The organism is Shewanella sp. SM73 (genome assembly GCF_025653795.1).
GTDB lineage: Bacteria > Pseudomonadota > Gammaproteobacteria > Enterobacterales > Shewanellaceae > Shewanella > Shewanella oncorhynchi.
Genome location: NZ_JAKKRY010000020.1, coordinates 1 through 90,546, shown reverse-complemented (window position 1 = coordinate 90,546; position 90,546 = coordinate 1). Strand labels below are relative to the sequence as shown.

Here is a 90,546-nt window from a genome sequence, read left to right as displayed (position 1 = left end):
AAGCACAGCCAGCTGAACTTTGTGTCACCAGGGCAACGTCATGCGGGGCAAGATGGTGATATCTTAGCCAAGCGAAAAGAAGTGCTCGAAGCGGCAAAGGCAAGAATGCCCGAGCGTTGGTCCAAGGAAGTCAGAAATTGTGATGCTGTGGGTCCAGTCACGTTAAACCCAGATAAGGCACCCGCAAACAATGTAATAAATGCAGCTTAATATTTAAGCAAAGAGTGACAACTACCTTGAAAAACACCGTTCTTGATAAATGTACTTAACTCAATCTCAGACATTGATTTAAGTTTCTCTGCATCACAATTGGAATCATACATTCGCGACAGTTGTGATAATTCATCATACGTTTCAAACATACAATGTGTTTTTTCAACACCATTAAACTTATCAGCTAATCGACGAACCAAATATACATTCGAAGCCAGTATAACAATATCATTAGGATGTAGGTTATGCTCTCTGACGTAGGCTTGAATCAATTCAAATGATCCATTCTCCCAATTCTGGTTTACCTGATGATATTTAAGAAGCTCAAAAGTCATTCCTAGTTGAGTCTGCGTAGTTTCAAGCAGTTCTGTATCAGAATATTTTTCAACAAGATAATTTTGCTGGAAATCCTTGAACACCTGATTCAGAGATGAATCCAAACTCGTTCTATATGAACGTTTCAATTTATTCCAACGTCCAAACCCCTGAGCGACAACCGCTGCTCTTTCGTTATCACGAGCATAGATGTTTTGAGACTCATCACCAAATAGAACCATTTCGCCATCATTCGCCAAGAAGTTATCCCGAATGATTTTTACCCATTCACTTTCAAAGTCTTGAACTTCATCTAGTAATATCGTTTGATATTTCTCTACAGAGTGCTCTTTGAACAAATCAGTAGAGTAAAGTTTCTCCAACCCATACTCTCCAATCAATCTTTCGATATCTTGCCCTGTGGCATTAAGTTGAGAGTTAAAAAACTGATGGTAATTTGTTACCGCATAATTTTCATTATCTCGATAACCTAATACATCACTAATTCTATCCTTGATAAGATTCTTTAGAGTGATGTTATACGTAATTATCAACACTTTTGAATCGTGCCTAGTATGAGCATTTACGGCTCGATTCGCGATGATTGTTGTTTTACCACAACCAGCAACACCTTTAATTTTTTCTTTGCATTCCGAACTTACGATCAACTTTTCCTGTTTTGCATCTAAGGGAATTTTCTTACCTTGTTTTAGTACGTGATCGCAAGGCTCTAATCGTCGTTTAAAGTCATCATACACACGCTCATCAAAAAGAACGTGGGTGCCATAGCTCTTAATCTTATGCACTAGATTTGACAACATATCAGAGCCATAAGACATCGCCTTGTCTCTGGTCAGTTTCCTCCTGCTTGAATCAATACCATCGGCTTTTCGATTGTATTGTTCAATCGCGATTTCATTGGCTTTTTTTTGTTCAAATAAAAGTCTGGCACTTTCTCTATTTTCATTTTCAGCTTTTTTATAAAACCCATCGATTTCAGATTTATTCGCTTTATGGAAATACACCAATGGCTGAACTAGATTGAAAAAATTCCGATTAGACAAATAACCCAAACCTAAGACGGGCAAATGTAGTTGATATAAGTTATTTTTATAGGTAAATGCTTGTGACTGTGGCGATGATATCGGGTTGCTACCTTGATGGCTTACTACCGACCATTTGTTAAAACTATCAACATTGTAGTTCTTCAACTCATAGTCTTTTACTTCAATCACAAAAATGGCAACATTTTTTTTTAAAATTATAATGTCAGGTCTATCACCGTCCAAAAAAGGGTTGAAAAAAACTTCATAGCTTTCATCTAAGTTTTCGTTTAAATAATTAACTATCCAAAGCTCTCCTTCGGTTGGTTTTACTTTTAAACGCGATATATTTTCTAATGACGGATAGATAGTCGACATCACTCATCCTTATAAAAAAGGTAATCCAAATAAGGCACCGATAATACCAATAGGGCTAATTGGCAAGGCTACATCGGCTACAAGTTCAGCGAGGCCCTCGCTTGCAACGTCACTTGCTACAGATTCACTGACATGGCTTACTATTTCCCCAGTTAAAACCTCTGATACAGCTTCATCCAGTGTAACGTTATCAATCCCTGAATCAATCACCATAGTGCTATCAAAGCTATTAGCGACTTCACTAGTGACAATAATTGGGATGTCTGGGTTTTCAGCCAATGTCTCGTTGATATAAGCAACGCTGTCGGTCGCTTTTAATTGCACTTCAGCCGCAATGTCACCATCACTCATTAATGTAATATCAGAAACGGGATGGTTAGTGGCTTCAAAGAGCATGGCATCGATGCCTTGCTCATTAAGTACAGTAACAATCTCTTGCTCAAAGACAATGCCTTTGATGTTGCTAATATGCCCCGACATTGCGTCGGGGTTAACATCTGCAAAGTAATCAAAGATCTCGTCGTTACTTGCAAGCTCAAGCTCGTTATAGCCCCGGCGGACTGCGTCAAATACTAAGCTTTGAGCAATCATTGCTGACGCGCTCCTGATAAATAGTCAACAATTTTCTTGAAGCTAGTATTAAGCATTGGATAAATATACCGTCCATTTACTTTACTCAAATCACCATGTGTCGGAGCATTTGATTTTGCGATATCTTGGGCTGTATTTCCCTCTTTGTTTTCAAACTCAGTGTTTGACCCAAGTTCAACCAGTTGAATTACAGATTCAAGGTAACCACTACTTGCTGCAACCATCAATGGCGACCAACCATCTTCATTTCTCAAATCAATATTGGCACCTTTGCTATGGAGAAATTCCAATGTTGATGCTTGATTAAAAGTCGCCGCCCAACTCGCTGCCGTTCTACCAGACTTACTCTGAAGATTGACATCCGCACCTTTGTCTATAAGCAGCGAAATGAGTTCATGTTTTCCATTTTGAGCCAATAAAGATAACGCTGGGTCAGAATCTTTATTTCTTGCATTTGGGTTCGCACCAGCAGTAACGAGCGCTTTGATCATGCCATCATCACCTTTAGTAATAGCGATAATCAGCATCGTTTCTTTATCTTCGTTTTCAACATCAGGATTCACACCATCAGCTAGCAGCTTCTTCGCGATGTTGATGTGCCCACTTTGATACGCTGACAGCATGGCCGCTTCTGAATACTTCGCACTGAACACCGCTCCTTTAGCGAGTAGCTTATCTACTATCTCTATGCGTTGTTTGAAGTAAGCGCCCGTTACCGCATTCCAACCATCGTTGTTACAAACATCAACGGCGGCACCGTGCTTAAGCAGAAACTCAACCGCTTTGATTCGACCTTTCATTGATGCCCAAATCAATGGTGTCCAGCCCTTATCGTTACGGATGTTAACTTCAGCGCCGTTTTCCACCATCAACTCTGCAAGTTCAAAATACTCATTGTCTAAACAAAGCAACAATGCGCTGCTCATATGTTGTGGTCGATAGTTAGGGTTCGCGCCTTTGTGTAACAGTGCTTTAGCAATATCCAAGAAACCCAGTTCAATCGCTAACCGAAGTGGATTATGGCCTGCATGATTGATATCAAAACCGTCACTGTTCATGATGTTCTCGGCGAGTGCCGAAAACCCATTTTTCAACGCAAGCTCAAATGGCGTTGCTTCTCGTTCTTCAAAGACGGTGTTAACTAACTCTGGCTGTTGTTCAAGTACGTAATTCAATAACGCCAAATCACCAGACTCAATGGCTATCAATAGTTGTTCAGTCATTCGTATTGACCTCAGCGACGTCTAACTCGATTTCGCCAGAAAGCAATGTAGAAGTAAGATGTTGTGTAGCTTCGCTATCTCAATTTTAGTTTTGTGACTTTATTCAATCATCGACTCTCCCCATCATGAGGGTTTTCTTTGACTAGAATAAGTGTAACAGTCTGTATGTCAACTAAGATTGGCCACGGTTTTAGAGCTTTCCCAATACAAGCGTTCAGATTCATTGGGCGTTAACACGCCTCTCACGATTCAGTTCCCGTCCAGCTTGATGCCAGAGCTTCGTTACATTGTCGGATTCGCTGCTTTATTCAGAATCCTAGGGTCATCTGGTGATACAGATGGTTCACTCTTGTCGTGGTGAACAACGCTTCATACGACCTCAGGTCGCACGGGCATAACCTAGTTAGCACTTGATACGCGGTACACTTCGCCACTTAGTCGTATATTGAGGCGTCAATAAGTCCCTCCGCATTGCCCATTTATGCTCTATGCCTTGAGCAGCGATAAACAGGGTATCATTACCATAGCGTTGGTTAATGTGATCGAGTGTAAGCATTAGCGCTGGCTTTGCTGTCGGTGGATTGAACAAGTCTAATTGGCTATGCCGTTCGCTCGCTAAGTCAATCAAACCTACGCCTATCTTGTAATAGCGTACACCTTCACGAAATAGCTTGGGGGCTGCTTCACATATAGCCTTAGTTAACTCTATTGTACAGTTAGTCGGACAAGGAAAATGCACCACAGTCTTATAGCTAACAGGACGCTCATCGTGGGGGGAGTTAGTAGCAAATAACAGCATAGTCTTGCAGACTGAGCCTTGCTTACGTGCTTTTGCTGCGGCGATACCAACATGCTTACTTAATGCTTGCAGTAATGACTCAAAATCAGTGATTCGCTCACCCATGCTTCTTGTCGAGAATATCTGCTTCTTATCAGCCCTTGCTTCATCCCACACCTTGCATACTTGGCCGTTAAGCTCGCGTACTGTACGCTCGACTTCAATGCTGAACTGTTTACGGGCTAATCCTGCTGGCATGTTAGCGAGGTCAAACGCAGTACGGATATTCAGCAGTTCGAGCTTAGCGCTAAGCCTACGTCCTATCCCCCAAACATCACCCACTGCAAGCTGCTTTAAAATAGCGATTCGGTCTTGGTCATTGTCGATAACACAGACACCTTTATAGCCCTCTATCTTCTTAGCAGCATGGTTAGCTAGTTTCGCCAGCGTCAGGGTTTCCGCAATCCCCACACAAACAGGTAAACGGGCTTCTTTCCATACAGCTCGCCTTATCAATTGTCCTTGGGTATGCAGGCACTTTATGGCAGGGTAGCAGTTCTTAAACGATAGGAAGGTTTCATCGATACTGTAGACATGCTGCTCAGGCGCAAAGCGGCCAATGATATCCATCATCTTGCTCGACAAGTCAGCATACAGTTCATAGTTAGACGAACAGACAATAACACCACGCTTAGCGCAGAGTGCTTTGACTTGAAAGTAAGGCACAAACTTCTGAATACCCGCTTCTTTAGCCTGTCTATTAGCAGCAACAATCATCCCATCGTTATTACTGAGTACAACAACAGGCTTACCACGCCAATCAGGCCGGAACACCTGTTCCGCGCTACAGTAGAAGCTGTTGGCATCGACTAGCGCAAACATCTACTTTTCACTCAATAAGGGACTTTTACGGTGGCAACGGATAGAACGAGTAATAACCCCTTCAATACTAAATTCATCGTATTCGTGAATGATGACAGGCTGGTGTTGTGGATTGGAGGAAAGCAGTAAACGGCGGGGTATATCAATGATTTTGCAAATAAACTCCCTATTTAAACTGGCAACAATCACATCGCCATTACGCGCTGTTTCATGGCGGTCAATAATGAGTATATCGCCATCAAAGATGCCGATATCTTGCATCGAATCCCCTTCTGCAAAGGCGAGAAAAGTCGAGCTTGGATGGTCAATCAATAACTCATCCAAGCTCAGACCTAGCTGCGTGTATTCAGCAGCAGGTGACTCAAAACCAGTAATACCTGCACGGGCAGGAATAGGGATAACACGCATAGCAATAAACCACTGTGATTACATACAGTAATTATAGTCGTAGAATAGCAGCTAGCAAGAATTATTCAGCGACCTCAATGTAACACCATTGGTTCTTCTCTTTATCGAAGGTCACGTTAATGTTCATTGGGTCGGTATAGCCTTGTTCAGCTCGGAGGGATGCAATCTCGCTTATCTCTGCTAAGTCATCAATACATTGCGGCTGCATTAATGTGTATAAAAACATGGCTATAAAACCGAACAAGGTTAACAGGATTGAAGTGACTAGAACCCGTATAGGTCGGAAAATCATGAATTAGCCATCCTTAGCCAGAGAATTGAAATATCTTTATTAATATGACGATAGCAAAGATTTCTATCAGTACAAGTTGGGCTGGTGCATCATAATACTTATAGCTAACAGACCCAAATCAATATCCACTTCACTCAGGATGCACGCTCTGGCTCTCCGATACTTTTCAGAAGAGCATTGTACTGCTCTGGGTCAGCAGTGTAAATTTTGTCCAAAACATAGTTGGCAACCTTAGATATCTCAGGGATTTCTATCGGTTTGAATCCTCTATCTGGGACTGCTTCAAGGTGAGAGAACTCGTTGTTTAGACGATTCACTAACGCAATTGCTGTATCTTCCTCTTCTCCAAAAAACTTCTTGATTCTTTCAAAAGCATCGTTTCTGTCATCATGATAGGGATATTTGAAGAAAAGAAATGCCTCAAGAAACTTCCGCAAGTTGTTACCAAATCCAAAGAACGGCTCATGATTGACATTTGCCGCATCTTGATGTTTGCACTTATAAATTTGATGGAAGAGGTAATGAAACTCAGTAATGTAGTCTTTGAGATAGGATGGCATAAGTACGATATCGCTTGATGAACCATTTCGCTCAATCATAAAGTGTTCGCTGTCATCAACGCTTTTGGTCTTCCCCCCCTCTCCAGCTAGAATTTTCTTCTTGGGGATAGATAGACGCTTCAAGTACTTGAGGAAATCTAGATTATGCGTAGAAATGAAAAGTTGTTTGTAGCGATAGGCGTTTGAACCATCGAGATTTTTAATTGGTTTGGCTATCAAGCTTTCAATCAAGCTAAACATGAAGAAGATGTGATTACCATCCAAACTGGAAATAGGATCGTCTATATAAATAATTAGTTCTTTATCCTTGCTATCTGGATCGTCAAGTTTGGCGATAAAATAGCAGAATGCAATGAGGCTGCACTCACCTTCGCTAAGGTTGTAAGCGGATTTACCATTTCTAGTGATTTCAAACTTGACAGCTTCTTGGTCTAATCCGTCTTTAGCCTCAAGCTTTATTCCACCATGACCGAAAAAGTGATTTAGCAGAGAATTAACTCGTTCGGCCCCCTTTCGTTCATCCTTCTGTTGAGCTCGTAGGGTAGAGGCGCTTGATTCTGACTGACTAATTTCTTTTTCAATTCTACCGTACTTGGTGTCCGCAGAATCAAATTCCATCTTTAGATTAGCAATTTTGACAAGCTCATCATCATAGTTGATCGTTTGGGAAAACGTATGAACATCAGTCAATCGAAGCGAAGTTCTGGCTAAAACCTTATCTTTTTCAAGCGTTTTTGTTTTGCTATTGCTTGTGGCAATCAATGTATTAATTGCATCCACATGCTTTTGAATTTCTTCTGCATCATGAACAGGTTCTTTCAAGGAGATGACCTGAAAAAGGTTGCCTTTGCGGTTCTCTAAAGCTTTTTTAAGTGCTTCCAAATCATGCTTGTAGACTGCCAATGCATTAGAAAGATTCTTACTACTATTGTCAAAAGCAGGACGTTCTCCTGTATAGAACTGCTCACTTTTAAATCTGTTTAAGCCTGCAATTACATTTATCTCATTATCGACGAGTAAGAGCGCATCATCTAGAGCGGTTTCCAGATCACCAGACTCTTTACTGAAGTGAGAGTCCAACACTTGCCAAATATTTTGCGGCAAACTCTGGTGGCAAAATGCGCAGGTTTCGCGTTTGTCGCGATGGTGGCCGATACCCTGCTTGACCCAGAGTTGCAGAATACTGTCGTTAAGCAATTCTTGAATCGGCTTTGTTGGCGTAATTTCCTTTAACAGAAGTGGCTCTGCCATACTGCGTAATGAATTCAGCTTTAGTTGGACCCTCAGCGTGTCAATTATGTCAGGTAGGGCTTCTTGCTTTAATAGATCAAGCTTTCCAACTTGCTCTTCAACAGTCAATGGAGCGAAGTCAGGCTTCTTAGTGGCTGCTATGTCACTTTTAATGCTGCCAATGTTGTAGACGGCGGTTCCATATTCCCGATTCTTCTTGATCTTGTTATTTGCGTGGGAGCGCAATTTATCTTCCAAAGAGTTAGCTGTAACGTTGTAAGTGCGCTCGGCGCGATCACGTTCTTTCTTCTTCGCTTCTAGTTCAAACCGAAGCCCTGATTTATCTTCAACACTGCCAAGCTTTGTTTCTATGACTGCGATAGCATCATCAATCTCTTTGTTTTGTTCACCGACGATGGCGAAGGTTTTTATTTCCCCACCAACCTGATTAACTAAGAAGCTCAGATTGTCAGTTACAAAGTCACGATTGTAGACCCGAATGTCATAGTGATGGTTAGATAAGGTTGAATTTGTGACATCTCCCTTATCCCCGTAGATTGTGAAGGAAGGGTTAAGATAGCTGTAAGGAATCTCACGGGACTCCAGAGCTCGAAACACGCGAGAGAGGGTCGTCTTCCCAGAATAATTGCGTCCATAAAGGATGTTCAGGCGTTTGAATGTCTGAACGTTAAGACCCCTATCACGAACGGTCTTATTCCACTCCAAACCACTGAAGCTACCAAAGTTTGCTATATCTATCTTACTTATCACTAACCAATCCTCCAATGATGCGTTTGTAATTGCCGAAACAGAAATCTCAAACAGTTGACTACGTAAACTTCAGTTTGCTTATTTGTTTGTTTAATCCCCTGCACTTGCTCCAACTCTTCAATCCCAATGCCGTCCTAAAAATCGCGCAAAAAGCCCTGCAAAGCTCCTCTCATTACGTTGGGCTGTTGGCAATACAAAATAATTGCGAACAGTGAAAAGCAACCCTGCCACGCCACATGCAATACCCACATAATGAAATACGCGTATCCAACGGTGATTAATGACTTCTAGGCCTTGGTTAATACTAGTTCCCACCTGAGTGGCATGCACAGAGCTTAACCAATAGGGAACGGCATAGTAGAAGAGTAGGAGATGAAACCAAACAACAGTGCACCATACCAAGGTAATCGACTGCCGATAACGATCGCGTCTGATATTATTTGGTTGGCGTGGCTTCTGCGTCTGTAGCGTCTTCCCATGACATAAATTCCTTTAGTTAAGCTTCTCTAGCACCTTCACGATAATGAGCACATTGCCACTCTAGCTCTGGGATACAATGGTAAAATTGGCTCATCAAACTTATCGTACAATGATTCAGACATAGTATGCACATAGGGTCTTGGGCCACCTATTTCTGAACCTTCGTTATATATATCCAACAAATATAAAATCACATCGTTAACACTTTTGAGTTTATGTACTTCCTTCAATGTCTGAAGCGCCACCTGAGTCTCATGTTTAAGGCGGATTTTCTTCCTACGTTTTTCGTACATTGTCCTTTTAAAGCTTTTGAGGGTTTCAGGGCTTAAATAATCAAACCAATCATTTATAGACATGAATGAACTGTCTTCTAGTTCAAGCTTGCCCGTCTTTTTAACAAAATCCTTCAAGTCATCCAACATCCGTGGATGTTCATTTTTCTCAACCAAAACAAATAGTTTATCAAGAGAATCATTGATGACGGCAAACTTCCATTCTAGCAATTTACTCATTTACTTTCCCTCTGCTACAAGCCCACAATTCCATTGATAGTAATTAAAGTACGATTCTTTAAACTTGGTATAAAGCACGTTTTCCACACAAACGTCAATATGTTAGAAAAAGATACCAGACAGCAGCACTCCATAAAAAGCAACAAAGACCGCGGCTGATATTATCAAGCATGCGGGCTTCAGCGCGTTAGTACTCGAGTGCGATACACCACATATAGGATAAATATATGGTAGTACGAGTCCTCTTTAGTGCTCAACTAAAGCAGGCCGTTTTCTGACTAACAAGTCAAACTAATACGACATATAAATGCTAGATAAGTAGTAATCCCTCTAGCACTTAAGGACACTTAAAAGAGTTTTAATCATTCGAGTCATACGGTAAATCGTCCTTAAGCTGCTTTTGCAGTCTGTATGACTCAAGTTCTTCAAGATTAATGGATGTGTATTCGTTCAATCTTTTGTATAGAAAATTAATATCTCTAGCTTGGGCAACTTCCATACGCGGGTGCTTTTTACACCTTTCTATAAATTTAAACCGACGCAACTCATTTTTTTCATTTTTTCGTTGGCTTTTTAATTCATCATTCTCTTTTTTTAATTTATTGTTATTTATAGATATTTCATTTTTTTCTTCTTGTTCTTTTTGAGCTTGCGTCTTGATTTTTTTCTGTGATTTAGCTCTTAATTTCTTTGCTTGCTCCTTCAATAAAATCTCGCTAGCATCTATTTCTGCCCAAAATATTCCTCTTAAGTACATAGTAAGTGGTGTAATAGTGCGAGGGTTTCCCCAAAAATATCGCCATATCGTACCGGCCTCACCTGATGGCGGTTTATCGGCTACATAGATCTCATCCAAACTATCTTGTATTTTTTCTAAATACTCGGTGGCCTCAGAAGAAGTCATTTCGGTATTTAATAGATCAAACTTGCTCATAAAAACCTATAAAACAATAAATTAAAGTGAGTATCGCAGAATTGCACAATCTGAAATGATAGTAAAATTAAACTATCAATCACAGCTATTTGCGATAAGCCATGCCTAGCATAAAAAAGTGAGACTTGTTCAACTACAGCTTCTAAGATGAGTCCTTAAAATAACTCTAAGAGTATTCAGCTTTTAAATCATACATTTAATAAGAATCTTTATTGTATCCAACCGTGCAGCTTTCGATTATTTGTCACGCCTTAGCTCATTTTGCAAGCAACTCGTGCACCTAAAACGTTCTCGCCCTAGATAAATATCGAGTCACTACACCAATATTTAAAGTTCAAATTTGTAGACATGATTGTCGTGATTAACTAAATTCTCTTTCGAATATTTTTACTTTCTCTTCGGTTTAGGTAGAGCACTTTTAGTCCGATTTGCTTTTTTATAAGTATCAATTAATGTAACAATCAAAGTGTCATATGAATCAGCATCAAGTTTTTTTCTTAACTCGTCTAACTGCTCTTGTGTCGATTTATTGATTGAAATTCTGCCCCGACCTTTCTCATATTTTTTATCACGACACCTTCTAAGATAATTTTCCCATGCAGGCTTTTTTACTTTATCGATACATACCTGAAACTCTGCAAATTGTTCCTTTGGTAGTTTATTTTTACTATTAAGTAACTGTCTACAACGTCTCTCAATAACTTGTTCATTATGAACTTTAAGGGCCTTGAACCATTCCTCCATATGCTGGTTAATAAAGTTAAAATTTAATTTTCGGTTAGCTAACATACCATTTCCTTGACTACGAGATTACTACAGTAACTACGCCCCATACGCACTAACAAAACTAAAGCCGATCACATAAACAGTCAATCAATTCATCGTCCCGTCGGTAAAGCATTATGATAAAGCTCAACCGAAAACAAATTCGTCGTCCCGTCTTAATTTCAGATTTTTGCAGCTCAAATTCATCATATCGATGAAGTAAATCGCCAACGAGAAAAATCAATCGTCGTCCCGTCGAATTTAGCGTTCACCTATTTAATTTAGCATAATTCAAAGCATCGTCCCGTCTATGCATCTAAATCATAATTCCTACATAATTCATTGTCTAATAAGGTGTTTCTAGAACATATCTATCCAGCATGATTGTAGTCATCATCACTAATAGCTATCTCTAAAACTGAAAGCTTGCAGTTATGAACGAGTAGACACAGCACTAGATAGCAGTATCTGAATAGCTACAAATTGTAATCTGTAAACGGATCTGTGATTGCAGAGAAAGGTGATTCAGTGATGAAAAATCGAATCTGTAAATCAGGAGATCGGTTCACACCGATCACACAAACAGATTCAATTAGGAGATTTACAATGGCTATTAAACGTAAACAAATTAGCGATGCAAAAGTACCAGCAACTAAGCACGCTAAAAAGAAACCGAAGAAAACTAAGAAAGTGAAATCAACGTCGTTAGCTGTCAAAAACAAACACGCTATCAAAGATGACGGCTCGAATAAATCATTTCCAAAGTCGAAGTTGGTATCAGAATTATTCAACGACGAACGCGATTTTAAATCCGCCTTTGACGGTACATTTAAACTCTCTCGTGATCACGTTAAACACTTAGGTAGTATCGTTAAAACATCGCAAATTGAACTCAAGCAAGCACTATTCATCATACATGAGAATAAAGGTTATAAAAAACTTGGTTATGCGGACTTTAAAGCCTATGTCGAAAATAATCTCAAAATCTCGTATGACGTCGCACTCAAACAAGTTTGGGCTGCAAGAGTAGCGCATGTGGTTAACGGACCACATGCTATTGGTTTCTTTAGTGACAACTCAATGCTACCAATGAAGGACTTAACAGATGAAGAAATTCAAGATGTGGTTGAGCATATTGAAGAAGAACACGGTGAGGACATTACTATCAACGGTAAATACACCCGCAAGATAGTCGAAGCCGCGATGCGTTCACTTGACCTACTCGATAAAGATAATTCTGATGATGGTCTAGATGTTGAAGTAAATGATGAAGTCAAAGAGGATGCGGATCTAGATTTTGATGATAGCGACGATGAAACTCTAGACTCTGATGCGAAGGCTAAGATATCGGCTAAACAATCCAACACAGAGAAAGTCAAACAAAGTGAAAGCCATCGCCAATTCCTTAAACAGTTCAAGATTAAGGCTGACAAATTCAAAAGTAGCAAAGCCATAATCGCTGCGTTTATCGATACTGACGCAGGCAAGAAACTTAAGACCGTCAAAAAAGCTATCAAGTTACTGACCAAACACTTAAAGACTTTGGAGGCATCATATGAATAAGTTTATAGCTAATATTCTGAATGCCGTTCTATGCGATAACTTAGTAATCGTCATGCGTTGCTTAGATGAACTTTGCAAGCATAATATCGCCAACAACATCATTGAGATTGCTAAATCAATAGCTAAACACCATCAACTAGCACAGTCGCAAGTTCTTAAGTCTTCAGGCGGCTATCGCTACTGTATTAAGCTACCTTTGCTAGAAATTATAGATTGGGCACGACCACAAAATGGTGTACCTCACTTGTTCATTCAAGTTGCCCCCTATGCAGAGAATAGGCCTTTCATCAGGCTAAGTTTTAATGGGTTTCCGCTAAAACGAAAACACTTTTTTATAGCAAGACAATGGCTTGAACATATAGTTTCAGATCATGGACTTCTAGCTAGTGATAATATGAAAGTCACTGCTGTTGATATCGCCCATGATTTAGCGATTCAAATAAATGAGCTAAGTTTTAACCTAGCAAAATCACAAACATCTATGATTGCTTTTGCAAAAAATGGTGATATTGGAAGTTACTATTTCGGAAATAGGAAGGCTAAATTTAGGTTGGTTGCTTATGACCGCACTGCGAATTGTAAGGCGAAAAATCTTATGACAACCGGTGAGCCGGAGACACGCCTTGAAGCCCAATTAAAACCTAACTGTATGTTACATGAGTTATCTGCTTTCTTAGGTCCATGTGATTATCTTAAGCGTATCGAGGTATATGATTTAAATGCTTTGAAGCCATTAACCAATCTACATCCACATACCATTATTGCTATCATAGCTTGCGGGCTAAAACCTGCTTTGCAGCGCTTGCCAAAAGATGAACGCCGCAAGATGAAACGTTATATCGAAAAATGCAGGCTAATGCCTCTGAAGTCAGAGGAAATCAAAGAAGCGGTTCACAAAGAATTGTTGAATGTTAAGGGGTTAATGATGGAACATTCAAATAAAGCCTCAAAGCATAGCCAGCCATATAAGTTAAGGGCTAAGTTTAACGAACTGTACAGTATGCTTATTAAAAATGTGAGTAAATAAGCCAATCAAAGGTTCAAGGGGAGCAACTTAGCTCCCCTTTTTATTGTTCCTAACCGTGTCAAAAACAGTGGCTGAAATTTAGGCTCAAAAGTGATACTATGAACGTGTTTCTAGTATCACTTTCCCCTTCTCGCTAAACCCTCTAAACACAATTCAACTTAATACACTTACTGGAGTTCTCTATGACTACAGCGACCCCTTATGCGCTGTATTTGAGCCGCCTGTCTATTAATAGTCAGCGCTCTATCAGCTCTCAAATGCGCAGTATTGCGCGACTCATGCAGTGGCAAGAAGACGGTCTCGATGACAAGCTATGTCAGATAGACTATCAACAAGCGCTGCAAATACGCGCAGTGATGACTCATGCGCAGTGGTCAGCGCGTTCCATCAACCGCGCCATGATAGCAATTAAGAACATCGTCAAAGTGGCGGCCTTGATGAACAAAGCCGATTTATCGCAAGTCGCAAACTTACAGACCATTAATCAAGTGAAGCACGGTGAGCATCAAGGTACGCCGTTAAGCACAGAGCAAGTGACCGCGGTATTGGATTACTGCAAAACGCAAAAAGGCACCTTTGCTACCCGTAATCTGGTGATATTTAGCCTGTTCTTGGGCACTGGGTTGCGCCGCAGTGAGTTATCGGCGTTGATGCTGAGTGACTACGATGCCAACTTGCATACCCTGACAGTGGCAGCGGGGAAGGGCAACAAGAGCCGTACCTTGTTCTTGCCTGAGTGGGTAGAGCAAAATCTGCTGGCATGGCTTAAGTTACGTCAGCGCCAGCAGGGTTATTTAGTGTGTAAGTCAACGCTGACTGGCAAGCTTAAGTTATCTGAGCCAACCACCCCAACGGCTTTATATCGGTTAGTTAAAGATACCTTGTATGAGCTAGGGGTGGATAACGTATCACCCCATGATTTACGCCGTACCTTTATTACTCGCTTGCTTGAGCAAAATGTGGATATCAATACCGTGCGCCAAATGGCAGGACACGCTGATATCAGTACCACCACCATTTACGATAAACGTGACCATGCGTTTATGAAGCAAGCCGCTGCGATGCTGGATTACATTCCGCCGGATAAACCCATTAAACGGGGGCGCGGCAGTCGATGATAAACGTCAAACCCATCGCTAAACACGCTAAGCATTGTTATTACCTTGCAACCCAAATCGCCGAAGACTTATTGCTGTCAGCCGTCAATTATGGCTTTGAGTATATGCCGTCCTATGCGATTAACTCGCTCGTGGGTATCAAGCTACAACATGGCATTAACCATGATATCGAGAGCACCCTCGCGCTGTTTCCGCTAAAGGATAATTACCCTGTAATGGCAGAAACGGTGCAGCACAATGCGCGGTTTCTGTGTGAACTGTTTAAGCTAGATGCCGCGATGAAACCCATGATGGTGCTCATCATCGTGCTCAATGCCAATGCAGGGCTGAAAGAGTTGCTTAACCTGTTAGCTGACCATGATACGGATATTCTCATACATTGGTTAGAGCATGAGACGGGGCTTAGCAGTGATGATATCCATGAGCAACTAGAACCTTTAGCCCGTAATCGCTTTATTGAGGGAGCAGCATTACTCCTACCACATTTGTTGAGAATACCTGAGCCGTTTAGGATATTGCTGGTGACTGAAAAGCTTACTCGCCGTGAAGCCTTGCTCGCGCCGATTATCAAACACAGCCCCACAGCACAGTTCAAGCTTAAACAATTTGAGCATGTGAATGCCGATTTAGTGTATCGCTATCTAAGGGCGGCCATGGCTCAGCGGCTGAAAGGGGTTAACATTTTACTCTATGGGGCAGCGGGTACAGGCAAGACCGAGCTATCTCGCACCTTAGCAAAGGCACTGCGGCGCAGCTTAGTGGAAGTGCAAAGTGTGCAGTTTGAGGATGGTAAAGTGACTGATGAGTTCTTAAGTAAAGAGCCGACTAGCCAACGCTTAACCTACCTTAATCTACTGCAAAGCTTGCTCGATGGCTCAGATGAAAGCCTGTTATTGGTTGATGAATGCGAAAGCGTGTTTAAGCATGCCGATGAGCATTACTCTAAAGAAGGCTTAATGCGCTTACTGGAAACCAATCCTGTACCTGCTATTTGGATTACCAACCATGTATCGCAACTGGAGCCAAGCTACATACGCCGCTTTAAGTTAGTGATGGAAATCCCTGTGCCCGATGAAGCCTTTAGCTTTGCCATGAGTAAAACCATGCTCAAATCACTTAAGGTATCGGATGCGTTTCGCTTGGTGTTAGCCAGTAAATCTAATGCCGCTCCGGCATATATTGCGAACGCCGCCCATGTGGCGAGTACCTTAGCCTTAACGGGGGATGAGGCTGAAATCGTGGTATTGGACGTTATTGATGCCACCCTTGAAGCCTGCGGGGAAGAGCCGCCAGCGGCTAAATATCAAGGCCAGCTAAGCTTTGACCCGAGTTGCTTAAACCTTAACGCCATCGACGGGCAAGATACACAGTCCATTATCAGTGATATCGACACCGCGATAGCCAATAGCCTCCCAGTTAGGGTGCTACTCAATGGCCCCCCAGGTACAGGCAAAACAGGTTGGGTACATCACTTAGCTGAAACCCACGGCATGGATATCATGCACATCAAGTGCTCTGATGTACTAAGCAAGTATGTAGGTGAGAGCGAGCAGAACATTGCAGCGTTGTTTAGAGAAGCGCACAGAACAAAGAAGCTAATGCTCTTTGATGAAGTCGATAGCTTGCTCAGTCAGCGTGAGAGCGCTCAAGCGCAGTATGAAGTGCAGCTCATCAATGAACTGCTGTCACAGCTTGAATGCAATACCATGCCCGTGTTTGCAGCGACTAACGCACTCAGCGCTATCGACAGCGCAGTGATGCGCCGCTTTGACTTTAAACTGACCTGTGACTATCTGACTGAAAGCCAGCGCCAGACCTTGTATAAGCAAGTATTGGGTATCACTAAGTTAACCCAAACCGAAGCTGACCAACTTCACGCACTACAACAATTAACGCCCGGTGACTTCGCTATCGTAGCAAGGCGCATGTTATTTCAACCTAACCACAACCACAGAGCCACCGCTATTACCCTGTTAACCCAAGAAAACAACCGTAAACAAGCCGCGCGCCGCATTGGCTTTATCAACTAACTCCAGTAATACAACCCACGAAAAGGAACACCCCATGACAACATTATTGAGTTCGCTCAAGGTTATCGCTCGCCCTGAAATCGCCGTTAAGCCACCTATCATCGGCAAAAGAACCCGCTTGGTTGACAAGCTGAAGCAGCAATTGGATATGGCCGAATGCTTTATCCAAGGCAGCGAGTTTGAAGCCTACCGCGAGAAAAGTGTCAAAGACCCAGAGACAGGAGAGCGTAAGAAGGTGCGCCGCCGTATCACTGTGCGCCCATGGTACTACGACAGTGAAGGTCACTATTACTTCGAAGTCCGTATCGGGATTAAGCCTATCGAATTGGTAAAGGATAAACCCGCCATTGATGTCGGAGATAAAGCCAAGCTACCTGACACTATCAAGCTGATTATCGATGCTGTGGAGAAAGGAGAGCTAGATGAGTTCATCCTCAAGGCATCTAAGTTCCCGACCAAGAAAGCTAAGGCTAGTGCTGAGGCCAGCACAGAACCAAAGAGTGAGGCTAAGGTTGATACCTCAGCCAAAACCACCAAGTAATGCACACACTATCAGGAGCAGAAAGAAGCCCTTTCGCTCCTGAGTCTTTAGTATCAATAGGGATAGACCATGGCGATTATCCGAGAAATCAATGTCAAATATCAGTTCAAAGAAACCCAGTGCGCCTTAGCCGAGCAAGCCATCACACGGCCTGAAGATACCGCGCAGGTATTTGACTACCTAAAGCATGAAACCAAAGAAATGTTTATCGTGGCAAACCTGACCAACCAGCACACTATTAATTGCGTTGAGGTGGTGGCGACAGGTTCAGTGAACGGTATCAGTATGCGACCCGTCGAAGTGTTACGCACGGCAGTTATTCTCAATATGCCCAGCGTTATCCTTGTTCATAACCATCCTTCAGGCGATCCAACACCAAGCACTAGCGATATTCAATTCACCCGTAAAGTCATTGAGTGCGCCAAAGTGCTGGATATCAATGTCCTCGACCATGTGATTATTGGCCTTAACCGCTTTACCAGCCTTCGCGAAACCCACTCCGATTTGTTCTAACACCACTAAGGACACACAATGAATACCATCAACAAAGAGTTGGCATTGCCTGTCTCTGACAGACTGCTATTGGCATTAACCCCGTTTATCAGTAACCAAGCACACAATGCCGTGACGATTAACTTTCGTGATCCGGATTACAGCCCACAACGGGGTGGCTTTCATCCTGTGGAGATAAGGCTAGAGAAACACGCCGAGCAATGGCAGTTATGCTACATCACCGACTTTTGCTATGTCGGCCAAATGGGGCAATGGGAGTTGGTTAAAGAACTGGACTTTGACTTTAGTTGCGGCGTATTTCAAAGCATTAGCGGAGTATTAGTCATTGAAGCAGCAGTAGCGTTTTATCCGATATGGGAGCAAAACTTCCTGTGCTATTGGCAGGAGTTAGCCGTTTTTAATGTCAACGTGTCGGCAGATTAACCCTCAAAACACTCAAAACCGCCGTAAAAGTCACATCTCAAATAAAATGAAATCGACTACACTGATGCTCAAGCAGGAAATGTCTTCCTTGCTTGCGCTAAAGAATAAGGAGTAAACCCATGTCAGGATGGTATGAATTAAGTAAAAGCAGTAATGAGCAATTTAAGTTTGTATTAAAGGCGGGAAATGGAGAGGTCATTCTCACCAGCGAGCTTTACACAGGTAAGAGTGGTGCGTTGAACGGTATTGAATCCGTGCAAACCAACTCCCCAATCGAAGCCCGATATGCCAAAGAAGTGGCTAAAAACGAGAAGCCGTATTTCAACCTCAAAGCAGCCAACCATCAAATCATTGGCACTAGCCAAATGTATTCGAGCACGGCTGCGAGAGATAACGGGATTAAGTCGGTGATGGAGAATGGAAAAACAACCACCATCAAAGATTTGACCTAGGCAAACATGCCCAGTGTGGTGCTTTGCTGGAAGGAAAGTGATGAACTCTAGCAAAGCAGCGAGTTGGTAAGTATCTAACATCACTGAATTTTAGATACAAAAAAACCGACGCTAAGGTCGGCTTTGAAGTGGTACCAGTGGCCAGACTCGAACTGGCACGCTTTTAAGGGCGGTGGATTTTGAATCCACTGTGTCTACCGATTTCACCACACTGGCATAATCTTCAATCTCAAAAACTTTGCAAATCTTTGCAAGGATTTTGCGCGTTAATTCTTTTGAATTAACTTTTTACATCAACAGCTTAGTGAAATTTAAGCTGTAAACACTGTGACTTTTGAATCCCCTGTGTCTACCGATTTCACCACACTGGCATATCAAATATGCACTTAGAAGCAATCAAAACAACTGGCTGTCTCTAAGTGCTGGGAATTATACCTTTGCTTATGACAATGGCAAGTCTTTTGCCGCGACTTTAATACAAATTGCATTTAACCGCTCAAAAATCATGCTCTTGGGGTTATTCTGCGCCATGGGATAATAAAAAAGCGGTATATTCTTTATCACTTTTTTGAATATGGTTTACCAACCAAGCTTTCAAGAAAGCCATTAATTCGTCGGCAACATCTTCACCTCTAACAACTCGCTTTTGAAAATCAAGTACTTGCCCTACTAACTTGCCGTGTTTTTCCTTGTGGCTGTCAGTTTGAGGGTAACCAAAACGCGCAAAGAGTTCCTCTTCATAGGCAAAGTGATTGGCCGTGTAATCTACTAACCCTTGCACGATACGTTTGATGGCTTCGAGTCCATACTCTTCATTTAATGTGCGGTGTAATTCATTGATCAATGAGACTAAGCGCTGATGTTGACGATTGATCTCTGGCATTCCTATGTCTAACTCAGGCCCCCATTTCACAAAGAGTTTATTTTGCGCCTGACTCGAATTAAAAAATGCCGCATTCACATGGAACCGATGCAGCAAGGAGCCGATTTCCTGCGACATGTTATACACTTTCAAACTCGATAAGTTAGTGTTATTGGTGTGGGAGGCATTACTCAGGGCTAGCTCAGCCATCACACTAATATTTTTATTAATTTCCTCTGCTACTGTATGTTGTTGTCCCGATGCCGTGGCGATTTGGTGGGACATATCGGTAATGGTCTCCACCTGAGCGACAATCTGCCCGAGTGCACTGTGAGCTTGATCAACCATATCAGCCGTTTCGTCGGCAATCGCCACGTTTTTCAACATGACTTCAACACCATGTTGTGCGCCTTTTTGTAATGCGGCGATTTGCTGCTGGATCTCAACCGTGGCTTCGGATGTTCGTTTAGCGAGATTACGCACTTCATCGGCGACTACAGCAAAACCGCGACCATGTTCACCCGCTCTCGCACTTTCAATGGCAGCATTTAAGGCGAGTAAATTGGTCTGTTCGGCCACCTGCGAAATGGTTTCAATAATACTACTGATATTGTTGCTGTCGGCGGCCAAGTGCTCGATCACGGTTCGAGTATCATGGATCTGTTGCGACATAGCGCCAATTTTAGTGACTATGCCATTCATGATTTGATCACCGCGCTTAGCAGAACTTTGGGCAATATCAGCTGCCTGCGCAGCACTCACCGCATTTTGCGATACAGCTTGTACGCTTGAAACCATCTGCGTCATCGCACTGGCTGCCAGTTCCGTTTGATGCTCTTGCTCTAACACGCCTTGCTTTGCCTGTTCACTGATAACCTTGATATCCGAGGCGACTTTTTTCATCCCTTCACAGGTATCAGATAAAGACAAAATCGTACGGCTGACATCTTCACCCATGCGATTAATGTTATGTACTACCTTAATGAACACACCCGCATCTTTCTCTTCCAATTGATAACTCAAATCTCCCTCGCCTAAGTGGTGTGCTGCACGCTCAAGTTGTCTCAAATTACGAATTAATTTATTGATGTTGAACATTAAAATGGCGGCGAGCGCGCTTAAACACAAAATGGCAACAAAGTGCCCTGTGATCACCAAACAATAGAGGGGATAAATCAGCAACAAGAGTGGCGCAAAGATAGAATTATATCCCATTGAATCCTTGTGACTTTTTTTAGAATCCATTTTTACTCCTTTAAAAAACTGATATCGCGCCTTCATATAAAAACAAGAACGAATAAATGGAATAGCGCGTTAACTGAATATCGATCGAGTTGAATAGGTTAATCCTAGACGCTAACGGAAGAAGAAACAAAGCTAAATTATTTGAACTCGTCGCTGTTAAGCATACCTTTAAATTTGACCAAGATCACAGAGTTAACTAAGCGTTATGACTTTGTATTCCTATGTCGATTTTTTATTGATCGAGATCAGTATTTTAGCTATTGAATACCGCTAATTTAGCGAGGACTTCACAGGAAAGAGGATTTCAGTCATGGCATTTTGGTTAGATCTAATGTTTGGTAACCCCATAGGCTTACTTTCAATGATCGTTATCTTTAGCACAATAGGGATAGTGTCTTATATCACTTGGATGTTCATTGTGAAGTCGGCACCGAAACCATAGTTTTTGCTCCAGTTGTTCTTCATGTTTCTTGTATAAATGCAAAATCTAGGGGGTCTTATCACCCCCATTTTTTGTTGTCTCGCATGTTAAAAGTGCTAACTAAAACATTGCTAGCACTCATCCGAGTGAGGTAGAACACGCCTATGCTGCGTGTTTTCTGTTTTGTACTAATCCATTCAAAAATTGCGGACGCGCCTTAATCAACGACTGCATTTCTTCTTGGCTCGGCTCACCTGCTGGCAAACGCAGCACATCACGGTTGAGGTACATACGCGCTTTCATGGCAATCTTATAGTCGGCGGTCGGTCCCTGAATCGCATAATGGCGCTCGTTACCGAGCTTTTCTAAGATGCAGGCATTCACTAAACTTTTTACAGCGGGTTCATTTTGCGGCAGAGTCAAAATCGTGGCGCCTTGAAGAAAGAATTCCCTCACTAAAGCTCGCTCAGCGGGATCAAGTAGATTCACTTTAGCTTCAATCGTCTCAATAACGCGCTTATCACTTAAATGACGGATAGACTCATCTAAGCCTAAGTTAATTAATTGACTCAAAAAATAAGCGATAGAAACGATTAGACCTAATCCAACAAACTGTGCATGTTCTGGCACAAATTTATCGAGCGCCAGCACTGCCAGCACATTAGGGGGAATAAGAAGTAAGACAGAACAACTCACCATAAGCCACAGCATGACTCTAAACATCATTTTCTTCGGGCTAAAAAACTTAACTGAATCCAGCTTGAGTTTAAACATAGTGCTATCCCAGTGACAAAAAATTGAACTTATCGGCTAATAAGCAAATTTAATGCCACAAATGAAGACATATTTCGTTGATTTTATCTGCGAGAAAATGCACTTTCTGGATCTGTAGGTCTATGCTTATAAGCATCTCAAGCCGCTATTGCATAAAGAAAATTTAAGATGCTGACATTCTTTAGCCAACTTATCAAAAGCCCCATAGGCAGGCACCTTACCCTGTCTATTGTACTTTTTAGTTCTGTTATCACCTTAATCACCACTGCGTATCAGTTGATCAGTGATTATCGCAATGATGTAGTGCATATCGATAGAGTATTTTCCAACATGGAAAAGGTGAACTTAGATGTGCTCGCCGCCAGTATTTGGGTTATTGACGAGCGGCTCATTAACACTCAGCTCAATGGGCTAATTCAGCTGCCCGATATTAACTATATTTCGATTAAAGATGACAGCGGCCAAGCATGGAATGCAGGCGAGCAAAAACAAGAACACTCCTTAGATAAAACCTTTCCTTTAGTCTATAAATCACCGACTGAAAACATCAATGTCGGCACACTCGAAATACAAGTCGATGTCGATGCTATCTATCAACGCTTGTATGATAAGGCCATTATCATTCTGCTTTCTAATGGCATTAAAACCTTCTTAGTGGCTGGGTTTATTCTATTTTTAGTGTGGTTCAACATTACTAAACACTTAGATAAACTCAGCCAATACTGCAAAAATATCGACATAGACCATGAATACGAGCCACTACAATTTGACCGTCATGAAAAAATTGATGAATTCAAACAAGTCGCCGATTCCATCAATAGCATGCAAGTACAACTTAGAAGCTCATTTAGCGCCTTAAAGAATTCTAAGACGGAACTGCAAATAGCCTTAGAAGATAGAGAGCGGCTACTCAAGCTCGAACGTAGCTATAAAGAAGAGCTCGCAAGGCAAGTAAAAGAAAGAACACTAGAGTTAGAACAATCCCTTAGCGCACTAAAACGAGCACAACAGGTTTTAGTTGAGCAAGAAAAAATGGCGGCCTTGGGTGGACTCGTGTCAGGGGTTGCACATGAGATAAACACCCCAATTGGCATTTGTTTGACGGCGGCAAGTGCGCAGCTCAGCCATATTGAAGAACTGATCGACCTGATCCACAGCGATCAAGCCACATTAGATGAGATAAATGAAATACTTAATGAGTACCAAGAAAGCTGTGAACTCATTGTCCGTAATATCACTAAAGCCAGTAGTTTAATTCAAAAATTTAAAACGATCGCCATCGATCGCAGTCACGAAGAACACCAATGCTGTAATCTAAACCAGCAGCTACATGAAATCCTAGAGTCGACATTAATTATGCATCCCAATGTTAACGCCTCAACGGAGATCAACGTGGAGCCTACACTCAATATCAAAACCAATATCAGTTTGTTAAATCAAATTGTTAGTAATATTCTCTCGAACGCCTTTACCCATGCATTCCAAGGACATGAAGACAATCTTATCCACATTAGTGCGACTTTGGATGAAGAATCAATTCAAATCAGCATTCAAAATAATGGCTTAGCCATTCCAGCCGATGTTGCTGAGCACATGTTCGAACCCTTCTTTACTACAAATCGTAATAAAGGTGGTACTGGCTTAGGATTATCAGCGGCCTTTAATGCCGCAACACTGTTGAAAGGCACTATGAGTTATCGCGCAGACTCAAAACTAGGCGGCCCACAATTTGATATTAAATTTCCATACACTCAATGTGAACCAGTCAATAATCAACAAGATTTTTATATCTAGGTATAACCTAATGAAATTACATAATATTGAAGGGGCATCACCGCGCTTGAAAGTGGTGATATCTTGACTGAATCTAGGTTAAGAGTTTAAACCGCCTCTTGAGCCTGCTGTGCCAATCGCGCTAATACGCGACTTGCCGCCACAAAACCAAATGTCCCAGTGACCATAGTCACAGCCCCAAAACCAGAAGCACAATCCATCCTCATGCTGCCATCAGCCGCCGCTTTAGTACCGCACACTGAGCCATCGGCTTGGGGATACACTAACTGCTCACTGGAAAAAACAGCATCGATAGCAAACCGGCGTTGCACGTTTTTAGAGAAGTTATACTCGCGGCGCAAAATATTACGCACTTTGGCTAGCAAAGGATCTTGGTAGGTTTTAGCGAGATCAGTTAACTGAATTTGCGTCGGATCTGTCTGTCCACCCGCACCGCCCACTGTCACTATCTTAATTTTTTGACGTTTACACCAAGCAATTAACGCAGCCTTCTGCTTAACGGCATCAATACAATCAATAACATAATCAATATTGCCACCCTCTTTAGCTCCAAGCAAATACTCGCCTAGATTATCCAATGTAATAAAATCTTCAATTTCATTCACTTGGCAATCAGGATTAATTTCACGGATCCGTTGTGCCATCACAGCAACTTTAGAACCGCCGATAGTAGAGCTAAGAGCATGTATTTGTCGGTTAGTATTAGTGACGCAGATATCATCTAAATCCATCAAACTTATCTGCCCTAAGCCGCTCCGCGCTAAGGCTTCAGCCGCCCAAGTACCGACGCCACCAATACCAATTACCATCACATGGGATGTGGCAAATTTAGCCAACGCCTTTTGTCCATACAAACGGCCAATTCCGCCAAATCGATTTTGATAGGCCTCAGTCATAAATACTTACCTTATATTACCCAATAACAGCAGGAACGCTTGCCCCAGCATCCAGTAAACACCAGCTGGGACAGCTTAAAAGCAACACCAGAAATGTGCCGTGGATTCTAAACGATATCGACATAAACCGAAATCAGATCCTCAGCCACCAAACACCAGATGCAAAGGGATACGAATACTAAATGAGTGTAATAAAAGCAAAGGCCCATCATTTACAACCGAGTAATTTGGTAATCGACTTAATAAAAACATGTATTTCACTTGTAAAACAATATGTTGAATAAGCCATCCTTTATATGAAACATGATCAAGATCACACTTTATCATTTCAAGTCTGTGCAGACTTTGCCGCATAAAAGCTCAACAGCATGCATAGATACTGAAGTTATCAATGCATATAACAGCGATAAGCACAGGAAAATGAAGATGAAAAAGAATCTACTGACGACGGCTATTATTTCTAGCCTCACACTCTATTCATTCACAGCACTCGCCGATGGCCCTGAATTCTATGGTCATGCTGATCTTGCCATTACCAATTCAGACACAGGTTATGCAACTCAAAACCAAAAGGAGGGCACTGTTCTTGAAAACAACTTCTCTTGGTTAGGCGTAAAAGGTTCTGAAACTGTAAGCCCTTACTTTGACATCATTTATCAAATGGAATTTGGTGTCGAAAACTTTGACAACTCAAATAAAACCTTCAATGCCCGTAATACATTCCTAGGTATCAGAAGTGCCGCAGGTACGGCTTTAGTGGGTCGTAACGATACCGTATTTAAAGCAGCTGAAGGTAGCTTCGATCTTTTCGGTAATACCAATGCTGATATCGACTTACTGGTTGCAGGCCAAACACGCTCAGCCGATGGCATTTCTTACTATTCACCTAAAATTGCCGATCTCGTGACGCTTAATGCCACTTATCTGATGAGTGATAACTATGACCAAGTGGATAGCAATGGCAACGACGTGTATAGCAAAGATCAAATGTATGCTCTGAGCGCCACCTTAGGGGATAAAGCCTTTAAAGCACAAAACTACTATGTCGCTGCCGCCTATAGTGATGGTATTGATAACGTTGAAGCCTACCGTGGTGTGGCCCAAGCTAAATTCGGTGACGTAATCTTAGGTGCCTTATATCAACACAGTGAGCATGTAGATGATAAGTTTGCCAATCTCTCAGGCGATACCTATTTTGTCAACGCAGCCTACTTAATTGGCGACTTAAAACTAAAGATGATGTACGGCAAAGATGACTCAGGTCTAGGCAAGTACGTGAGCCGTTATGTTGGTGACCAAGACAACAGTGGCCTAGAACAGGTCCGTGATGTTGACCTGCAACAGTTCAGTGTGGGTGCAGATTACCGCCTGAGCACTAAGACTATGGTCTATGGTCACTACACACGCTTCGATGGTGATCTTATGTTGGCCGATGTAAAGCAAGATCTGAATGACAACATCTTTACTGTCGGTTTACGCGTTGATTTTTAAATAGATTAATCAACTAACCCCAAGGTTATTTATTGATAAAAAAGCGGCTTCGGCCGCTTTTTCTGCTTAGATATCGCCCCCAAACACAAATCTATAACCAATATGACAGACTTGCTACAGCATTAGTATATGCTACAGTTACCCTCGCCGACGCACTATCTAAGGCAATCCGCCTTACCTACCACTTAAGTAGTAAGTGAAAAATAGAGTTTTACCCCTTTCAGGTAAATTTGCAGTCAAGATATAAGGAAAGATCCCAGAAATGGCCCGAATATAGGCAAGGAGAGCCAAAAACATGATCTGCGCCACAGCCTGCGAGTCGTAAAACTGTAAAAATCGGCGGCAACTTTGTTACCGACTCAGGTAGCAAATGCGTTAAACCACACAAAAACCATGAAAAATGGATAAGAACTTAGGTTCGAGGGAGCACAAAACATGAAAAAGACATTCATCTCTGCATCAGTTGCATCAGTTTTAGCATTGGCTTCATTCGGTGCGCTAGCCGAAGGCCCAAGCTTCTATGGTCGTTTAGAGCTTGCTCTAACCCATACTGACACAGGTGCCACTCTACAATCAGGTACTAACGGCTTAGAAGCAAACTATGCCGATGAGAATAACGCAGGTACTTATTTAGAAAACAACTTCTCTCTATTAGGTGTTAAAGGTTCAGAAAAAATCGCTGATGGCTTTGACGTTATCTACCAAATGGAATTCCAAGTTGAAAACACTTCTGGTGCAGGTGATGTTTTCAAAGCACGTAACACTTTCTTAGGTTTAAAAACTAACGCTGGTACTGTGTTAGTGGGTCGTAATGACTCAGTATTCAAACAAGCCGAAGGTGCTGTGGATATTTTCGGTAACACTAACGCCGATATCGACCGTTTAGTCAGTGCCCAAACTCGTACTGCCGATGGTGCTTGGTACTATTCACCAAAAATTGCAGGCTTAGTGACATTAAACGCTAACTATCAATTTGATGATAACGACACTACAGCTAAGACTTCTGAAAGCCTATATGCATTAAGCGCAACTCTAGGTGACAGCAAGTTTAAAGAACAGAATTACTATGCTGCAGTAGCCTATAACAAAGGCATTGCTGGTGTTGATGCATACCGTTTAGTTGGCCAAGCAAAATTCGGTCAATTCAAAGTTGGTGGTTTATTCCAAAACTCTGAAGATGTTGTGAACAATGACATCGAAGGTAACACTTACTTTGTTAACGTTTCTTATGATCTGAACGGTGTAAACCTGAAGGCTGAATACGGCATTGATGAAGCTGGTTTAGGTGGTGCTTACACTAAACTGGGCGGCGTAAAAGGTGCTGATGACATCAATTTCCAAAACTTCAACATTGGTGCTGATTATCGCTTAGCGAAATCAACTATGATCTATGGTCAATACGCTATGTACCGTGGTGATTTTACTGTTGCTAATGCTAAAACAGATCTACAAGATGACAACGTATTCTCTGTAGGCGTACGTTACGACTTCTAATCTCTTACCTAAGAGATAATAGAAACCTACTGTAGTAATACAGTAGGTTTTTTTATGCCTCAAATCTAATCCAAAAGCGCCAAAAATAAAAAACCACCTAAGCCAAACTGAGGTGGTTTTAGTTAACCCATTTAATTCTTTACAGCATTGAAACCATTACAAAGCATTAGATGCTTGCTAAAGTATCACCACCGTCACCTAATTCAACGCTATCGACACGTTGTAATCCTCTAGGCAATTTTGCACCACGACGACCACGTTCACCTCTATAATGCTCAAGATCGCTTGGCTTCAGTGTGAGCTTGCGCTTACCTGCCCACAAGGTAACCGGCGTATCACTCGGCACTAATTGTAAATGCGTCATAAGTTCATCGCGACTCTTGGCCCTTTCGGTTGGTATGCCAATAATTTTATTACCTTTACCCTTGGATAATTGCGGTAACGCTTCTAGCGAAAACAGTAACATCCGCCCTTCGTTTGTAATCGCTAGCAGTGACATTTCTTTAGTGCGGTCGATCAACTTAGGCGTTAATGATTTAGCGTTTGTTGGTAGACTCAGCAAGGCTTTACCTGCCTTATTGCGCGACACCATATCATTGTATGAACAAATAAAACCGTAACCCGCATCCGTAGCTAACAAGTAACATTGGTCTTCTTCACCCATCAACACATGCTGCATGGTTTCGCCAGGTGCCATATTGAAGCGAGTCGTAATAGGCTCACCTTGGCTACGGGCCGATGGCAGAGTATGGCTATCAGTCGCAAAAGCCCGCCCAGACGAATCAATAAACACTGCGGCCTGATTGCTACGTCCCATCGCGCTACATAGATATTGGTCGCCAGACTTATAGGAGAGCGACAAAGGATCGATATCGTGGCCCTTAGCACAACGCACCCAACCTTTTTCAGATAAGACAACAGTCACGGCTTCTGTCGGTGTTAACTCTTGTTCAGTTAATGCTTTGGACTCATTACGCAATACGATTGGCGAGCGACGATTATCGCCATAGGTTTCGGCATCTTGAATTAATTCTTTCTTGATCAACGTCTTCAAGCGACGCTCTGAGCCCAATAACTGCTCCAGTTTTTCGCGTTCGGCTTCAAGCTCATTTTGTTCGGCCGTTATCTTAAATTCTTCTAACTTAGCTAAATGCCGTAACTTTAACTCGAGGATCGATTCAGCTTGTTTATCACTGAGTGAAAAACGGGCCATCAACTCGGCTTTAGGATCATCGTGAAAACGAATAATCTCGATCACTTCATCAATGTTGAGGAAAGCGATCATTAGGGCTTCGAGTATATGTAACCGCGAGACCACCTTGTCTAAACGATATTCTAAACGACGTTTAACCGTATCAACGCGGAACTCTAACCACTCAGTTAATAAGGTTTTCAACCCTTTAACTCGCGGACGTCCATCGAGACCCAGCACGTTTAAGTTAACTCTAAAGCTCTTTTCTAAATCCGTGGTCGCAAACAAATGCGCCATCAGTTGATCGCAATCAACGCGATTGGAGCGCGGCACCACCACAAGACGCACAGGGTTTTCATGATCCGACTCATCGCGTAAATCGGCCACCATAGGCAATTTTTTCGCCTGCATTTGACCAGCGATTTGCTCTAAAATTTTACCGCTACTGGCTTGATGCGGCAGCGCCGTTATGATGATTTCACCGCCATCGACAGTGTAAATCGCACGTGCTCTTAATGACCCACGGCCCGACTCATAAATTTTTGCAATATCGGCAGACGGGGTAATAATCTCGGCTTCAGTTGGATAATCAGGGCCTGGTACAAAGGCCATCAATTGCTCGAGTTCAAGCTTAGGATCATCGAGCAATGCTACGCAGGCGGAGACTAATTCTCTCACGTTATGCGGCGGAATATCCGTCGCCATACCTACGGCAATACCAGTAATACCATTGAGTAAGATATGCGGTAAACGTGCAGGCAGTACTTTAGGTTCCTTCAAAGTGCCATCGAAGTTAGCACCCCATTCAACCGTACCTTGTCCCAGTTCACTGAGTAACACTTCAGAGAATTTAGAGAGACGAGCTTCGGTATAACGCATAGCCGCAAATGACTTAGGATCATCGGGGGCCCCCCAGTTACCTTGGCCATCGACTAACGGGTAACGATATGAAAATGGCTGCGCCATCAATACCATAGCCTCATAACAGGCACTATCGCCGTGAGGATGGTATTTACCTAATACGTCACCAACCGTACGGGCCGACTTTTTATGCTTAGATTGAGCCGATAAACCTAACTCACTCATCGCATAGATAATTCGACGCTGTACCGGTTTAAGTCCATCCCCAATGTGTGGCAGGGCTCGGTCCATAATGACGTACATGGAATAGTTCAGATAAGCCTCTTCGGTAAAGCGCCGCAATGGCATTTGCTCTACCCCATCGAGACTTAACTTGATAGCGTCACTCATTTTCTTCTAGTTCCTGTGTTTCTTCAGTACTATCGCCCTTATAAAACAAGCGATACACGTTACCTTTTAAATCATCGGAGATGTACATAGCACCATCGGATGCCGATAACAGCGCAAAGGGTCGAGCAACGGGAAATTCACCGTCAAGGAAACTAACAACCGTTTCACGACTCACCACTTTTTGATCTTCAATCTTAAGCATAACTACTTGATAGCCAACTTTACTCGAACGATTCCACGAGCCATTTTCGGCGACAAACAACTGATTATGGTAAATATCGGGAAATTGACTGCCGCGATAAAATGCAAGTCCCGTGGGTGCAACATGGGCTGGCAACTCATACATTGGCAGAGTGATTTTTAAGTTTTTCGGTTTTTCATAGGCAGGTTCGACAACACTACTGGCATGTAAATAAGGAAAGCCATAATGACTCCCTATCACATCGATGCGGTTAATCTCATCGGGAGGCAAGTTGTCCCCCATCCAATCACGTCCTTGATCGGCAAACCATAATTTTTTGTCTATTGGCGACCAATCAAATCCACTTGCATCACGCACACCAGCCGCAATCTGCTCACTCGCGCCAGTATCAACATTGATCGCTATGATACTACTGTAAGGCACTGGCGCTTCACAGACGTTACAGGGCGCACCAATAGACACATATAAACGGCCATCTGGGCCAAAATTAATTGCCCGAGAACTTTTCTTCTCTGAGTAAGGTAAGTCACTGTAAATCTCTTTGGGTCGACTCGGGCGGCGCAATCTTTGCTCAATATCAACAAAGCGCACTATTTGATTTTCAGTGGCGACAAACAAATCACCATTGTGGAATGCAATCGCATCGGGTGATTCAAGCCCTTTGGCTATCACATATCGCTTATCGACACGACCATCTTGATTACTATCAACGAGAGCATGGATAGTGCCGCTCTTATTGGAACCGACAAATAAAGTGCCATCAGCCCCCATCGCCATCTGCTTAGCATCGCCAATATCCGAGGCATAAAGCGATAAACCAAACCCCTTAGCGACGGTAATCATGATCGATTGGGAACCCGCAAAGGCGCTATTGCAGAGCAATAACGTCACACTCGCTAAGAGCGTAAAACCGGCAGAAAACACCTTTAAGCAATTATAATTATTAGTTTTAATATACAACATTGTAATTTTCTTTATGCCTATGTTTTATTGTTATCGGCAATAGTGCACAACATTAAAGTAAAGCCATGTCACCCTTATCTTCAAGCCAGTTTTTACGGTCCGGCGAACGCTTCTTAGCGAGCAACATATCCATCAAAGCATCCGTTTCTTCGATGTCATCTATCGTCAACTGTACTAAACGACGGGTGTTTGGATCCATCGTTGTTTCACGAAGTTGTAAAGGATTCATCTCACCCAAGCCCTTAAAGCGGGTGACTTGTACCTTACCCTTTTTATTCTCAGCGGCAATACGGTCTAAAATACCCGCTCTTTCTGCCTCATCTAAGGCGTAATACACCTCTTTGCCGATATCAATACGGAACAACGGCGGCATAGCAATATACACATGACCCTGCTCAACTAAGATACGGTAATGCTTCAAAAATAGCGCGCATAACAAGGTAGCAATGTGCAGTCCGTCTGAGTCGGCATCCGCAAGGATACAAATCTTGCCATAACGTAATTCAGAGATATCACTACTATCGGGATCGCAACCAATCGCGACCGAAATATCATGGACTTCCTGTGAAGCTAACACCTGTGAAGCATCGACTTCCCAGGTATTCAAGATTTTGCCACGCAGCGGCATGATGGCTTGAAACTCACGATCGCGGGCCTGTTTAGCACTACCACCCGCAGAATCCCCTTCCACGAGGAATAACTCTCCGCGCATCGGATCTTGGCCACTACAGTCTGTCAGCTTACCCGGCAGTGCAGGTCCCGAAGTCACCTTTTTGCGGGCCACTTTTTTGGCGGCCTTTAAGCGGCTCTGGGCATTATTAATGCACATTTCGGCTAAGGATTCAGCTAACTCGGTATTTGAGTTCAACCAGAGTGAGAATGCGTCACGCACAACGCCAGACACAAAAGCAGCGCATTGGCGACTAGAAAGCTTTTCTTTTGTTTGACCAGCGAATTGCGGTTCTTGCATCTTCACCGACAATATAAACGCGGCGCGATCCCAGATATCTTCGGGTGAAAGTTTAATGCCACGGGGAATTAAATTTCTGAACTCACAGAACTCCCGCATCGATTCCAATAAACCTTGGCGGAAACCATTCACATGGGTACCACCGAGCGGAGTCGGAATTAAGTTAACATAACTCTCACCAATAGATTCGCCGCCTTCAGGCAACCAAGTAATGGCCCAATCTGCAGCTTCTAGTTGACCTTTAAAGCAACCCACAAACGGCTCTTCTGGCAATCTTAAATTGTCACCGATAGCCGCCTTTAAATAATCAGTTAGGCCGCTTTCATAGAACCATTCATGGACTTCGTTTGTCTGTTTATTGGTGAATTTAATCCGTAAACCTGGACACAGTACCGCTTTAGCACGAAGCAGATAAATCAGTTTTGAATTTGAGAAGTTAGCCGAATCAAAATAGCTCGCATCGGGCCAAAAATGTACTCTAGTCCCCGTATTACGACGACCACAGGTCCCTGTTGGGCGTAAATCTTCAACCTTAAATCCATTTTCAAAAGCGATGTCATACACTTGGCCATCACGGCGAACAGTGACTTCGACACGGCGCGACAAAGCGTTAACCACCGAGATACCAACACCGTGTAAACCACCGGAGAACTGGTAGTTTTTATTCGAAAATTTACCGCCAGCATGCAATTTGGTCAGAATTAACTCAACCCCAGGAATGCCTTCTTCTGGGTGGATATCCACTGGCATACCACGGCCATCATCAGTGACTTCGAGGGAGTTATCTGTATGTAGAACAACTTCAATTTTTGTCGCGTGACCTGCCAATGCCTCATCGACACTGTTATCTATGACCTCTTGGCCCAAATGGTTCGGTCTGGAGGTGTCGGTATACATACCTGGACGGCGTTTAACAGGATCGAGTCCGTTGAGAACTTCAATGGCGTCAGAGGTGTATTGATTTGTCATAGGGCACGCTATAGGTTGTTATATCCGGCCATGTTGCGGCTCGGCATGTCAGTTTGTCAAGGTAAGTGTAAAAATTGGCTTACAGTTTGCAGATGCGACTCATAACCAACAAAGCTGTGATCACCACCCGCTTCAACTCGCAATTGACAGTGATGATACTTATTGACCGCTTCGCGATAATCCAGCACATCATCACCTGTCTGCAATAATACCAAAAAACGATCCGGATTGCGGATCACAACCGTATTAAATTCAGCGACTTCAGACTTATGCTCAGGTAAGACAAGATAATGCTGTTCAGTGTAAGGATTGAATTGCGGCCCCATAAACTCATCGAACAACTCAAAGGGTTTTACCGCAGGATTAACTAACACCGCTTTGCCACCATAGGTTTCGGCTAAATAGCTGGCGAAATACCCACCTAAAGATGAGCCTATATAAGCTAATGGCTCTTTGGCATCAATCGCCGCCTCAACATAAGCGGTTAAGAGCACCATCGCAGCCTTAGGTGTATTAGGCAATTGGGGCTGATGGAAGGCCACACTAGGGTGATGCAGCGCCATGTACTTAGCCGTCATCACAGCTTTATCTGAAAATGGAGAGCTATTAAAACCGTGAATATAAAGCAGCATATTTCCTCAGGCTGCGGCTATTCGCGTTAATAACCGCTAGAGTTGTTGTCGGGGGAAAAATGGTTACCCGGTACGCGATACACTTTAGTGTTGATGCTACCATCGGCTTTCAACTCCAGCAAACGATAACCCGGTTGAACGCCATCCAAGGCAAAATAAGGCGATAACGGCTTAAATTGAATACAAGTGGAAGGTGTCGCCATCAACTGCAACGTGCCATGGGGCCCATTATGATGGGTATCAATACATTGGTGCACATGTCCCCAGAGCAATCCTTTGACCTGCGGATACTTTGCCACTCGCGCGATAAACTCGGCGCCATTGTCCATGCAGTGCTGATCCAACCAAGTACAATTCACAACGATGGGATTGTGATGCATCACCAGTAAAGTATGGCATTCAGGATGTGCGGCAATGGCTTCATCAATTAATTCGAACTGAGTCTCGGCCATATTGCCGCCAGGCTTTCCCCGCACGGTTGAATCCAACATGAGGATTTGCCAGTTTCCCGCCAGAATACGCTGCTGCCCAAAAATCTGTTCACCCTGCATATGCAGATACATGATCCGTGGATCGTCATGATTTCCAGGAAGATAATGGCAAGGTAAGCCAACGGGGGTGACTGCTTTCACAAATTGCTGATAGGACTCAGCCGAATAGTCTTGACTCAAATCGCCTGTGGCGAGCATCAAGTGAGCAGGATAGTCCACAGCTCTAATCGTATTTAATACGGCAGCAAAACTTTTGCTAGTATTAACTCCTAATAGCTGAGCTTCAGGATCGGCAAAAAGATGCGGATCTGTGACTTGCACGATACGCACGCTTTCCCCTTCAGCTATGGAGTAAGAGACAGCCTCTTTCAGCACATTGAATACCCAATTCTAAGACTGGCACACGACACTGTGTTGGTAACCAATCTTTAATAACTCTTCCAGGAATGCATTCACCTGGTACTTTTCATCACTTTGATACATGCGTACATTGGGATAATCATACACTGGGCGTAATTGGTAAATCTGTTGGCCAGTTAACACTTCTGCTAATTTAGCATCGTGATAAATTCTCACTAACACCTTGGGAGTATTGATAAACTCCTTGATTTCGATGGGACGAGATATCTCAACTAGCTGAGTATATTTGGTATTTTCTAAAATTCGCACTACTAATATACCAAACTCACCTTCGAGTCGCCATGACTCACCGATAGCTATCTCTAACGGTAACCATTTCAACATGTAACCATAATTACGCCCGCACAGTGCTAAAAAATCACTGACGTTGGGTTTATAGCGCCGTTTTAGACTCGAAGTAGCCAAATTCATCCCAACTTAAACCAGTTGCTGATAGTTTAATTGTAACCATTGTAATCCAATAACGGTCGACGCATTATCAATCTCGCCCGCAACCACTCGCTCATAAGCTTGCTCGCGGCTCATAACATGCAATCGAATATCTTCGTGCTCTTCAGCTAATCCATGCAATCCACGGGCATCGTTTGAATCGACATCAGCCCAATAGAAATAGAAACGTTCTGTACTACCACCTGGACTCGCTAAATAGCTATTTACACTGTGTATTTGCTTAGCCATTAAGCCAGTTTCTTCCATTAATTCTCGGTGTGCAACATCCAGAGGCGTTTCTGCGGGCGCAATCATACCCGCGACTAACTCAAGAAGCCAAGGAGATTTAGCGGTTGCTAATGCAGGAAAGCGTACCTGTTCGATGAGTACGACTTTATCTTGCTTGGCATCATAGGGAAGGACGACCACAGCATGACCCCGTTCAAACACTTCGCGAGTGACAGGCTTACTCCAGCCACCAGCGAATAATTTATGCTTGAAAGTGTATTCGTCCATTGAGAAAAAACCTTGATAAAGGGATTTTTTTCCTAAGATCTCAATATCCGTTTGCGAAAAAACAGGGGGTTTCATACTCTATCCTTAAAAGTTAAATTTGCGCCTATAATCAAGGCAATTTGAGCACATTTTTAAAATAAAATCTGTTACACTTCGAATTTGACTTGAAAGTGTCAGAGTTCTTAGACTCTAGGTCATTAAGTTTTAGCTGTATCGGGAAGCGTCGGGAAGCGCAAACCGCCTTGGTAAAGGCATTACTTAGTCTAAACGAAGTTAAAATATTCCTCCGTGGGGGGATTTTGTCTAATAAGGACAGCAAATGAAATTTAAGATCCATAATTTATGCGCAGCATTAACACTTGCGGCTTCCGCTTCAGCGGTGCAAGCAGATGATTTGTTGCAAATTTATCAGCAAGCACTGACCAGCGACCCGCTCGTATTGCAAGCCCAAGCCCAGCGTAATGGTTTGTTTGAGAAAATCGAGCAAAACCGCGCTCCGCTGTTGCCAACCATTAGTGCAAACGTCGGTTATGACAAAGCTTGGAATGATCCGAAGGATGATGCAAGTGGTCTAGTCGGTAGCCTGAAATTAAATCAAGTCATCTATGATCACAGTGCTTGGGTTGGTTTAAGTCTTGCTGAGAAAGCCGCTTCTCAAGCTGATTCCGCTTATGCTTCAGCATTACAAAACTTGATTACTCGTATCACTAAAGCCTATTTCGATGTATTAACGGCGAAAGACAACTACGAGTTCCAAGGTGCAGAAAAACGCGCAATCGAGCGTCAACTTGAACAAACTAAACAACGTTTCGCAGTGGGTTTAACCGCGATTACCGATGTGCATGAAGCTCAAGCGCAATATGACTTAGCCTCAGCCACTGAAATTTTAGCCGAAAACACGCTCGCCAATAGTTATGAAGCCTTACGTGAAATCACCGGCATCGATCACAAGACGATTAATGTGTTAGATACCAACCGTTTCTCAGCAGTTACGCCAGCGCCAACGTCATCTAGCGAATGGTTAAAAATTGCTGAAACCAATAGTGTTGATTTAATGACTCAACGTATTGGTAAAGATATTGCCCAAGAGACCATTAAGCTTTATCAAGCAGGCCACATGCCGTCTTTAAGCTTAAATGCTGGTTACAACAAAGGTCTTGAGCAAAAAATGGGTAATCTCAACGAACCTGATTTTGATAATGTCAGCGTTGGTGTCAACTTAAGCATTCCGATTTTCGAAGGTTTTAAAGTCAGCTCACAAGTTAATGAAGCACAATTCCAGTATGTTGAAGCAAGTGAAAAGCTTGAGCAAATTTACCGTGGTGTAGTGAAAAACGTTCGTAATAACTACAACAACGTAGGTGCTTCTATCAGCTCAATCAAAGCTTATGAGCAATCGGTTATTTCATCAGAAAGTGCCCTAAAAGCCACTCAAGCGGGTTTCGAAGTGGGTACTCGTACTATCGTTGATGTTTTGAACCGTACCCGTGACTTGTACGACTCAAAACGTAAATTATCCGATGCGCGCTATAGCTACATCAACTCAGTTGTTGCACTAAAGCAAGCTGCGGGTACATTGAATGAAGATGATGTTATCGCCATCAATAATGGCTTGATTGCACAGTAACAACGCTCTCAGTCATTAAATATAAAAAACCGCCATTTGGCGGTTTTTTTATGCTTAGAAGTTAAAATCAACAAAATTAGAAGTTGATTTCAACACCCGCAAAATAACCTTTAAATTTAGTATCAGCACTCACACCCGAGAAATTACTCACATCGAATAAAAATTCACGGTAGCCTACACGTACACGCGTATCGACGGCCAAACCATCAAATTGCCAACCTAAACCAATTGCATAGTCGTGCACGCTTGACTCATTGACGCCCTGCATCAAATCAGCAAAACCGTACAAGCCTAAGCCAGGCATACCTACATGCGTACTGGCGTAACCCATCACAATACCGCTATCGACATCTTTCTCTTCTGGATGGCCAGGATCTTGAACACGCAGTGAACCATTCATTAACTTGTATGCTGCACCGAGATCCAACGACACTATGTCGTTGTCCAATATTTCGTAGTACAGCACGAAGTCTGTGTTACTCAAATCAGTATAAGCAGTAACATTACCTTTAAAATCATGACCATTGAAGTTGAAATCAGCATCCGACATGCCGCCTTTCTGATCTAAGCTATTTTCACGGATTTTAATGTTAGGGACAAATGGCAATGGGTGCTCAACTGCAATCCAATAACTGCCTTGAGCAGATGAACTGTAATCAAATGTTTGTTGTGGTTGACCTTTATCAGCAAAAGTACCGCTAGTATCGGCGCGCCAGTAATCACCACCAATAGTAAAACCAACCACAGTTGCCGCTTGGGCAGATGAGGTCATACAGAATCCTAATACCGCACTGGCGAGGAGAGTTTTTTTCATAATTAACCTTGAGATAGCAAGTTCGTTAAATCAATCACCGCGGCATTCGCACGCGACACATAGTTAGCCATAACCAATGAATGATTAGCGACTAAGCCAAAACCGCTGCCATTCAGCACAACAGGGCTCCAGACAGTTTGCTGAGTCGCCTCCAGCTCACGAATGATCTGTCTTAGGCTTACTTCAGCATTTTTCTTCTTCAATACGTCAGCAAAGTCAACTTCAACTGCGCGCATAAAGTTCAACAACGCCCATGAAGCACCACGGCTCTCATAGAAGACATCATCAATTTTCCACCAACTGGTTTTTACCTGATGGCTGGTCAAATTTGGGGTTGATTGACGCGCCGAATTGTCACCAGCTAGATCTGTATTTAAGCGCTCTTGGCCAACGCTGGCAGATAAACGCTGCGACATACTGCCCAGACGTTTCTGCACTTCTTTCAACCATTCATTAAGGTTGTCAGCACGGGCATAAAACTGTGCATCTTGATTATTTGGGTCCATCATGCGGGCACGATAAAGCTTCAGCAATTTGATTGCATCGCGATATTCGCTTTCGGCACTGGGTACTAACCAGCTAGTGTGGTCAATATTGAGCTTAGATTGGGCTTCGCCTAAATCTTTGTCCGCCGCAGATTGTGACTGTGAACGGCTAAACTCTTTACGCATAATCAAGGCTAAATCACGGGCTTGCTCCAAAGCACCATATTCAAATGCGGGCATGTTATCCATGAAGATGGAAGGTGGCATCACATCGTTTGATAACCAACCACCTTGCTTATCGAGTAAATTTTCGACTGTGAGGATTAGCGATGTAGTGGTAGCGTACCCAACAATATTCTTATTGGATGCTGTTAATTGTTGAGGGCTAATCGGATCCGGTTCGATACTCCACCATACACTCACGCCATAACCGATTAATACTAAAAATAAACCGACCCCGGTAACTTTTTTCCATGTAATTTGCATCAAGCGACTCCTTAATGATGGTGATGATGCTCTTGCTCTGCGGCGTTTTCTGCTGCTTTACTAACAGGCAGGGTAATTGCCATTTTCTCGCCACCGTCAAACTCTAATTGCAGTTCAACTTGTTGCTCTAACACCAATGGCGCTTTTAAGCCAAGCAACATGACGTGATCCCCTGACGGCGTTAACGTTAATGTGCCATGGGAGGGGATGTCAAAACCTTCAACATGGCGCATCTTCACCATGCCTTGGTCTTCGATAATCGTGTGTAATTGGGCATCCTTTGCCACAGTCGTACTGACACCGATAAGACGAATCGCTTTATCTGTGTGGTTTTCAAGCGTAAAGTAAGCGGCAGTATTTGGTACTGTCTCAGGCATGGCGCGTATATGACCTTCAGTCATGACTACGTTCGCCAACGCTGAAAATGATGCACAAGATAAAACTAGACAATTAAACAGCTGTTTGAATATTGGTTTCAATGTCTTAAACTCCATGTCTACCCAATGTCGTCGTAAAGGAAACAACCCATGAGTCATATACAGGTTCAGGATGATCAGGGCGTGCGTATTATTAGCTTTAATCGCCCTGATAAACGCAATGCACTTGATCTTAATATGTATAAACAACTGACAGAATACCTGATCGAAGGTGAAGCAGACAACGACATTCGTGCCTTTATGCTCCATGGCCAAGATAATTGTTTCACCTCAGGCAATGATGTTGCTGACTTTTTGAAAAATAGTGACTTAGGGCCAAATCATCCCGCAGTACGTTTCTTATTTTGTCTACTCGAACTCAAAAAACCTCTGGTAGCTGCCGTTTCTGGTGCCGCCGTCGGTATAGGTACAACCGTACTGCTACATTGCGATCTGGTATACGCTGACAACACGGCGAAATTTCAACTTCCCTTCGTCAACTTGGCTCTCGTGCCGGAAGCCGGGGCTAGCCTACTCTTACCAGAACTCATTGGTTATCAAAAAGCGGCTGAGTTACTGCTACTTGGTGAAAGTTTTAATGCCGAGACGGCCCATAGACTCAATATGATCAACGAAATTGTGGCCCATGAAGATTTACTCAGTTATGCATTATCTCAGGCAAAAAAATTGGCCAATCAACCGCCACAAGCACTACAAATCACACGTCAATTAATGCGCCCGCATAAAAATCGTGTACAGCACCAAATGCACCAAGAACTTGAACAATTTAGCGCTAGGCTAAAAAGTGAAGAAGCCAAAAGCAGATTTCAGGCTTTTTTGAAAAAGTAGCCTGCAAGGCAGTATGCACATACATGTCGCATGAGGGTCAAAGTGCCCTCTTGTTGATAGGTTTAATTGCAACATTTTAAATCAAAACAAGCCATTTATGAGCTCATCGAACGCCAGCCATCACTGCATGCTTAGGCTGGTTTTTTCCATTGATCAACTAACAGTGCTAAAACAAAGTAAATCAACAAACTCACACCCGGCATAAATACAACTGCACCAGCCCACACCGCACGAGTCCAAAAACAAGACCAATCAAATTTCCACGCCATGCCTGCAGCAACACCACACACTAACCGCTCTGGACTCTCCATACGCACTTTTAATCGTTTCATCTAAAACCTCGGCTCAGTTGATCGCTAACTTATTTATCACTAACACTATGCCACTGAAACCAGCAAATAATGCCTGAAAACAACGCAAGACTAATTACAGGTAACAGTAGCAATGTCATCAAAGGTGCTACAAACCACATAAGCAGATCCTTTACTTAGCGCTATATTCATCGGCACTTGCCGATTCACCTTTATTTTCAGCGTTTAAGCTAAGTTGACTGTTGAAGTCATAAATACTTTCAGCCAGTTGTGTTTGCAATGACATCACAAATTCACGCTTTACACTGACGAACAATTCCTGTGTCTGCGCAGTTAATGTTTGCTCAATAGTTCCCACAACATCTGATATTGGTGCGGCTTCTGCGTGTGCTGCAACGCTACCGACTAACGCGCCTAATAACACACTCATTTGTACTGATTTTTTAATGGTTAACGTAAACATGATGGCATCCCTTTCGATTAATTAACTTGACGAAAGGAGTATTACAAACTGCGTGCCAACTTATAAAAATATTCTTAAGATTATGATTTTAATCATTTTAAAAAATTTTATGTGGACAAGATGAGATATAGGGATGGATTGGAAAATAACAAGTGGTGAAAAATACTACTCAAATTAGTAAATTTCACCATCTTTTAAGTTGAGTGGAATTACTCTACAACTTCAGCCTGAATATTCTGAAAAGCCTGCATTACCACTTCTATCCCAGCGCCGTTTTTATGGGCATTTTCGCTCAAATAACGACGCCACGCACGGGCACCCGGTAAGCCTTGGAATAACCCGATCATATGGCGAGTAATATGATTAAGTCGCCCACCAGACTGCAAATGCGCTTCAATATAAGGCAACATAGCCTCAATCACAGCCTCGCGGCTAATCACTGCTTTTTGACTGCCACACAATATTTGATCCACCTGCGCCAGAATATAAGGATTCTGATAAGCCTCGCGCCCCATCATTACTCCATCGAGCTGCACTAAATGCATTTGTGCTTGCTCGAGAGTTGTTACGCCGCCATTAATACCAATATTAAGTGCAGGATAATCACGCTTAAGTTGATACACACGCTCATAATCGAGCGGCGGGATCTCGCGATTCTCTTTTGGGCTTAATCCTTGAAGCCACGCCTTACGCGCATGGATAGTAAAATCCGTACACCCTTTTGCACTGACCACATCAATAAACTGGGTTAAAAACGCATAACTATCTTGTTCATCAATTCCGATACGCGTTTTCACAGTCACAGGAATATCAACGACTTGTTTCATGGCGTCAACACACTCAGCCACTAACTCAGGTTCCGCCATCAGACACGCGCCAAAGCGACCATTCTGCACTCGATCGGAAGGACAACCCACATTGAGGTTAACTTCATCGTAGCCTCGCTCAGCAGCGAGTTTAGCGCAACGAGCCAAATCTAAGGGATTAGAGCCACCTAACTGCAACGCCAAAGGATGTTCTTCTTGGTTATACGCCAAGTAATCACCGCGACCATGCAATATCGCTCCTGTTGTCACCATCTCCGTATATAACAAAGCATTAGCCGACATCAAACGTGCAAAATAACGATAATGACGGTCCGTCAAGTCCAACATGGGCGCAATGGAAAAGGTCCTAACGATTGGAATAGCTGATATAACAGGGTTTTTACTCATTTTAGATTGAATCATCACGCTCACATTTTAAGCTGTTTTTACACATTTGTGCATTTGTCTAATTGCCGGGCATCCTGTGAGGTATCCCAAATTATAAGATTGAGCGCTCAAGATGGTGTTCCCAGTAATTGACCTGAAAACACGTACTGAACAACACACTACAAATGCGTCGTTAGGGTGAAGCAAAAAGTGAGACAGTTTACAGCGAACATCGTACTTTTACAAAGTCAGCTAAGACACTCAAGGCCAAGACGCCTTTTTGATAGCACTCCACAATGCCGAAAATAGCCATATAAAATGGGATTACGTAAGACGCGATGGGATAGAGAGTTGAGTAGCAACGCCTTCTCACAAGTTCAAGTACTAATAAAAGTCGAGTTACTCCATAAAAAGGCTAAAAACTTTGCAGCATCGGCACTCATGAGCCACTATGAATGGGGCTAATGCAGCCCATTTTTGTATATATGAGACGTAAAACAACGCTATTTGACGATAAGCGTCTTCCAAGCAAACTTATGAACCATCATACAAAACTGTCTAAACAATAAAGGACACGGTTATATGGAGCTTTAACTGCCTATAACTCAGATAAATGATAAGAATATCTTTAAATTAGCCTCACATTTATAGCTGTCTCATCTAAGCTGATAGAGTGTGATCAAGATTGCTGTCGATAAGCAACTTTTCTAATAGCCTTAAGCAATGCCATTACTCCATGGTTTAGGCTCAAAAGAGGACAAACTTAGGCATGAACGTTAATTTTATTAATCCTTTCCTCCAATCTTTGCTCAATGTCATATCTACGATGGCGAGCATGGATTTGACGCCGGGCAAACCCCAAATCAAAGTAGATAACTTAGCTAAGGGTGATGTGTCCGGTCTAATCGGTCTTGTAGGACCCCAAACAAAAGGATCACTGTCGATTACCTTCGAACAAAAGCTTGTTTTGCAGATAATGCAGAATATGCTGGGCGAAAACCCGGGTAAAATTAACGAGGAAGTGACTGACTTAGTAGGCGAAATTACGAATATGGTGACTGGTGGCGCAAAAAATCTTTTGGGTCAAAAAGGCTATGAATTTGAAATGGCCACTCCTATGGTCGTATCAGGAAAAGGCCATACTATTTCCCATAAAGCTAATGGCACTAAGATTATCATGCCATTTACAAGCCCGCATGGTACTGCTTATATTGAAATATGTTTTGAAAACTAACAGCTAAAATGCATCAAGCCAGTCAGCTCAAAATACATTAACTATCCTGTCGCTCTGGATCTTATGTTTCATTCGCTTATTTAAAGCCAGATAACAAAGATCAGAACGGCTGGTTTACCGTAACCTGAATTGAGGTATTTTTATCGTCTATTTTGCCGCCTAACACCAGTTCAGCATAGCTTCATCCTCAGGTCCAAAACATATTGCGTCGCCAACTGTGAACTGCAAACCACTATTTTGCTTATCTCAGTCCTACAGGTTCGACATTTCTCCCGCTAACAAATAACTATAATTCATAGTGTTATTTGCAGTAACCATTCGTGTAGTGGCAATTATTCATCCTGACACTTTACATAAAAGAAAACGGTGTTTAATCACCGTTTTCTTGCTAAAAAGTGTCCCAGAATACTTCCATTTGTCAGGGTTAAGCTAAGCAAACAGCAACCCTTGGCGTAAGCTTAGTGACTAATTCGTAAGCGATAGTGCCAATATGTTCAGCGACTTCCTCCACGGGTAATGCCTTACCCCACAGCAATGCACTATCCCCAACTTTATCTTGTGCCCCTTGGCCTAAGTCAACAGTCAACATGTCCATAGAAACACGGCCGACTATGGGTACGCGGCGACCATTGACCCACACGGGTGTGCCTTCCGGTGCATTGCGAGGATAACCATCACCATAACCAATCGCCACTACGCCTAAACGAGTATCTTGCTTCGCGGTCCAGAAACAACCATAGCCCACTGGCTGATTGGCTTTATGATCCCGTACCGCAATCAACTGTGATACCAATTCCATCGCAGGAACTAGCCCGTGATTCGCACCGCAATCACCAGTAACAGGAGATACACCATAGAGTGCGATACCAGGACGGATCCAATCGCCTTGGCTCTGAGGCCAATACAAGGCACCAGCAGAGTTTGCTAAGGTTCTAAATCCGGGCAAGCCTGCCGTTAACGTATTAAAAGCCGCCATCTGTACTGAGGTATAGGTGTTTTCAGGCTCGTCCGCACAGGCAAAATGTGTCATCAAATGGATCGGTTTTGCCACATTGGGACAGGCCATTAACCTTGCGTAAACCGTTGAAAATTGTTCGGGCGTAAAACCTAAACGATGCATGCCTGAATCCACTTTAAGCCAGACAGTGACAGGTTTTGACAACACAGTTTGCTCTAACATTTCAAGCTGAGAGCTGTGGTGCACTACAGTGTCGATATCATGCCCGACGAGTAACGGAAGATCGGTGGCACGGAAAAAACCTTCTAGTAATAACAAACGCGCTGTCACGCCGCCCGCTCGTAATTCTAAGGCCTCATCCAATCGTGCTAGGCCAAAGCCATCGGCATTGACTAAACAATTAGCGACATTCAATAATCCATGACCATAACCGTTCGCTTTAACGACGGCCATCACACGACTCGCTGGTGCCTGTTGACGCAACGCAGCGAGATTGGTTTGCAGTGCACTACTGCTAATTTCTGCACGGGGAAAAGGGTTCAAAATTTACCTTGTTTACTCAGGAAATAAAAAGTCACGGATATAAAAAATACATCAATACAGCTCATCTTCTGCAAACGCAAACTGACTGTTTTTAAACGTCAATTAATCTTCTTCAAACTGCGGCCCTGCATAATTATCGAAACGCGAAAATTGCCCTTGGAAAGTGAGTCGCACCCGACCAATGGGGCCGTTACGTTGCTTACCAATGATTATTTCTGCCGTGCCTTTATCTTGAGAATCGTTGTTATACACTTCATCGCGATAAATAAACATGATGAGATCCGCATCTTGCTCGATAGCGCCTGATTCACGTAAATCCGAGTTAACAGGACGTTTATCGGCCCTTTGTTCGAGCGAGCGGTTAAGCTGCGACAGGGCAATAATCGGGATTTCCAACTCTTTGGCTAATGCTTTCAGCGAGCGTGAAATTTCAGAAATTTCTAAGGTACGGTTATCTTTTAAGGCGGGCACCTGCATTAACTGCAGGTAATCTATCATGATCATAGATAAACCACCGTACTCACGGGCGATACGACGCGCGCGGCTGCGAACTTCTGTCGGGGTTAATCCCGAACCATCATCAATATACATTTTACCTTGTTCGAGCATGATACCCATGGTCGATGAAACCCGCGCCCAATCCTCGTCATCGAGTTGACCAGTACGGATCTTAGTTTGATCGACGCGGCCCAAGGAGGCCAGCATACGCATCATAATCTGTTCTGACGGCATCTCGAGACTGAAAATAAGTACGGGTTTATCTTCATTCATTGCGGCCTGTTCGCACAAGTTCATCGCAAAGGTGGTTTTACCCATAGAAGGACGCGCAGCAACGATAATCAAGTCGCCAGACTGGAAACCAGCGGTCATCTTATCCAAATCGTTAAAGCCGCTCGAAACTCCAGTCACACCGTTATGGGGGTTGTTATAAAGCTGCTCAATCTTATCGACGGTTTTTTCCAGAATGGTTTTAATGCCTTCGGGACCTTCATTAGCATTGGTTCGCATCTCGGCGATCTTAAATACTTTACTCTCAGCCAGGTCGAGTAATTCACCCGAGTCCCGACCTTCTGGGTTATAGCCCGCATCGGCAATCTCATGCGCGACGCGGATCATGTCACGAACGACTGCACGCTCACGGACGATTTCAGCGTAAGATAAAATATTACCCGCACTTGGGGTATTTTTCGCAATCTCACCTAAATAGGCAAAACCACCGGCATCTTCTAATTGATTTTCAACTTCGAGCTGTTCAGAAACCGTGATCAAATCGATCGGTTGCCCTAAATCAACCAATCTGTGCATGGCAGAGAAGATCATCTTATGTGAGCGAGAGTAAAAATCCTCTTTTACGACAGCCTCAGCGACCCTGTCCCACGCTTCGGCATCTAACATCAAGCCGCCTAATACCGATTGTTCAGCCTCAATTGAATGCGGTGGCAGCTTGAGTCCATCAAGCTGCAAATCTCTTGGCTTACTTTTAGGCTTAAAAGCACCTTGTTGTGACATTAACGCTCCCGATTTCCAACAACTTAACAAAATATGATATAAAACCCGCGTCAAGCAAACAGGATGTTTACACTCGCCTGTTATTTCATTCCAACGGACACTCTAACAATCAATAAGGAAAGAACATGCGTATTGCATTGGTTGCGGCCTTAGTACTGACATCCGGCATAGCAACTGCCGACGAAGGACAATGGCAACCTTATCAAATGCCTTCAATTGCAGACAAACTCAGTGAACGCGGAATCGATATTCCTGCAGAAAAACTGGCCGATCTGACAAGTTATCCAATGAACGCTGTGGTTGGGCTGGGCTATTGTACCGCCAGTTTTGTCTCCCCCCAAGGGCTAGTTGTGACAAACCACCATTGTGCCTACAAGGCGATACAATATAACACTAAGCAAGAGCATAACTACCTAGAACAAGGCTTTTTAGCAACATCGATGGACAAGGAACCCTCTGCCGGTCCTAACGAACGTTTATACATCACAGAAGCAGTGACCAATGTCACCGCGCAAATCAATAAAGACCTCAGCCAAGACCCGCTAAGTCGTTACGAAGATATCCAAAATCACAGTAAAGCGCTCATCAAAAGCTGTGAAGCCGATGCTAACTATCGTTGTAATGTGCGCAGTTTCCATAACGGCTTAGAATACTACTTAATCAAGCAATTGATGATCCGCGATGTGCGCTTAGTCTACGCACCACCTGAAAGTGTTGGGGGCTATGGTGGCGATATTGATAACTATGAATATCCACGCCATTCGGGTGATTTTGCCTTCCTACGAGCTTACGTGGGTAAAGATGGCAAACCCGCCGCTTATAGCGACGATAATATTCCTTACCAGCCAAATAGTTACCTTAAGGTCAATGCCGATGGCGTAAAAGCCGGTGACGGTGTGTTTGTGGCGGGTTACCCAGGCACGACTAGTCGTTACAACCTGACCAGTGAACTTAAATTTGCCAGTGATTGGTTGTACCAAACCCAAGCTAAGCGCTATCAATTACAGATTGATACTATCGAGGCTATGGGACAAAAAGATGCCGATATCGCCATTAAGTACGCAGGTAATATGGCCTCAATGGCCAACCGGATGAAGAAACTCAACGGCCTATTAGCGGGTTTTAAAGCAACGGATATCATTGGGATTAAGCAAAGCCGTGAAGATAATTTTTTAGCTTGGCTTAAACAAAACCCTAAGCTAAATCAAAATCTCATTGCTGAGTTAGAAGTGTTACTCGCCGAGCAACAACAAGCATTCCAAAGTAATTACTACTTTACCAATGCCCAATCGAGCACATTGTTAACCGCAGCAAACAGCCTCTACCGTCTTGCTAAAGAAAAACAAAAGCCCGATGCCGAGCGTGAGCAAGGCTACCAAGAACGTGATATTGCTATGTTAAGCTCACGTCTTAAACGTATCGATTCAAGTTTTGATGTCACTGTTGATAAGACTTTGTGGCTACAGGATTTAAATGCTTACCTTAGCCAATCAAATCGCGTAGCAGCACTCGATGAAATGCTAAGTGTGAACACTAAAGATGCCGATCTCGCAGCTAAACTCGATGGTTTGTACTCACTCACTACGCTCACAGACCAAGCTAAGCGCCTTGCGTGGATGAATGCCGATGCTAGCGCTTTCGAAACCAGTGCAGATCCCTTTATTCGTTTAGCCGTAGCACTTTACGACACGAATATGGCACAGGAAAAGTCAGAAAAAATCTTAAACGGCAAGCTGTCTAGTGCTCGCCCTGATTATATGGCGGCCGTGATCGAATACTACAAAGCAAACAACTGGCCAGTCTACCCTGACGCCAACGGTACGCTACGGATCAGCTATGGCATGGTTGATGGTTATCAATCACGTGATGCGCTCTATAAACAGCCGTTTACTCGTCTTGATGGCATAGCCGCAAAACACACAGGCGTTGAGCCCTATAATGCGCCGAAAAAACTCCTCGATGCGATTAGCGAACAACGTTTTGGCGATCATCTGGTGAAGTCGGTTTATCAAGATCCCCGCGGCTGGATTTGCAGACTCTTCTCTTGTTTAGATAAACCAGAGGAATTTAACTCAGTACCGGTTAATTTCTTATCCAGCGTGGACACCACAGGTGGTAACTCCGGTTCACCAGTCTTCAACGGAAAAGGTGAGTTAGTGGGCCTTAACTTCGACTCAACCTATGAAGCTATCACTAAAGATTGGTTCTTCAACCCAACCATCACCCGCGCGGTGCACGTGGATATCCGTTATATCCTATGGATGATGGATGAAGTGGATCATGCCGATAACTTAATCCAAGAATTGGATTTAGTGAGAAATTAATACCTTGAGCTAAATCCGTTGCTCTAAACAAAAAGCCGCTCACTGTTATGCAGTAAGCGGCTTTTATTTGGGCTCGTATTTTAGCAGCGAATACACTTTGGGATGATGAGATTGAATGAGTAGGCGCGTATCACCTATTGCTTAAATCCATCGCAGAGCCGATATCAAAACCTAAATACACTCAAATCCTAAATTTCAGCCATAAAAAAACACCGCCGAAGCGGTGTTTCTCTTAAGATTAAAGCAAGGAGTAATTAAGCTTCTGCAACGATAGAAACTTTAACAACAGCTTTAACTTCAGTGTGTAACTGAACTTCAACTTCGAAGTCGCCAGTAGTACGCAGAGCGCCTAATGGTAAACGAACTTCTGATTTAGCCAGCTCAACACCAGCAGCAGTCACTGCATCAGCGATGTCACGGTTGCCAACTGAACCAAACAGTTTGCCTTCATCACCCGCTTTAGAAGCAATAACAACAGCTTCCAGTGCAGTGATTTTCTCAGCACGTAGGTTAGCAGCAGCTAATTCAGCAGCTAATTTAGCTTCTAATTCAGCGCGACGAGCTTCAAATACTTTAACGTTGCTTTCGTTAGCAACAACAGCTTTACCTTGTGGCAAAAGGTAGTTACGAGCGTAACCAGCTTTAACAGTAACTTGGTCACCCAAGTTGCCTAGGTTAGCGATTTTATCAAGCAGAATAACGTTCATTATCAAATCCTCTATATTCGATTAGGAATACTGCAATTACTGATGTAAATCAGTGTATGGCAGTAGAGAAAGATAACGAGCACGCTTGATAGCGCGAGCTAGTTGGCGCTGATATTTAGCACTAGTACCAGTGATACGGCTAGGAACAATCTTGCCGCTTTCAGTGATGTAGTTCTTTAAAGTAACGATATCTTTGTAATCAATTTCTGCAACACCTTCAGCGGTGAAACGGCAGAACTTGCGACGACGGAAATAACGTGCCATGTTGACAGTCTCCTAAGTTTTCAATTCGACATTTTCGGCATGGATGACTAAGCGGTTCTGACCATTACGCCCCTGTTGAAGCGTCATAAAGCCTTGCACTTGTACTTCCACACCTGCTTTCAGATCTTCTGCGACGCTTTCAAAGCGTGGGCCACTCAATATCACTTGAATTTGTACGTAGACGTTGCGGAGCATTTCGGCTTCATAACGCTGCGATTTGTGTTCCAACATAATTACACTATGTGCAATACCTGCTGGGCTTTTAAAGCGTCTTGAACGAGTTATCGTTCCTGACAACACCAAGTTATTGGTGGTCACAGATTACCTTACTCAGCGATTTCTTCAGCGTGAGCTTCATCATATGAGCGTTCGCCAGCTGGGCCACGACGTGAATCGCGCTCATCTCTAGCTCTAGCCATTGGAGATGCTTCAGTAACGGCAACTTTAGTACGCATTACCATGTTACGCAGAACTGCGTCGTTGAAACGGAAAGCTGTTTCTAGCTCTTCGATCGTCTCTGCTTTAGCTTCAACGTTCATCAGAACGTAGTGAGCTTTATGCAGGTCAAGGATTGGGTAAGCCAGTTGACGACGGCCCCAATCTTCTAAACGGTGGATTGTGCCGTTAGCTTCGGTGATAACACCTGTGTAACGCTCAATCATACCTGGTACTTGTTCACTTTGATCTGGGTGAACCATAAATACGATTTCGTAATGACGCATTTATTGCTCCTTACGGTTATGTAGCCTCGGTATTGGCTCAGTCAGACCAAATGGAGGCAAGGAACGAAAAATAGTGACTGATTTGAGCGCGAGATAGTACAGAAAGCAAGCCAGAAACTCAAGCAATAACTTTGCCTCGCCAATCAATACAGGTATGATGGCGGTTCGCCTACATTCGGACGTCTGAAATCAGCTAACCAAGAATAAAACATAATGCTAAAAGTTATTGCGCCAATCAGTTTTTTTTTCCTTTCATTTCCAGCGCTTGCGCTTGTTCCACCTGATTATCAGGAACCGCCCAGCGATTTTACCGCGGAAATCGAAGCTGGCTTGCAACTGAACACAGGCAATACCGAATCCAGCAGTTTTAATGGTCGAACCCAACTGATTTACGATACAAAGCAAACCAAGCAAGAAGCCACACTAAAAGCCTATTTTGCCTCAGAAAAAAGTCAAACAACCTCCGAAAAATATGAGCTACAGTTACAATCGAACTATAAACTGACTAAGGGTTATGTCTTCGGACGTGGTGATTTTACTTGGGATCAATTCGGTAGTTACACGCAAATATCAACGCTTTCGAGTGGTTACGGTTTCAATGCTATCAGTAGTTATAAAACAAAACTCAGTCTCGAGTTCGGCCCAGGTTATCGATATAACTTACCTGCAGAGTCGGTAACCATTCCCAACCCTGATGCCGAAAAAGATGTCATTCTTCGTACCGCTGCCAAATTCTCTCAAAAACTACAGGAATACAGCAGTCTCAATGCCGATCTCACCGCGGAAGTGGGCGAGAACAACAACACCCTCACCTTAGATATGAACTATAAAAATCTGGTGTTCCAAGATTGGGCATTTAAGATCGGTATGAACATCAAATACACTGAAGTGGTACCAGAAGGAAGCCAACCCATGGATACCATCACCACCTTCAACTTGCTTTACACTTTTAGATAACTCCTTTTAAAAAATACGAAGAAATACATAGACTAACATGACGCTAATAGCCTACTCGGCTGGCGTCTATGTGAATGCTTCACAAGCATCCCCTTGAGTTGTTCCGACATAATTCAGTGATTTTTTGAGCAGAAATGCGCAATTAATCAAGATTTACCAACAATTTGCAACACAACATAAACACTAACCCCTGATATACTCACTCCTCATTATCAATCTAGTTTGTGTTTTCGGAGTTGTATATGACTAATCCGCTGCGCACTTTCGCCTCTTTATATAGCACCACGTTATTAATGGTATTAGCCGGCGGCTTGCTTACCACCTATCTTGGGCTCAGGCTCTCAGTGATGAATGTGCCACAAATATGGATTGGCGGCATGATGTCGGCCTACTATGTTGGCCTAGTGGCAGGCTCTAAGATTGGTCATCGACTTATCGCTCAAGTGGGTCATATCCGCGCCTTTGTCGCCAGTGCTGGCATAGTCGCTGCATCGGCATTAGGCCATGCACTCGTGGATGAACTAGCGGTTTGGCTGCTCCTCAGACTCGTGGTCGGCATGGGGATGATGTGCCAATACATGGTGTTAGAAAGTTGGCTTAACGAACAAGCTGAAAGTAATCAAAGGGGCACAGTGTTTGCGAGTTATATGATCGTATCTTACTTCGGCTTAATCTTGGGCCAAGGTGCGATCAGTATTTTCCCCGAATTAGGACTAGAGCCACTACTGCTTATCGCAATTTGTTTCTCACTCTGTATCGTACCGATTTCACTCACGCGTCGTCTTCACCCTGCGCCCTTAGTCCCTGCCCCACTCAAAATTGCCTATTACTGGAAAAAAGCACCACAAGCACTCACGACAATCGCGATTGGTAGCATGATAGTGGGTTCGTTTTATGGTCTCGCTCCCGCCTACGCCAGTAACTTAGGTTTACCGCCTGAAAAAGTCGCCACATATATGACGGCAACGATTTTAGCGGGATTACTAGCACAGTGGCCAATGGGAAAATTGTCCGACATTATGTCCCGCAGTCGCCTTATCCGTATCAACTGCATATTGCTCGGTATCTTAGCCTTAGCTATCGCCTTAACCCCTTATCATCCGGTGATTTCACTGGTGATGACCTTTCTATTTGGTATTTTAGGTTTCACTTTTTATCCGCTCGCCACAGCGCTTGCCAACTCACGAGTCGAACAGAATGAGCGAGTCGGCTTATCCGCCACCATTTTATTAACCTTCGGCTTAGGGGCCAGTATCGGTCCGCTTATCGCATCGACATTAATGCAATGGTTTGGCAATAACATGTTATATGGCTTTATGTCAGCCTGTACCTTAATACTCTTTGTGCGTTTACGTTATGTACATTCACAGCAAAAAGTCGAAACCAATGTCACCCAAGACTACATAATGGCGACGGGCGACTTAGTCTCGTCACCACTGGCGGCAGCGTTGGACCCACGGGTTGATGTTGAATCAATTCAAGAGCATATGACGCCCAGCGCTAACTTAGATGAATCGGAGCATGATTTAGGGGCCGATGGCGTCGATGACGATATTATCGATGATAATGACAGTGATGAGGAACAACTCGCCTTTAGTTTCGATATTGAGCAAGTAGAGCCTGAAGCCGCTCAAATAGATGAAACTGATAGCAATCAGGTTAACCTAGACAAAGCGATGACGTAAAAAAGGCCAATAAAAAACGGATTAACTTTATATCGTTAATCCGCCTTTTTATTACGACCAGTTGTTACTGCAGGTTGTTGCTTCAAGCCTGATACTGCATATGTGAGATCAGGCAAACGTGAGCATATTAGCTACGACGCTGACGCACTGCTTCAAATAAGCAAATACCCGTTGCAACCGATACGTTCAAGCTAGACACACTACCGGCCATAGGGATAGAGATCAGTGAATCGCAAGACTCACGGCTTAAACGGCGTAAGCCTTTATCTTCAGCGCCCATAGCAATCGCCAATGGCCCTTTAAGATCCGCTTGATAAAGCTCGCAATCAGCCTCGCCCGCCGTACCCACAATCCACACACCTTTATCCTGTAGATGGCGCATCGTGCGCGCAAGATTAGTGACTTGGAATAAAGGGACGGTTTCTGCCGCGCCACATGCCACTTTACTCACAGTCGCAGTTAAGCCAACTGAATTGTCTTTAGGCACGATAATACCTTGTACGCCAGCCGCATCGGCATTACGTAGGCAAGCGCCTAAGTTATGGGGATCCGTCACACCATCCAAGATCAACAGGAATGCTTGCTCAGTGTTAGCAAGCAGCACATCTAAATCTTGCTCATTCAATACTTTCGCCGCTTTAACGCGCGCGACTATGCCTTGATGTTGGCTGCTTTCCGCTTTGTCATCTAAGGCTTTACGAGAAGCGACTTGAATCGTCGTGCCAAAGGCTTTGGCCTGATCGGCCAGCACAGTTAAGCGCTCATCGTCACGACCTTGTAACAGCCACAACTCAATAATGCGCTCAGGGCTGTGTTTTAACAGGGCTTCAACTGCGTGGATCCCAAAAATAATATCTTGTTTTTTCATTTATTTCTTTCTCGTGCTCCGCTTAGCGGCTTTTGGCTTTTTAGCCGGATCTTTTACTGCTGCTTTTTTAGCTTTAGTGCCAGCTTTGGCCTTAGGTTTAGTTTTGCCTGTTTCAGCCTTGGCGCTAGATGCCGCGGTTTTGCCTGCTTTACCTTGCTTAGCGCCTTCACGATTAACGCGCTCACGGGCTGTCATCGGCTTATCACGGCTGGCAGATGCTTTACGCTTACCACCTTTGCCGTCATCACCCAGCATAACCAAATCAATCTGTCTGTCATCTAAGTTGACTGCAGCGACCTTAACCGTCACAGGATCGCCGACTTGATAAACTTGACCTGTGTGCTCACCGATAAGACGTTGACGCATAGGATCGAATTGGTAGTAATCGCTACCAAGACTTGAGATATGCACTAAGCCATCGATAAACAGTTCATTTAAGCGCACAAACAAACCAAAACTGGTCACTGAGGCAATCACAGCTTCAAAGGTATCGCCGACGTGATCTTGCATAAACTCGCACTTGAGCCAATCGCTAACATCGCGAGTCGCTTCATCGGCACGACGTTCTGTGGTCGAACACTCTTCGCCTAATTGGTCGAGCTCATCGAGCTGATAGTGATAGCCACCATCCTGCGTCCACTTCTCAGTGGCTTCGCCTCTTTCCTTCGCCAGTAAATAACGGATCACACGATGTAACACTAAATCCGGATAGCGGCGAATGGGCGAGGTAAAATGCGCATATTCTTCTAAAGCCAAACCGAAGTGACCTTCGTTATCCGGAGTGTAAATTGCCTGACGCATAGAGCGCAGTAACATCACTTGGATAAGTTCAGCATCAGGGCGGTCGGCAATTTGCAACATCACATTCTGATAATCTGACGGCGTTGGCTCAAGTCCGCCAGGCATAGTCAAACCACGCTCAGCAAGGAACTCTTTAAAGTTCGCCAATTTTTGCTCGGATGGCGCTTCATGCACACGATACAAGACTTCGCCTTTGTGTTTCTTCACAAACTTAGCTGCAGAAACGTTGGCTAAAATCATACATTCTTCAATGATTTTATGGGCTTGATTACGGCCACGCGGCACGATTTTATCAATCTTGCGCTGCTCATTGAAAATGAACTGCGTTTCCATGGTTTCAAACGCAATCGCACCACGCTCGGCTCTTTGCTCATCGAGCGCTAAATACAATGACTGTAAACACTGCAAATGCGGGAACAAAGCCTCATGCTCAGGCGCAATGGGGCCGCCTTCTAACATTGCTGCCACTTGGGTATAAGTGAAACGGGCATGGGAATACATCACAGCCGGATAAAACTTATAACCTGATAACTTACCTTTAGCAGATACGGTCATCTCGGCGACCATACATAAACGGTCGACGTGGGGATTAAGCGAACATAGGCCGTTAGAGATTTTCTCCGGCAGCATAGGGATCACTTGCGATGGGAAATACACAGAGTTACCACGGGCACGCGCTTCGGTATCCAAGGCAGAATCGGTACGCACATAATAACTGACGTCGGCAATCGCAACCCATAAACGCCAGCCACCACCGGCTTTTTTCTCCGCGTACACGGCATCGTCAAAATCGCGGGCGTCTTCACCGTCGATAGTAACTAATGGCAGATGACGTAAATCCACACGACCGACTTTATCGGCGTCGGTTACTTCATCGGGAATACGGCGTAGTTTCTTCTCAATCACAGGTGACCAAGTATGGGGTAAATCATAATTACGCAGGGCAATTTCGATTTCCATCCCCGGCGCCATTTGCTTACCGAGCACTTCAGTCACTTTACCCGCAGCCTTAACAAAACGGCCAGGGCGACGCGTTAATTCAACCACAACCACATCGCCTTGGCGGGCGCCGTTGCGATCTTCATTCGCGACTAAAATTTCTTGGGTAATACGCTTATCATCGGCAATGACAAATGCCATACCGCTATCGACATGATAACGGCCAACAATCGCGGCACTTCGCGGCTGGATCAGACGAACCAAACGCGCTTCGCGACGGCCACGACGATCTGTGCCCGCTTTTTGCGCCAGCACTTTATCACCGTGGAAATACATCAGCATGTCGCGGTTCGAAATAAATAAGTCATCACCGCCTTCATCGGGTTTGAAAAAGCCGAAGCCTTCTCTGTGTCCGAGCACAGTGCCGGGGATCAGATCCATTTTCTCGGGTAAGCCATAGCTTTGCCCACGAGTGAACACCAGTTCGCCATCGCGTTCCATCGCACGTAGGCGACGGCGCAAGGCCTCAAGTTGTTCTTCCTCTTGGATGTTTAACGCCGCGGCAATGCTGTCACGAGTGATAGGTGATTTTTGAGAACGTAAGTAATCGAGAATATACTCACGGCTTGGGATAGGGTTTTCGTACTTATCCTGTTCACGCTCAAAATGAGGGTCTTTGATCATTCAATATCCAAATAATGTGTCTCTAGATTAAGAGACCACTTAACGGGTTCGCAACTGTTCTTGCTGGGCCCGCGCCACTGCACTGGGGGGCATTTTAGCTGCTAACACCTGCAGTAAAGACAAGGCTTTTTTCTTAGTCGCCTCGTCCGCAAATACATCGTTATATAACCAGTGATAGGCCATCTCGTAATCCCTAGGACTACCATAACCTTCACCAAATAAACGAACTAACATCATACGAGCAGATAAACTGCCACTTGCAGCCGCAGGCAGTAAATAATGCACTGCTCTGTCTTTATTGCGGATGACAAATTTCCCACTCTGATAATACTCGGCAAGCTTTAACATCGCTTCTGAGCTACCTTGTTCGGCCGAGTCACGTAACAAAGCAATACCCTTTACAGGGTTAGCCTTCACACACGTTCCATGATTGAGCATTTCGCCCCAAAGAAATTGATATAAAGGCTGTTTTAAGACTTGGGCTCGCGCCTCAATGTCTTGGACTAACTGGCAATCATCACGTTTCACTTTCGCTAAGTATTGATTGCTACGGATCAAATCAAGCAATTGATCTTGACTATAAATATCCACCGCCTGCGTTTCAGCAAAGCACATTGAAGATACTAAAGGCAGTAGCGCAACGAGTGCTGTACGTAGCATAACGACTCTCAATGACAGTAGGATGAATACTTGCATCGGCAGTATAACCTATTTCTTGAGCTTGAGCTGATTTCTTGAGCTAAACATCTAACCGCAGAATGAAACAGAGAAAGGCATAAAGAAGCAGAGAAAAAGGCCGTGAAACACGGCCTTAACAGATCTTAATTGAACGGATTAACCAAAATCATGGTTTCGTTACGATCAGGACCCGTAGAGATAATGTCGATAGGTGTTTCTAATAACTCTTCAAGACGCTTGATATAATTGATCGCTGCTTGAGGCAGTTGCTCAATTGATGTCGCGCCAAAAGTCGACTCGCTCCAACCCGGCATAGTTTCATAAACCGGCGTAACCAGTTCATAACCTTCAGCGGCCAGCGGAGTGACTTTAGAGATAGTGCCATCAGGATTCTGATAACCGACACAAATCTTCACTTCTTTCAGACCATCAAGTACATCTAACTTAGTCAAGCAGAAGCCGCTAACACTGTTGATTTGAACTGCGCGGCGCATTGCTACAGCATCCAACCAACCTGGACGACGCTTACGACCCGTTGTTGCACCAAACTCATGACCTTTAGTACCTAAATGATCGCCGACTTCACATAATAGTTCAGTTGGGAATGGACCTGCACCTACGCGAGTGGTGTAAGCCTTCATGATACCTAAGACATAGTCTAAGTGACGCGGACCAAAACCTGAACCCGTCGCAACACCACCGGCAGTGGTATTTGAAGAGGTTACAAATGGATATGTTCCGTGGTCGATGTCGAGTAATGTACCTTGAGCGCCTTCGAACAGAATTGGCTCACCGGCTTTACGCGCAGTATCCAACAGTTCAGTCACATCAACACACATGCTCTTCAGATAATCGGCCATAGCCAACGCATCTGCTAGCGTTTGTTCGTAATCAACCGCTTCGACTTGGTAATACTCTGTCAGCATAAAGTTATGATATTTCATAACTTCTTTCAGCTTTTCGGCAAACAGTTCAGCATTGAACAGGTCGCCTACTCGCAGACCGCGACGGGAGATTTTGTCTTCATACGCAGGTCCAATACCACGGCCAGTTGTACCAATAGCTTTATTACCGCGCGCTTTTTCACGGGCGATATCTAGGGCACAATGGAAAGGTAGGATCAACGGACACGCTTCAGAGATCAACAGACGTTCCTCAACAGGAACTCCACGATCTTTCAGCATGTTGATCTCTTTCATCAGGGCGTCAGGTGCAAGCACCACACCGTTGCCAATAATGCATTTCACATTATCGCGCAGGATACCCGATGGGATCAGATGAAGAACGGTTTTTTCACCGTCGATAACCAAGGTATGACCAGCATTGTGGCCGCCTTGATAACGAACTACATATTTTGCCTGTTCTGTTAGAAGGTCGACAATCTTACCTTTTCCTTCGTCACCCCATTGGGTGCCGAGAACAACTACGTTTTTGCCCATTATTTGCTGCAAGGTTGCGGTTAAAAAAGAATTTTAACAGATCTTAGTTAATAAGGGCAAGCAGGCTATTTTTTACGCAAAAACAACCCAGATAACGACTCCAGCCGTGACTAATGCCCCACCAAGTCGCTGGATAACTTGCTGATTTTGATGGGAGAGTTCATTTAAATAACGACGCCATTTATTTGGGAATAATAATGGCCCGAGGCCTTCCAAAACCAACACAAGTGCCACTGCTAGCATAAAAATCTGAAAAGTCATGCTTACCTCAAACTCACTCGCTTAATATAAATTTATTGTATATCAGCATACTCCAACCAAAGAGTTTTCTTATACCGTCAATTTTTAGCCAATAAAAAACCCAGCATAGGCTGGGTTTTTTGATATTCCAAAAACGAATTAACGCTTAGAGAATTGTGGCTTACGACGTGCTTTACGTAGACCCACTTTCTTACGCTCAACTTTACGAGCGTCACGGGTAACGAAACCAGCAGAACGAAGTGATGGACGCAGTGCTTCATCTAATTGCATCAGAGCACGGGTAATACCGTGACGGATTGCGCCTGCTTGGCCAGTGATACCACCGCCTTTAACAGTTACATAGATGTCCAGCTTGTCAGTCATTTCAACTAACTCTAAAGGTTGACGAACAACCATACGAGCAGTTTCACGACCAAAATACTGATCCAAAGGACGTTGATTTACAACGATGTTGCCACTACCTGCTTTAGCGAAAACGCGAGCTGTAGAGGTTTTGCGACGGCCAGTGCCGTAGTACTGAGTTGCAGCCATTTGCTTAATCCCGTTTAGATATCAAGAACTTGAGGTTGTTGTGCAGTGTGGTTATGTTCTGCGCCAGCGTAAACTTTCAGTTTACGGAACATGGCACGGCCCAGAGGACCTTTTGGTAACATACCCTTAACTGCTTTCTCGATGATCATTTCTGGCTTTTGCGCTTGCAGCTTTTCAAAGCTGATTTGCTTAATGCCACCAGGGAAGCCTGAATGCGAGTAGTACGTTTTGCCTTTCGCTTTGTTACCAGTAACAGTCACTTTTTCAGCATTAACAACGATGATGTAATCACCGGTATCAACGTGTGGAGTGTATTCTGGCTTATGCTTACCGCGTAAACGGACAGCGATTTCAGTAGCGATACGACCTAAAGTTTTGCCGTCTGCGTCGACGACGAACCAGTCACGAGTTACAGTTTCTGGTGTAGCAGTAAAAGTCTTCATTATTACAAAAACCCAAAGTTAATTTTCTGTCTCACATGCTGTCTGCATTTGCAAACAACACAAAATTGCCTTTTAGTACCCCTTCGAGCACCGACTTCGGCTTACAACTTCCGCCCAATTGGCGGAGTAACGTGGGCAGGTGGCGGAGTATAGACAAAGCTGAGTTAAAAATCACCTGATATTTTGATAAAAATTATAAAATATCGACCAATCGGACTTGTCATCCTAAGGATTAACAAGCCTCTGGTGATTTAAGGCTGCAGCTAATGCAAAACTCTTACACTACTGGGTTACGGCAGGTGTTCGGTTTTTAAATAATCGTGGGATTGCATCTCAATTAAGCGTGAACGGCAACGCCTAAATTCGAAGTTAAGCAAACCATCGGCATAAATATCTTCGAGTGGCACTTGAGCCGATACAATCAGCTTTACATTGCGCTCGTAAAATTCGTCGACCATAGCTAAAAAACGTCTTGCGATGTCATCGCCTGTCAAAAAGGCGCCCATTTGTTCTATGCCACTCACGAGGACAGTGTGATAAATCCGCGCAAGTTCCATGTAATCACGCTGGCTTCGTGGACCATCACAGAGCGCTCTAAAATCGGCCAACAATACGCCCTGCGCCTGCTGCCGAATACTAATACTGCGGCCTTCTATTTCGATGTCACCAGTAAGCACCTCAGACTCAGGCGCTAACTGACTAAAATAACGTATCAGATTGGCATCAGCTTGTGCATCTAACGGATGATGATAAATCTCTGCTTGCTCAAGGGTACGCAATCGATAGTCAATGCCAGAATCCACATTGAGTACTTCACAATGTTGATTAATTAAGGCTATCGCAGGTAAGAAACGTGCGCGCTGTAAGCCATTTTTATATAAGTCGTCGGGGATAATATTCGAAGTTGCAACCAGCACAACGCCTTCTTTAAATAACGCTTGAAACAGCGTACCTAATAGCATGGCATCGGTAATATCAGAGACAAAGAATTCATCGAAACAGATAACGCGATATTTTGCAGCCATCTTTTTCGCAATCACCAACAAAGGATCGCGAACGCCTTTTAACTCATCCAAATCTAAATGCAATTGATGCATAAAGCGGTGGAAGTGAGCCCGCAATTTTTGTTCACCAGGCAAGGCATCAAAAAAGGTATCCATCAGGTAGGTTTTACCGCGCCCAACTCCGCCCCAAAGATACAGGCCTTTAGGTGATGCTGGTGCCGATTTTAAGCCTAATGCGCTAAACAATTTCCCCACAATAGAACTCGGTTCTTCTGCCGTAGTTAAGTCTTCATAGACGCGTTGTAACGCCTTAACGGCAATTTCTTGAGCCGGATCATGGGAAAAACCATCACGAGTAAGATCTTTTTGATAATGCTGCCAAGGGCTTAACTGAGGCACGTTTAAATTCTCTTATGTCCTTTACTAAAACTGTGACGATATTAGCACGGCCAATATGACGCAGGATATATTAATGCAGAATACGACTTTTACCTTAACGCTAAACTGCATACAAACGTCTAATAAGCCTCTATGCTGTAGGTCATTTTAATCGGCAAAATCTGCTGATATTAGGGCTTGAAAAATCCTAATCTCGCCCACAGATTTCTGTTCAGCAACAAGTATGAAACAGCCGACAAAATAGGCTAAAAAAATTAACATTTATTAATATAATGAACTTTTTCAATAAGGTGCGAGTCAGAGTGATTACCTAGGCAAATAGCCGGTACCGATACAGATTTGATCTGGCACTCGCACGATTGCTGATGCATTACATCCAGATCTTTCAACCCTTATTTGGAGTTATGAATAGATGAAAACAAAATTATCTGTACTTTCAGCCGCAATGTTAGCCGCGACCCTGACTATAATGCCTGTCGTCTCACAGGCCGCCATTCCACAGACGGTTGAGGGACAATCCATCCCAAGTCTTGCGCCTATGCTTGAGCGTACGACGCCCGCAGTCGTATCAGTAGCGGTAACGGGGACTCATGTTTCTAAGCAAAGAGTACCTGATGTTTTCCGTTACTTTTTCGGCCCTAATGCGCCACAAGAGCAAGTGCAAGAACGTCCTTTTAGAGGCTTAGGCTCAGGCGTCATTATTGACGCAGAAAAAGGCTATATCGTCACGAACAACCATGTGATTGACGGTGCTGATGATATTCAAGTTGGTCTTCATGACGGCCGTGAAGTAAAAGCAAAACTGATTGGTACTGACTCAGAGTCAGATATCGCATTATTGCAAATTGAAGCGAAAAATCTCGTCGCAATCAAAGCCTCTGATTCCGATGATTTACGCGTAGGTGACTTTGCCGTTGCCATTGGTAACCCCTTCGGTTTAGGTCAAACCGTCACCTCGGGCATTGTTAGTGCTTTAGGCCGTAGCGGCTTAGGCATTGAAATGCTGGAAAACTTTATTCAAACCGATGCCGCGATTAACAGTGGTAACTCGGGTGGCGCACTCGTCAATCTTAACGGCGAGTTAATTGGGATTAACACGGCAATCGTAGCACCGGGTGGCGGTAACGTCGGTATTGGCTTTGCCATCCCTGCTAATATGGTGAAAAACCTCGTGGCACAAATTGCCGAACACGGAGAAGTACGCCGCGGTGTATTAGGTATTTCGGGACGTGATCTCGATAGCCAACTCGCACAAGGTTTCGGTTTAGACACTCAACACGGCGGCTTCGTGAATGAAGTAGCCAAGGGCAGTGCCGCAGAGAAGGCTGGTATAAAAGCAGGTGATATTATCATCAGCGTTGATGGCCGTGGTATTAAGTCATTCCAAGAACTGCGGGCTAAAGTCGCCACTATGGGTGCAGGTGCTAACGTTGAGTTAGGACTCATCCGTGACGGTGATAAGAAAACAGTTAAAGTGACCTTAGGTGAAGCGAGCCAAACCAGTGAAACAGCGGCTGGTGCCGTGCATCCTATGCTGCAAGGTGCGTCCTTAGAAAACTCATCTAAGGGCATTGAAATTACCGATGTCGCACAAGGCTCACCCGCGGCCATGAGTGGCTTATTAAAAGGAGATGTAATTGTCGGTATTAACCGCACTGCGATTAAAGATCTTAAGACACTGAAAGCACAACTTAAAGATCAAGAAGGTGCCGTTGCACTGAAGATAATGCGTGATAAGAGCATGTTATATTTAGTCCTACGTTAATCGACAAAATAGGCCATTTTTTCTGCCATAGATAAGCATAGGGAGCTTAGGTTCCCTATGCTTACATCGATTAAACATGTTAATCTAACTCACCTTTTTCTAGATCCATCCTGCCATGACTATAAAAGACACTCTGTTATATCTCGGTAAAGCCACCCTTTTCGGCCTTATCATGGCGGCCATGTTTTTATTGGTGACACGTTATTTCGATAACCAATCCCTCGGTAGTAGTCTGCTACAAACCCGTGCCAACAACACAGTCGAGCTATCCTTTGCCAAGGCGGTACGCCGTGCAGCTCCTGCCGTTGTGAATATTTATAGCCTCAGCATAGATCAGAACCGCCCACTTAATTCAGGCTCACTTCAAGGTCTAGGTTCTGGGGTGATAATGAGTAAAGAAGGTTATATTCTCACTAATTATCATGTCATTAAGAAAGCCGATGAGATTGTTGTCGCCCTGCAAGATGGACGCAAATTTACCTCTGAAGTGGTTGGCTTCGATCCTGAAACCGATTTATCGGTACTTAAAATTGAAGGCGATAACTTACCGATTGTCCCCGTTAATCTCGACAGTCCGCCTCAAGTCGGTGATGTCGTACTCGCTATTGGTAATCCCTACAATTTAGGCCAGACCATTACCCAAGGCATCATCAGTGCCACGGGGCGTAACGGCTTAAGTTCAGGTTACTTAGACTTCCTACAAACCGATGCAGCGATTAATGCGGGTAACTCGGGTGGCGCACTCATTGACACTAACGGCAGCCTTATCGGTATCAATACCGCAGCATTCCAAGTGGGTGAAGAAGGCGGCGGCCACGGGATTAACTTCGCTATCCCGATTAAATTAGCCCACAGCATTATGGGTAAATTGATTAAAAATGGTCGCGTGATCCGTGGCGCTTTAGGAATTTCTGGCGAGCCGATTAATCCTGTCGTGGCACAAATCCTTAATCTACCCGATCTCAAAGGTGTGCTCGTTACGGGTGTCGATCCTAATGGCCCTGCGGCCCGAGCCCTGCTAATGCCAAGGGATGTGATTATTAAATACGATGGTGAAGATGTGCCAGGCGTTGAAATGCTAATGGACCGCATCGCTGAAACCACACCGGGTAAGAAAGTGATGATGACTGTGATACGCCAAGGTAAACAACAAGAGTTGCCTGTGATTATCGATGAGAAGGTTGTGATCGATAACTAGAGTGTCACTCAGTATTACGCGCTCAAAGGCAGAAAACAAAAAACCAGCTTTTAGCTGGTTTTTTTAATGATTCAAAATTAGCTTAAATCAGTAACAGATCACTGAATACGCACAACCTGTGCGCCTAAACCTTGAAACTTATTCTCAATATGCTCATAGCCACGATCTAAGTGATAGATACGATCGACAATCGTCTTACCATCGGCCACTAAGCCAGCAATCACTAGACTCGCTGACGCACGTAAATCCGTCGCCATGACCTGAGCACCACTTAAAGATTCAATCCCTTGAATGATGCAGGTGTTGCCTTCAAGCTCCATGGTAGCGCCCATACGGATAAGTTCAGGCACATGCATAAAACGATTTTCGAAGATAGTCTCAGTTATGGTTGCCGTACCTTGTGCTAAGGCATTGAGCACACAAAACTGCGCCTGCATATCGGTTGGGAAACCAGGATAAGGTGCCGTCTTGATATTCACCGCCTTCGGACGTTTACCCTGCATATCGAGCTCAATCCAATCTTCGCCCGTAGTAATCGTCGCGCCTGCATCTTCAAGTTTTGCGATAACCGACTCCAGTGAAGCAGGATCGGCTTTTAAACAACGAATACGACCACGGGTCACCGCGGCAGCAACGAGGAAGGAACCGGTTTCGATACGATCTGGCATAACTCGGTAATTGCAGCCCTGTAAACGCTCAACCCCTTGGATACGCAGTGTCGCACTGCCTACACCAGTGATTTTTGCACCCATGGCAATTAAGCAATTAGCGAGATCGATCACTTCAGGTTCACGGGCCGCGTTTTCAATCACGGTTTCGCCATCGGCTAACGCTGCGGCCATCAGTAAGTTTTCGGTCGCACCAACACTCACCATGTCCATAAAGATATGTGCGCCTTTAAGACGACCATCGACACGGGCCTTGATATAACCTTCTTTCACTTCAATCTTGGCGCCCATCATTTCGAGGCCATGTAAGTGCAAGTTCACTGGTCTTGCGCCAATGGCACAGCCGCCAGGCAATGACACGTCAGCCGTACCATAACGAGCCAATAACGGCCCTAAGATCAAGATAGAAGCACGCATGGTTTTCACTAGATCATAGGGAGCGCAAAACTCATTCAGATTAGTGGTAGAAATGCGGATCTGTCCGTCACCGAGTTCAGTCACTTCAGCGCCGAGACAGCGTAATAATTTACAGCTCGTACTCACATCACGCAGATTGGGCACGTTAGAAACCACAAAATCGGTTTCAGCCAATACACCCGCCATCAGAATAGGCAAAGCTGCATTTTTAGCACCTGAAATAATCACATCACCGGCAAGCGGGGGGCTTGCCTGAATTGTTAGTTTATCCACTTTTCCTCACTAGCTAGGCATGTTGAAAACTTTTTCGCGTTTCCATTGAGTCGGCGTGAAAGTTTTGATCGTTAATGCATGTAATTCACCGCTGGCAATGTGTGCCGTCAACGGTGCATAAATGGCTTGTTGCTGTTTGACTCGGCTCATACCATCGAAGCATTCACCTACGGCGATCACTTTATAATGGCTACCATCCGAGCTAGCGTGAACTTCTTCAAGCCCTAACGCATCACGTAAAATCTGTTCGATTAAGCTGCATTCCATGAAATCTATTACCCTATTCTCAATGCGCTTCTTCGGTAAAGAAGGCATCTAAATCATATAAATCAATTAGTTTTTTAAGTTGTGGTGAAGCAGAACTCAATACAAGTTGGCTGCGATGTTCACGCACTAACGCCAGCAAAAATGCCATGCCAGCGCTATCACTGTATTCGAGCCCAGACAGAGACAATATCTGGGTTGACTCATTTAGCAGTTGTTGCCGCTGTGGCCAAAGTGTAATGACATCGGCTTGGGTTATGCGCCCTTTGAGATGACAAACTGTCCCCTGTTGCACAAATTCAATCACGACTGTGACTTCCCAGACTTAGCCTTCATGACCACTTTCTCTTTAGTGCGATCTTCGAGCATCTTAATCACGGGATCGATACCCTGTTGGCGAATTAGATTAGAGATTTCCGACTGCTTAGAAGACAGTAAGCTCACACCTTCGGCAACTAAATCAAATGCCTTCCACGAGTCATCCTTTAAACGGCGCGCCTTAAACAATAGTTTAATCGGTGGGCGACCGGCTTCGATGATCTGCACGTTTACATCGACCATTTTCTCTTTGCTGAAATCAATCCCAGGTGAGAATTCCACTTTTTGATTAGTATATTCAGTAAAGGCTTGAGCATAAGTAGAGATTAAATAACCTTCAAAAGCATTGACGAAACGATTGCGTTGCTCTTCGGTTGAATCCTTAAGATATTGGCCTAATACCTTATAAGAAGCGTATTTATAATCGACATAAGGCATGAGTTCTTCACGAACAATCACCTTTAAATGGTCTGAATTTGCGTCGATTAATGCTTTATCTTTGTGAAAACGATCGAAGGTTTTATTGGCAACGGCTTTCACCATGGCATACGGATCTGTCGTATCGACAACCACATCAGCGGCGACTGCGCTCGTTGCCCCTAAAACCATCACTAACGGCAATAAAAAACGAGATAAGTTTTTAAACATAGCGGTAACCCCTATTTATCCTTCGAACCCATACTATATAAGAACTGACCAATCAGCTCCTCCAACACTAATGCCGAGCGAGTGTCGTCAATCTTATCGCCGTCTTTCAGCATACTGACATCATCGTCGACAAAACCCGGTGTTAACCCTAAGAATTGTTCGCCCAACAAACCCGAAGTCAAAATGGCTAAACTACTGGTTTCAGGGAATTTATCGTAACGCTTGTCCATCACTAATGTGACCACAGCCACTAACTTAACTGGGTCTAAATCTATGCTGCTCACTCGGCCAACGACAACACCGCCAACCTTGACTGGCGAACGCACCTTCAAACCACCAATGTTGGTAAAATTGGCTTGTATGGTATAAGTGCTATCGCTGCTTTTCACTTCAATATTGGCGACGTTAAAGACTAAGACCAAAAAAGCGGCCAATCCTGTTAAAAGAAACACACCCACTAATAATTCAATTTTTCGTGTCAACATGTTCAGCTACCACTCTGTTAATCCATCTAACCTGTGTCGAAATCCGCAGTGTTCCGTTAGCGGCCAAACATCAGGGCTGTCAGTAAAAAATCCAATGCCAATACAGCGAGGCTCGACTGAACGACAGTCTGGGTCGTTGCACGGCTGATGCCTTCCGGATTTGGGATCACTTGATAACCGCGATATAACGCAATCCAAGTGACCACTACGGCAAACACACCACTTTTGATCAAGCAGTTAACTATGTCCTGACGCCATTCGACAGACGCCTGCAGAATCGACCAAAACGCACCACTGTCGATCCCTTTCCATTCCACGCCAACAAGGTGCCCGCCATAAATACCTACAGCGGTAAACATCAACGCCAGCAATGGCATACTGATCACTCCAGCCCAAAAGCGCGGTGCAATAATCTGCCTTAATGGGTCAATAGCCATCATTTCTAAACTGGAAAGCTGCTCAGTACTTTTCATTAAACCAATTTCAGCGGTTAATGCTGAACCCGCCCGTCCCGCAAACAATAACGCGGTAACAACTGGCCCCAACTCACGCAGTAAACTGAGCGCCACCATAGGACCTAAGCTTTCTTCAGTGCCAAAACCAACTAAGATGTTGTAGCCTTGCAGTGCGAGCACCATGCCGATAAAGAGTCCTGAGACTAAAATAATCACCATAGATTGCACACCGACCACATAAATCTGGCGCACTAATAATGGAAAACCTTTACGCACGCGTGGCCAGCGAAAAATCGCGCCCCACAGCATAAGGCCTGCACGGCCAAAGCCGAGCACTAGCTCAATCGCGCTGCGGCCTAAGTCGGCAATACTGTCGATTAACTTCACTTGCCAACTCCTTTTGCCATTAATTCTTGCTGGTAATCATTTGCCGGATAATGGAACGGCACAGGGCCGTCCGGAGCACCTTGAATAAACTGTTTCAGCTGCGGATTATCAGCGTACTTTAATTCTTCAGGGGTACCGTGGGCGATGACTTTTTTGTCAGCCACCACATATACATAATCGGCAATGCCAAGCACTTCATCCACATCGTGGGACACTACAATTGAAGTCAGATTCAGCGCATCGGATAACTCACGAATAAGCTTTACTAACACGCCCATCGATATTGGGTCTTGCCCTGCAAAAGGCTCATCGTACATCACCATTTCAGGTTCAAGCGCTATGGCTCTAGCCAATGCGGCGCGGCGTTGCATACCACCGGATAACTCGCTTGGCATCATCTGAGCTGCACCACGTAAACCTACGGCTTCAAGCTTCATCAGCACGATAGTGCGAATAATGTCTTCAGGCAGTCCAGAATGTTCACGCAGTGCAAACGCCACGTTATCGAACACATTAATGTCGGTAAACAGCGCGCCACTTTGAAACAGCATGCTCATCCGCTTACGCAGACTAAATAATTCATTGCGACTCACGCCATGGATATCGTGACCGTCGAATAAAACTTGTCCATGGTCAGGCGTTAATTGGCCGCCAATCAATTTCAACAGGGTCGTTTTGCCTATGCCGCTCGGCCCCATGATCGCCGTCACCTTGCCCCTTGGAATGGACAGGCTAATATCTTCATATATCACACGCTGACCGCGGCTAAACCCCAAATTACGGATCTCAACCAACGGCGTTTGTTCTTGAGTCATGCTTGATTCCGACATTTGCAAATGAGGTGATCCTAGTCTTCCTAGACTGACCAATCGAAGAGCCGCAAATTGTACGTAATTGCGCTTTAACCTACAACCGAATCGACACTATCGCCCTGCGATACTTTCAATTTGCCTCATTTACAGCGAAAATGCGCCCTAAGTTTTCACTCTGCACAGGTAAAATGTTACTTAATGTTTTCAACCTAGTTGCAGAATTGGCAGTATTGGCTAATTCGTTCGCACTTAGCTCACTCTTCGCCCACTTTTATCGGGGAGAGTCGATACGCAATTGCGCAATAGAGGCATCCTATAGGGTAATACCCGCTGCGATATGGGATAAATCCATTGAAATAAACGACAAAGACGATGATATTGCTCAAGACCTTCTGCCGCTAAACACGTTATTGTGCATGAATAGCTAACGCAGCTGAACTTGACGAGTCGGATCAATCGCTCTAGCCTGCCGCAATTGTTTTGCTGTTTTCGGTAATTAACCACAGCAATACATAAGCTAAATTGTCTGAAAACAAACTAATACTTGGCAGAAAGCCTATTACATATCATCTTTATCGCGTACCAAATTGTGCTATTCCAATCCCATCAATGGGGCGACAAAGACAATGCAAAAAGAGAGATAGACATGGTAGACAAATCACAACTGCGCCAATGGGGTTGTAAAGTTATCGACATTGAAAAGTCAGCCCTAGACAATCTTTATCAATATGTTGATTCGGCTGAATTTGCAGAAGCTTGCGAGTTGATCCTCAACTGCACAGGCAAAGTGATTGTCATGGGAATGGGCAAATCGGGCCATATCGGCAATAAGATTTCTGCCACCCTCGCCAGCACAGGAACGCCCGCATTTTTTGTGCATCCGGGTGAAGCCAGCCACGGCGATCTGGGTGTATTGGCCGATAACGATGTGATTTTAGCGATTTCAAATTCTGGTGAGTCGAGTGAAATCCTCACCTTAATGCCGGTCATCCAACGTATGGGCGTGCCTGTTATTGCGGTAACGGGTAAACCCGAATCGAATATGGCGCGATTATCTAAAGTGCATTTATGTATCGAAGTCCCAGAAGAGGCTTGCCCACTTGGACTTGCCCCAACGTCGAGCACTACCGCGACCTTAGTGATGGGCGATGCCATCGCCATTGCGCTGCTGCAAGCAAAAGGCTTTACCCGTGATGATTTTGCTATGTCCCATCCCGGCGGTGCATTAGGACGTAAGTTGCTGTTAAAAGTCAGTGATGTGATGCACAGCGGTGATGACTTACCGCTCGTCAACCACGATATTTGCATCACAGAAGCCCTGTACGAAATCTCCAAGAAAGGCTTAGGCATGACGGCGATTATCGATGATCAGCGCAAGCTGGTTGGTATCTTCACCGACGGTGATTTACGCCGCGTTATCGATGCCGAAGTGAATTTACGCACGACGCCCATTGCCGATGTGATGACCCGTAACTGCGTCACGATCACGGATAATGTATTGGCCGCCCAAGCGCTGCAAGTGATGGACTCAAAAAACATCAACGGATTAATTGTTATCGATAAAGATCGCCATCCTATCGGCGCTCTTAACATGCTAGACATGGTTAAAGCAGGAGTCATTTAATGCCACAGCAAGGATTTTACGGCCCAATCAGTGATGATGTGTGGCAACGCGCGCAAAAGATTAAACTGTTGATTTGTGACGTCGATGGGGTGTTTTCCGACGGCCATATTTACTTGAGCAATAGCGGCGAAGAGCTCAAAGCCTTCCATACCCGTGACGGTTATGGCGTGCGCTCACTCCTCACCAGCGGTTTCAACCTCGCCGTGATCACAGGACGTCAATCCAAAATCGTTGAAAACCGTATGACAGCCCTTGGTGTTACCCATATTTACCAAGGCGTAGACAATAAGTTCGAGCCCTATGAAGCATTGCTCGCACTTTATGGTGTCACCCCAGAAGAAGTGGCTTATATCGGTGATGATATTGTCGATCTCCCCGTGATGAATGTCGTCGGTTTAGCGGTCAGTGTTGCTGACGGCCACCCCTATGTACGCCAACACGCCCATTTTGTGACTACGCTCAATGGTGGCCACGGTGCACTGCGTGAACTCACAGATCTGTTACTCCTAAGTCAAAATAAATTCACTTCGGCCCATGGAATGAGTATATGAGTCGTGTGACACTCGCAATTATCGCTTTTTTTGGAACTGCACTAGCGCTTTACTGGCAGGTCCAGAACAAACACAGCGGTGATTCCGATAACAGAGTAAAAGATCAAAATACCCCAGATTTCATCGTTGAAGATCTGCGCAGTGTTGAGTTCAATGAGCAAGGACTAGTGAATAGCCGTGTGACGGCGAAACACATGGAACATTATGATTCAACGAATCAAACTTTCTTTACTCAACCTGTTTATCTTGTTTATCCAGACCAAGGTAAAGCACAATGGCAGCTCAGGGCAGATCAGGGCAAGCTAAACAAGGAAACTGGCAAGGTTGTATTAGAAAATAATGTTATTATCGATGCCATTAGCCCAGAAGAACCGATTCAGACCTTGTCCACCAGTTATCTGGAACTCGATCTCAACACTATGATAATGACCTCTGACCGTACCATTTACGTCACAGGGAAAGATTTTAATATTCAAGGCCAAGGCCTTTATGCCGACCTCAACGCGCAAGAAGTGCAATTGACCAGTCAGGTAGTAGGAACATATGAAGCAAAATAACGTATTACTTGCCAGCCTAATGCTAATTATGAGCATGAGTGCTTTCGCGAAAGTCGGCGACTTAAAGCAAGAAGTCAAAATTAAAGCTGTGAGCCAAACTGCGGATATCAAAAACAACCAGATCATCTTCTTTGGTCCGGTGGAAGTTACCCAAGGCTCAATAAAAATCCAAGCAAATGAACTGCGTGCATTTTCCGCTGAAGGTGAAAATAGCAAAACTTTGGTCGCCACAGGCAACCCTGCTACGTATAGCCAGATATTAGACGATGGCCGTCCTGCATCGGCTAGCGCGAAAGAAATTCGTTACGATATGGCAAGCCGCACCTTAACGCTGAAAGGTATGGCGTCATTAGATCAAGCGGGTAGCCAAGTTACAGGCAATTTAATCCGCTATAACATGATTCAACAGAAATTGATGGCCGAGAGTACTGGCAGTGGTGACGATCGCGTGATCACTATTATTCAGCCTGAAAACTATCAAGATGATGCTAAATCAGACGCTCCGGCGGATAAACCTGTAAAAAAGCAGGACTCTAAATGACCCAAATCACCTTAAGAGCACAAAATCTGGCGAAAAGTTACAAGAGTCGCCAAGTGGTTAAAGACGTCAGTCTGACGGTAAAAACCGGTCAAGTCGTTGGCCTACTCGGTCCAAACGGTGCAGGTAAAACCACGACCTTTTACATGGTTGTCGGGCTAGTGAAGAGCGATAAGGGACATATCTTTATCGACGATGATGATTTAACCGCAGATCCTATGCATCTGCGTGCCCGCAAAGGCATAGGTTACTTACCGCAGGAAGCCAGTATCTTTCGTAAGCTAACTGTTCATGACAACATCATGGCCGTACTGCAAACTCGTAAAGAACTTAAAAACGAAGAACGAGAAGAAGAACTAGAACATCTGCTCGAAGAGTTTCATATCACCCACATCCGTGACAGCCAAGGCATGTCATTGTCGGGTGGCGAACGTCGTCGCGTCGAAATTGCGCGGGCTTTAGCCGCTAATCCTAAGTTCATTTTGCTCGATGAACCGTTTGCCGGCGTCGATCCTATTTCGGTTATCGACATCAAGAAGATTATCGAACAACTCAAAAGTCGCGGCCTTGGCGTACTGATCACAGACCATAATGTCCGCGAGACATTAGATGTATGTGAACATGCTTATATTGTGAGTCACGGAAACCTGATTGCCGAAGGAACTCCAGCAGAGATCTTAGACAATCAGCAAGTTAGGGCTGTGTACTTAGGTGAACAATTCAGGCTATAGTTAATCGAGCGAAGCCAATGGAGGCAATTTATACCGCCATTGGGCTTCACTCAAGATAATAATAAGCGACCTCATCCAACAATAATAACGTAGGGATCAGCGGTAACATGAAAGCGTCACTCCAGCTCAAACTGGGTCAACAGTTAACCATGACGCCACAACTACAACAGGCTATACGTCTGTTGCAACTGTCGTCATTAGAACTGCAGCAAGAGATCCAGCAAGCATTAGATTCTAATCCCCTTCTCGAGCTGGAAGAGGATCAATTCGACGCCACTAAAAACCCTGTAAACCAAACGCTATCCGATACGGATTTCAGTGAATCTAGCACTCTGCCACCAGAAAAAGACAGCTCCACCATAGACACGGCAGAGTCGCTAACCAAAGAATCCATGCCCGATGAGCTCCCCATGGACACCACATGGGATGAAGTGTTTACCGCCTCCCCAAACTCAGGCCCCGGCGGTAGTCGTGAAGACGATATGCCCTTCCAAGGCGAGACCAGTGAAGGGTTGTACGAACACTTAGAATGGCAAAAAAACCTCACGCCGTTTTCTGAAACCGATTTAGCCATTGCCACCGCCATTATTGATGCCATCGACGATCAGGGCTATCTCACCCAAAGCACTGAAGAAATTCTCGAAGCCATGGGCAATCCTGAAGTTGAGCTTGACGAAGTCGAAGCCGTACTCAAGCGTATTCAGCATTTTGATCCCATAGGCGTTGCCGCCCGCGATTTAAGTGAATGCCTGCTGATCCAACTGTCGCATTTCGCCGCTGATACTCCCAACCTAGAAAACGCCCGTATGCTGATCAAAGATCATTTAGATCTGATCGCCGCCCGAGACTTTAGGTTATTGATGCGTAAGACTAAATTAAAAGAAGATGAATTAAGGGATGGTATAGCACTTATCCAAACCCTCAATCCTCGCCCAGGTTTGTTGATCACGCCCAATAATGACGAATACGTTATCCCAGATGTGTCTGTGTCGAAGAAAAATGGCCGCTGGGTTGTTGAGCTTAATCCTGACTGCATGCCCAAAATCAATGTAAATCAACATTATGCTTCTATGGCACGCAGTACCAAAAACCAAGCCGATAGCCAATTTATTCGCGGCCATCTGCAAGAGGCTAAATGGTTTATTAAGAGCCTAGAAAGCCGTAACGATACTTTGCTTAAAGTTGCTAATTGCATAGTGCAATATCAGCAAGGTTTCTTTGAGTACGGTGAAGAAGCCATGAAGCCTATGGTGCTTAACGATATTGCCGAAGCGGTAGAAATGCATGAGTCCACCATCTCACGGGTCACAACTCAAAAATACATGCATACCCCTAAGGGACTTTTTGAACTAAAATACTTCTTCTCTAGCCACGTCGGTACTGACGATGGTGGTGAGTGCTCATCCACAGCAATCAGAGCCTTTATAAAGAAACTGGTGGCAGCGGAAAACCAGAAAAAACCATTAAGCGATAGTAAGATGGCACAACTTCTGGCAGAACAAGGGATCAACGTAGCCCGCAGAACCATTGCGAAGTACCGAGAGGCTATGCTTATTCCACCTTCTAATCAGCGTAAAAGTTTATAACCTACAGTGGATATCGGAGGACGTTTCTATGCAAATAAACCTAAGTGGACACCATGTCGAAATTACCGAATCGTTACGTGCATATGTAGAAGAAAAGTTTTCAAAACTTGAACGCCATTTCGAACAGATCAATAATGTGCACGTTGTGCTCAATGTTGAGAAAATGCAACAGATTGCCGAAGCGAGAATAAACCTCATAGGTGGTGAAGTTTTTGCTACTTCAGAGCATGCTGACATGTATGCCGCTATAGACGCCCTGATTGACAAGCTTGACCGTCAGGTTATTAAACACAAAGAGAAGTTAACAAAACACTAATAATGGAACTTTGTACCATACTGCGGCCGGAGTGCACTACCTGCGCCACTCCGGGCAGCAAGAAAAAGGTACTGGAACTCATCAGCGACTTAGTCGCTGCCCAGTACCCGACCCTCTCATCTCAAGAGATATTCGAAAGCCTAGTGGCGCGCGAAAAGATGGGGAGCACAGGTATAGGTAACGGCATCGCCATTCCACATGGTCGACTAGCCGATATAGATCAGCCCATTGCCATACTAATTAAGTGTGAAGAGCCGATAGCATTTGATGCTATCGATAAGCAACCTGTTGATATTTTATTTGCACTACTGGTGCCTGCAGACCAATGTCAGCAGCACTTAAGTACCTTGTCTTGCATGGCCGAAAAGCTGAGCGACAAGCAAATATTAAAGCAATTACGCAAGACGCATGATGAAACGGAACTCTATCAGGTAATCACTGGATGAAACTGGTCATAGTGTCGGGCCGCTCAGGCTCAGGCAAATCTGTCGCCCTTAGGGTACTCGAAGATCTCGGCTATTATTGTGTCGATAACCTTCCCTTGCCATTGATTGGCAGTTTGCTTGAGCAACTCAAAGGCAGTAACGATCTCGTCGCCATCAGTGTCGACGTGCGTAACATGCCTGAGCAGGATAAGGTCTTAGTAAAACAACTCGCTAGCCTACCTCCAGATACTGAGTTAACGAGCTTCTTCCTTAACTCCAGCGATAAAATTCTGCTCAAGCGTTACAGCGAAACCCGCCGTTTGCATCCTTTGTCGAAGAGCCGAGTGTCTTTGCAAGAAGCGATAAAGCTGGAGGGGAAACTGCTCGAGCCTATGTCAAAACTGGTCGATCACTACATAGATACGTCGAATCTGAATATCTATGATTTAAGCGACCAAGTCAGACAAATTCTCCTTGGTAGTGTCGATAAAGAACTCGTGATCAACTTCGAGTCCTTTGGCTTTAAGCACGGAATGCCCACCGAAGCAGACTTTATGTTCGATGTACGCTTTCTGCCCAATCCCCACTGGGAGTTGGCGCTGCGGCCATTGACTGGCTTGGATGAACCCGTAGCTGAGTTCTTAAATCGCCAACCACTGGTCAATAAGTTCATCTGGCAAATCGAAAATTTACTGGAGACTTGGCTGCCGCACCTCGAGCGTAACAATCGCAGTTATTTAACTGTGGCCATTGGCTGCACAGGTGGACAGCACAGATCGGTTTACGTCGCAGAGCAATTGGCCAAACGCTTTAGTAACGGTAAACATAAAGTGTATGCCCGTCATCGAGAGCTCAATAATGCCAAAGCTTGAACGTCAGATAACTATCTGTAATAAGCTCGGTTTACATGCCCGTGCCGCCACTAAGTTGGTGGTACTGGCTTCCGAGTTTGATGCGACCATCACCTTAATCCAAGGCGATAAACAAGCATCGGCCGCCAGTGTACTTGGCTTACTGATGCTTGAAACTGGTATGGGTAAAACCATTAAGCTTATCGCCGAAGGCCCAGATGCAGAGCCGGCTCTCGATGCCATTTGTGCCTTAATCGACGCTAAGTTTGACGAAGCCTGTTAGTTTCACTTCACACTAAGCACTTCATCGTTAGTTTCACTTCATGTCTAGTTTAAAAAACTTGCCATTCAGACATGGCAAAACATTTGTCGCTCGACGATACAAGCTACTGGCGATTACACTAGCGGTCATTGCGCTGGCCTTACCTTAGCCGCCTTAATCTGTGTCATCGACTGACGCTTAGTCACCGCTAAATCCTAGCCCAACACCAAGATCTCAAACCAATTTGCCGCACAATGGAGGACAAATGCCCGTAGATAATGTAGAAAACGATCACACCGGACATAGTCTTGACCAGTTAAACCAAGCGCTTAGCAGCGGCATGTTCGTACACGTGCGCAATATGCTGCAAAAAATGGCCGCCTCAGATATCGCGCTGATCTTAGAATCATCACCGCCAAGTGCCAGACAAGTACTGTGGCAGCTCATCGATCAGGAACAAATAGGCGACATACTCGATGAGTTGAGTGAAGAACTCAAAGACCCACTGATCCGCAGCATGAGCCCTGAGCGAGTCGCGAAAGCGACAGCAAGCATGGACACCGACGATCTCGCCTATATTCTGCGAAGTCTTCCCGACGCCGTTTACAAACAAGTGTTGCAGTCGATGACGGAGCAAAATCGCCTGAGGGTAGAACAAGCCCTATCTTATCCAGATGAGACCGCCGGCAGCTTGATGAACACAGATACTGTCACCCTAAGACCCGATGTGAATATCGATGTGGTGCTGCGCTATCTTCGGCAAAGGGGCAACCTACCCGACACCACAGATACCTTATATGTGGTCGACAAACAGGACAAAGTCCTTGGCGGTGTGAGGCTGGCAGATCTGCTGACTTGCGCGCCAAGCACCACAATTCGCAATATCATGGATCCCAATATTCAAAGTATTCCGGTGAGCATGTCCGACAGCGAAGTCGCGCAGAAATTCGAACGCAATGATTGGGTATCGGCACCTGTCGTCGACTGTGATGGTAAGCTGCTCGGGCGTATCACAATCGATGACGTAGTCGATGTTATCCGCGAAGATGCTGAACATTCCATGATGGGTATGGCGGGGATGGACGGAGATGAAGATACCTTTGGTCCTGTGCTAAAAAGTACCCTACGTCGCTCGCTCTGGCTCACCATTAACTTATTCGCCGCCCTGCTCGCCTCGTCGGTCAGCAATATGTTTGAAGGCACTATTGAGCAATTTGCCACTATCGCCATCCTAATGACGATTGTCCCTAGCATGGGCGGTGTTGCCGGTAATCAGACCTTAGCGCTCGTGATCCGTGGTATTGCTTTAGGCCATATCGGCCAAAGCAACGCCCGCTGGCTTATCGGTAAAGAGCTATCGATTGGTTTTCTCAATGGCTTGATGTGGTCGATTTTAGTCTTTGTCGCCGTGTGGCTATGGAAGGATGATATGGCACTGGCGGGCTTAATTGGTAGCGCCATGCTGATCAATATGACAGTAGCTGGGCTTGCAGGTGCGAGTATTCCATTGATTTTAAAACGACTTAAAATCGATCCTGCCCTCGCTGGCGGTATGGTGCTCACCACAGTCACTGACGTGGTTGGCCTGTTCGCCTTCCTCGGGTTAGCGACGCTCTACTTGATGAACTAACGCTTTAACAGTTTGAGCTAATAACAAAAACGGCACCTCAAAGGTGCCGTTTTTTATCCCGCAGGAAAACTAAAGAAGGCTATTTTGCCGGAGGTTGGAAACCATAACTGCTCAAAATCGCTTGGCCTTTGGTCGATAGAATAAACTCAGCTAACGGCTTAGCGGCAGTATTAGCGCCTTGTAAAACCAGTAAACCATAGTCGGCACCCACGGCGAGTTCCTGCGGTAAGTCGATGATTTGTAAACTCGGCACTTCTTTTTTAGCCAGCACAGCATTAGTGCAATAGGTTAAAAAGATATCCGCTTGCTTGTTTTCCATCACCCAGCCATAGGGGTTGCGATCTTTAGGCGGTTTAACGCTCTCAGGGCCGCCCGTCAGTTGTAATGCCTTGGTCTCTAACGCGGCTTTCGCATTGGGTTTTACCGCTTCGGCCTTAGCAAAAACGGCCCAGGCATAATCACCCGCGGGGTCGGCTTTCGGGGTTGAGGTACCGACTTTAATCTTAGGATCTAACAAGGTATCGAGTAACGTCGCACTCGTCACCTGAACTGTGTCTTGAGCAATGGCGCAGAGTTGATTACGGGCAAACATTTGCACTGCTTCGCCCTGACCTGAATCCACTAATGCCTGTGGATGTTTCATATTCGCCGAGGCAAAGATATCGACTTTCTCGCCCTCTTGAATACGTTTTAACAATAAACCTGAGGGCGCATATTGCGCTACAACACTCATTTGCGACTGTGCTTGATAAGCAGCAATAATATCACTCATCGCAGCCTTTAAACTGCCTGCGGCGCGCAGTTCTATCGGCGCGACTCCTGTGGTCAGTTCGGCTTTCATCGGCACTCCTTGTACAGCAGTCACCATGATGACAGGACTTAAACTCAAGGCTACTAACACATTTTTGCTTATCATAGTCATATTCTCCTTTAGGCACTAAAAGTCATTCTTGTGACTTATTCCCATACAGAACGTGAAATCGATAAAGGGATCAAGCTGAAGTCATCCCAAGGTAATTAGCAGTGATATGTTTGTGGTGCAGGTCACTCAAGGTGCGCTTCATAAAGGACAAATTGTCTAATTGAAGCACGGCAAGCTAATCACTCAATTAGCCCACCACTGAAAACAAAAAAGTCGCCCTAGGCGACTTTTTCAGCGAGAACTTTGCGCTTAGACCAGACTATTTACCTGTTGGTATTAGTACGATCTCAACGCGGCGGTTTTGTGCTCGGCCATTTGCATTGGCATTTGATGCAATAGGACTCGCTTCACCCATACCTTTTGATTTTACACGGGCAGAGGCAACGCCTTTACTCATCAAGTAATTACCCACTTCGCTAGCCCGGACCTGTGACAGACGTAAATTGTAAGAGTCTGAACCACTGCTGTCGGTATAACCTAATATGTTGAGCTGCGTTTTGCTGTATTCCTTGGCCACAACCGCCACTGAATTCAGCACGCGTTTAGCACCGTCGCTTAACTCGGTTTGATCTACGCCAAAGGTCACTTCATTAGGCATATTCAAAATGATGTTATCGCCGTTACGGGTCACACTCACGCCCGTTGAGGCTAATTGTTGGCGTAATTTAGTCTCTTGCACATCCATGTAATAACCAATACCACCACCGACTGCAGCGCCCGATGCAGCACCAATTAAGGCACCTTTACCGCGGTCGCTCTTGCTCGAAGATACCACCCCAATTGCGGCACCCGCGACGGCACCAATCAATGCGCCACTGGTAGCTTTAGCGGTTTGTTCTTCGTTTGAATAGGGATTGATTGTTGTACAACCCGATGCAACTAGCGCGGTCGTCAATACCACTATGGCTAACAGGGATGGTTTAGATTGCACTGCCTGAAAACACTTCATCATTTATAACCTCTTTATATGATTGATGACTGTGAATACCGCTCAAAAGGGCAAGAAATATCACGTCCATTAGGTAATTCGAATGACCTAGGGATTGCCACAAAGCAGGCAGTATATAAGCAATTGCGCTGGAGACAATCCTTTATCCATCTTCAATTATGCTAATCCAGATTTTAGTCAGCAAAGATACAGATTTCGGGCTTCAATCATGGCTTGTACCGCCCAATTTCATATCAAGTCTATGGCACCGAAATAGTGCACCTTGCACCTTTATTGGCAGCACTAAAAAATCACGTCGTTTTAATCGAAGTCGCAATGCAATGATTTTAAAGGTTAAAATAAAAACTAGAATATTGGCACGAATTTTACATACTACTAAGTGAGTAGACAGTCAGACGCGGTAAACATCGCCGAAAACTAGAGTCAACTTCAACAGGATTAATCCAAATTAAATGGACCTATCGAGACAGAAAATGGGCTCGAGTATTTAGGGTCATAAAGGAGGAAGTATGAAAACGGTCATGAACTTTATCGCACTATGTCGCCACGAATGGATTTGTCTGCGCCATCTAGGTCTGAGCCAGTGGGATTTAGAACAGCTTCACTATTATCAATAAAAGGCAACGCAAACGGTCATATTTTGGTTCTAAGGCAGTAAAAGAGGGAACGCTCATGGGAATCGCAGAAAATAGTCTCAAGCTACATGTTATCACCGAGGTTAAAGTACAAGGTCGCTTACTGTCGGATGTTGCACGTCAATACGGTTTATCTGCCAAGGCAGTCTACCAATGGGTGCGAGAAAGCGATCTGCAACCCCAGCAAAGAGAATGCGCATTAATGAGTGAGATTGCCCAGCTACAGAAAAGAATTAAACAGCTCAATCATGAGCTACGCACGATAGGTTAAGTGCTACATGGCAATTGAGTGCCTGTACAACAAGCTAAACGTGCCCGAATAGACAAGGCCGGACGAGATTGCATATCGCCCTGCTGATAACGCTAACGATGTAAAAGATGTGCTAACAACAATAATAACAGCGCCCTTTTTAGTCCGGCCTTGTCGTCCAAATTGATGAACCCAGCGAAGATTGGGAAATAGTATTAACAGCAACAAACGGATAAGGACAATGCAAAAGTTTCGGCAAGACTAGGGAGGGAGTTATCTCCCCCAAGATCAAATATGTGAATTGTGCTCCCCCAAGTCATGAACATATTTCTCTCTCTGGCCTTGTCATTTTATTCACAGGATCAATGATGATCCAGCACTGCAATGAGTGTGGTGCGCCAAGGAAGGCCGTGATTGGTATTACATAGATTGACTGAAGAGTTACCAAGGTTTCGGCAAGGATTGAGGGAGTTGTCTTCCCCAAAGATTAAATATGTGAATTGTGCTCCCCCAAGTCATGAACATATTTATCTCTCAGCTCTTGTCCTTTTATCACACTGTTCGATGATTGCTAGCTTGTTTGTAGCAACAAGGATGGCCCCAGCTTCCATCGGGGATTAAGCCAAGGATTGGCTAACGCCAAAAATTAAATAACAATAATAAAATCAATAACAAAAAATAATAATTCACTTAATTTTTAGCATAAAAAAGACGCTACTTTGAGCGTCTTTTTTATGGGTGAAAAACAACGACTGACGATTAATAGTCTTCTTCGTTTGCCTCTTGGATCCGCTGCTTACGCTCTTGTGCCTCTTCAAAGGCTGCTTGGATTTCTTCCAAGACCGCACTAACATCGGCTTCGACCAGCACTTCGGTAAACTCACCCGTTAATGGTGTTTCAGGCTTCAATTCACCGGCTTCAAACAGGGCCCAAATTTCTTTGGCGTATTGTGTTTTTAGCAGCTCAGGAGCATACAAACCATAGTATTGAGTCATGTTATTCACATCACGCGCTAACATCCATTTGGCATGGTTATTCGCCGCGGCATCGACCGCCTGAGGCAAATCGATAATCACTGGCCCTTCACTGTCAACTAACACGTTAAACTCAGACAAGTCACCGTGCACTAACCCAGCACAGAGCATACGTTTGACATAGGTCATCACCAACGCATGATCCTTCAAGGCTTTTTCTGCCGACATACTAACATCGTTTAATCTCGGCGCGACATTGCCCTCGGCATCCGTCACTAACTCCATCAGCAACACGCCATCGAAACAACCATAAGGCGTTGGCACACGCACACCCGCATTCGCTAAACGGTAAAGTGCTTCAACTTCAGCATTTTGCCAAGCTTCTTCCTGCTGATCGCGGCCAAATTTAGACCCTTTTTCCATCGCGCGCGCGCGACGACTGTTACGGACTTTTCGGCCTTCTTGATATAACACAGCTTGCTTAAAACTGCGCTTGTCCGCTTCTTTATAGACTTTGGCACAGCGGATATCATCACCACTGCGTACAACATACACAGTCGCTTCTTTACCGCTCATTAACTGGCTAATGACCTCATCGACCAGTCCTTCATCAACCAGGGGTTGGATTCGTTTCGGAGTTTTCATAGCGCCCTTATACCTTACTTAGGCATGATATGGAATACTGCGGGCAAATCTTCATACAAAAGCGGTCTCCAGCGGAAGTTTGATGAATATAGTTTAGGATTGTTAAACGAATTTTAAGTAAAAACTAATGCACTTGCGTGTTAAACACAATACCAGATTTACTCAGCACTTTGGCAAAGAAAGAGACTGAAAATACCGCTTTAACTAAAAGAATATTCTTTTATGCTCACCCCAATAAAATCAGACTCAAAACGACAAGCCATATTCCACGGCGAATATGCCAATCCAAGCCCGTTGAAATAATACCCAGAGCTAAATTGGTGCAGGAACTTAACTCAAACAAACAAGGCAATCACACTGCCCACAGTCGCCGCCGCTTTCAATATTTGGCCTGCACTGTAATAAGTGTCGTTTGAACTCTTAACGTCATCTACATCATCCGCACTAGGCTCAGATATTTTACTCCTTGCATTGCCATCAAAACTGACCTCAGCTTTAGGAGCTGCCAGCCCTAATGCACCATAGGTAAAGGATTTAAGTCCGCTTGGCTCGGCGGTATCAAGGGATTGATGAGCCGACTTAACTGCCGGTAATGAAGCTGAATACGCAGATGAAATAAGTGAAATCATAGCGAGCACCAAAGCAGACATTTAAAGAGTTAACCACAAACTAACACAATATCAGCTGGTTATCATGCATTCATCCGCTAAACTGTGATGGATTCTGCCCAACAAAGCTCATCTATGACCGTATAAATGGCGGTATATATAGCTAGATCTCCCCCATAAGAGCCTTTATCCTAAACACCACAACATATAGAGAACTTATCCATGCACTATCCCAGCATTTTCCTCGCACTTTCAGTCCTATCCCTGACTCAATGCAGCAGCTTATCGATTGAAGAATGCGCCAATAGTGATTGGTTTGCCCTTGGGCTTGCCGATGGCAACCGTGGGACAAGTTCTGGGCAATTAAATCAATATCAAAAAGATTGTCGTGAATTTAATCTCAGTGTCGATACCGCGCAGTGGAAACAAGGATACCAGCAAGGGTTAGCCAGTTACTGCGTGCCAGAAAATGGCTACCGCGTAGGCTTAGCGGGAGAAAGTTATTATGGGGTTTGCAGTAATAACCAGTTTGTTGAGCGCTATAACCAAGGCCATCAACAATACCTGACCAACAAACGTTTAACTGAGATTGCCGATCGCTTAAATACCATAGAGAGAGAAATAAGCAGTCTTGATGGCAAGATCAATAATCTCACCGACAAGGCTGACTTATTGAAACAGAAAAACAGTCTACTCAACGAAAAAAACCAACTGTTAGATGAAAGATCTCGCCTACGCAGACCTGATATGCGCTTCGAATTTAGATTTTAAGCCATAAAAAAACACTGAACCCAATAAGGACTCAGGGCTTTAGCTTCGCAGCTCGTTATTTTTGCGGTATTCCACTACTTATAACCTTGAACATTTGACCCAAAGCGACCAATTTAGACTTTCTAAACGCAGGCGAGCGCAGAAAAAACACATAGTAGAGTAGGCTAGCGGACGTCCATGCTATGGCTAAACTCCATAAATCATGACTCAAGAAGTGGGCGCCGCGTAACTCTTGGCCAATGCCAAATACTAGGCCTAAACTCAAACCAAAGATTAATCCAAACTTAGCTAAATGCGGGCGATACTCACGCAGCACGTAATACAAGGCAACCCAAGCAAACCCGCCGCTGGCATGACCACCCGGGAAACATTGACCAAACTCAGCACTTTTAGGTAAACGAGAAAACAAGGATGAATGTATCATATGGCCGCCAAACTCAATCACATCCCACGGGCAGGTCATGTGAGTAACGCTCTTGCCAATTCGGACCAGCAACACACTCGCCAATACGCTACTAAATAGGTAAATCAGGCCCTTGCGGTACGGTTTTACCCTGTCACTTCGAAAACTAAAGGCAATGCCGACTACGACACTCACCGCCAGCAAGATGACAAAGTTACGCCCAGTGACATGCAGTAAATCTTCGGTCAACCAATATCCTCTCAATGGCCAAGAGTCGATGCCCCCTTGCCAATGAAATAACAAAGTCGCGACTTTCATATCAGCGTGAGTCCATTCAAGCCCCACTATGATCACTGCAAACACTAAAAGCGGCGTAATTAAATGCCCCTTAGCAAAATCCATAAATGTCATCATAACTTTATCTTTCAGATAGTTATTCACTAATAAATCCAAAAACCAGAACATTTAGTGTTAGAGTACCGTTGAATTCTTACCTAACACTTAAGAGATCTAACAGCGCAGTATTTAAGATAGAACCGAGATTTTGCAGTAACTAAATTTACCGAAAAGACTCACATCATGAGTAAAAAGACTATAGTTTATGAATAGTATCGCGCCTCTAGGACTGAGCATTCATGCCATACAACCTCGCCATTAACCAGTCTCAAAAAGATCGTTTATTTGCCGACATTGCTATCGACACAGACAAAATCGTTGTTCCCCAAGAAATGGTTGATAACTGGCAACAAACCTTAGATTTGCTCTCTGAATTAGTCGACACCCCCGCCGCTTTGATCATGCGTGTCCATCAAACCGATATTGAGGTCTTTACCTCGAGCCGCACCCAAGGTAATCCCTATAAAAAACATGATAAAGACAGTTTAGGCCACGGGCTTTACTGCGAAACAGTGATCAAAGAAGGTAAGGAACTCCACATTCCTAACGCCCTAAAGGATAAAAACTGGGACAAAAATCCTGACATTAAACTCGGCATGATCGCATACTGTGGTTTACCTTTACGTTGGCCAGATAGCAGTGCCTTTGGCACTATCTGCATGCTCGATAGCCAAGAGCATAATTACCCCCAATCTTTTCGCAGCTTACTCGCTCGGTTTCAAAATGGTATCGAAGCTAACCTAGTCACCCTTTATCAACAGGCTAAGCTACAACTGCACAATCAGCAGCTAGAGCAAAAAGTACAACAGCGCACCCATGAACTCGCCGAACTTAGCGGCAAGCTCATCAAAGAAATCGAAAACCGCACCTCCACCGAAACCTCACTGGAATACCATAAAAGCTATGATCCACTGACGGGATTACCCAATCGCATCAATTTGATTAATAGTCTGTCTATCATGCTCGAAAAAGTGAATCGCAAAGAAAAAATTTCAGTACTCTATCTTGGGCTGCGCAATTTCAAATCCATCAACGACAGTTATGGTTACCTGATTGGCGATAAAATTCTCACTATTCTCAGCCAACGTTTACAGCACTATACCGATGAAAACACCTTTATCGCCCGCATCGCTGGCGCCGAATTTGTGATTATTCAAGCCCACAAACCTTCGAATAACGAAACCAATAAACTCATCAATAAAGTGCTTAACTGCTGTAACACGCCCTTTGGTGTGGCTGATTTTGTAATCACGATTCCCTCGAGCATGGGCATAGCACAAGCGCCTATGGATGGTATCGATGCCGCCATCCTGCTGCAAAAAGCCGGAGCGGCCATGACGATCAGCAAGGCTGATGGCTCAACTCACAGCTTCTTTAATCAAGATACGCAAGCCGCTTTAAACCTACGCTATCAACTGGAATCCCACTTGGTCGATGCACTGAACAAGAACGAGTTAAGCCTGCATTACCAACCCTTTATTAACTTAAAGACGAAGCAAGTGATTGGTGCCGAAGCCCTGCTGCGCTGGCATAATCCCATCCTTGGCAATGTCGCCCCAGACAGATTCATCGCCTTAGCTGAACGTAATGGCCAGATTATCGATATTGGCAATTTTGTATTGCATACCGCGCTGTCTCAGGCGGCAAAATGGTGTCGCGAGGTAGGCCAAGAGTTTAAAATCGCCATCAATATTTCCCCTTTGCAAATGCGCAATCCCCGCTTTAGCGAACACATAGCCGACTTACTCACCCTCTATCAATTGCCCCCCACCGCCTTAGAACTTGAAATTACCGAAGGCATGCTGATGCAGGATGAGCACATTGCCCACAATGTCATCCAAAAACTACAAGAACTCGGTATCCGCATCTCCCTAGATGATTTTGGCACAGGCTACTCATCCTTAAGTTATTTACAAAAATACTCTTTCGACACCTTAAAAATCGATCGCTGCTTTATTAGTAAACTCGAAGAAAACGAACAAAATAGAGAGTTAACAAAGGCAATTATTGCCATTGGTAAGAAACTGGACTTGGAAGTGATCGCCGAAGGCGTAGAAACCCTAGAACAAGATGCCTTTATTCGCCACGAGGAATGCGACTTAGGCCAAGGCTACCTCTACGGTAAACCCATTACCGCAATACAGTTTGAGCAGGCATTTATCCATAAAAAAGAGCATTAAGTTCATCCTTAATGCTCTTTTTATTTCGCGAATTAAAACCGACTGAATAATGTTACATGAATAGTCATTTCCACAAAATGTTATAACTCACATTTGTACAAAAGTGAGCTAGTTTTTTACTCTAATTCGTGGAGTTCGGATTAAAATCCCTATGGGTTATCACCTTACAAACGCAAGCCAACTGTTTTACGTCCGTTTAAGCAACTTATTATGTTCTCTTGCTAACCACCACAAAAATAAGATTGCTTGTAATCCCGAAATACCTGCATAAAACAAAAACAATTCAATTTTCATAGAAGGTAGTGAAATCAGAATACCGAAAGCTAGAATCCCTAAAAAATAACACCATTTATTCTGATTAAAGAACTTTACTGCCACCCAATGCACAGGAAAGCCAATTAACATCCATCCAATAATTGAGAATATAAAATAGAACACTAAAACAAAACGTATTGATCCATAGAGGTATTTAAAATCCATTGTTATTAAGTCAGATTCATTACTCCAGTAAAACAGCATAATTGGAACAAAACATATTGCTATAGCAATAAACACGGCTCGTAAAAAGTGCTCCAAATTCACAACCTCTCCCTGAGAACATAACGCCGCAAGCGGCGAGCGTTAGCCAGTCCAGCACCGAAGGTGCGATGCTGACTTGCCTTGTTAACTTTTTGCATACTCTACAACTAAAGACAGCGGGAACAAAAAAATAGCTGCCAACAAGAAATAACAACAAAGATAAAACACTCCGTAATAAACTGAATTTGTTATCTTACAAGCTAACTCCAATCTACGGGTGCCTAGCAGAGACGGAAAATAACTAGAGAACAGATTAATCGCATCAGCATTCTCTTCAAATAGTTTCACTAAGAAAAGCCTTAGCGTTGTGATAGTCATTACCATCCCTGCAAGGACAAAGGTTAAAAATAATAACCACTCAGCCATTTCAAAAGCTGTAACACCAACGAATGCAGCAAGAACAAGTAACATAGTGCCGATAACCCACCAGCGATAATAGCTTGCCGCCTTTTTTGTAAGGGCCTGATAGCAAAATTTAAGCGGTGCTTGAGGGTGCATAGTTCTTCCATAAAGTTAACGCCCGCAGCACGCGCGGCTTTGTAGTGAAGGCGGAGCTGCAACGAAAAGGCCGTCGCTGTGCCTGCGATTGTTAGGCATTTCTACTTCCGGCCCCTCGAAATATAGTCGGCATATTCATCTTGAATCATAAACTCGTTCAATAACCTTTCAGATGATCCTGCGAATCGTTGCTCAATAAACTCTATCGCTTGGCCAAATGAAGTGAATGATTTGACCTCATTGGCATCCTCTAGCTCTAGGTCTGGATCTAGTGGACCAAACTCATAAATATTAAGGAATGATTCATCACCCAAATCAGCAGTTTCGTAAACTGAAACATCTATTTCGGATTTGGGACCTCGAACGCTTAGCCACTGAATACCAGCACGGCCATCCCGTTCACAGCCACCAAGAAAGCACTCAACTGCTTTCCCTCGCTTAAGCGCCGACTCGGCTTCTTGAAGATTAAGGTATCTACGGCTCATTGTGTATGCCTAACGCCGCGCAGCGGAAAATTTGTCCGACTGCAGCGCCTTGTTAACTGCAGAACTCAATTCTATAGCCTCTGGCTGTACTGTATTTTAAATCATTAAATGTGTCGCATATAACGGAACTATCAAAGAAACTAGATGCTTCATTTGTTTTCCCTTTAGTTCCGAGACCAAGTACAAGCCGCTGCAGCACTGGCAAACTATTATTTAGCTCAGAAAACAATACAGGATCTATCTTCGAATTAATTACAGCCAATTCGTTAATTGAGCTACCTTTAATACCTGACAAAGAGGAAAGTCCATTCATGGTATCCATGACCAAGCTCTTAAGGTGCTTTAGATTGGAAACATCTGGAATGGATGTAACTTGCTTTAGAGTACTTAAATGCAATATCTCAAGAGATGTCAGGTTTTCCAGGGCACTTAGATCGTGTAATTTCTTTACCCAAAGTATTTCTAGGCTTGTTAACTTAGATAATCCTTTAATAGCATTTAGGTCTTCAAATGTGCCGAAACCCAAATATAAACTTTCTAAATTACTCAGACTGGCAACATGCTCTATTTGTTTTTCTTGATACCCTGAAAGGGTTAGGTCTCTAAGGCTAGTGAGCGTAGCTATAGAATCGATATCTTTCTTATTTTTGACCAAACTCAGAGAATTTAACTTATTCAGATCTGATAGAGGCATTAAAGATACAGTTTTTTTATTAAGCTCTCCCAGACTCAAAAACTCTATATCGTTTACATGCTCAGCAATAGCATCAATACTTGTTAGCGCAGGAAGAAAAATCTCTAAAGCTCTAATGCCCGAATAGTGTTTCAGGAAATCTAAACTGTAATCGTTACCCGCAGACCATGTAGGACCAAAAGCACCACCTAAGTATGATAGAGATATACCATCGATTTTTCCTTGGCGTATTTCATCCGCGATAGATGAATGTTCTTCATCGCTCAAATTGTCGGCTATCTTTTTTAGTTTTACGCGCATAATCTCAATTCTAGGTAGCAGTTAACGTCTTAGTATTTATGCGCTGCGCTGTTTGCAGGGCATAAATCGCTTGTTGACTAAATCTCAAATATGGCCACTGCCACATCCATGTAAATGGGTATAAATGATGCTATAGGAATTTGCTTTTTTGCGGTAGCGGTTTTTTATACAGTTTGATGGGTAATCACTTGATATCGTTTTAGCTTTCTCATTTTTCGCGCTTATTTTTTGCTGATCAATCGCTATCTAACGACTCAAAACTCCAAGGAATACACCTCCACTCGGAGTTGCCGCAGGGCGAATAGAGCTCTTGATTTAATAAAGAGTGCGTGAGTTCGGTCATGGATGACCGACTAGCTTTCGCAGGTGCAGGGGCGAATGAACATCGGTGATTTTCGCGCTTATGAGCGAGAGGCTAGGACTGCCGAACTGGAGGGCTTTACATGGATGTAAAGCGCATCCTTCGGAAGCGATAGCAAATTTGGCAATGAGCACAAGGAGCTTTCAACTCCGTTGGGGGCGTCTTGGAGCATCCAAGGGCGAAGGCCTACGGCCGCTTTGAGCGCGAGATATGGATATCGAGCTGGCTATTTAACATGGATAATGGAATGGACCCATCCACTTTTAATCGGCCTCGCAATGGGCCACGATGTAGTCGCTAAAACTCATCAGAAAGAGGACGGGTCCACCTATGAAGATTACTACAATCGGTTTAGATATCGCAAAGTCTGTTTTTCATGCTGTTGGTGTCGATAAAGCAGGCAAGTTAATCAAAAAGAAAATGCTTAGACGCAAAGACTTGCTGCCCTTTGTCGCGAAAATTGAGCCTTGCCTTATCGTTATGGAG

General features: G+C 44.1%; 91 protein-coding genes, 1 tRNA gene and 2 pseudogenes. 36 read left to right on the top strand and 58 right to left on the bottom strand.

All coding sequences use genetic code 11. The features are described from left to right. Positions 1–210, top strand: a pseudogene (locus L5M51_RS20875) (IS3 family transposase); the annotation flags it as partial. Here L5M51_RS20875 and L5M51_RS20870 read toward each other — a convergent pair. The 11 genes from L5M51_RS20870 to L5M51_RS20820 all read right to left on the bottom strand — a co-directional run bounded on the left by L5M51_RS20870 (position 207) and on the right by L5M51_RS20820 (position 11,399). Further along, entirely contained in the window at positions 207–1,949 is a 1,743-nt protein-coding gene (locus L5M51_RS20870) for a nuclease-related domain-containing DEAD/DEAH box helicase (RefSeq protein WP_263174435.1), read from the bottom strand. The pseudogene L5M51_RS20875 and the gene L5M51_RS20870 sit on opposite strands and share 4 nt — an antisense overlap. A 9-nt stretch (positions 1,950–1,958) precedes the next feature. After that, a complete protein-coding gene (locus L5M51_RS20865; RefSeq protein WP_263174432.1) occupies positions 1,959–2,540 on the bottom strand; it encodes a cytochrome P450 in 582 nt (193 codons plus the stop codon). Next, positions 2,537–3,748, bottom strand: coding sequence for an ankyrin repeat domain-containing protein (locus tag L5M51_RS20860; protein WP_263174430.1), 1,212 nt, complete (start codon positions 3,746–3,748; stop codon positions 2,537–2,539). The genes L5M51_RS20865 and L5M51_RS20860 overlap by 4 nt, the downstream gene beginning before the upstream one ends. 418 nt (positions 3,749–4,166) lie before the next feature. Then, positions 4,167–5,423 (bottom strand): Y-family DNA polymerase, encoded by a 1,257-nt coding sequence (locus L5M51_RS20855; protein WP_263174427.1) that lies wholly within the window; start codon positions 5,421–5,423, stop codon positions 4,167–4,169. Next, complete coding sequence (locus L5M51_RS20850) at positions 5,424–5,831, bottom strand: LexA family protein (RefSeq protein WP_263174425.1); 408 nt, start codon at positions 5,829–5,831, stop codon at positions 5,424–5,426. 61 nt (positions 5,832–5,892) lie between these two features. Further along, the gene (locus L5M51_RS20845) at positions 5,893–6,123 is read right to left on the bottom strand and encodes a hypothetical protein (RefSeq protein WP_219250572.1); all 231 of its coding nucleotides are present in this window, start codon (positions 6,121–6,123) and stop codon (positions 5,893–5,895) included. 134 nt (positions 6,124–6,257) lie between these two features. Further along, on the bottom strand, positions 6,258–8,684 hold the full coding sequence (locus L5M51_RS20840; protein WP_263174420.1) for an AAA family ATPase: 2,427 nt from the start codon (positions 8,682–8,684) through the stop codon (positions 6,258–6,260). A gap of 335 nt (positions 8,685–9,019) precedes the next feature. Next, entirely contained in the window at positions 9,020–9,163 is a 144-nt protein-coding gene (locus L5M51_RS20835) for a hypothetical protein (RefSeq protein WP_263174419.1), read from the bottom strand. A gap of 36 nt (positions 9,164–9,199) precedes the next feature. Continuing rightward, positions 9,200–9,676, bottom strand: a complete 477-nt coding sequence (locus tag L5M51_RS20830) for a hypothetical protein (RefSeq protein ID WP_263174418.1) — start codon at positions 9,674–9,676, stop codon at positions 9,200–9,202. Between the two features lie 358 nt (positions 9,677–10,034). Beyond that, on the bottom strand, positions 10,035–10,610 hold the full coding sequence (locus tag L5M51_RS20825) for a hypothetical protein (protein WP_263174416.1): 576 nt from the start codon (positions 10,608–10,610) through the stop codon (positions 10,035–10,037). 387 nt (positions 10,611–10,997) lie between these two features. After that, positions 10,998–11,399, bottom strand: a complete 402-nt coding sequence (locus tag L5M51_RS20820) for a hypothetical protein (RefSeq protein ID WP_261272420.1) — start codon at positions 11,397–11,399, stop codon at positions 10,998–11,000. 582 nt (positions 11,400–11,981) lie between these two features. Between L5M51_RS20820 and L5M51_RS20815 the strand changes: the two genes are divergently transcribed. From L5M51_RS20815 to L5M51_RS20780, 8 genes are all read left to right on the top strand, one after another. Continuing rightward, a complete protein-coding gene (locus L5M51_RS20815; protein ID WP_263174414.1) occupies positions 11,982–12,938 on the top strand; it encodes a hypothetical protein in 957 nt (318 codons plus the stop codon). After that, complete coding sequence (locus tag L5M51_RS20810; protein WP_261272418.1) at positions 12,931–13,965, top strand: hypothetical protein; 1,035 nt, start codon at positions 12,931–12,933, stop codon at positions 13,963–13,965. The genes L5M51_RS20815 and L5M51_RS20810 overlap by 8 nt, the downstream gene beginning before the upstream one ends. Before the next feature lie 182 nt (positions 13,966–14,147). Beyond that, positions 14,148–15,083 (top strand): tyrosine-type recombinase/integrase, encoded by a 936-nt coding sequence (locus tag L5M51_RS20805; protein WP_263174413.1) that lies wholly within the window; start codon positions 14,148–14,150, stop codon positions 15,081–15,083. After that, positions 15,080–17,113, top strand: coding sequence for an AAA family ATPase (locus L5M51_RS20800; protein WP_263174411.1), 2,034 nt, complete (start codon positions 15,080–15,082; stop codon positions 17,111–17,113). Before L5M51_RS20805 ends, L5M51_RS20800 begins: the two co-directional genes overlap by 4 nt. 34 nt (positions 17,114–17,147) lie before the next feature. After that, a complete protein-coding gene (locus L5M51_RS20795) occupies positions 17,148–17,654 on the top strand; it encodes a DUF6641 family protein (protein WP_263174409.1) in 507 nt (168 codons plus the stop codon). 69 nt (positions 17,655–17,723) lie between these two features. After that, positions 17,724–18,167: a JAB domain-containing protein gene (locus L5M51_RS20790; RefSeq protein WP_261272414.1), complete on the top strand. Its 444-nt coding sequence runs from the start codon at positions 17,724–17,726 to the stop codon at positions 18,165–18,167. Positions 18,168–18,185: 18 nt separating this feature from the next. Beyond that, positions 18,186–18,590, top strand: coding sequence for a DUF2787 domain-containing protein (locus tag L5M51_RS20785; RefSeq protein WP_263174406.1), 405 nt, complete (start codon positions 18,186–18,188; stop codon positions 18,588–18,590). 119 nt (positions 18,591–18,709) lie between these two features. Beyond that, positions 18,710–19,042, top strand: a complete 333-nt coding sequence (locus tag L5M51_RS20780; RefSeq protein ID WP_011847750.1) for a YegP family protein — start codon at positions 18,710–18,712, stop codon at positions 19,040–19,042. 129 nt (positions 19,043–19,171) lie between these two features. On the opposite strand, the gene L5M51_RS20775 is transcribed toward L5M51_RS20780, so the two are convergent. Both L5M51_RS20775 and L5M51_RS20770 read right to left on the bottom strand, forming a co-directional pair. Then, positions 19,172–19,258 (bottom strand) — tRNA-Leu (locus tag L5M51_RS20775). 301 nt (positions 19,259–19,559) lie between these two features. Continuing rightward, the gene (locus tag L5M51_RS20770; protein ID WP_105251482.1) at positions 19,560–21,149 is read right to left on the bottom strand and encodes a bacteriohemerythrin; all 1,590 of its coding nucleotides are present in this window, start codon (positions 21,147–21,149) and stop codon (positions 19,560–19,562) included. A gap of 310 nt (positions 21,150–21,459) precedes the next feature. Between L5M51_RS20770 and L5M51_RS20765 the strand changes: the two genes are divergently transcribed. Next, positions 21,460–21,591, top strand: a complete 132-nt coding sequence (locus L5M51_RS20765; protein WP_105251481.1) for a DUF3149 domain-containing protein — start codon at positions 21,460–21,462, stop codon at positions 21,589–21,591. A gap of 141 nt (positions 21,592–21,732) precedes the next feature. Here L5M51_RS20765 and L5M51_RS20760 read toward each other — a convergent pair whose 3' ends face one another. Then, the gene (locus L5M51_RS20760) at positions 21,733–22,344 is read right to left on the bottom strand and encodes a superinfection exclusion B family protein (protein ID WP_105251480.1); all 612 of its coding nucleotides are present in this window, start codon (positions 22,342–22,344) and stop codon (positions 21,733–21,735) included. A gap of 168 nt (positions 22,345–22,512) precedes the next feature. On the opposite strand from L5M51_RS20760, the gene L5M51_RS20755 reads away from it, so the two are divergent. Next, positions 22,513–24,138: an ATP-binding protein gene (locus L5M51_RS20755; RefSeq protein WP_263174405.1), complete on the top strand. Its 1,626-nt coding sequence runs from the start codon at positions 22,513–22,515 to the stop codon at positions 24,136–24,138. 86 nt (positions 24,139–24,224) lie between these two features. Here the strand turns inward: L5M51_RS20755 and tcdA are convergent, their stop codons facing one another. Then, the gene (tcdA, locus tag L5M51_RS20750; RefSeq protein WP_263146728.1) at positions 24,225–25,034 is read right to left on the bottom strand and encodes a tRNA cyclic N6-threonylcarbamoyladenosine(37) synthase TcdA; all 810 of its coding nucleotides are present in this window, start codon (positions 25,032–25,034) and stop codon (positions 24,225–24,227) included. Positions 25,035–25,460: 426 nt separating this feature from the next. On the opposite strand from tcdA, the gene L5M51_RS20745 reads away from it, so the two are divergent. Both L5M51_RS20745 and L5M51_RS20740 read left to right on the top strand, forming a co-directional pair. Further along, entirely contained in the window at positions 25,461–26,525 is a 1,065-nt protein-coding gene (locus L5M51_RS20745) for a porin (protein ID WP_263146725.1), read from the top strand. A gap of 435 nt (positions 26,526–26,960) precedes the next feature. Beyond that, positions 26,961–28,019: a porin gene (locus L5M51_RS20740; RefSeq protein ID WP_105251476.1), complete on the top strand. Its 1,059-nt coding sequence runs from the start codon at positions 26,961–26,963 to the stop codon at positions 28,017–28,019. A gap of 166 nt (positions 28,020–28,185) precedes the next feature. On the opposite strand, the gene parC is transcribed toward L5M51_RS20740, so the two are convergent. Genes parC through nudF form a run of 7 tightly spaced genes read right to left on the bottom strand, consistent with a single transcriptional unit; the run spans position 28,186 to position 36,129 of the window. Further along, on the bottom strand, positions 28,186–30,462 hold the full coding sequence (parC, locus tag L5M51_RS20735; RefSeq protein WP_263174404.1) for a DNA topoisomerase IV subunit A: 2,277 nt from the start codon (positions 30,460–30,462) through the stop codon (positions 28,186–28,188). Next, on the bottom strand, positions 30,455–31,627 hold the full coding sequence (locus L5M51_RS20730; RefSeq protein ID WP_263174403.1) for a PQQ-dependent sugar dehydrogenase: 1,173 nt from the start codon (positions 31,625–31,627) through the stop codon (positions 30,455–30,457). The genes parC and L5M51_RS20730 overlap by 8 nt, the downstream gene beginning before the upstream one ends. A gap of 52 nt (positions 31,628–31,679) precedes the next feature. Then, the gene (gene parE / locus L5M51_RS20725; protein WP_105251473.1) at positions 31,680–33,566 is read right to left on the bottom strand and encodes a DNA topoisomerase IV subunit B; all 1,887 of its coding nucleotides are present in this window, start codon (positions 33,564–33,566) and stop codon (positions 31,680–31,682) included. Between the two features lie 56 nt (positions 33,567–33,622). Beyond that, on the bottom strand, positions 33,623–34,198 hold the full coding sequence (locus tag L5M51_RS20720) for a YqiA/YcfP family alpha/beta fold hydrolase (RefSeq protein WP_263174402.1): 576 nt from the start codon (positions 34,196–34,198) through the stop codon (positions 33,623–33,625). 26 nt (positions 34,199–34,224) lie between these two features. Then, the gene (gene cpdA, locus L5M51_RS20715; protein WP_105251471.1) at positions 34,225–35,064 is read right to left on the bottom strand and encodes a 3',5'-cyclic-AMP phosphodiesterase; all 840 of its coding nucleotides are present in this window, start codon (positions 35,062–35,064) and stop codon (positions 34,225–34,227) included. A gap of 15 nt (positions 35,065–35,079) precedes the next feature. Further along, a complete protein-coding gene (locus tag L5M51_RS20710; protein ID WP_105251470.1) occupies positions 35,080–35,520 on the bottom strand; it encodes a DUF1249 domain-containing protein in 441 nt (146 codons plus the stop codon). Between the two features lie 6 nt (positions 35,521–35,526). Then, positions 35,527–36,129 (bottom strand): ADP-ribose diphosphatase, encoded by a 603-nt coding sequence (gene nudF / locus L5M51_RS20705; protein WP_028759445.1) that lies wholly within the window; start codon positions 36,127–36,129, stop codon positions 35,527–35,529. Positions 36,130–36,373: 244 nt separating this feature from the next. On the opposite strand from nudF, the gene tolC reads away from it, so the two are divergent. Further along, positions 36,374–37,681, top strand: a complete 1,308-nt coding sequence (gene tolC / locus L5M51_RS20700) for an outer membrane channel protein TolC (RefSeq protein WP_105251469.1) — start codon at positions 36,374–36,376, stop codon at positions 37,679–37,681. A gap of 76 nt (positions 37,682–37,757) precedes the next feature. Here the strand turns inward: tolC and L5M51_RS20695 are convergent, their stop codons facing one another. From L5M51_RS20695 to L5M51_RS20685, 3 genes are read right to left on the bottom strand one after another with little or no spacing between them, the layout of a single operon-like run. After that, positions 37,758–38,495: a TIGR04219 family outer membrane beta-barrel protein gene (locus L5M51_RS20695; protein ID WP_263146718.1), complete on the bottom strand. Its 738-nt coding sequence runs from the start codon at positions 38,493–38,495 to the stop codon at positions 37,758–37,760. Positions 38,496–38,497: 2 nt separating this feature from the next. After that, positions 38,498–39,466, bottom strand: coding sequence for a DUF2333 family protein (locus L5M51_RS20690; RefSeq protein WP_105251468.1), 969 nt, complete (start codon positions 39,464–39,466; stop codon positions 38,498–38,500). Positions 39,467–39,477: 11 nt separating this feature from the next. Continuing rightward, positions 39,478–39,960 carry a copper chaperone PCu(A)C gene (locus tag L5M51_RS20685; RefSeq protein WP_028761867.1) on the bottom strand — a complete coding sequence of 161 codons (483 nt, stop codon included), beginning with the start codon at positions 39,958–39,960 and terminating at the stop codon, positions 39,478–39,480. Positions 39,961–39,993: 33 nt separating this feature from the next. On the opposite strand from L5M51_RS20685, the gene L5M51_RS20680 reads away from it, so the two are divergent. Then, on the top strand, positions 39,994–40,731 hold the full coding sequence (locus L5M51_RS20680) for an enoyl-CoA hydratase (RefSeq protein ID WP_263146715.1): 738 nt from the start codon (positions 39,994–39,996) through the stop codon (positions 40,729–40,731). 131 nt (positions 40,732–40,862) lie between these two features. Here the strand turns inward: L5M51_RS20680 and L5M51_RS20675 are convergent, their stop codons facing one another. The 3 genes from L5M51_RS20675 to dusA all read right to left on the bottom strand — a co-directional run bounded on the left by L5M51_RS20675 (position 40,863) and on the right by dusA (position 42,734). After that, a complete protein-coding gene (locus tag L5M51_RS20675; protein WP_113941528.1) occupies positions 40,863–41,063 on the bottom strand; it encodes a PspC domain-containing protein in 201 nt (66 codons plus the stop codon). 151 nt (positions 41,064–41,214) lie between these two features. Beyond that, positions 41,215–41,505, bottom strand: coding sequence for a hypothetical protein (locus L5M51_RS20670; protein ID WP_263146713.1), 291 nt, complete (start codon positions 41,503–41,505; stop codon positions 41,215–41,217). Positions 41,506–41,714: 209 nt separating this feature from the next. Continuing rightward, on the bottom strand, positions 41,715–42,734 hold the full coding sequence (gene dusA / locus L5M51_RS20665) for a tRNA dihydrouridine(20/20a) synthase DusA (RefSeq protein ID WP_263146710.1): 1,020 nt from the start codon (positions 42,732–42,734) through the stop codon (positions 41,715–41,717). Between the two features lie 733 nt (positions 42,735–43,467). Between dusA and L5M51_RS20660 the strand changes: the two genes are divergently transcribed. Continuing rightward, positions 43,468–43,932, top strand: a complete 465-nt coding sequence (locus tag L5M51_RS20660) for a chemotaxis protein CheX (protein ID WP_105251417.1) — start codon at positions 43,468–43,470, stop codon at positions 43,930–43,932. A 424-nt stretch (positions 43,933–44,356) separates the two neighbouring features. Here L5M51_RS20660 and alr read toward each other — a convergent pair whose 3' ends face one another. Together alr and dnaB are read right to left on the bottom strand one after the other, a co-directional pair. Further along, on the bottom strand, positions 44,357–45,433 hold the full coding sequence (gene alr / locus L5M51_RS20655) for an alanine racemase (protein WP_219250590.1): 1,077 nt from the start codon (positions 45,431–45,433) through the stop codon (positions 44,357–44,359). A 102-nt stretch (positions 45,434–45,535) separates the two neighbouring features. Beyond that, positions 45,536–46,942: a replicative DNA helicase gene (gene dnaB / locus L5M51_RS20650; protein WP_105251415.1), complete on the bottom strand. Its 1,407-nt coding sequence runs from the start codon at positions 46,940–46,942 to the stop codon at positions 45,536–45,538. 125 nt (positions 46,943–47,067) lie between these two features. Between dnaB and L5M51_RS20645 the strand changes: the two genes are divergently transcribed. Beyond that, positions 47,068–49,266 carry a S46 family peptidase gene (locus L5M51_RS20645; protein WP_263174401.1) on the top strand — a complete coding sequence of 733 codons (2,199 nt, stop codon included), beginning with the start codon at positions 47,068–47,070 and terminating at the stop codon, positions 49,264–49,266. A 254-nt stretch (positions 49,267–49,520) separates the two neighbouring features. Here L5M51_RS20645 and rplI read toward each other — a convergent pair whose 3' ends face one another. The 4 genes from rplI to rpsF are packed head-to-tail and all read right to left on the bottom strand — an operon-like array spanning position 49,521 to position 50,959. Beyond that, complete coding sequence (rplI, locus tag L5M51_RS20640) at positions 49,521–49,973, bottom strand: 50S ribosomal protein L9 (protein ID WP_113939970.1); 453 nt, start codon at positions 49,971–49,973, stop codon at positions 49,521–49,523. A 36-nt stretch (positions 49,974–50,009) separates the two neighbouring features. Continuing rightward, entirely contained in the window at positions 50,010–50,237 is a 228-nt protein-coding gene (gene rpsR, locus L5M51_RS20635; RefSeq protein ID WP_006083042.1) for a 30S ribosomal protein S18, read from the bottom strand. A gap of 12 nt (positions 50,238–50,249) precedes the next feature. Further along, entirely contained in the window at positions 50,250–50,555 is a 306-nt protein-coding gene (gene priB, locus L5M51_RS20630; RefSeq protein ID WP_105251411.1) for a primosomal replication protein N, read from the bottom strand. An 8-nt stretch (positions 50,556–50,563) separates the two neighbouring features. Further along, positions 50,564–50,959: a 30S ribosomal protein S6 gene (rpsF, locus tag L5M51_RS20625; RefSeq protein ID WP_105251410.1), complete on the bottom strand. Its 396-nt coding sequence runs from the start codon at positions 50,957–50,959 to the stop codon at positions 50,564–50,566. Positions 50,960–51,172: 213 nt separating this feature from the next. Between rpsF and L5M51_RS20620 the strand changes: the two genes are divergently transcribed. Then, positions 51,173–51,916, top strand: coding sequence for a YdiY family protein (locus tag L5M51_RS20620; RefSeq protein ID WP_263174398.1), 744 nt, complete (start codon positions 51,173–51,175; stop codon positions 51,914–51,916). A 242-nt stretch (positions 51,917–52,158) separates the two neighbouring features. Continuing rightward, positions 52,159–53,601 (top strand): MFS transporter, encoded by a 1,443-nt coding sequence (locus tag L5M51_RS20615; protein ID WP_263174396.1) that lies wholly within the window; start codon positions 52,159–52,161, stop codon positions 53,599–53,601. Positions 53,602–53,728: 127 nt separating this feature from the next. Here L5M51_RS20615 and rlmB read toward each other — a convergent pair whose 3' ends face one another. The 8 genes from rlmB to zapE all read right to left on the bottom strand — a co-directional run bounded on the left by rlmB (position 53,729) and on the right by zapE (position 61,648). Next, positions 53,729–54,469 carry a 23S rRNA (guanosine(2251)-2'-O)-methyltransferase RlmB gene (gene rlmB / locus L5M51_RS20610; protein WP_263164665.1) on the bottom strand — a complete coding sequence of 247 codons (741 nt, stop codon included), beginning with the start codon at positions 54,467–54,469 and terminating at the stop codon, positions 53,729–53,731. Beyond that, complete coding sequence (rnr, locus tag L5M51_RS20605) at positions 54,470–56,893, bottom strand: ribonuclease R (protein ID WP_173497176.1); 2,424 nt, start codon at positions 56,891–56,893, stop codon at positions 54,470–54,472. 39 nt (positions 56,894–56,932) lie between these two features. Next, positions 56,933–57,589: a flagellar protein MotX gene (gene motX, locus L5M51_RS20600; protein ID WP_105251405.1), complete on the bottom strand. Its 657-nt coding sequence runs from the start codon at positions 57,587–57,589 to the stop codon at positions 56,933–56,935. A 125-nt stretch (positions 57,590–57,714) separates the two neighbouring features. Beyond that, the gene (locus L5M51_RS20595; protein WP_028759421.1) at positions 57,715–59,010 is read right to left on the bottom strand and encodes an adenylosuccinate synthase; all 1,296 of its coding nucleotides are present in this window, start codon (positions 59,008–59,010) and stop codon (positions 57,715–57,717) included. Positions 59,011–59,082: 72 nt separating this feature from the next. Further along, positions 59,083–59,271, bottom strand: a complete 189-nt coding sequence (locus L5M51_RS20590; protein ID WP_263174392.1) for a DUF2065 domain-containing protein — start codon at positions 59,269–59,271, stop codon at positions 59,083–59,085. A 138-nt stretch (positions 59,272–59,409) separates the two neighbouring features. Then, entirely contained in the window at positions 59,410–59,802 is a 393-nt protein-coding gene (gene rpsI, locus L5M51_RS20585) for a 30S ribosomal protein S9 (protein ID WP_006083052.1), read from the bottom strand. 14 nt (positions 59,803–59,816) lie between these two features. Continuing rightward, the gene (rplM, locus tag L5M51_RS20580; protein WP_105251403.1) at positions 59,817–60,245 is read right to left on the bottom strand and encodes a 50S ribosomal protein L13; all 429 of its coding nucleotides are present in this window, start codon (positions 60,243–60,245) and stop codon (positions 59,817–59,819) included. 290 nt (positions 60,246–60,535) lie between these two features. Continuing rightward, positions 60,536–61,648 carry a cell division protein ZapE gene (zapE, locus tag L5M51_RS20575; RefSeq protein WP_168825494.1) on the bottom strand — a complete coding sequence of 371 codons (1,113 nt, stop codon included), beginning with the start codon at positions 61,646–61,648 and terminating at the stop codon, positions 60,536–60,538. Between the two features lie 412 nt (positions 61,649–62,060). Between zapE and degQ the strand changes: the two genes are divergently transcribed. Then, a complete protein-coding gene (gene degQ / locus L5M51_RS20570) occupies positions 62,061–63,413 on the top strand; it encodes a Do family serine endopeptidase DegQ (protein WP_173246892.1) in 1,353 nt (450 codons plus the stop codon). Positions 63,414–63,528: 115 nt separating this feature from the next. After that, positions 63,529–64,611, top strand: coding sequence for an outer membrane-stress sensor serine endopeptidase DegS (degS, locus tag L5M51_RS20565; protein ID WP_105251400.1), 1,083 nt, complete (start codon positions 63,529–63,531; stop codon positions 64,609–64,611). Positions 64,612–64,709: 98 nt separating this feature from the next. On the opposite strand, the gene murA is transcribed toward degS, so the two are convergent. From murA to mlaF, 7 genes are read right to left on the bottom strand one after another with little or no spacing between them, the layout of a single operon-like run. Beyond that, positions 64,710–65,969: a UDP-N-acetylglucosamine 1-carboxyvinyltransferase gene (gene murA / locus L5M51_RS20560; RefSeq protein ID WP_105251399.1), complete on the bottom strand. Its 1,260-nt coding sequence runs from the start codon at positions 65,967–65,969 to the stop codon at positions 64,710–64,712. Positions 65,970–65,978: 9 nt separating this feature from the next. Then, positions 65,979–66,236, bottom strand: a complete 258-nt coding sequence (locus tag L5M51_RS20555) for a BolA family protein (RefSeq protein WP_006086065.1) — start codon at positions 66,234–66,236, stop codon at positions 65,979–65,981. A 19-nt stretch (positions 66,237–66,255) separates the two neighbouring features. After that, a complete protein-coding gene (locus L5M51_RS20550; protein ID WP_105251398.1) occupies positions 66,256–66,540 on the bottom strand; it encodes a lipid asymmetry maintenance protein MlaB in 285 nt (94 codons plus the stop codon). Further along, positions 66,537–67,199: a phospholipid-binding protein MlaC gene (locus L5M51_RS20545; protein ID WP_105251397.1), complete on the bottom strand. Its 663-nt coding sequence runs from the start codon at positions 67,197–67,199 to the stop codon at positions 66,537–66,539. The genes L5M51_RS20550 and L5M51_RS20545 overlap by 4 nt, the downstream gene beginning before the upstream one ends. An 11-nt stretch (positions 67,200–67,210) precedes the next feature. After that, positions 67,211–67,684 carry an outer membrane lipid asymmetry maintenance protein MlaD gene (gene mlaD, locus L5M51_RS20540; protein WP_028759401.1) on the bottom strand — a complete coding sequence of 158 codons (474 nt, stop codon included), beginning with the start codon at positions 67,682–67,684 and terminating at the stop codon, positions 67,211–67,213. 56 nt (positions 67,685–67,740) lie between these two features. Beyond that, on the bottom strand, positions 67,741–68,526 hold the full coding sequence (gene mlaE / locus L5M51_RS20535) for a lipid asymmetry maintenance ABC transporter permease subunit MlaE (protein ID WP_105251396.1): 786 nt from the start codon (positions 68,524–68,526) through the stop codon (positions 67,741–67,743). Then, positions 68,523–69,341, bottom strand: coding sequence for a phospholipid ABC transporter ATP-binding protein MlaF (gene mlaF, locus L5M51_RS20530; protein WP_063882287.1), 819 nt, complete (start codon positions 69,339–69,341; stop codon positions 68,523–68,525). The genes mlaE and mlaF overlap by 4 nt, the downstream gene beginning before the upstream one ends. A gap of 643 nt (positions 69,342–69,984) precedes the next feature. On the opposite strand from mlaF, the gene L5M51_RS20525 reads away from it, so the two are divergent. The 11 genes from L5M51_RS20525 (at position 69,985) to mgtE (ending at position 78,409) form a co-directional block, all read left to right on the top strand. Further along, positions 69,985–70,962 carry a KpsF/GutQ family sugar-phosphate isomerase gene (locus L5M51_RS20525; protein ID WP_105251395.1) on the top strand — a complete coding sequence of 326 codons (978 nt, stop codon included), beginning with the start codon at positions 69,985–69,987 and terminating at the stop codon, positions 70,960–70,962. Then, positions 70,962–71,513 carry a 3-deoxy-manno-octulosonate-8-phosphatase KdsC gene (gene kdsC / locus L5M51_RS20520; RefSeq protein ID WP_263174388.1) on the top strand — a complete coding sequence of 184 codons (552 nt, stop codon included), beginning with the start codon at positions 70,962–70,964 and terminating at the stop codon, positions 71,511–71,513. Before L5M51_RS20525 ends, kdsC begins: the two co-directional genes overlap by 1 nt. Further along, positions 71,510–72,070, top strand: a complete 561-nt coding sequence (gene lptC / locus L5M51_RS20515; RefSeq protein ID WP_105251394.1) for an LPS export ABC transporter periplasmic protein LptC — start codon at positions 71,510–71,512, stop codon at positions 72,068–72,070. The genes kdsC and lptC overlap by 4 nt, the downstream gene beginning before the upstream one ends. Beyond that, positions 72,057–72,611, top strand: a complete 555-nt coding sequence (lptA, locus tag L5M51_RS20510; RefSeq protein WP_105251393.1) for a lipopolysaccharide transport periplasmic protein LptA — start codon at positions 72,057–72,059, stop codon at positions 72,609–72,611. Before lptC ends, lptA begins: the two co-directional genes overlap by 14 nt. Beyond that, positions 72,608–73,339, top strand: a complete 732-nt coding sequence (gene lptB / locus L5M51_RS20505; protein ID WP_105251392.1) for an LPS export ABC transporter ATP-binding protein — start codon at positions 72,608–72,610, stop codon at positions 73,337–73,339. The genes lptA and lptB overlap by 4 nt, the downstream gene beginning before the upstream one ends. A 107-nt stretch (positions 73,340–73,446) precedes the next feature. Then, entirely contained in the window at positions 73,447–74,925 is a 1,479-nt protein-coding gene (locus L5M51_RS20500) for an RNA polymerase factor sigma-54 (RefSeq protein ID WP_212600140.1), read from the top strand. A gap of 28 nt (positions 74,926–74,953) precedes the next feature. Beyond that, entirely contained in the window at positions 74,954–75,241 is a 288-nt protein-coding gene (gene hpf / locus L5M51_RS20495) for a ribosome hibernation promoting factor (RefSeq protein WP_006083070.1), read from the top strand. Between the two features lie 2 nt (positions 75,242–75,243). Further along, complete coding sequence (gene ptsN / locus L5M51_RS20490; protein WP_006083071.1) at positions 75,244–75,687, top strand: PTS IIA-like nitrogen regulatory protein PtsN; 444 nt, start codon at positions 75,244–75,246, stop codon at positions 75,685–75,687. Further along, positions 75,684–76,538, top strand: coding sequence for an RNase adapter RapZ (gene rapZ, locus L5M51_RS20485; protein ID WP_105251390.1), 855 nt, complete (start codon positions 75,684–75,686; stop codon positions 76,536–76,538). Before ptsN ends, rapZ begins: the two co-directional genes overlap by 4 nt. Further along, entirely contained in the window at positions 76,525–76,800 is a 276-nt protein-coding gene (locus L5M51_RS20480) for an HPr family phosphocarrier protein (protein ID WP_006083073.1), read from the top strand. Before rapZ ends, L5M51_RS20480 begins: the two co-directional genes overlap by 14 nt. Before the next feature lie 244 nt (positions 76,801–77,044). Then, positions 77,045–78,409, top strand: coding sequence for a magnesium transporter (gene mgtE / locus L5M51_RS20475; protein ID WP_263174386.1), 1,365 nt, complete (start codon positions 77,045–77,047; stop codon positions 78,407–78,409). Positions 78,410–78,488: 79 nt separating this feature from the next. Here the strand turns inward: mgtE and L5M51_RS20470 are convergent, their stop codons facing one another. After that, a complete protein-coding gene (locus L5M51_RS20470; RefSeq protein ID WP_263174384.1) occupies positions 78,489–79,325 on the bottom strand; it encodes a molybdate ABC transporter substrate-binding protein in 837 nt (278 codons plus the stop codon). 265 nt (positions 79,326–79,590) lie between these two features. Beyond that, complete coding sequence (locus tag L5M51_RS20465) at positions 79,591–80,280, bottom strand: OmpA family protein (protein WP_212600161.1); 690 nt, start codon at positions 80,278–80,280, stop codon at positions 79,591–79,593. Positions 80,281–80,952: 672 nt separating this feature from the next. Between L5M51_RS20465 and L5M51_RS20460 the strand changes: the two genes are divergently transcribed. After that, positions 80,953–81,186, top strand: a complete 234-nt coding sequence (locus L5M51_RS20460; RefSeq protein WP_168825505.1) for a transposase — start codon at positions 80,953–80,955, stop codon at positions 81,184–81,186. 738 nt (positions 81,187–81,924) lie between these two features. On the opposite strand, the gene L5M51_RS20455 is transcribed toward L5M51_RS20460, so the two are convergent. Together L5M51_RS20455 and L5M51_RS20450 are read right to left on the bottom strand one after the other, a co-directional pair. Continuing rightward, the gene (locus L5M51_RS20455) at positions 81,925–82,785 is read right to left on the bottom strand and encodes a PA4780 family RIO1-like protein kinase (RefSeq protein ID WP_028759534.1); all 861 of its coding nucleotides are present in this window, start codon (positions 82,783–82,785) and stop codon (positions 81,925–81,927) included. A 335-nt stretch (positions 82,786–83,120) separates the two neighbouring features. Further along, complete coding sequence (locus L5M51_RS20450) at positions 83,121–83,435, bottom strand: hypothetical protein (RefSeq protein WP_168825509.1); 315 nt, start codon at positions 83,433–83,435, stop codon at positions 83,121–83,123. Between the two features lie 180 nt (positions 83,436–83,615). On the opposite strand from L5M51_RS20450, the gene L5M51_RS20445 reads away from it, so the two are divergent. Then, on the top strand, positions 83,616–84,164 hold the full coding sequence (locus tag L5M51_RS20445) for a DUF2799 domain-containing protein (protein WP_113939984.1): 549 nt from the start codon (positions 83,616–83,618) through the stop codon (positions 84,162–84,164). A 55-nt stretch (positions 84,165–84,219) separates the two neighbouring features. Here the strand turns inward: L5M51_RS20445 and L5M51_RS20440 are convergent, their stop codons facing one another. After that, on the bottom strand, positions 84,220–84,978 hold the full coding sequence (locus L5M51_RS20440) for a phosphatase PAP2 family protein (protein WP_263169213.1): 759 nt from the start codon (positions 84,976–84,978) through the stop codon (positions 84,220–84,222). A 224-nt stretch (positions 84,979–85,202) separates the two neighbouring features. Between L5M51_RS20440 and L5M51_RS20435 the strand changes: the two genes are divergently transcribed. After that, positions 85,203–87,143, top strand: coding sequence for a GGDEF domain-containing protein (locus L5M51_RS20435; RefSeq protein WP_263174381.1), 1,941 nt, complete (start codon positions 85,203–85,205; stop codon positions 87,141–87,143). Between the two features lie 186 nt (positions 87,144–87,329). Here L5M51_RS20435 and L5M51_RS20430 read toward each other — a convergent pair whose 3' ends face one another. From L5M51_RS20430 to L5M51_RS20415, 4 genes are all read right to left on the bottom strand, one after another. Beyond that, positions 87,330–87,725, bottom strand: coding sequence for a hypothetical protein (locus L5M51_RS20430; protein ID WP_263174380.1), 396 nt, complete (start codon positions 87,723–87,725; stop codon positions 87,330–87,332). An 81-nt stretch (positions 87,726–87,806) separates the two neighbouring features. Continuing rightward, entirely contained in the window at positions 87,807–88,220 is a 414-nt protein-coding gene (locus L5M51_RS20425; protein ID WP_168825515.1) for a hypothetical protein, read from the bottom strand. 101 nt (positions 88,221–88,321) lie between these two features. After that, positions 88,322–88,705, bottom strand: coding sequence for a hypothetical protein (locus tag L5M51_RS20420; RefSeq protein ID WP_168825517.1), 384 nt, complete (start codon positions 88,703–88,705; stop codon positions 88,322–88,324). A 52-nt stretch (positions 88,706–88,757) separates the two neighbouring features. Then, positions 88,758–89,699, bottom strand: coding sequence for a hypothetical protein (locus L5M51_RS20415; RefSeq protein WP_263174377.1), 942 nt, complete (start codon positions 89,697–89,699; stop codon positions 88,758–88,760). Between the two features lie 691 nt (positions 89,700–90,390). On the opposite strand from L5M51_RS20415, the pseudogene L5M51_RS20410 reads away from it, so the two are divergent. Continuing rightward, positions 90,391–90,546: pseudogene (locus tag L5M51_RS20410) on the top strand (IS110 family transposase); the annotation flags it as partial.

Coding starts and splice junctions, on each gene's coding strand:
- L5M51_RS20500 (WP_212600140.1), top strand. CDS start 73,447: ATGAAAGCGTCACTCCAGCTCAAACTGGGTCAACAGTTAACCATGACG.
- L5M51_RS20525 (WP_105251395.1), top strand. CDS start 69,985: ATGGTAGACAAATCACAACTGCGCCAATGGGGTTGTAAAGTTATCGAC.
- L5M51_RS20685 (WP_028761867.1), bottom strand. CDS start 39,960: ATGGAGTTTAAGACATTGAAACCAATATTCAAACAGCTGTTTAATTGT.
- L5M51_RS20620 (WP_263174398.1), top strand. CDS start 51,173: ATGCTAAAAGTTATTGCGCCAATCAGTTTTTTTTTCCTTTCATTTCCA.
- L5M51_RS20445 (WP_113939984.1), top strand. CDS start 83,616: ATGCACTATCCCAGCATTTTCCTCGCACTTTCAGTCCTATCCCTGACT.
- L5M51_RS20870 (WP_263174435.1), bottom strand. CDS start 1,949: ATGTCGACTATCTATCCGTCATTAGAAAATATATCGCGTTTAAAAGTA.
- L5M51_RS20595 (WP_028759421.1), bottom strand. CDS start 59,010: ATGGGCAAAAACGTAGTTGTTCTCGGCACCCAATGGGGTGACGAAGGA.
- L5M51_RS20545 (WP_105251397.1), bottom strand. CDS start 67,199: ATGTTTAAAAACTTATCTCGTTTTTTATTGCCGTTAGTGATGGTTTTA.
- L5M51_RS20805 (WP_263174413.1), top strand. CDS start 14,148: ATGACTACAGCGACCCCTTATGCGCTGTATTTGAGCCGCCTGTCTATT.
- L5M51_RS20460 (WP_168825505.1), top strand. CDS start 80,953: ATGGGAATCGCAGAAAATAGTCTCAAGCTACATGTTATCACCGAGGTT.
- L5M51_RS20710 (WP_105251470.1), bottom strand. CDS start 35,520: ATGAATTTGGCTACTTCGAGTCTAAAACGGCGCTATAAACCCAACGTC.
- L5M51_RS20845 (WP_219250572.1), bottom strand. CDS start 6,123: ATGATTTTCCGACCTATACGGGTTCTAGTCACTTCAATCCTGTTAACC.
- L5M51_RS20555 (WP_006086065.1), bottom strand. CDS start 66,236: ATGGAATGCAGCTTAATCGAACAGATTTTACGTGATGCGTTAGGGCTT.
- L5M51_RS20835 (WP_263174419.1), bottom strand. CDS start 9,163: ATGGGAAGACGCTACAGACGCAGAAGCCACGCCAACCAAATAATATCA.
- degQ (WP_173246892.1), top strand. CDS start 62,061: ATGAAAACAAAATTATCTGTACTTTCAGCCGCAATGTTAGCCGCGACC.
- tolC (WP_105251469.1), top strand. CDS start 36,374: ATGAAATTTAAGATCCATAATTTATGCGCAGCATTAACACTTGCGGCT.
- L5M51_RS20680 (WP_263146715.1), top strand. CDS start 39,994: ATGAGTCATATACAGGTTCAGGATGATCAGGGCGTGCGTATTATTAGC.
- nudF (WP_028759445.1), bottom strand. CDS start 36,129: ATGAAACCCCCTGTTTTTTCGCAAACGGATATTGAGATCTTAGGAAAA.
- L5M51_RS20660 (WP_105251417.1), top strand. CDS start 43,468: ATGAACGTTAATTTTATTAATCCTTTCCTCCAATCTTTGCTCAATGTC.
- parE (WP_105251473.1), bottom strand. CDS start 33,566: ATGACAAATCAATACACCTCTGACGCCATTGAAGTTCTCAACGGACTC.
- L5M51_RS20420 (WP_168825517.1), bottom strand. CDS start 88,705: ATGAGCCGTAGATACCTTAATCTTCAAGAAGCCGAGTCGGCGCTTAAG.
- L5M51_RS20825 (WP_263174416.1), bottom strand. CDS start 10,610: ATGAGCAAGTTTGATCTATTAAATACCGAAATGACTTCTTCTGAGGCC.
- mgtE (WP_263174386.1), top strand. CDS start 77,045: ATGCCCGTAGATAATGTAGAAAACGATCACACCGGACATAGTCTTGAC.
- lptB (WP_105251392.1), top strand. CDS start 72,608: ATGACCCAAATCACCTTAAGAGCACAAAATCTGGCGAAAAGTTACAAG.
- mlaF (WP_063882287.1), bottom strand. CDS start 69,341: ATGACTCAAGAACAAACGCCGTTGGTTGAGATCCGTAATTTGGGGTTT.
- L5M51_RS20815 (WP_263174414.1), top strand. CDS start 11,982: ATGGCTATTAAACGTAAACAAATTAGCGATGCAAAAGTACCAGCAACT.
- L5M51_RS20800 (WP_263174411.1), top strand. CDS start 15,080: ATGATAAACGTCAAACCCATCGCTAAACACGCTAAGCATTGTTATTAC.
- ptsN (WP_006083071.1), top strand. CDS start 75,244: ATGGAACTTTGTACCATACTGCGGCCGGAGTGCACTACCTGCGCCACT.
- rlmB (WP_263164665.1), bottom strand. CDS start 54,469: ATGAAAAAACAAGATATTATTTTTGGGATCCACGCAGTTGAAGCCCTG.
- hpf (WP_006083070.1), top strand. CDS start 74,954: ATGCAAATAAACCTAAGTGGACACCATGTCGAAATTACCGAATCGTTA.
- L5M51_RS20455 (WP_028759534.1), bottom strand. CDS start 82,785: ATGAAAACTCCGAAACGAATCCAACCCCTGGTTGATGAAGGACTGGTC.
- L5M51_RS20855 (WP_263174427.1), bottom strand. CDS start 5,423: ATGTTTGCGCTAGTCGATGCCAACAGCTTCTACTGTAGCGCGGAACAG.
- rpsR (WP_006083042.1), bottom strand. CDS start 50,237: ATGGCACGTTATTTCCGTCGTCGCAAGTTCTGCCGTTTCACCGCTGAA.
- rpsF (WP_105251410.1), bottom strand. CDS start 50,959: ATGCGTCATTACGAAATCGTATTTATGGTTCACCCAGATCAAAGTGAA.
- L5M51_RS20760 (WP_105251480.1), bottom strand. CDS start 22,344: ATGTTTAAACTCAAGCTGGATTCAGTTAAGTTTTTTAGCCCGAAGAAA.
- rpsI (WP_006083052.1), bottom strand. CDS start 59,802: ATGGCTGCAACTCAGTACTACGGCACTGGCCGTCGCAAAACCTCTACA.
- rplI (WP_113939970.1), bottom strand. CDS start 49,973: ATGAACGTTATTCTGCTTGATAAAATCGCTAACCTAGGCAACTTGGGT.
- L5M51_RS20740 (WP_105251476.1), top strand. CDS start 26,961: ATGAAAAAGACATTCATCTCTGCATCAGTTGCATCAGTTTTAGCATTG.
- tcdA (WP_263146728.1), bottom strand. CDS start 25,034: ATGACTGAGGCCTATCAAAATCGATTTGGCGGAATTGGCCGTTTGTAT.
- motX (WP_105251405.1), bottom strand. CDS start 57,589: ATGCAAGTATTCATCCTACTGTCATTGAGAGTCGTTATGCTACGTACA.
- L5M51_RS20435 (WP_263174381.1), top strand. CDS start 85,203: ATGCCATACAACCTCGCCATTAACCAGTCTCAAAAAGATCGTTTATTT.
- L5M51_RS20695 (WP_263146718.1), bottom strand. CDS start 38,495: ATGAAAAAAACTCTCCTCGCCAGTGCGGTATTAGGATTCTGTATGACC.
- L5M51_RS20830 (WP_263174418.1), bottom strand. CDS start 9,676: ATGAGTAAATTGCTAGAATGGAAGTTTGCCGTCATCAATGATTCTCTT.
- L5M51_RS20720 (WP_263174402.1), bottom strand. CDS start 34,198: ATGCTGCTTTATATTCACGGTTTTAATAGCTCTCCATTTTCAGATAAA.
- L5M51_RS20590 (WP_263174392.1), bottom strand. CDS start 59,271: ATGACTTTTCAGATTTTTATGCTAGCAGTGGCACTTGTGTTGGTTTTG.
- rplM (WP_105251403.1), bottom strand. CDS start 60,245: ATGAAGACTTTTACTGCTACACCAGAAACTGTAACTCGTGACTGGTTC.
- lptC (WP_105251394.1), top strand. CDS start 71,510: ATGAGTCGTGTGACACTCGCAATTATCGCTTTTTTTGGAACTGCACTA.
- L5M51_RS20755 (WP_263174405.1), top strand. CDS start 22,513: ATGCTGACATTCTTTAGCCAACTTATCAAAAGCCCCATAGGCAGGCAC.
- L5M51_RS20785 (WP_263174406.1), top strand. CDS start 18,186: ATGAATACCATCAACAAAGAGTTGGCATTGCCTGTCTCTGACAGACTG.
- mlaD (WP_028759401.1), bottom strand. CDS start 67,684: ATGTTGACACGAAAAATTGAATTATTAGTGGGTGTGTTTCTTTTAACA.
- L5M51_RS20690 (WP_105251468.1), bottom strand. CDS start 39,466: ATGCAAATTACATGGAAAAAAGTTACCGGGGTCGGTTTATTTTTAGTA.
- L5M51_RS20670 (WP_263146713.1), bottom strand. CDS start 41,505: ATGTTTACGTTAACCATTAAAAAATCAGTACAAATGAGTGTGTTATTA.
- L5M51_RS20615 (WP_263174396.1), top strand. CDS start 52,159: ATGACTAATCCGCTGCGCACTTTCGCCTCTTTATATAGCACCACGTTA.
- L5M51_RS20795 (WP_263174409.1), top strand. CDS start 17,148: ATGACAACATTATTGAGTTCGCTCAAGGTTATCGCTCGCCCTGAAATC.
- L5M51_RS20820 (WP_261272420.1), bottom strand. CDS start 11,399: ATGTTAGCTAACCGAAAATTAAATTTTAACTTTATTAACCAGCATATG.
- L5M51_RS20440 (WP_263169213.1), bottom strand. CDS start 84,978: ATGACATTTATGGATTTTGCTAAGGGGCATTTAATTACGCCGCTTTTA.
- L5M51_RS20470 (WP_263174384.1), bottom strand. CDS start 79,325: ATGATAAGCAAAAATGTGTTAGTAGCCTTGAGTTTAAGTCCTGTCATC.
- L5M51_RS20790 (WP_261272414.1), top strand. CDS start 17,724: ATGGCGATTATCCGAGAAATCAATGTCAAATATCAGTTCAAAGAAACC.
- parC (WP_263174404.1), bottom strand. CDS start 30,462: ATGAGTGACGCTATCAAGTTAAGTCTCGATGGGGTAGAGCAAATGCCA.
- L5M51_RS20450 (WP_168825509.1), bottom strand. CDS start 83,435: ATGTCTGCTTTGGTGCTCGCTATGATTTCACTTATTTCATCTGCGTAT.
- lptA (WP_105251393.1), top strand. CDS start 72,057: ATGAAGCAAAATAACGTATTACTTGCCAGCCTAATGCTAATTATGAGC.
- L5M51_RS20675 (WP_113941528.1), bottom strand. CDS start 41,063: ATGAAACGATTAAAAGTGCGTATGGAGAGTCCAGAGCGGTTAGTGTGT.
- kdsC (WP_263174388.1), top strand. CDS start 70,962: ATGCCACAGCAAGGATTTTACGGCCCAATCAGTGATGATGTGTGGCAA.
- L5M51_RS20810 (WP_261272418.1), top strand. CDS start 12,931: ATGAATAAGTTTATAGCTAATATTCTGAATGCCGTTCTATGCGATAAC.
- L5M51_RS20850 (WP_263174425.1), bottom strand. CDS start 5,831: ATGCGTGTTATCCCTATTCCTGCCCGTGCAGGTATTACTGGTTTTGAG.
- L5M51_RS20415 (WP_263174377.1), bottom strand. CDS start 89,699: ATGCGCGTAAAACTAAAAAAGATAGCCGACAATTTGAGCGATGAAGAA.
- dnaB (WP_105251415.1), bottom strand. CDS start 46,942: ATGTCACAACAAGGTGCTTTTAAGCCTAAAAGTAAGCCAAGAGATTTG.
- rnr (WP_173497176.1), bottom strand. CDS start 56,893: ATGATCAAAGACCCTCATTTTGAGCGTGAACAGGATAAGTACGAAAAC.
- dusA (WP_263146710.1), bottom strand. CDS start 42,734: ATGATTCAATCTAAAATGAGTAAAAACCCTGTTATATCAGCTATTCCA.
- L5M51_RS20765 (WP_105251481.1), top strand. CDS start 21,460: ATGGCATTTTGGTTAGATCTAATGTTTGGTAACCCCATAGGCTTACTT.
- L5M51_RS20780 (WP_011847750.1), top strand. CDS start 18,710: ATGTCAGGATGGTATGAATTAAGTAAAAGCAGTAATGAGCAATTTAAG.
- L5M51_RS20480 (WP_006083073.1), top strand. CDS start 76,525: ATGCCAAAGCTTGAACGTCAGATAACTATCTGTAATAAGCTCGGTTTA.
- L5M51_RS20425 (WP_168825515.1), bottom strand. CDS start 88,220: ATGCACCCTCAAGCACCGCTTAAATTTTGCTATCAGGCCCTTACAAAA.
- L5M51_RS20645 (WP_263174401.1), top strand. CDS start 47,068: ATGCGTATTGCATTGGTTGCGGCCTTAGTACTGACATCCGGCATAGCA.
- L5M51_RS20770 (WP_105251482.1), bottom strand. CDS start 21,149: ATGGATTCTAAAAAAAGTCACAAGGATTCAATGGGATATAATTCTATC.
- L5M51_RS20865 (WP_263174432.1), bottom strand. CDS start 2,540: ATGATTGCTCAAAGCTTAGTATTTGACGCAGTCCGCCGGGGCTATAAC.
- degS (WP_105251400.1), top strand. CDS start 63,529: ATGACTATAAAAGACACTCTGTTATATCTCGGTAAAGCCACCCTTTTC.
- rapZ (WP_105251390.1), top strand. CDS start 75,684: ATGAAACTGGTCATAGTGTCGGGCCGCTCAGGCTCAGGCAAATCTGTC.
- L5M51_RS20465 (WP_212600161.1), bottom strand. CDS start 80,280: ATGAAGTGTTTTCAGGCAGTGCAATCTAAACCATCCCTGTTAGCCATA.
- L5M51_RS20745 (WP_263146725.1), top strand. CDS start 25,461: ATGAAAAAGAATCTACTGACGACGGCTATTATTTCTAGCCTCACACTC.
- L5M51_RS20730 (WP_263174403.1), bottom strand. CDS start 31,627: ATGTTGTATATTAAAACTAATAATTATAATTGCTTAAAGGTGTTTTCT.